The organism is Promicromonospora kroppenstedtii, assembly GCF_044389675.1.
GTDB lineage: Bacteria > Actinomycetota > Actinomycetes > Actinomycetales > Cellulomonadaceae > Promicromonospora > Promicromonospora kroppenstedtii.
Genome location: NZ_JBIRYI010000004.1, coordinates 127,135 through 242,477, shown reverse-complemented (window position 1 = coordinate 242,477; position 115,343 = coordinate 127,135). Strand labels below are relative to the sequence as shown.

Genomic DNA, 115,343 nt, shown 5'->3' with positions numbered 1-115,343 from the left:
GGCGGGGTTTCCTTCCGTGTCGACGAACCCGGGCTGGATGACGTTCACCGTGATGCCCCGATGCGCCAGATCACGTGCCGCGCCCCGGCTGTATCCCTCAAGGGCCGACTTCGTGCCCGCGTAGTACGCCATCCCCCGGAAACCCGCCCGAGTGCCCACACCCGAGCTGACGCACAGAGCGGACAGCAGGTCACCACAGGATGGGGTCGAGCTGGTCCTGCGCGGTCATGAACAGAGCGTGGGTCTCGCGAGAGGCGTTCCGGGTGCTGGCGTTCGCGATGGCGATGAGCCCGGACCTGGCCGCCGTGGGGAAGTACGCCGCGTGTTTCGTGTTCTCTGCTGCCCGTGATAGAAACGCCTGATCGGGCGTCTACGCAGGTCGCCCCCGATTTCGATGGATAATTTGGATGAATGTCGACGGGTGGAGGGGCATGCCTGACCTGGAACCGCAGCGGAGCGGGGGCCGGGTCGCGCTGGTGGACCTGACCGGTGCGGAGGACATGACTGCGGCACTGCGCAAGCTGCAGGACCAGTGGGGGCCGGTGGCCCCCGTGGACCTGGAGCCAGGCGTACCGGGCTGGCTCGTGCTGGGGCACGCCGAGGTCATGGAGGTGATGCGCACCGAGAGCGTCTTCGCCCGGAACCCACGGCACTGGAGAGAGCAGCTACCACCGCAGTCGACCCTGCACGCCATCCTGTCCCCGACCGGACGGCGGAACCTGTACTTCTCGGACGGCGCGGAGCACCGGCGGCTGCGGCTCCCGGTGGACGAGGCGTTCGCCGACATGGACGAGGTCCGGACGGCAGCGCTCGTGCGCGTCGTCTGCGCCCGGCTCATCGACTCGTTCGCTGCCAAGGGCAGTGCGGACCTGATGGGCGAGTATGCGGCGGCGGTGTCGTTCCTGGCGGTGTCGGGCATGTTCGGCTTCGACGAGCGGCAGGGGGTCGACCTGTTGCGCTGCGCGAGCGAGATCTTCGGGCACGGCGGCGATCCCGCGTCAGCCCTGGTCCGGATGGACCAGATCGTGATGGATCACGTCATCGCGACCCGGGCGGAGCCAGGCCCGAACCTGACCACCAGCTTCATCGAGCACCCGAATTTCGAGGACGACACCGAGATCGTGCACTCCATGGTGATCGCGATCTGCGCGGCCAACGAGATGCTCGTGACCTGGATCGCGGCCACGCTTCGCCGCATGCTCACCGACCCCCGGTACACCGGCCGCGTCACCGGCGTGCGCCGCGGCCTGGACGACGCGATGGACGAGACGCTGTGGAGCGAGCCGCCCGTGGCGAACCTGCCCGCCCGGTACGCCGTGACCGACTGCACCCTCGGTACCGCCCAGATCCGCGCCGGTGACGCGATAGTGATGGGCGTGGCCGCCGCGAACAACGACCCGCGGGTACGCACCAGCGACGACCTCTTCGAGGCGGGCAACCGGTCGCACCTGTCCTTCGGCGTCGGGCCGCACGCGTGCCCCGCCAAGCGCCCCGGGCGGCTCGTGGTCAAGATCGCGGTGGAGAGCCTGATGGAGCGGCTCGACCTGAGGCTCACCGACCCGGTGGTGAAGTGGGCGCCGTCGCCGTGGTCGCGCTACCCGTCCACGCTGCCGGTGACGTTCACTCCCGAGCGCCAGGCCGCCCGCACGCCTGCCCGCGTCTGACCTGCCCCTGGAGCGTCAGACAGCATCGACGTGCGCCTTGCCGTTGACGCAAGTCTTCGTGCGCCGTGCCCGCGCCGGGTTCGCCGTCGGGGACCTGCATCTTGCAGCATGAACTCGAGGTTCCAGCGTGCCTCGTCGAGGATGTTGGCGACTGCACCTCTCCGCCGGCCGGCCCGGCAATGACGGTGTCGTTCGTGACGAACCGACAGGGAGTCTTCGACACCGGGGTCGGCGTGGCAGGCGGTTGCCGAGGCTGCCAGGTTGCGCCAACGGCGCACAAGACTACCCACACTGTCACATGGCCGCCTCATAGCCACTTCTTTACGCAACTGTCACACGGCGACCCGCAAGGGCCGAATGTTCTGCCCGGTATGCACGTTATGTTTAACGTTGTCCATCGGCAGACGAGATGGTGTCATGGCTGAAGAAGGAGCCCCCAGTGCCTGACCACAGCGGTAGATCCCGGAAGACAACAGACGCCGTCGCAGCCAGTTCGGACCGCAATGCCCGCCGCCGCGTGACCAAGCTGATCCGGCATCTGAGCACGCCCGAAGGGCGCGCCGACCCCCACGCCGTCTACGACGAGCTGCGGGCCATGGGGCCGGCGGTACGCATGCCGTGGGGAGCCTGGATGGTCACCTCGCACGGCGCGAGCCACGAGGTGCTCAGCGGATCCGGCTGGCGCACCGTGGACGCCGCCTGGCGCACCGCGCGCCAGCCGACGTGGGTGCGGCACCCGGGCCTGAAGTTCCTGCACGACTCCGCGCTCGGCACGAACCCGCCCGGGCACGCCGGGCTGCGCCGCAGCCTCGGCTCGTTCGTCTCGCCGCAGTCGGTCGCTGACCTCACACCGCAGATCGTCCAGACCGTCCACGAGTACCTCGACCGGTTCGATGCGGTGCTGCGCGCCGACGGCGAGGCGGACTTCGGGGCCCTGGTCGGCGACCGGCTGCCCATGGCGGTGCTCTGCATCGTTCTCGGGCTGCCGCGCGAGGACATCCCGCTGCTGTGCGAGATGAGCCGCATGCTCTCGAACGTGCACGACCTCGCGCCGAGCAAGGCGCGGATGGCGCAGGCCGACCGCGCGGGCAAGCTGTGGAACGCGTACTGGGAACAGCTCGTAGCCCAGCCCAGACCCCGGCTCGCGGAGGACTCCCCGCTGGGAGAGTGGCTCGACACAGAGACCGACCCCGCGGTGCGCGCGGTGGCCGGCTCCCAGCTCAACGTCATGATCGAGGCGGGCCTCGAGACGACGACGTCCCTGCTGTCCGACGGCATGGTGCAGCTCCTGCGCCGGCCCGACCAGGCCACGTGGATGCTCGAGCACCCGGAAGCCGTGCACGGCGCCGTCGAGGAGCTGGTCCGTTTCGTATCGCCCGTACAGCTCATGACCCGGTACGCGGCGCAGGACACGGAGCTGCCGGGCGGCATCCCGGTGGCAGCCGGGCAGATCGTGCACGCCGTGGTCGCCGCGGCCAACCACGACCCCGACGCCTACGACTCGCCGCACGACCTGAACCTCTCGCGCCCGCCCCGCCGCAACCTCGCCTTCGGCGTGGGCATGCACTACTGCCTGGGCGCGCCGCTGGCCCGTCTGGAAGCGACGACACTGTTCCCCGAGGTGCTGCAGCGGTTCGATCTCGAGTTCGCCGGGCCAGTGGGCTACGACGAGACCCTCGCCTTCCGCGGAACACGTTCGGTGCCGGTACGGCGGCGACCCCGTCCAGCCGCGACCGCGGGTGCCGGTGCGGCGGTGGCCGCCGGTGAGAGCGCGTCCGCCGCTGGACCCGTCGTGGTCAACCGCGAGGACGCCGTGCTGGTGGTGACCCTCACGCGGCCCGACGGCGACAACCGGCTCGACCGAGCGACGCTGACCGCACTGGGCGACGTGCTCACGACGCTGCCCGACGACGTCGCCGCCGTCGTGCTGCGCGCCGAAGGGCGCCACTTCTGCATAGGCGGCGACCTGGACGAGCTCGGCCAGCTCGCCACCAACGACCCCGACGGCTACCGCAACCTCGTCGAGCTCAGCGACGAGGTGCTGCGCGCCTGGCGCACCTGCCCGGCGGTGACAGTCGCGGCGCTGCACGGCAACGTCGCCGGAACAGGGCTCGGGCTGGCGGTCGCGAGCGACCTGCGCGTGGCCGCCGAGGACGCACGGTTCCGCGCGCCCGAGACGGTCGTCAGCATCCCGGTGGGTCCGAGCGAGGTGCTGGACCGCCTGGTCGCCGAGATCGGTTCCGGCTGGACCCGCGCGATGCTGCTGCTCGGCGATGCCATCAACGCCCAGGAGGCGTTGGAGGGCGGGCTCGTGCAATCCGTCGTCCCGACCGAGAACGTGTGGAACGAGGCCAAGCGCCTGGCCCGGCGCATCGCCCGGCGCGACCGGGAGGCTATCCGCGTCACCAAGCAGACGATGGCCCGGCTTCCGCACGACGGTCCCGATCCGACGGAGGGCACCGACGTGTGGGAAGCACCACTGGCCCAGGCCCTGCGGCGCCGGATCACCCTAGGCAACGCGAGGTAGCGAGCCCTCATCGACGAAAGGCCGGCGGGGCCAGCGACAATGCTGGCCCCGGAACGCCTACTGGTATCACCACGGCCTTCAGGCCAGGCGACCATGGCGCAACTGCGTACGTGATCTCGCCCCTGGAAGCCTCCGACTGATGCTCCGATTCAGGTCAGGGCCTTAAAAGCGGACGAGCCGGTCTGTACGCCGGGTTCTGTTCCCGCGCGCGGTTACCCCCGCGCGGGCGACGGTCATCCATCTAGGCCCTGCGTTGCCGCAGGGCTCGAGCGGTCTACCCGACTGTGCTTCTCCGAGGAGAATCGGGCGAGCAGCCCTCGAACACAGTCTGTCTGACCTTGCTCCAGGTGGGGTTTACCTAGCCGCCGCCGTCACCGGTGGCGCTGGTGGTCTCTTACACCACCGTTTCACCCTTACCCCCAGTCCGAGGACCGAGGGCGGTCTGTTTTCTGTGGCACTGTCCCGCGGGTCACCCCGGGTGGCTGTTAACCACCACCTTGCCCTGTGGAGCCCGGACGTTCCTCGGCGGGCACCCGAGGGTGCCCGACGCGACCGCCCGACCGACTCGTCCGCAGGTAGAAGAGTACCGTCAACTCTCCGCACCGCCCGCCGGTTCAGACGTCCACGCGATAGCTCAGCGCCAGCTCGTCCCCCGATACCCCGCGAATCCCCCAGTTCTCGCGCGGGCTCTCCAGGATCACGACCTCCAGGTCGTCCGCGGACAGCCCGAGGCGCGGGGCGACGTCGTCGTACAGCGCAGCGATCAGTGCCCGCCTCGCCTCGGGGCTGCGTCCGGTGAAGCAGACGATCTCGACGATCAGGTAGGCGTCCGAACGCGGGGCGACCAGGTCGCCGTCGTCCAGCAGGAGAAAACGGTGGAACCGCTTCTCCGCGGGGAGCTGCCAGGTGCGCACGAGCGCCTCGTGCAGCGCATCGGAGATCTCCGCCCGCCGCCCGCTCCACACCGACCGGTTCCCGTACACCTTGATCTGCGCCATGCGCGTCAGCCTAAAGCGATGCTGCTGCCCACCGGAACAACGAGGTGAACGTAGGGTTCGTCGGCGTCTGAGCCGTCAGAACGCGACGATCTCTACGTTCGCCGGCTGCGCCGTTCCACAGTCACTAGCCGCGGAACGGCGTGACCGGCCTCATGCGCGCGCACCTGGGTCCGCGACCTAGGCTGGGCGGGTGCTCCTGCTCCTTCCGCCCTCCGAGGGCAAGACGCCCGCGCCCGACGGCGCCGCTCCCCTCGACCTGGCCGCTCTCGCCCACCCGGAGCTCACGGCCCGACGCCGCCAGGTGCTGACCGAGCTGGCGCAGGTCAGCGCGCGCCCGGGTGCAACGACGGCCCTCGGGGTCAGCGACGGGCTCGCCGAGGAGGTGGCGCGCAACACCGCGCTGCAGGAGGCGCCCGCGGCGCCCGCCGCCCAGGTCTACACCGGCGTCCTGTACGCGGCGGCCGGACTGGCCGGCCTGCCCGACGCCGCCGCGCGGCGCGCGCAGGAGAGCGTCCTGACCTTTTCAGGGCTGTGGGGCGTGGTCGCGCCCGGCGACCGCATCCCCGCCTACCGGCTCGGCATGGGTGTGGGCCTACCCGACGCCGGCCGGCTCGCCACGTTCTGGAAGCCCGCCCTGACCGAGGTGCTGGACGCGCGGGCCGCGGGCGACGTCGTCGTCGACTGCCGGTCCGCGACGTACGTCGCGGCGTGGAAGCCGCGCACCACTCCCGGGCCGGGCGGGGAGCCGCCCGCCGAGTGGGTGGAGGTGCGCGTGCTGCGCGAGACGAACGGCAAGCGGACCGTGGTGTCGCACAACGCCAAGCACACGCGCGGTGTGCTCGCCGGGCACCTGCTGCGGCGTGAGTCCGAGGCCCGGACCAGCGAGGACGTGCTCAAGGCCGCCCAGGAGCTGGTCGGTTCGGTGGTGCTGACCGAGATCGGCTCGGGCAAGGACCAGACGCTGATCGAGGCGAACCTGCTGGACGGCAAGCCCCGCGGGCCGCGGACGCTGGAGCTCGTGCTGGCGTAGGGCGTGGGCTGGTCGGTCTGTTCGAGGCGGCAGGGTCGAGGCGGCAGGGTCGAGGGGTCGCGATCGACCTTCTCCTTCGAGGCCTAAGTTTCTTCGCTTTCGGGCGGGTGAAAGCGAAGAAACTTAGGCCTCGAAAGAGGGAAGAGGGTCGAAACCCTGGCGCAGGAGCCAACCGACCGGTTGGATGTGCGGTCATGAGGATCACCAGCCTGACGAGCGCCCGAATCGCAGTGGCCGCGGCGTTCTTCGCGCAGGGCTTCGTCTTCATCAGCCTCACCACCCGGCTGCCGCGGTTCCTGGAGCAGTGGGGCATGGACGAGGTGGCGCTGTCGCTCCTGCTGCTCATGATGGTGCTGCTCGCGGGGGTCGGATCCCTGGTCGCCGAGCGTGCTGCGCACCGCCTCGGCAGTGCGCCGATGCTCCGCCTGGGGCTCGCCCTCATGGTCGTCGCCGTCCCCACGATCACGCTCGCTCCCGCGATGGCGTTCTTCGTGGGCGGGGTGGCGCTCTACGGCATCGCGCTCGGCCTGGTCGACGCCACCACGAACATGCAGGCCGTCGACCTCGAGCACCGGTACGGCCGGCCCATCCTGCCGTCATCCCACGGCTACTGGACCACGGGCGGCATCACCGCCGCGATCATCGCCCTGGCCACCGGGCATCTCTCGCCCGAGGTGGGCGCGGCCGTGGCCGTGGTCCCGCTCGCGATCGCGTTCGCGCGGTTCCTCCCGCGGGTCGCGTCCGGGGCGGGGACGCCCGGGCTGATCAGCCCAGTTCCGGGTCCGACCCCGGGTCCGACGACGGCGGGGGCCGGCTCTCCCGGCGTCGGCTACCCGGACGCCGTCTCCCCCGGCGTCGGCTCACCCGGCACCAGCACGGACGCGGCCCCGGTCCCGTGGCGGCCGATCTGGCTGGTCGGGGCCGGACTGGTCGTCTTCTACATGGTCGACACCACGGCGTCGGCCTGGGGCCCCGTCTACCTGGCGCGGTCCTTCGACGCGCCCGGCAACCTCGTCGCCCTGGCGACCTTCCCCTACCTCTTGACGTCGATCGTGGTGCGTCTCGCGGGCGGGCAGCTCGTGACCCGGTTCGGTGTGGTGCCGCTGCTCCGGATCGGCGCGGTCGTGGCCTGCGGCGCCCTCACCCTCGTCGCGCTCGCGCCGACCTGGCAGGTCGCGGTCGCCGGGTTCACAGTCCTCGGCGCGGCGGTCGCCCTCGTCGCGCCGCTCAGCTTCTCGGCGGCGGGGCGCATCGCGTCCGGCCCTGCGTCCAGTACCGCGTCCGGCCCTGCGTCCCGCCGGGCGGACGGCGGGGCGGACGGCGGCGTGTCCGCCGGGACGTCCGGCCGCGCGTCGGCCACGCCGTCAGCCAACGCGTGGGACACGGCGTCAGGCACGGGCGACGTCGTCGAACCCGACCGTGCCCGCACCGACGCCGTGATAGCGCGCTTCAACCAGTTCAACTACGTGGGCGCGCTGCTCGGCTCGGTACTGACCGGCTTCGTCGGCGCCGAGAACCTGCGGCTCGGCTTCGCCCTGCCGGCCATCCTGGTGCTAGCCCTGGTGCCGCTCGCCCCGGCGTTCGCGCGAGGGGCACTCAGCCGCCGGTAGCTCAGCGTTGGTAACTCAGCCGTCGGTAGGGACGCCGGCGGCGGTCACCTCGGTGCTGCCGTCCTCCCACAGGCGCAGCACCGACAGCGACGCCGGCGGGATCCGCAGCCGGGACCAGGTCGCGGCGGGCGCGCCCAGCGCCTGCCCGACGGCGGTCCGGATCTGCCCGGCGTGCCCCACCACCACGACGGTGCGATCCACGCCACCTGCCAGCAGCTCGGCCAGCCCATCCCACACGCGGGCGCCGAGCTGCGCGTACGACTCGCCGCCCGGCGGCTCGAACGTGCCGGTCGAACGCCACTGCGCCAGCGCGCCGGGCCACCCCTGCTCGATCTCCGGCACGGTGCGCCCCTCCCACTGCCCGAACCGGAACTCGGCGAACCGGTCGTCCGTGCTGACGTGCAGCCCGAGGCGCCGTCCGACGGCGGCCGCCGTCTCCTGGGCGCGCACGGCCGGGGACGCGACGAGCGCCGTCGGGCGGGGCAGGTCCGGCCAGAGGCCGCCGCCGCGCATCCCGCCCGACGACGCCGCCCCCGCCCTGGGCGCACGCCCGACGCGGAACACGGCGTCCGCGGCCTGAGCCGCCTGGATCCGGCCGCGGGCGCTCAACGGCGGGCCCGGGACGTCAGACCCCGAGCCGACGCCGGCCTCCGTCAGCGCGGTGACGCCGTGCCGCACGAGGACCACGGTGAGCGGGTGTGCGTCGTCCAGGCGCGGGGACACTCCCGCAGGGTGGGTCATCCGGCGGCGGCACCCGTCGGGGAGGCGACGCGCACCAGGATGCGGCCGCACTCCTCGCAGCGCACCACGGCGTCGGGTGCGGCGCTGCGGATCTTGTCCAGGTCGACGGGCGGCAGGTCCATGCGGCAGCCGTCGCAGCGGTTGCCGTTCAGCACCGCGGCGCCCGTGCCGCCGAGCTGCGCGCGCAACTTCTCGTAGAGGGCGACCAGGCCCGCGTCGAGGCCCTCGACCGCGGTGACGCGGCTGGCCGCGAGCGCCGCTGCCTGCGCGTCGAGGTCGGCCCAACCCTTGTCGCGCTCCCCCTCGACCTTGGTCTTCTCCGTGACGAGCTCGTCGTTCGCGGCCTCGACCTTGGCCAGCGCGTCCTCGTGCGCGTCGAGGCGCTCCATGACGTCGAGCTCGACCTCCTCGAGCGCGGCCTGGCGCGTGGCGAGCGAGCGGAGCTCATCGGTCAGCGCGACGGCGTCCTTGGCGCTCACGCTGCCCGTGTCGAGCCGCTGCTGGTCGCGTGCGGCGCGGTTGCGCACCTGTTCGACGTCGCCCTCGGCCTTGGTGAGCTCACGCTTCAGGTCTGCCACCCGGGTGCGCGACTCGACGAGCGAGGCACGCAGGTCGGCGATGCGGCCCTCGAGCTCGGTCAGCTGCGCGAGCGCGGGCAGGCTCTTGCGCTGGTGCTCGAGCTGCTGAGCGCGGGTGTCGAGCGCCTGGACCTCCAGCAGCCTGCGCTGGTCTTCGGGTGGTGCAGTTGCCACGGGAGGCGTCCTCTCGGTCGTGATCTGGGGGTGGTCCAACGCTACCCCGCGACCGACGGGCCGGGCGCACGCGGACCGTGTGCCCGGGCTGTGCCCCGCACGTGGCAGAACCACGGACCACTCGGGTGACCCGAGCGTCTGACACAGGCGGGAACCTGCGGTCAGCGGGAGGGGACCTGGCCGGTCCAGGGGTCGGTGACGAGCTCGCTGACGCGGGCCTCGACGGCGAGGCCGTCGGCTGCGAGCGCAGCGGCGAGGTCCTCGACGGCGTAGCGCAGCCAGGGCCACTCACTGGCGTAGTGGGCGGTGTCCACGAGGAACGGGGTGCCGGCCGGGCCGGGAGCTCCGGCGGCACGGGCCTCGAACTCGGCACGTTCGCGCAGCTCGGACGCCGGGTGGTGACGCAGGTCGGAGGTGACGTACACGTCGACGTCGGCCGCGCGGACGGCGTCGAAGTACCCGTCGCCGGAGCCACCGAGGACGGCGGCCGTGGTCACGACGGCGTCGGGGTCGCCGGAGAAGCGGATGCCCTGCGCGGTGGCGGGCAGCGCGGCGGCGACGCGGCGGGCGAAGCCCGCGAGCGTGGTGGGTTCGGCGAGGCGGCCGACGCGGCCGATGCCCCGGGCTGTCTCGTCGGTTCCCGGAGCGCCGGCGTCGCCCGCAGGTGCGCCTGCGGCGGCGCTCTGCTCGAGGGGCCGCCGGTCGGTGATGCCGACCAGGTCGGCGAGGGCGTCGGCGACGCCGCGCGGGGCGGCGTCGGCGTTGGTGTGCGCCACGTGCAGGGCGCAGCCGCCGGTCAGCAGCCGGTGCACCACGGAGCCCTTGAAGGTGGTGGCGGCCACGGAGCTCACGCCGCGCAGGAACAACGGGTGGTGGGTGACCAGCAGGTCGGCGCCCCAGTCCAGCGCCTCGTCGACGACGGCGGACACCGGGTCGACGGCGAACAGCACCTTGCGCACGGGCGCTGCGGGGTCGCCGGCGACGAGCCCGACGGCGTCCCACCCCTCGGCCGTCGACGGCGGGTAGAGGCCGTCGAGGGCGGCGACCACCTGGGCGAGCGTGGGGCCGGTGGGGGTGGTGGGGTCAGGCACGTCGCTGCTGCTCACGCGATGCAGCGTAGTACGGGGGTAGTAGGGGGGAAGTGCGGGGGGGGGGAGCACGGGGCCGAAGACGGCTTAGGCTCGGACCGTGACCGAGTCAGCATCCTCCCCAGCACCCCGCATGAACGTCGAGTCCTTCAACCTGGACCACCGTGCCGTGTCCGCGCCGTACGTGCGCCTGGCGGACCGCAAGCAGCTCCCGGGCGGCGACGTCATCGTCAAGTACGACGTGCGCTTCACCCAGCCCAATGTCGCGCACCTCGAGATGCCGACGGTGCACTCCCTGGAGCACCTGTTCGCGGAGCACTCCCGCAACCACTCGGACGCCGTCCTGGACTTCTCCCCCATGGGCTGCCAGACCGGCTTCTACCTGATGCTGCAGGGCGAGCCCGCCTACGACGACGTGCTCGCGCTGATCGACGCGACCCTGCGCGACATCATCGCGGCGACCGAGGTCCCCGCCGCCAACGAGGTGCAGTGCGGCTGGGGCGCGAACCACACCCTGAGCGGTGCGCAGGAGGCCGCCTCGGCGTTCCTGTCCGCTCGCGGCGTGTGGGCGGAGGTCTATGCGAAGGACGCGCCCGGCGACGCCTCGGCCCGGGACGCCGCCGCTCGCGACGCGGCCGCGCTGGAGGCCGCCGCGCGGGACGCCGCGGCAGGCACGCACCGGCCGGGCTCGCCGCTGCCGTTGGGCCCGATCGAGGCCGAGGGGAAGTAGCGGGTGGCTGGTTCTGTCGCTGAACGGCCCGTCGCGGTCGTGCTCGTCGCCATGGACGACGAGGCCGCGCCGTTCCTCGCGCTGGCGTCCGAGATCGGCGAGCCGGAGCGGGTCGGCTTCGCCGAGGAGCGCCGGATCGTGCTCGCCGGGCAGCCGGTCGTGCTGGTGCGCACCGGTATCGGGTTCGTCAACGCGGCGTCCGCGGGCGTGGCCGCGATCCTGCGGTTCGGCGCGGGCGTACCCCTGATCAGCGCGGGCAGCGCCGGCGGGCTCGCCAAGGACGTCGCCGTGGGCGACGTGGTCCTGGGCGCCCGCCTCCTGAACGCGGACGCCGACGCGCGCGCCTTCGGCTACGTGCTCGGCCAGGTACCCGGCATGCCGGAGGCCTATGACGCCGCGCCCGCGATCGCCGATGCCGTCCGCCGCGCCGCGGCCGGCATCGCCGACCTCGAGGTGCGCGAGGGCGCGATCGGGTCTGCCGAGAAGTTCGTGACGGCGGACCTGGCGGTCACGCTCCGCGCCGACTTCCCGGACATGCTCGCCGTCGACATGGAGTCCGCGGCGCTGGCGCAGCTCTGCCACAACTTCGGCGCGCAGTTCGTGTCCGTGCGGGGTGTCTCGGACCTGTGCGCCCCCGACGGCACGGAGTTCCTCACCCACGTGGACGACGCCGCACAGCGTTCGGCGCGGCTGGTCACGGCCGCGATCGGGCTGCTCGGGGGCTGAGGGCGGGGGCTTGCCGGGTCGGAGTGGCGGCGGTCTCGCAGGCGCTCGCCCGTAGCTGCGCCACGGCGTGGCCGATGAGCGCGGCCCGGCGCCGGTCCTGGCGGGCGTGGACCACGATGCGGCGCGCCACGGCGGGACCGGTCACGGGCCGGACGACAAGGCCGTCGTGCAGGTCCGTGACGGCCAGGCGCGGCAGGACCGTCACCCCGATGCCGGCCGCCACCAGGCGGAGCGTGGCCCGGTGGTCGTCCAGGCGGGCGGCGTACCGCGGGACGAAACCGGCGGCGCTGCACGCGGTGAGTACGATCTGCCCGATCGGGCTGTCGTAGATGTCGTAGTCGATCCAGGGCTCGTCGGCGAGGTCGTGGAGGCTGACCTCCGGGCCGGCGGCCAGCGGGTGCGTGGCCGGGAGCACGGCCACGAAGCCCTCGACGGTCAGCTCGTGCCGCTGGTACCCCTCGAGGTGCACCTCTGTCCCGCCCGCGGGCTCGGTCCGGACGTCGAGGTCCGGCAGGCGGCGTCCGCGGCCGTCCACCGGCTCGTTCAGGCTGATCTCGACGGTGAGGTTGGGCTGGAGCTCGCGCACCGCCCGGACGACGGCCGGCATCCACTGCTCGGCCGCCGAGGCGAAGCACGCGACGGCGAGGTGCTGCCCGTGACCGGCGCGGAGGTCCGCGACCACGCGTTCGAGGCGGCCGAAGTCGGCCAGGAGCGGCTGCGCCTGGTCGGCGAGGTGCCGCGCGTCGTCGGTGGCGACGATGCCGCGCCCCTGCTTCTCGAACAGGACCAGCCCCGTCTCGCGCGCCAGCGCGGTCATGTGCTGGCTGATCGTCGCGGGCGAGTAGCTGAGGTTCCGCGCCGCCTGGTTGATCGACCCGGCTGCCAGGACCGCGCGCAGGATCTCGAGGCGCCGGGGGTTGAGCATGCGGCGACTGTAGGGCTGCCCGGCGGCCGGGCGCAGCCGCGACCGTACGTTGATCACGAATGGTGACCCGGTTTTGTTTGCTTGTCCTGATGCTTCCGGGCGGCAGAGGATGGCATCCGGATCCGGCTTGGGACTTGGGGCTTGGGGCTTGGGGCTTGGGGCTCAGGCCTGACAAGAAGTACGGCGAGAGGGATGGCGATGGACACGACGTTCTTGGACGAGGCGGACCGCCTCCTGATCCGCTACGGACCCAGCTTCAGCCCGCGGCTGATCGAGCGCGCCGCGGGCTCATACGTGTACGACAGCGAGGGCACACCGATCCTCGACTTCACGTCGGGGCAGATGAGCTCGATCCTCGGGCACGCGCACCCGGACATCGTGGCGACCGTGTCGTCATCGGTCGCGGGGCTGGACCACCTGTTCAGCGGCATGCTGAGCGCGCCGGTCCTCGGGCTGGCCGACCGGCTGACCGCGACACTGCCAGCGGGGCTGGACAAGGCGCTGCTGCTGAGCACGGGCGCGGAGTCGAACGAGGCCGCGATCAAGCTGGCCAAGCTGTACACCGGCCGGTACGAGGTCGTCTCGTTCGACCGCTCGTGGCACGGCATGACCCAGGGAGCGGCGTCCGCCACCTTCTCCGCGGGCCGGCGCGGCTACGGCCCACCGACCCCCGGCAACCTCGCCCTGCCGACGCCGAACGCCTACCGCTCCCCGTTCCGGACGGCCGACGGGTCCTACGACTGGGCGGCCGAGCTCGCCTACGGGTTCGCCCTGGTCGACCAGCAGTCCGCCGGCAGCCTCGCCGCGTGCGTCGTCGAGCCGATCCTGTCGTCCGGCGGGATCATCGACCTGCCGCCCGGGTACCTCCGGCGCCTCAAGGAGATGTGCGAGGAGCGCGGCATGCTGCTCGTCCTGGACGAGGCGCAGACGGGGCTGGGCCGCACGGGCACCATGTACGCGTTCGAGCGCGACGGCGTGGCCCCCGACATCCTGACGCTGTCGAAGACGCTCGGCGCCGGGCTGCCGGTGGCCGCCGTCGTGACCAGCGCCGAGATCGAGCAGGTCTGCCATGAGCGGGGGTTTCTCTTCTACACGACGCACGTGTCCGACCCGCTGGCGGCGGCCGTCGGGCTCACCGTGCTCGACGTGATCGAGCGGGAGGGCCTGGTCGAACGGGCGGCACGGCTGGGCGAGCAGCTCACCGGGCGGCTGCTGGAGCTGCGCGACCGGTACGAGGTGGTCGGCGACGTGCGCGGGCGCGGCCTGCTGCAGGGCGTCGAGCTCGTGGAGGACAAGGCGAGCAAGACTCCCGCGGACGCCCTCGGCAACGCGGTGACGACGGCCTGCCTGGAGCGGGGGCTGCACATGAACATCGTGCAGCTGCCGGGGATGGGCGGGATCTTCAGGATCGCGCCGCCGCTGACGATCGGCGAGGACGACCTGCACGGGGGCGTGGACATCCTGGAGGCGTCGCTGAAGGCGGTGCTGGACGGGTAGAGACTGGACCGGGTAGGGGCTGGACGGGTACGGACTGGCGGGCCCGGCCGGACGGGGCTTGGCCGGACGGGGCTTTGTGGTCAGCCCTTCGCGTCCGCGTAGCTCTCCGTCACGGCCACGCTGAGCGGGAAGTCGACCGGGAAGTCGCCGAACAGCAGGCGGCCCGCCTCTTCGGCGGCGGCCCGCACCTCCTGCGCGACGACGTGGGCGAGCGCCGCCGGTGCGTGTACCACGACCTCGTCGTGCAGGAAGAACACGAGGTGCGGGCGGCGGTCGAACGGCGCGGGGGCGAGCCCGGGCCGGGCGCCGTCCGACGTGTCCTCCCCCAGCGCCCAGAGCCGACGGCGGATGGAGGCGATCCAGCACAGCGCCCACTCCGCGGCGGTGCCCTGGACCACGAAGTTCCGGGTGAACCGTCCCCAGGACCGGGTCTGGCTGCGGGCGCGCGACTGGGCGTCGGCGCCGGCGTCCTCGTCGAACGCGGAGCCCTGGACCGCGGCCCAGGACTCGCCCGGCCGGGGCGAGCTGCGACCGAGCCGGGTGGTGACCACCTCGCCGCGCTCCCCCGCCCGGGCCGCACGCTCGACGAGGTCGATGGCCTGCGGGAACGCGCGCGCGAGCCGGGGCAGCACCTGTGCGCTGACGCCGGTGGTGCCGCCGTACATGGCGCCGAGCATGCCGACCTTCGCATGCTCGCGGGAGTCGACGGCGCCGGTCGCGACGATCCCGGCGTACATGTCGGTGCTGGCCCCGTCCTTGGACCGGCCGGCGGCGGCCATCCGCTCGTCGCGCGAGAGGGCCGCCAGCACGCGGGGTTCGAGCTGAGCGGCGTCGGCGACGACGAAGGTCCAGCCCGGGTCGGAGACCACCGCGCGCCGTACGTTGTGCGGCAGCTGCAACGCACCGCCGCCCGTGCTCGCCCAGCGGCCCGTGACCACGCCGCCCACGACGTACTCCATGCGGAAGCGGCCGTCGGGCGCCCAGGTGTCGAGCCAGTTCCAGCCGTTGGCGGTGTAGAGGCGGTAGAGGCTCTTGTATTCCAGGAGGGGCGCGATCACGGGGTGGTCGAGCCTCTCCAGCTCCCACTTGCGCAGGCTGCGCGCGCCGACGCCCGCGTATTCCATGGCCCGCAGCAGGTCCGGGTGGGAGTCGGGGTTGAGTGTCGGCGGGGCGTCCAGGGCGGTCCGGATCTGGTCGACCAGCGCCTCGAGCTTGGCCGGGCGCGCGCCCGGGCGCGGACGCGGACCGAGCGCATCGGTGAGGATCTCGTCGTGGATGTCGCCACGCCACGGCAGGCCGGCGTGGTGCATCTCGGCGGCGGCCAGCGCGCCCGCGGACTCGGCCGCGAGCAGGAGCCGGAGCCGGCCGGGATCGGTGCTGTCCTTGATCGCACGGAGCTGGGCGGTGAGCTCGGTGAGGGGGTCGAGCGGGTTGGCGGGGGCCGTGCCGGGGCCGGGCACGGCGAGGCCGGGCACGGCGGGGCCTGCCGTGCCGGGGCCCGCCGTGCCGGGGCCTGCCCGGTCGATGCCGGCTGAGTCGATGCTGGCTGAGTCGGGGCCGGCTGAGTCGGGGCCGGCTGAGTCGATGCTGGCTGAGTCGGGGCCGGCTGAGTCGATGCTGGCTGTGCCGGGGCCCGTGCCAGGTCTGGCTGGGCTCGTACCACCCGAGCTGGTCCGTGCCGCGCTCTGACCGCGCGCGCTCGGGCCGTCCGCGTCAAGGGCGCGCGGCGTGCCGTCACGCTCATCCCCCGGACGGGGTGCGTCGTCGCGCCCGCGCACCGGAGCGCTCAGCTCGCCGAGGTCGAAGAGCGGTTCGGAGCCGGGATGACGGTCGGGCCGGACCAGCGCGGCCGCCGTCGGCCCACCCGGGGGCGGTACCGCGGCGAGGCGGTCCCAGGCCGTGGGCCCGGCCTCGGCGAGCGCCGTGCGCGCCGACAGCGCTGAGGTGCGCAGCACGGCGTGCGCCAGCCGCAGGTCGTGCGCGCGGTCGACCCGGACTCCCTCGGCGAGCAGGGCCGGGTACCAGCGGTTGGTGTCGTCCCAGGTCCAGCGGACGTGGGACGACTCAGCGGCTGTCACCTCGCGGGTCAGTCCGGAGGCCTCGACGATGTGCGGCTCGCCCTCGGGCGCGCCGGAGTCGGACACCGACCGTAGGCCGATTTCCGCGCCATCCTGGGAGACCACCGTGTGCATGGGGACCAGTCTGCCGTGAGCCACTGACACTCGGAGGTCGGCGGCTCCTCGCCATGGACGTCAGGTCCGACGGCTCGCCGTCGCGCTCCGACGAGTTATCCACAGATCTCAAATCTCACGAGAAGTGAGCACCTCTGTTCGATAGCCTCGTCAGGTCGCCGGCACCAGGCCGAGCGTCGGATCGAGGGGGTGACCGGATGGTGCTGGCACAGCCGAGCACGACGAGCGCCGGGGCGCGCTCGCTCGAGGAGATCGTCACGGACCTCCAGGTACTGACACGGGAACTGGTCGGCGTCGCAGGTCCGGCGGCGCTGGACGACACTCCGCCGGGCGGGACCGCTGGGATCGCCGGACGCCTGACTGCGGCATCACCGCTGCTGCGCGTCGTGTGCTCGCAGCTGGAAGTGCTCCGGATGACCTGGCTGCCCCGGATCGAGACCGACGGCAGATGGGCGCTCGACGGTTCACGGACGTTCCGGGTCTGGCTCGCTCGCCGTGAGAAGGTCACCATGCGCACGGCGAGCCGGGACGTGCTGACCGGTGAGCGGCTTCTCGACCACCTTCCGGCCACGCTCGCTGCCGCGCTGAGCGGACGGCTCGGCATGGACCAGGTCCGGGCGATGGTCGATGTCGGCCCGACGTCGGAGGACCGGCGCAAGGCGCTGGTGAGCCCGGTCGACACGGCGCCCGGCGGGACAGGCGAGGACGAGCCCCCGAACGACGGCGACGAGGCCGCTGCGGACGGCGCCGACGGTCCCGGGGCTGACGACGGCGAGCCGGCCGGGCCCACAGGCGGGGACCCCGCTGGCGACGGCGCGGGGGCCGTGGTTCACGGGCCGACCGGGGAGGAGGTGCTGCTGGACCTGGCCGACCAGCACGGCCCGCTCGTGTTCCGCCGGTTCGTGGACCGGTTCGCACGCGTCGCTGACCCGGAGTCCGACGAGCGCGGGTACAAGCGGGCTTCGGAGCGCGAGCACCTCGAGGTGGCCAAGACCTTCGGCGGCTACCATGTCGCCGGATTCCTCACCGACGAGCACGGTGAGGCACTGCGCACCGCGATGGACTCGGTGATGGGCGCTCCGACGCCAGGCGACGACCGCACCCCCACGCAGCGACGCGCTCAGGCTCTCGCCGACCTCGCCCGCACCGTGCTCGACAACGGCCACACCGGGACAGGCGGCGCCGTACGACCGCACGTCACCGTGACCGTGTCGTGGACGGAGCTCGCTCGCCTGACCGGTCGGTCCGGTGCGCCTGGCAGCAGCGGCAGCGGGGCCAGCGCGAGTGATGGCGGAAGCGTGGGCGATCACGACCATGAGGCGGATCGCCTACCTCCCAAGGAACTGCCGGGGACCGGCGGCCAGACGGGCCTGACCGACGTCACCGCGGCGCCCGCGAGATTCGGCATCTCCGCATCGCTCGTGCCGACCAGCACCCTGCGGCGTCTGCTCTGTGACGCCGCGGTGACCCGGGTGGTCTTCGGACCCGACAGCCAGGTGCTCGACGTCGGTCGGGCGCAGCGCACCGTCACCGGGCAGATGCGCCGGGCCGTGATCGCCCGCGACAGACATTGCGTCTACGTCGACTGCACGCAGCCGCCCGTTCGCTGCGAGGTCCACCACGCCGAACGCCACTGGGCCGACGGCGGAGACACGAGCGTGCGCAACGCAGCCCTGCTGTGCTGGCACCACCACGACCTGGTCGACCGGACCGGCATCACGATGCGGTGGACCGGAAACCCGGACGGCGCCCGCCACTCCGGATGGACGCTCGTCGACCGGCACGGCCGCGAGCTCACCCCGGTGGGCAGCCCACCTGGCACGCACTGGCGAAGAACATGACCCACGCCGTGCGGGCCGGAACACCGCGAGACCGCAGCACCGTGGGCGGGACGACTGCTGGCGTCCGCGCCGGCGCGGGCTCTCCGGCCGGTCGCTCGGCCGGCGGGCAGGAGCTCTGCCGGCCGAGCGCCGCAGCCGACGGATCGAAGCTCGATCGATCGGGGTTCGGCCGATCGGGGTTCGGCCGATCGGGGTTCGGCCGATCGGCGTTCGGTCGATCGGCGTTCGGTCGACGGGCCACAGCTCGACCGACCCAACGCCGTCGTCAACTGGCCGGAGCTCGGTCGACCGTAACCCGATCGACCGAGCCCCGACCCGCGAGTTACCACCCGGGCGGTCACGACCTGGCGCTCAGCCCGCGACGTCCGCCACGGCGCGGGCCCGGCCCACGACGAAGGCCGCGTGCAGCACCGTGGGCGGCGTCAGGTCGCCGGCCAGCAACCCCTGGGCCGTGCGCTCCAGCGTTGCGAGCCCGAGGTCTCGCGCCAGGAGGCGCGCCTGCTCGACGTCCGATCGCTGCCGGGTCGTGAGCGCCGGGCGGCCCGTCGCGGCGGCGGCCAGCAGGACGTCGCCCAGCAGCAGTGTCACGCGGCGGACCGGGGCCGGCGGAGCAGGCGCCGGACGCACCGACCTGGCCGAGGAAGCCTGCGCTTTGAGCTTCCGCAACCGTCGGCGCCAGAAGTCCCAGTAGCTCGTCTCGAGGGACCACGCCGGGGTGATCGTGGGGCTGACCAGCCTGATCGCCCCTTTCTTGTCGCGCACGAACAGGCCGACCGGCTCGTCCCGTTCCTCGCGTCGCTCGATCGTCACCGCGACCAGCTTGGACCGGACCGACAGCAGCGTCTGGACCGCCTGCTCGCCCGCAACCGGCAGCCGCAGCAGCCGGGTGTCCCCCTCCGACGTGATGACGGAGAGCGTCAGCTCCTGGCGCACCTCGTCGATGCCGACCTCACCGACGTCGCGCACCAGCACCAGCCGGACGTTGGCCGGACGGCGCCCGAACCCGACGACGTCGCGCGGCTGTACCCCGGCGCCGGTGCGCTCGGCGATGACGCGGAGCTCGTCGAGGTCGAACCCGTCGCCCTCCAAACGCTGGAGCACCGGGGCACCACCGGCGCCGAGGCCGCCGTCCGGCTTGGTGCGCACCCTGGTGAGGGCGAACCCGCCCTCGCACAGCGTGCTCAGCGACCTGTTCCACAGCAGCGGGCTGGTCCAGCTGCGCTGGAACCGCGGGTCGGTGCCCGACGGGCGTCCCGTCACGACCTGCCGCACCTGGCCGGCGTCGGCCACGGAGTGCGCGCCCGCTTCGGTCTCGGCGTCCCAGCCCAGGTAGGCCAGGCCACGCGAGCCGCTCTGCGAGGTCCACCACCGGGCCCCGAGCGGGACCCAACGCGCGATGTCCACCTCGTCGTCGGCGTCCCCGGCCTTGCCGTCCTTGCCGGCCTTGCCCGACCCGGCCTTGCTGTCCTTGCCCGGCCCTGTCTTGCCGACCGGGCCCGCGCCAGCACCGCCGGCACCGGTTCCGGCAGCGACCGGGTCCGTCGCACGCTCCAGCACCTCGCACATCGCCCAGATCTCGGCGAGGACGTCGAGCAGGTCCGACTCGGTGACGGCGTCGTCGCGGCCAGCCAGACCCGCGACGAGGCCGCCGCCGACCCGGATGAGCCCGTCGAACCGCACGTTACCGATCCGCTCGGGCGCGACCTGGTCGAACCCGGCGACGCGCACGCGGCCGGCCAGCGCGGTCAGTGACTCGGCATCGTCGGTGCCGAGGTGGGACAGGCCGCCCGACATCAGCCGTCCGACGACGTCGCGTACCTCCGCGAGCGCCTCCCGGCGCCGCTTGAGCACTGCCGGGGTCGGGCCGCGCTTCGCCGACGTGCCCGAGCCCGCAGCCGTTGCTCCGGCAGCAACCGATCCGGACCTGGCCGCAGCATCCGGAGCCCCGGGAGCCCCGGGAGCCCCGACACCGGGCTCGCCTGAGCCGCCCGACTCCGCGCTAGCTCCCGCCGACCTGGGCACCGACAGCGCCACGACCGACGTCGAACCGGCCTGCCCAGCGCCAGACTGTCCCGCACCAGACGGTCCAGCACCAGACAGTCCAGCACCAGCCGGCGGCGCCTCGGGTGCTACCTCGATCGCCCAGAGGCACGCGGTCAGCACGTGCTGGCACACGCCCGCCGTCGGGCAGTCGCACGAGACCGCCGCGGGACCGCGGCCGTCCACACGCACGGTCACCCCGGACACGTCGAGCACCGCGCCCTTGGCGTCGTGCGACACCTCGGTCACGGTGTCCTTGCGGGCGCGACGCAGCAGGCCCGGGTTGCCGAGCGCCTTGAGCGCGTCGTCGTCCAGGCCGGCATAGGGCGCCGCCCAGGCATAGGTCTTCCTCTCGCTCACGAGAGCACCTCCCCCAGCCACTCGGCGAATCGTTCGGGTGTCAGGGCGGCGACCTCCATGCCGCACTCGGCCAGGTGCCGCGCCGTGCCCTGGTCGTAGACGGGTTCGGCCGCCTCGTCCAGCGCGGCGAGCCCGAGCATGGTGACGCCCGACGACGCCATGCGCCGCACGGTCGTGAGCAGACTCGACACCGATCCGCCCTCGTAGAAGTCGCTGACCAGCGCCACCACCGTCCGGGACGGGTTGCGGACCTGCTGCTCGGCGTGCCGCATGGCGCGCGCGATGTCGGTGCCGCCGCCGAGCTGGGCGGTCATCAGCACCTCGACGGGGTCGGCGGCCAGGTGCGACATGTCCACCACCGAGGTGTCGAACAGGTAGAGCTGCACGTTGATGCCGGGCAGCCCCGACAGGATCCCGGCGCACACCGCGGAGTACAGCAGCGAGGGCGCCATCGATCCCGACTGGTCGACCAGCAGGATGACGTCCCAGGTCAGGGTGCGCTTGGCCCGCGCGGAGAACCGGACGTCCTGCACCATCATGCGGCCGTCCGCGTCGACCCGGCCAAGGTTGGCGCGCAGGGTGCGCTTCCAGTCGAAGTTCCGCGCGACACGGTGCATCGAGCGGCGCGACCTGTCGATGCGGCCGTTGACCGCGGTGGTGAACCGAGGCCGCAGCCGCTTCACGACGTCGTCGACGACGCGGCGGATGATGCGGCGCAGGCCGTTGGCGGCCTGGTCGTTCAGGGCACCGCGCACCTGCAGCATCGCGACCGCGAGCTCGCGCGACGGCTCCAGTGTCTCGAGCGCGGTCTCGTCCTGGAGCAGCTCGGTGAGGCCGTACCGGCTCACGGCGTCGACCTGCATGCGCTCGAAGGTCTCGCGCGGGAACAGGCTGCCGGCCTCGTTGAGCCAGCCAAGCGCGGTGACGTCGACGCCGTGCGGCTGGGAACCGCCCAGCCCTGCGCCGCCACCGCCCCGACCGCCCTCTCCGCCCGGTCCACCTCGGCCGACGCGGTGCCCGCGGGCCGTGTACTCGCGGTCGTACAGGTACCGCAGCGACCGCTCCAGACCCTGGTCCTGCTGGCCCATCTGCAGCTCGTCGGCGGCGTACCGGCCCAGGACCAGACGCCAGCGGCGGGCGGCCTCGCCGTCCGATACCGACGTCCCCGCTGCCAACCCGGCCGACGACGCCGATGACGCGTCCACCGCCGGATTGGGCGGCGTCCGATCGATCGCGCTCATGCTTCTCCTCCTGCCGGGGTCGCGCCCACAGCACTCTCCATGTCAGTTGCTGCAACCCAGTGGGCCAGGCCGTCCCGCTCCAGCACCGCCGCCAGCTCGCGGTCCAGGGCCAGGCCTGTGGCGAGGTCCTCCTCGGACAGCGCGACCCGCACGTCCACCTGGTCGACCCGCGCTCCGGTCCGCTCCGCGACCCGCTTGGCCAGTCGGTGCGTCTCGGTGGGCCGCAGCCACGTGAAGGCCCGCCGCAGGTCGGGCAGCACCGCGAGGAACGCATCGCCCTCCAGGGCGCGCAAAGCCTCGTCGACGGCGTCGAACATCTCCGGGGTGTGCAGGATGAGGTCCGGCGCCGCCCGCATGACGCCGCCCAGGAACCGCACCGCGGCGCCCGGGTCGGCGCCCGCGGCCAGGGCACCGCGCACCCGCGTGACCAGGACGTCGTCGGCCACCTCGCCGTCGGTGAACCCCAGGGCGAGCAGGGCGCCGGCCACCGCGGGGGCCGTGCTCTCGTCGTCACGCAGGCGCCCCAGCTCTCGGGCGACGGCGAGGCGGTTCACCGCGCCGACGGTCGCCCAGTCCGCGCCCGCGGCCACATTGCCCGCGGCCACATTGCCCGCCACGGCAGTGTCAGCCGGCGCGCCGTCAGCCAACGTGCCGTCAGCCAACCCGCCGTCTGCCAACGCTCCGTCGGCGGCCGCCGCGTCGCGCAGCAGGGAACGCAGGCCGATCAGGGTGCCGATAGCGGCGTCCTCGTCCTCGGCACGCACCTTGCCAAGGTCGCTGACCAGGTAGGCGGCCGTGGCGAGCGCCTGGCTCACGAGGTCGAGCAGCTCTCCCGCGTACTCCTCGGCGCCGAGCTCGACCCGCGCCTCCCAGAGGCCGAGCAGCCGGCGCGCGCCAGAGACGACGGAGTCCACGTCGCGGTCGGTGTCCAGGGTGACGCGCAGCAAGGCGACGATCCGCGGCAGGTGCGAGCCCATGCCGATCACCAGCGCCTGCGCCACGAGCCGTGCAATGGCGTCGACAGAGGCGGACCCCGTGCCGGGCACAGCCCTCGTACCGGGCACAGCCCCCGTGCCCGGCACAGCCCCCGTACCAGAACTTACTCCGGGCACGGCACCGGACCCCGCACGGGCACCCGACAGCCGAGCCTCCGCCTCGGTCAGCCGAGCGACGGCGACGGCCTCCAGCGTGGCACCGAGGTGCACCATCTCCACGAGGCGCGCCTCGACGAGCGGCGTCCAGCAGTACTGCCACTCCTCCGTGATCAGCCCGAGACCTCGGCCGGCCACGTGGTCAGGCCCCGAGACAAGCTGCCCGAAGCCGGCCCCGACGAAGTCGAGCAGGGCCAGCACCTGACGCTTGGCCCGGTGCGACGCCGTCCGACGCGCGTCCAGGCGGGCCGTGCGCGGCAACGAGTCGTCGACGACGAGCCGCACCGCGCGCACCCGCTCGCGCACGTCGCGCACCAGGGGCGGGGACGCGCTGCCGGGCGGTACGTCGCCGAGCGCCCGCCCGCCGAACACCTCCGCGATCGCCAGCCCCAGCGGACGCTCGGGCTCACCCGGTCCGCCGACGCCGCCGTCGTCCTGCACATAGCACGACCGCATCGCGTCGAGCAGGTCGGTACGACCCGCGAAGGCCCGCTCGCGGAGGACCGCGAGCCGCGTGGCCGCCTCGGCGGCGGCGCTGACCTGCGGCAGGCTCACCGCGTGGCCTCGTTCGACGGCGCCCCGGGCGACGTCGACCAGGATCTCGGCGGCCAGGGCGCGGGCGCCGACCGGGCCGGGCGCCTTGCCGACAGCACCATCCACAGCACCGTCTAAGGCGCCAGCGCCAGCGCCAGCGACAGCCCCGTCGAGCGCGCCGCCGACGAGAGTGCCGTGGAACGCGAGCTCCCGGAGGTGCGCAGCGTGCAGGCGCTCGTAATACCCCGGCGAGGGCATGCCCGCGCCGTATCCCCGAAGGCCGTCGAGCCGCTCGTTGTCGTACCGCACCAGCCACGCCTCGCCCTCCGCGACCGGGCCGAAGCCGCCCTCCGGCTGGCGGTCGCGCACCGGCGCACCCTCCGCCGCGCCGGACAACGCCTCCACCAGCGCGAGCGTGTGGAAGGCGCCGGTCACCACGAGCACCGGCCCGTCGACCTCGGCCGCTGTCTCGGCGACACGGGCTGCCATGCGTGCCTCGCGGTCCAGGGAACCGTCGGCGGCGAGCACGCTCTCCTCGTAGTCGAGGCGCGCGAGCGCCGCCCACGCGAAGACGTCGTCGAAGACGGCCCGCCAGTCGGCCAGCTCGGCACTCGGCCGCGACTCGAACAGGTGGTCCCAGACCTCGTCGTGGTCCCGGCACCCGAGCCGACGTGCGAGTGCGGCGACCGCCTCGGAGTGCGCCAGGTACCGCTCGGACATCAACGTGCGCGCGAAAGGATCGGGTTCGGCATCCGCCCCACCGGCACCCAGCGCGGCACCGTTCGGATCAGCACCGCCCAGACCAGCACCACCCGGACCAGCACCGGGCCCATCAGACCCGGACCCGCCCGACCCCGACACCGCGCGCTCCGCGGCCGACCGCTCGCCGAAGGACCGGTCGATGAACCGGAGCTCGGCGCCGACGTCGCGCCCCGCCTGCAGGGCCACCCACTCCGGGGAGAAGGAAGCGAGCGGGTAGAAACCGGAGCCGCCGCCGGCCTCGGAGTTCTCCGCCGACGAACCGGTTCCGGAGTCGCCGAGGCTCAGCACCGCGATCGGCGGTCGCGTCGCCTCGTGCAGCAGGTCCGGGATGAGCCGCGTGAACTCTTCCGGCCCCTCGATGAGGACGGCCGCCGGCCGCAGCTCCTCGATCGCCGCGCGCACCGCCACGGCGCACGCCGGGCTGTGGTGCCGCACCGGCGCGAGGTAGACGCCGCGGTCGGCACGTAGCCCTCCGACGGCGTCCGCGGCCGCACGCAGGCGCTCCGGAGCCAGCTCCCAGACGGCGCCGGCCCGCCGGCCGTCACCGACGGCGCCCCCGCCCGTCACCGCCACAGCGGCTCTGCCGCGGTGAAGAAGGCCTTCCAGCGCGCGTCGGTCCGTGCGCGCTCGCGCACCACGTTGTCGACGTAGTGCCGCAGCCGGCGCGCGTCCTCCTCCTCGCCCTTGAGGGCCACGCCTGCAACCTGCCGCGCGACCTCGGCCGCGGTCACGGTGCCGTCGCCCAGGTACCGGGCCTCCAGCGAGGCCGCGACGGCGACGTTGACGGCCTCCGCCGTCGACATGACCGTCTCCGGCCGCTTGACCGGCGCGCCCTCGCGGGTGCTGCCCGTGCGCAGGTCCTGGAACACGGTGACCAGCACCTCGAGCACATCGCGCGGCACCTCGGGCCGGTCCCCCTCGGGGCCGAGCTCGGCCGCGAGCTGGCGCTGCACCAGCTCGATCTCGAAGGCGCGGTCCCGCACCGGGGCCACGGTCTCGAAGCTGAAGCGGCGCTTGAGGGCCGCCGACATCTCGTGCACGCCGCGGTCCTTCAGGTTCGCCGTCGCGATCACGGTGAACCCCGGCCGGGCCGCGACCCGTGCGTCGGGACCGAGCTCGGGGACCATGAGCTGCTTCTCCGACAGGATCGACACGAGGGTGTCCTGAATCTCCGGGGCACAGCGCGTGATCTCTTCGAACCGCACCACGCGGCCCTCACGCATGCCCGTGCAGATCGGCGACGGCACGAGGGACCGCTCGCTCGGCCCCTCGGAGACCAGCAGTGCGTAGTTCCAGGAGTACCGCACGTGGTCCTCGGTGGTGCCCGCGGTGCCCTGCACCGTCAGGGTCGAGCTGCCCGACACCGCCGCCGAGAGCAGCTCCGACAGCATCGACTTGGCCGTGCCCGGCTCGCCCACGAGCATCAGGCCCTGGCGCCCCATCAGGGAGACGACGGCACGGTCCACCAGCGGGTCGTCGCCGTAGAACTTGCGGCTCACACCGAGCTCGTCGGAGCCGACGACGAACGCCCGCACTGCCCGCGGGCTGAGCCGCCAGCCCGGCGGGAGCTCGTGCCCGCGCTCGACGTCCCAGGCGGCCAGGGTCGCCAGCTCGGCGGCGTAGCGGACCTCGGCGGGCGGGCGGATCTCGTCGATTCCGGCAGTCGTTCCTGCCGTGGCGCTGGTGTCTGGCTGGGTGGTTTGCGTGGTCATGACGTCCTTCTGTGCTCGCAGCGAGTGGTGACGCAACGGCCCAGGTCAGAGCCGCTGCGGTCGGCGTGCGGGTAGCGGAAGCCGCTGACACGCCTGTCGGGTCCGGTGCCGGCTCCACCTGGGGAGCCGGCACCGGACCACCGAGCCTCAGTACTGGCTCTTCTTCTCCCAGTCCGCGTCGAACGCCCCGCCCTCGGCGACGTGCACGTAGTCCCGGTAGGACACCGCGAGCAGCACCTTGGGCACGTCCTTGATCGCGAGCCGCCCCCGGTCGTCCCAGGTGCCGGTGCGGCGGAACACGAGGTGCTCCACGGCGGCGGTGATGTTCTCCTCGGGCAGGAACGCGCCGGTGAACTCGATCTCGACCGTGAGGTCGAGCGTCGGGTACTCCTTGCGGTAGGCGGAGAACCAGCCGGCGTCCTCGGCCTGCGACCGGGAGTAGCCGAGCTTCGTGGCGCGCCCGCGGATCGTGAACGAGTCGCTGAGCCAGCCCCGGCGGGTACTGATCACGGTGGCGGTGTCGGGCAGATCCGGCAGCGCGCCGGCGGCGTCCTCCGCGTCGGCGCCCAGGCCCTGGTCGAACAGCGGCGTGATCTCGTAGTCCCCGAGGTGAGCGCGCCAGGCCGGTGCGCCGGTCTCGTCGTCGTCCCCGAGGGTGGCCGCGTGCACCAGCGACACGAGCGCGTCGTCCGGCAGGGTGACGTCCTCGTCGTCGACGCCGATCAGCGCGCCGCCGTCGCCCGGCCGGAACGTCACGGGGCCGGCGCCCGACCCGGCGCCCGGCACCTCCGCGGCCCACACCAGGCGCGCGGCGAGGCGCGACATGAGCGGGTGGCCCAGCACGAACTCGCGCCAGTCGGCGAACGTCCAGGTACGCCCGGTGACCATCGCCTCGGCGAACCGCTGCGTCTGGAGGGCCACGACGGCCTTCAGCTCGGCGCGCGACTCCTTGAGCTGGCGCTTCGCCTCGGCGTACACCTCGTCGTCGTCCGACGCGCGCTTGGCCGGCAGCGCCTTGACGACCTTGCCCGCGGGGTTGCGCAGCTCGAGCGTGAACGACTCGGTGATGCGCCCGGTGACCACCCGCGCGTCGTCGCCGTCCGGGCCGCCCAGGTCGAGGCGCAGGATGCCGTCGTCGTCGAACCCGGCGGTCTGCACCGTGCGGTCGGCGAGCTGGTCGCCGTCCCAGCCGTTGCGGTCCGCGATGTCCTGGGCCAGCGCGCCGGCCGTCTCCTGGACGGTGCGCTGCTTGAACCGCCGCGAGACCGCGAGCAGCTGCTGCACCGCGGCGCGGTCGCCGTTGGCGGCCAGGGCCCGCACGAGGTACTCGGCCTGCGCACGCCGGCCCTTGTGCGCGGTGAAGTAGTGCTGGGCCGTGGTCGCGAGCCCGGATCCGGGCATCCCGACGGTCAGCGCGAGCAGGCCCTTCTCCTGCGTGGCCGACCCGAGGTAGGTGGCCTGGTCCTCGCGGTAGAGGCGCTTCCAGAAGTCCTCGACGGTCTGCCCGGCCTGGTCGGCGTAGTACTCGGGGTAGCGCTTGATCGAGGACTGCAGGTTGTCCCACCGGGACTGTGCGTACTGGTCGGCGTACTCGCGGGAGTGCTCGACCGACGGGTTGCGCGTGTCCTGCGCGACCCAGGCCCGGAGCACGAACGAACCGAGTGCGGCCTGCGAGGCCGGGTCCAGAAGCCCGACGTAGCGGGCGATCAGGCCCTCGCCGCTGGGCGACTTCAGCTTGGTCGCGAGCACGACCCACCAGCGCACGACGTCCCGGGGGACGACGTCGCCCGCCCCGGCGTCAGCCCCGGCCCCAGCACCAGCACCAGCACCAGCAGCCCACCGGACCTCCGGCAGCTGCTCGAAGGGGAACCAGTCCAGGCTCGCCGGCATCTTGGCCTTGAGCCCCTTGGTGGCCTCGGCCTGCAGCACCTCGGGCGCGAGGTCGGCCGAGATGTCGTCGCCGAGCGTCTCCAGCGCCGAGAGCAGCGCCGCCCGCGCGGCCTCGCGCCGCTCCTTCTTCAGGGCGGCCCGCAGGGCCGGCACCGCCGCGGCGTCCCCGATGCGGCCGAGCCAGGCCGCGGCTGACGCCCGCACCTCGCTCTTGGTGTCCGCGAGCGCCTGCTCGGCCAGGGGCCGGGCGCCGGTGTGGGCCTCGAGCACGTGCTGTGCGGTGATGCGGTGGGTCTTGCCCGCGCCGAGCGCGAGCGCGGTGAGGTTGGGCAGCACCAGCGGGGGCACCACAGGGAACTGGCGCAGCACGTCGAGCGCCTTGCCGACACGGTCGCTGCCGCCCTCGCCCGACTGCAGCGTGCGCTCCAGGAGCTGCGGCCGCTCGGCGAACCACGGCCAGGACACGGTCGTCGGGATCTCCTCCTGCCCCCACCAGCGGTGGAGCACGAGCTCGGTGATGAGTTCCTCGGGCTCCGGGATCTGCACGCGCTCCAGGGCCTCCTGCAGCTGGCGCAGGTCGGTGAGCTCGTCGAGGTGACCGCGGAGGGTCCACAGCAGGTTGTTGTTGTTGCCGTTGCCCCGGTGCGTGAGCGCCTGGAGCCGGATGTGGAGCATGAGGCCCTGCCCGGCGAACGGGTCGCGGCGGCGTTCGGTGAGCCACTGGACCAGCGCCGAGGCCTGGTACTTGCCCTTGACCGGCGTCTGGCCGGACAGGTGACCGGGCAGCGCGTCGAGGTCCTTGTCGGTGATCTTCTGCAGGCGGTCGAGGTTGCTCTGGGCGGACCGCAGGGCCCAGTCCTTGGCATTGCCCGAGGACCGCTTCTTCATCTCGGCGAGGTTCTCGCGCGCCTCGACGGTCGCCTTCTCGATGTCGGCGCGGAGCTGGGCCAGCCAGGCGGCGTCGAGCGCGACGTCGGGCAGCGGCTGCCACTCCGGGAGCTCGATGACGACGTCCTCGGCCGGCGTCTCCAGCGCGCGCGAGCGCTCGACGGTCTGCTCCAGGAGCTTGACGCGGGCACTCTGCCCGCCGGCGATCTTGCCGTTCGCGTCGCGCAGCGGCAGGAGGGCCGCCTCGCACGCCGCGATGCCGCCGTCCAGCGCGGCGAGGCGGGTCACGGCCTCGGCGAGGCGGCCGGACGGCGCCGTGGCCAGGTGCGGCGCGAGCAGCTCGACCTGCTGGCCGTCGGGCAGGCTCGCGAGGTACTTGAGCGCGGCGGCACGCACGCCCTTGGCGGGGTCGACGGCGAGCGCCGCGACGATCCGCGCGAAGTCGTCGCTCGCGGCCTCCTGCGTGGAGACGCGCTTGCCGATGCGGTCGAGGACCTCTTCCTTGCCGGCGGCGCCCACCGTGTGGACGACGTCGCCCAGCAGGCCGACGTGCCGGGCGACGTACTCGTCGAAGCCGAGGGACTTCAGGATTCCCTCGCGGGCGTCGGAGTACCAGGAGCGCCCCTTCGCGGAGCGGTGCGCGATGCCCATCAGGACGACGCGCGGGGCGTCCTCGGCCGGCACGCCGCCCTCGATCGCGGCCTCCTCGAACGTGGACGGCGTCCAGCGCGTGCGGGTGGCCTGGTCACCGGAACCGGACCGGTTGCGCTTCGGCGTGCCGATGTGGCCGACATCGTGCAGCAGGAGGGAGAGCCACTCGGGCACGCCCGGGATCTCGACGGTCTCGGTGATCTGTGCCAGCACCCGGCCGAACCGGACGACCTGCGGCATGGCGCCGACCGCGTAGACGCGGCGGCGGCCGTTGATGCCCTTGTCCTTGGTCCAGTTCTTGTGGTGGGCGGCGACCTTCTTCTCCTCGTCGGGCGAGACCCAGCTCGACCAGTAGTTCGAGCGGCCCGGCTCGTCGAGCAGCTTGTCGATCTCCCCCGTGCCGGCGGACGCCAGGCTCGTCACGATCTCCGGTGTCGTGCCCTGCAGCACGTAACCCACCGCGTCCTCGTACGAACCGGTGCCGAGCAGCGACAACGGTGCGAGCGCATCCGCCACGCCTCGCGCCGTCTCGTCGCCGCCCCGCACCCGGTCCATCAGCTCCTGCAGCATCTCGCCCCATCACGTCGTCGTCGGCCATCGGGGCAGAGCTCGCCCCTGGATCGTGCTGCCTTCAGCAGCACGCGCCACAAGGTACTGGTGGCCTCTGACACACCCGCGCGCCCGGCCGGCCGACGGACGAACCGCCCGGGTGAAACGCCCTGGCAGGGCCGCCCGGCCGATCAGCAGGGCCGCCCGGCCGATCAGCAGAGCCGCCCGGCCGGGCGCCCGGGAGGGCCCGCCGGCCGCTAGGGCACGAGCCGGTGCAGGTCCCGCGGGAACGGCGTCACCTCGCGGACGTTGGCCGCCCCGACCAGCCGCGCCACCCAGCGCTCCAGGCCGATCGCGAACCCTCCGTGGGGCGGCATCCCGTGCCGGAACGCCTCCAGGTAGGTCGCGTACGACGCCGGGTCCTCGCCGCGGGCCTCGATCGCCGCCACGTAGTCGGCATGCCGGTGCAGGCGCTGCCCGCCCGTGACCAGCTCCAGCCCGCGGAACAGCAGGTCGAAGCTGTTGCTCCACCGGCTCTCCCCCACCGTCCGGTGGGCTGGCTCGGGGTGCGTGTAGAACGGCCGCTTGGCCATCGGATAGCCCTCGACCGCGAGGAAGTCCGACCCGTGCTCGGCCAACGCCCACTCGCCCAGCGCCCGCTCGTGCTCGGGCGCGAGGTCTGGCTCGTCGGCGGGCGCGCCGACCAGCTCCAGGGCGTCGGCGAAGTGCAGCACCGGGAACTCGTCCGGGACCTGTGGCACCGCGACGTCCAGCCGTTCGGCCGCCCCGGACGCGCGGACGGCGTCCGTCATCCCGGCGAGCACGTCGCGCAGCACCGCCAGCACGTCGCGGTGGTCGCGCACGAACCCGAGCTCGACGTCGAGCGAGCGGTACTCGGCGAGGTGCCGCACGGTGTCGTGCGGCTCGGCCCGGAACACTGGACCCACCTCGTACACCCGCTCGAACACGCCCACCATCTGCTGCTTGTAGAACTGCGGCGACTGCGCCAGGTAGGCGGGACGGCCGAAGTAGTCGACGGGAAACACGTTCGCCCCCGACTCCGTGGCCGTGCCGACCAGCTTGGGCGTGCAGATCTCCGTGAAGCCCGCCGCGTCCAGCGTCGCGCGGAACCCACGCAGGCTCGCGGCCGCGACCTCCCAGCGCGCCTTCTGCGCTGGGTGCCGCCAGGCGACGGCAGCGTGGTCCAGCAGGGTGGGCAGCGCGGCCGTCAGAGCCGGCCGCCACAGCTCGACCGGCGGGGTCTCCGCCGGGTCGGTGAGCGGCGTGATCAGCGGGTTCGCGCCGTCGAGCCCGGTGACCTCGACCCCGCCGGGCGCCTGCGCGTTGGCGGTGACCGTACCGGTCACCTCGACGGTGGTCTCCTCCGGCGGCACGACCGGCACAGTCGGCACGACCGACGCCTCCGGCAGCGCGGCTGGTACGGCCGGCAGCACGTCCGACGCCGCGGGCCCGACGCCGGTACGCACCACGACCTGGGCGAGCCCGGTGCGGTCGCGCAGCACCAGGAACGTCACGGTGGCGAGCTCGCGGCGCCGGTGCACCCAGCCCTGCAGCCGCACGCGCGAACCGGGCGGGACGCCCGGCAGGTCACGGGCAAGCACACGGGCCGGTTCGAGAGCGTCGGTCTCGGGGCCCCGGGCCTCGGACGCAGACGCGCTCGAGGACGACACAGGGGACGGCAAAGGTGGTCTCATCATTCCTCCAGAAGGCGCAGGCCCTGGAGGAGCGGGCGGGGGCTAGGTCGCGGTGCCACCACTCCTTTGCCGGGATGCCCCGGCCTCTCGTCGGTACGCCGCACGCGCGGGTGGGCAGTTGCCCGGCCGACCGGGCGGAGGTTTGTCAGGCCTCCCGCTCACCACCGCACACGCTATGCCCGACGGCGGCCTCCGCGCCACCACGATTCGGAACCGGGTCCGGCCACGCCCCTGCCGGCGTCGACCGAGCACGCGGCAAGCGGCTGCTATCACCTCCGAGCGGTCGGCAGAACGTCAGGTGATCGGTAGCTCGGGTTGCCGATCACCTGACGTTCTGCCGACCACCCAACGGCGATCACCCAACGCCGATCACGCAACGCCGATCACGCGACGCCGATCACCCGTCCCGGGCCACGGGCCCTGGGGCGCCGGCCCCGGCGAGCCACTCGCGGACAGCCTGGCCGACGGCGGCGTCGTCCTCCAGGGGCACGAGGTGACCGAGCCCGGGAAACGCCACCACCTCCGGGTCGCCGGGCAGCGCCTCGCGGAGCCGGGCGGCCTGCTCGAACGGGATCCACGGGTCGGCGTCGGCCCAGCCGACGCGGACCGGGCAGCGCACCTCGCCGAGCCGGCGCACGATCGGCGCGGTGTGCTCGGGCGAGAGCCGCGCGATCTGGCGGTAGAACGCCGCCTGCCCCACCGGGTCGAGCCACGGCTCGGCGAGCAGGTCGACGTCGTCGTCCGGCAGCCCGTGGTTCGCGGCCCCGGCGATGTACTCGCGCACCAGGGCGCCGTGCAGCGGGCCGGGCACGGCCGCGAAGACGGCCTCGTTCTCGGCCACGAGCCGGAAGAAGGGCGACCCCCAGGGGTCCAGCGTGACGATGTCGAGCAGGAACAGGCTCGCGACGTCGACGGCCTCCAGGAGGTGGGCACCGAGGGCCACCGCTCCCCCGATGTCGTGCGCCACGACGTGCGGCCGGTCCAGCGACCAGTGCCTCAGCAGCGCGGCCAGCCGCCGGCGCTGGGCCACGAGGTCGACGGCGACGTCGGGCCCCTTGGGCGAGGCGCCGTAGCCGGGCATGTCCCACAGGAAGACGCGATACTCCCGGCTCAGCGCGCGGGCCACGGGCGCCCACACCCGCGCGGACCACGGCGTGCCGTGGCAGAGCACGACGTCGCCCGCCGGTTCACGGCCGGCCGGCTCCAGCACCCAGGTGGCGACCCGCTCGCCCCGCACGCGGAGATCGCCGTCCCCGGGACCTGGGCCGACCTCCAGCTCGACGACGACGGGCTCCGGCAGCTCGGATGCGGCGACCGAGTGGGCGGCCGGCGTACCGGCTGGGGTCAGAGGCTGTGCGGCGGACATCGCCCGACCGTACCGAAGACGCCGTCGGGCACCCCCCTTCAAACCCACCCCTAGGGGGGTTAGGCTGACCTAACTCTGTTGCTATGATCCCGTGGTGATGACACATTGTCAGCACGTCAGAACTGCGTCGGAGGAGACCACGTGAGCCTGCCCGCCGAGGAATTCGCCCCAGTCCCCCTGTCGGCCGTGCTCCGTCAGGGCACCCGTGACGCCCATGCCGGCGCGAACTCAGAGCGGTTCATCGAGGAGCTCCTGTCCGGCGGACTCACGCGCGCCGCGCACGCCGACCTGACCGCCCAGCTCCTCCCGGTGTACGAGGCGCTGGAGGAGGCGAGCGCCGCCCTGGGCGACGACCACCGCGGCGCCGGCCTCGTCTTCGCCGAGCTCGCCCGCGTCCCGGCGCTCGAACGGGACCTGGCCTTCCTGTACGGCCCGGGATGGCGCGAGGAGATCCGCATCCTGCCGGCCACCCGCGCGTACGCGGACCACGTCCGCGAGGTCGGGGGCAGCCTGCCGCACTACACCGCGCACTCCTACACGCGGTACCTGGGCGACCTGTCCGGCGGGCAGATCGTGAAGCGCATGATGAAGGAGCACTACGGGCTGGACGAGGAGGGCGTGGCCTTCTACACCTTCCCCGACATCCCGAAGGTGAAGGTGTTCAAGGACGCCTACCGGCACCAGCTCGACCTGCTCGACCTGGACGACGACGAGGTGGCCGCGACCCTGGCGGAGACGCACCTGGCGTTCACGCTGAACCGCGCGGTCTTCACGGAGCTGGCCGCCGTCCACTGCTGACACGTCGGGGTGCTGACGACCTCACGTCCGACATGTCACAACGTCTGACTTGTCACAGCTCAGAGGGGTCACAACCCGGCGGCCTGCGGTGTCAACTCGAGTATGGACACCATCGAACGGCGCATCTCCACCACCGCACTGGTCATCGGCACCGGGGGCTCCGGCCTCCGGGCCGCCATCGAGCTCGCCGAACAGGGGGTGGACGTCCTGGCGCTGGGCAAGCGGCCCCGCATGGACGCCCACACCTCGCTCGCCGCGGGCGGCATCAACGCGGCTCTCGGCACGATGGACGCGGAGGACAGCTGGCAGCAGCACGCCGCCGACACCATCAAGGAGAGCTACTTCCTGGCCAACCCGCACACGGCCGAGATCGTCGCGCGCGGCGCCGCCCAGGGCATCGCCGACCTGGAGCGGTACGGCATGGCGTTCGCCCGGGAGGAGGACGGCCGCATCTCGCAGCGGTTCTTCGGCGCGCACACCTACCGCCGTACCGCCTTCGCCGGCGACTACACGGGCCTGGAGATCCAGCGATCCCTGGTCAACCGGGCGACGCAGCTCGACATCCCGATCCTGGACTCGGTCTACGTCACCCGGATCCTGACGCACGACGGCGCCGTCTTCGGCGCCTACGGCTTCGACCTCACCGACGGCACGCCCTACCTGATCCACGCCGACGCCGTGATCCTCGCCGCGGGCGGGCACAACCGCATCTGGCGGCGCACGTCCTCGCGCCGCGACGAGAACACCGGCGACTCGTTCCGCCTCGCCGTCGAGGCGGGTGCGCGGCTGCGCGACCCGGAGCTGGTGCAGTTCCACCCGTCGGGCATCCTGGAGCCCGAGAACGCGGCGGGCACCCTGGTCTCCGAGGCGGCGCGCGGTGAGGGCGGCATCCTGCGCAACGCGCTGGGCGAGCGGTTCATGGCGAAGTACGACCCCGAGCGGATGGAGCTGTCCACCCGTGACCGCGTGGCCCTGGCCGCGTACACGGAGATCAAGGAGGGGCGCGGCACCGACAAGGGCGGCGTCTGGCTCGACGTCTCGCACCTGCCGCGGGAGACGATCATGACGCGCCTGCCGCGCGTCTACCAGACGATGCTCGAGCTGCAGATGCTCGACATCACCACCGACCCGATCGAGATCGCGCCCACCGCGCACTACTCGATGGGCGGCGTCTGGGTGCGGCCCGAGGACCACAGCACCGAGGTGAACGGCCTGTACGCGATCGGCGAGGCGTCCAGCGGCCTGCACGGCGCCAACCGCCTCGGCGGCAACTCGCTCATCGAGCTGCTGGTCTTCGGCCGCCTCGTCGGCCGCGCCGCCGCGGCGTACTCCGCCGGCCTGGAGGCGCAGCTCCGCTCGCACGACGCCGAGGCCCGCGCTCGCGCCGAGGTCGCCGACCTGCTGGCCGCCGACGGCACCGAGAACGTGCGGGCCCTGCAGCGCGCGGTGCGCAACACGATGACCGAGCACGCCGGCGTCGTCCGGGACGAGGAAGGGCTGCTCGCGGGCCTGACGGAGCTGGCCGAGATCGAGGAGCGCGCCACGCACGTCGGCGTGCACCCGGACATCGCGGGCTACCAGGACCTCGCCCACGCGTTCGACCTCAAGGCCTCCCTCATCGCGGCGCGGGCCACGCTGGAGGCCGCGCTCGAGCGGCGCGAGACCCGCGGCTGCCACAACCGCAGCGACTACCCGGACCTGGACCCGAACCTGCAGGTGAACCTGGTCTGGTCGCCGACGACGGGCATCGTCCGCGAGGAGATCCCCGCCGTCCCGGAGGAGATCGCCGCCCTGATCGCGGCCCAGGAGGTCTCGACGGCGGGCAAGCTCGTCGAGTGACCGACCCACGGCCCGGCTGAGCACAGGATCTCGGCCCTTTTCGCGACTCGGAAAGGGCCGAGATCTCGCGCTCAGCGGAGGTGGCGAGGGTCGTGGGTGTCGCCCGTCGCGCGCTCCGTCCAGCCCGGCCACACGCGCCGCGCGTCACGCGGGTGCAGCTTGCCGCCCAGGTGCATGGCCCGCCACACCCCGCGGTAGCCAGGCAGGATGCCGGACGCGATGACCACGTGGCCGACGACGACCGGGGTCACCACGTATGTCGACCACCGGTGGATCTGGGCGAACCACACGAACACCGGCCCGCCGCTGACCAGCACCAGCCCGATCCCGGACCCGATCAGCGCCAGCAGCGTGACGACGAGCACGAGGTTGGCGACCCGCTGCCCCGGGTCGAACCGCCCCTCGTGCCGGCCGAACCGGCCCGTGAGGATCGCGGTAGGCCAGCGCCGGAACCACGCGCCGTCGCCGTGCTGGAACCGGACGGTCTCGCGCCAGAACACCCGCCACCCGCGGGCGCCGACGACGACCGTCAGCGCAGTGACCCCCGCGAGCACCCAGCCGGCCACGGTGTGCACCTCGGTGTCCGGGACCCCCGTGACCCGGGCGATGAGGCTCGGGCTGCCCTCGTTGCCGAGCAGCAGCCACCAGCCGGTGATCAGCAGGACGATGACGGACACGTACACGCCGGCGTGGAACCAGCGCGCGGCTCGGGGGTTGCGTTCGACGGTGTTGGCGGCGACGTCGTGCTGCTCGATGTCCTGCTCCTCGGTGTCGCGCTGTCCGGTGTCGTGGCGCTCAGTAGGACCCACCGCTGTCTCCCGTGCTATCACCCGTGCTGCCGCCGGACCCCACGGTCACGTTGACCTGGGTCTCCACCCCGGCCGCGGAGTGGTCGGCGTGGCGCAGCGACGCGTCGATCTCGTGCTCGCCCGCGGGCAGGTCGGTGATCTCGACGCTGTTGCCCTCGACGACCTGGTACTCCTGGTCGTTGCCGTCGAAGAACACGTGGACATGGTCCTTGCCGGTGTCGGGCGCGCCGAGTTCCTCGCTCGACTTGAGCTCGATCGTGAACGGCGTCTCGACCGTGGCGCCGTCCGCGGGGGACGTGATCTCAAGGGTCATACCGCCCCCGGATCCGCCCGATTCGGTCGAACCACCGCCGCCTCCGTAACCGCCCCCGGTGCCGCCGGTGCTGCCGCAACCTGCCATGAGCAGGACCGCCAGCCCCGCGCCGGCGGCGAGCCTCGCTCCTCGTAGTCTGGACATGGTTGTCTCCCTTGTTCCGGGGCTCTCCCCGGGCTCGGTCCGGACGTCGTCGGCGGCGCCCGTCACCAGTCCCTACGTGGCGGGGTGCCCGGCGGATCTCTCGGCCCGCGGACTCGTCACGAACTTCGGCCGGCACGAGATCGGCCCGACACGAGATCAGTCCGGCACGAGATCGGCCCGGCACGAGATCAGTCCGGCAGAGATCCGCACGCGAGTCCGGGACGTAGGAAAGGACATGACGGCATCGGACGAGGCGCTGCTCGCCGGGATGGCCGCGGACGATCAGGACGCGGCGGCCGTCTTCGTGCGCCGGCACCAGGCTCGGGTGTACGGGCTGGCGCTCTTCGTCGTCGGTATTCCCGCGGTCGCCGAGGAGGTGGCGCAGGAGACCTTCGTCCGGGCGTGGCGGCACGCCGACGGGTTCGACCCCCGGCGGGGACGCGCGACGACGTGGCTGCTCGCGATCGCCCGGCACGCCGCGATCGACGTGCTCCGGGTGCGCCGCGACGTACCCGTGGACCCCGTGATCATGGCGGAACGGATCACGGCGCAGGCGGTCGGTGACCCCGACCGCCTGGCGGACCAGGTGGCGACCGGCACCACGGTGGACGCCGCGTTGTCCCACGTGCCCCGCGAGCAGGCCACAGCGGTGGTGCTCGCGTCGGTGTTCGGGCTCAGCGGGGCCGAGATCGCGGAGCGCACCGGGGTGCCCCTCGGGACCGCGAAGACCCGCATCCGGCTCGGGCTGCGGCACCTGCGGGACGAGCTGGCGACCAGCCGGGAGGTGGATCGACCATGAACTCGCGCGGCGGGAACCACGACGGGAACGGTGGCGGGAGCGACAACGGGAACGACGACGGGAACAGCGGCAGGAACGGCGGCAGAAGCGGAGATGGGAACGGGGACATGAACGGCACCGACCGCTGCGCCGACCTGCGCGACGCGCTCACCGAGGTGGCGCTGGGAGTCGCGGACGGCACCACGCGCGGCGAGGTGATGGCGCACCTGGCCACGTGCGACCGCTGCCGGGACGAGCTGTCGTCGCTGTCCGCGGCCGCGGACGAGCTGCTCCTGCTGGTCCCGGAGCGTGAGCCAGCCGCTGGGTTCGAGGGCCGCGTGCTGGACCGGCTCACGCGGGTTCCCGCCGGATCCGCCGGCGACCACCACCCCACGACGGTCCGTCGGCACCGGATGCGGCGCGCGGCGCTCGCCGGCGTCGCCGCGGCGGGACTGCTCGTGGCGGGCGGCGCGGGTGTCTGGATCGTCACGGCGCCGGACCGCGAGCTCGCCGCGAGCTACCGCACCACCCTCGACACGGCGGGCGGCCACTACCTCGCCGCCGCCGACCTCGTCGCGGACGGCACAAAGGACGGCGCCGCAGCCTCGGTCGGCACCGTCTTCCTCTACGACGGCAACCCCTCCTGGGCCTACGTGGTGGTTCGTGACGCCGGCGCCGCGACCAGCTACGACGTCACGGCGGTCGTCGCGGCTGTCGCGAACAGCGGGATCGGCGGGACCGACAGCACCGACATGAGCACCGCCGCCCCCTACGGCCGAGGCGTCCGTGCGACGGAGCCAGGCCACACGACCTTCGACCGCAGGAACTCCGACGCCGGGACCCCGCCCGGCGCCGGCACCCCTGGCAGCGCGGAGACCCGGGAGATCGCGCTGGGATCGTGCGTCGTGGCGACGGGCAGCTGCTCGGCGGGCGGCGTGCTCGACGTGCCCGTCCGCGACGTCCGGTCCGTGCGGCTCACCACCCCGGACGGCACGACCTGGGCCACGGCGACCCTCCCCTGACCCACAGCACCAGCACCCGCCCCCAGCCCGACCCGGCCGGCCTCAGCCCCGGCCGGCTCACTCCGCCCCGCGCACCACCAGCCGCGGCTCCACCAGCACAAATGCCGCGTCGTGGCCGGCCTCCCGCTGCAGGACGACGTTCCCCGTCGGCCCCATCAGCAGGTCCAGCACCCCGGCCGCGACCTGCTCGGGCAGCTGCTCCACGCTGCTGATCCCGAGAGCCTCGGCGGCCGGCGTGTTGTCGAAGCCGACCACCGGCAGCCCCGGCCGGCCCAGGGCCGTCGCGGCGAGGTGGGCGCCGATCGCCAGGGAGTCGCTCACACAGACGACGGCGTCCACGGGGTCGGCCGCGAGCGCCGCGCCGACCAGCTCGCGGGCCAGGCCGACGCTGTCCTCGGTGTACCAGCGGGGTCCGTCGTACCCGGCGTCGGACATGGCCTCGCTCCAGCCGCGGGCGCGGTCGTCGCCCGTCCCGGAGCCCTCGGGCCACCCGAGGAACGCGATGCGTGGTCCGGCCTGGTCGAGGAGGTGCCGGGTTGCGGCGCGGGTGCCGGCTGCGCCGTCGACGTCGGCCCAGGGGTGCGCGGGCGCGCCGTCGTCGGCATCTTCGCCGTCGGACCGCCAGGGGCGGCCGAAGGAGACGAAGGGCACGTCGCGCTCCTGCAGCCAGGTGGTGCGGGTGTCCTCGTGGGAGGTGCCGGTCAGGACGACGGCGTCGATCTCGCCGCCGTCGACGAGGTCGCCGATGCGGTCGATCTCCTCGGTGGGCGTGCGGGCGGCGTAGAGGAGCACGCGCATGCCGCGCTCGCTGGCCCGCTCGGTCAGGGCGTGCACGAACCGGTCGAGCACGACGCCGGAGATGCCGCCGGCGTACGGGTCGAGGCGCACGCCGATGGTGGAGCTGCGCCGGGTGCGCAGGCGGCGCGCGGCGGCGTGGGGGCGGTAGCCGAGCTCGACGATGGCGCGCTGGACGCGCTCGCGGGTGGGGCCGCGCACGATGTCCGGGGAGTTCAGGACGTTGGAGACGGTCTGCCGCGAGACGCCGGCCGCGCGGGCGACGTCCTCGACGGTAGGCGCCTTCGCCATCGTTCCCCTCCCCTGTCAACCCAGTCGATACGAACCGGTCGGGACAACCCCGCCCCACCGAACCCTGTCCGATCACGCCTGTCGTGAATGTTCGGAAACGTCATCCTAGGTGGCACATCCCGTCACCCGTCCATCTTGACATCGCGCTCAGCCCCTCCTTAGTGTCCTGCCCAGCGTAATTTGATCGTTCAAACGTCGTCACCATCACGTGCCTCATCAAGGGAGAAGAGACATGACAAGGCCCATCTCACGACACCTCGCCGGCGCGGGCGCCGTCCTGGTGGCCGGTGCGCTCGTGCTCACCGGCTGCGGCGGCTCCGGCTTCGCGGACGAGCCCGCGGCGCAGGACGACGCCGCCGCCGACTCGCTCACCAGCTCCGACGACCCGCTGTCGATCCTCATCGGCAGTTCCGGTGACGCCGAGACCGACGCGGTCACGGAGGCGGTCGCCGCCTGGTCCGAGGAGTCCGGAGTGGACGCCGAGGTACAGGTCGCGAGCGACCTGCCGCAGCAGCTCTCGCAGGGCTTCGCGGCTGGCTCCCCGCCGGACCTGTTCTACCTGGCGCCCGAGGCGATCGCCGGCTACGCGGACAACGGCTCGCTCCAGGCCTACGGCGACCTGCTGGCGAACAAGGACGACTTCTACCCGTCGCTCGTGGAGAACTTCACCGTCGACGACACGTTCTACTGCGCCCCCAAGGACTTCTCGACGCTCGGCCTGGTCATCAACACCCAGCTCTGGGAGGACGCCGGCCTGACCGACGCCGACGTCCCCACCACGTGGGACGAGCTGACGGACGTGGCCAAGACCCTGACCACGGACGACCGGGTGGGCCTGTCGTTCGGCGCCGAGTACCAGCGCGTGGGCACCTTCATGGCGCAGGCGGGCGGCGGCCTCGTGGTCGACGGCGAGCCCGTCGCCAACAGCGAGGGCAGCGTCGAGGGCCTGACCTACGTGCAGAGCCACCTCGAGGACGGCACGTTCGCCTACGCCGCCGACCTCGGCGCAGGCTGGGGCGGCGAGGCCCTCGGCAAGGGTCTGGCCGCGATGGTCATCGAGGGCAACTGGGTCACCGGTGCGCTGACGAACGACTTCCCGGACGTCGAGTACACGGTGGCCGAGCTGCCCGCCGGCCCCGCCGGCCCGGGCACGCTGCAGTTCACGAACTGCTGGGGCATGGCCGCCGACAGCCCCAACCAGGAGGCCGCGCTGAGCCTGGTGGAGCACCTGACGAGCGCCGAGCAGCAGCTCGCGTTCTCGGAGGCGTTCGGCCCCATGCCCTCCTCTCAGTCGGCCGCGGCCGACTGGACGAGCGCCAACCCCGACCTGACCGCGTTCCTGGACGGCGCCGCGTACGCGCAGTTCCCGCCGAACTGGGCCGGCACCACCGACGTCATCACGGACCTGAACTCCCAGCTGGAGTCGCTGAAGACCGGTGACGTCGCCACGATCCTCGGCACCGCGCAGTCGAACCTCGAAGCGATCGCCGAGTAGCACGCCCATGTCTCTTCTCGCGACGCCGCGCGACGCCGGTTACCGTTCCGGGCCCGATCGGGCCCGGAACGGTGCCGGACGCGGCATCCGGCGCGGCGAGGCCGCCGCCGGGTGGCTGTTCATGCTGCCCGTGCTGGTGATCCTCGGCGTGTTCCTGCTGGTGCCGGTGCTGATGGCCCTGTGGGTCAGCTTCTCCGACTGGTCCGGGCGCGGCAGCCCGCTGTCGTCCGGCGTCGGCTTCGTGGGGCTGGACAACTACGCGGCCGTCACCACCGGTGGCGGCCTCGCCGAGCGTGACTTCGGCATCGCGCTGCGCAACAACACCTGGTACGTGCTGCTGGTGGTGCCGCTGCAGACGGCGCTGGCGCTGCTCCTGGCGGTGCTCGTCAACCGCGCGGTCCTGCGGGGCCGCGGCGTGTTCCGCACGGCGTTCTACTTCCCGTCGGTCACGAGCTCGGTCGCGATCACCGTGCTGTGGCTGTTCCTGTTCTCGACGTCGGGCGTGGTCAACACGGTCCTGGCGCGGGTGGGGATCGCCGGGCCCAACTGGTTCAACGACCCGAGCGGCGTGCTGCACAACCTGCTGGGCGCGCTCGGCCTGCGCACCGGGCCCGAGGCCCTGACGCAGCACGGCTTCCTCGGCGTGACGTGGTGGGACTGGCTGGCCGGGCCCTCGGTCGCGATGTCGGCGTTCGTGCTCATGGCGATCTTCACCACCAGCGGCACGTTCATGCTGCTGTTCCTGGCGGGCCTGCAGAACATCGCCCCCGAGGTCGAGGAGGCCGCCATGGTCGACGGCGCGGGCGCCTGGCAGCGCTTCTGGCGTATCACTCTCCCCCAGCTCAAGCCGACCCTCTTCACGGTGCTGACCCTGGGCCTGATCGGCTGCTGGCAGGTGTTCGACCAGATCTACACCGGCACGCAGGGCGGCCCCGGCAAGACGACGCTGACCCCCGCCTACCTCAGCTACCAGTCGGCGTTCCTGTCGCAGGACTGGGGGCAGGGCGCGGCGATCGCGTTCATCCTCTTCGTCATCATCGTGCTGCTGACGATCCTGCAGCGCTGGATCCTGCGCGAGCGCCCCGACGTGCCGCGCCGGTCCCGGCGCGGCGGCCCGAACCCCCACCGGAACCCGGACCGGAACACGGAGGCCGAGCGATGAGCCTGACCTTGGGCCGCGACGCGGGCCACACCACGGGCGGCAGCGGGGGCCGCGGCACGGACCGGGTCCTGCGCCGCCGGCCGCGCAAGGCGTTCGCCTGGCAGATCGGGCTGTACGTGCTGCTGATCGGCCTCGCGCTGGTCTACGTCTACCCGTTCCTGGTCCAGCTCGCGACGTCGGTCAAGACCGAGGCGGACGCCGCGGCCGACCCGGTCTCGCTCGTGCCCGACCCGCTGACCTGGTCCGCGTACGCGCGCCTGTTCCTGCGGTCGGACTTCCCCGTGTGGTTCGCCAACTCCGCGATCGTGACCGTACTGGTCACCGCGGGGCGCGTGTTCTTCGACTCCCTGGCGGGCTACGCCCTGGCCCGGCTGCACTTCCGCGGGCGCGGCGTGATCTTCGCGGCGCTCGTCGCCGTGATGGCGGTGCCCACCGTGGTGCTGCTCATCCCGAAGTTCCTCGTGATCAACCAGCTCGGCATCTACGACTCGTATGCAGGCATGGTGCTGCCGCTGCTCGTGGACGCGGCCGGCGTGTTCATCATGAAGAACTTCTTCGAGTCCGTCCCGGCCTCGGTCGAGGAACAGGCCCGCATCGACGGCGCCGGCACGTTCCGGATCTTCTGGTCCGTGGTGCTCCCCATGGCGCGGCCCGCACTCGTGACCATCGTGATCCTGTCGTTCCAGGGGTCGTGGAACGAGCTGAGCCACTTCATCGTCGCCGCCCAGTCCCCCGACCTGACGACCCTCACCAAGGGCGTCGCCTCCCTGGCCAGCGGCCAGCTCAGCCAGGGCAGCCAGTACCCCATCAAGCTCGCCGCCGCGGCGATCATGACCATCCCCGTGGCGGTCGTGTTCTTCGTGTTCCAGCGACGCATCATGAACACCAGCGAAGGAGCCGTCAAGGAATGACGCCGAGCATGACGCCGAGCATGACGCCGCCCACCACCCCACCGCTGCAGCCGCTGCTCGGCGACGCCGTCATCGCCCTGCGCGCCCCGACCCAGGTCTGGTCGGGCCGCGACGGCGACCTCGGTGCCGCAGCGATCGACGGCGTCTACCACGGCGACGTGCGGCACGTGCGCGGCCTGACGCTGGAGTGCGCCGAGTCGGCGATCGAGTACATCTCGCTCGCCCCGGAGAGCGCCTCGCACGTCGTGTTCGGCGGGCTCCTGCGCGAGGCGGACGACGCCACGCCCGACCCCAAGGTGCGCCTCGTGCGCGACCGCCGCGTGGCCGACGGCTCGCTCACCGAGACCTGGACCGTCGCCTCGCACCTGGCCGAGCCGACGCGCGTGACCCTCCGGCTGCGGCTGCAGCCCGACTTCGCGAGCATGCACGAGGTCAAGGCCGGCCTCGCCGCCCCGGGCGGCGCACCGGAGATCACGCTCGGCGACGGCTCTGGGCCGGGTAGCAGCACCGTGACGGCACGCTCCGGCAGCCACGCGTTCACGCTGGCTACCACCGGCGCGACCGTCACGACCAGCGCGGACGGCGAGATCGTCGCGACCTGGCCGCTGGACGTCCCGGCCCGCGGCCGCGCGGAGGCCGCCTGGTCGCTCGCCCTGCACGACGACGCCATGGTCGTCCGGGGCGCAGCCGGCACCTGGCCGGGGACGGCGGAGGCACTGCGCGGGGCCGAGGTCGACGCGTCGGTCTCTGCCGGCTCGGCTCGTGCCGGCGCGGCCCGGATCGCCGTCTCCGAGGGCGCCGACCCCCGCCTCGGCCGCTGGCTCGACACCGCGCTGGACGACCTCGACGCCCTGCGCCTGACCCTGCCCGGCCACCCCGACGACGAGTTCTTCGCCGCCGGTGCGCCCTGGTTCTTCACGCTGTTCGGCCGCGACGCCCTCTGGGCCGCCCGGCTCGCACTCCCGCTCGACGTCCGGATCGCGGCGTCCACGCTGCGTGTCCTGGCCCGGCTGCAGGGCACCGACCACGACGTCGACACCGCGCAGGAGCCCGGCAAGATCCTGCACGAGCTGCGCGCGACGCCGCTCGAGATCCCCGGCGAGGGCGTCGTCCTACCCCCGCTGTACTACGGCAGCGTCGACTCCACCCCGCTGTGGATCTGCCTGCTCGCCGACGCCTGGCGCGCCGGCATGCCCGACGACGAGGTCACCGCCCTGCTCCCCGCGCTGCGCGGCGCCCTGACCTGGCTGGTCGAGCACGGCGACAGCGACGGCGACGGGTTCCTCGACTACATCGACCGGTCCGGACGCGGCCTGGCCAACCAGGGCTGGAAGGACTCCGGCGACTCCATCCAGTGGCGCCACGGGGCGCTCGCCGACGGCCCGATCGCACTCTGCGAGGTCCAGGGCTACGCCTACGAGGCGGCGCTCGCGGGCGCGGACCTGCTGGAGGCGTTCGGGCCGGAGGCCTCGCCGTCGGACAACGGGACGTCCGTGGAGACCGCCGCCGTCCTGGACCCGGCCGGGCTGCGCACCTGGGCCGCCGGCCTGCGGGCCAGGTTCGCGGCGTCATACTGGGTGCAGACGCCGGAGGGCCGGTACCCGGCCGTGGCGCTGGACAGGGACAAGCGTCCCGTCGACACGCTGACCAGCAACATCGGGCATCTGCTGGGCACCGGGATCCTGGAGCCGGACGAGGAGCAGCACGTCGCCGACCTGCTGCTGGACCCCGCGATGTCGACCGGTTTCGGCATCCGCACCATGTCGACGGGCGCGGCGGGCTACTGGCCGCTGTCGTACCACGGGGGCAGCGTGTGGACGCACGACACCGCCATCGCGGTGCACGGCATGCACCGCGCCGGCCTGGCCGACCACGCGCGCCGCGCCGTGGACGGGCTGCTCGCAGCGGCCGAGGGCTTCGACTACCGCGTGCCCGAGCTGCACGGGGGCGACCCCGCGACGCGCGCCGGGGTGCCGACGCCGTACCCGGCGGCCTGCCGCCCGCAGGCCTGGTCGGCGGCGGCGGCGATCACCTGCCTGGCGGTGACGAGCGCCCCGCGCGCGGACTCCGTCGTCGGCTGAGACTCCGTCGGCCGAGGCGCCGTCGGCCGAGGCGCCGTCGGCCGAGGCGCCGTCGGACGAGGGCTCTCCGAAGGTCCGCCGCAAGCAGGCGGTTCGGCTGGGTTCCGGACCCGGAACCAGACCCGGCCGCCTGCTCGCGGCGGACCTTTCCCGGTGTCCCGGGGGCCAAAGGTAATCTTCCGACATGAGCCGGGTGACCCTGCAGGACGTCGCGGAGCACGCGGGGGTCTCGATGAAGACCGTGTCCAACGTCGTCCGCGGGTACCAGCACGTCAGCCCGGGGATGCGCGAGCGGGTGCAGGCCGCGATCGACGAGCTCGGCTACCGGCCCAACCGCACCGGCCGCAGCCTCGCCACGGGACGGTCGAGCATGCTCGGGCTCGCGTTCCCGGACCTGCGCCGCCCGTACTTCGCCGAGCTCGCGCACGTCTTCGCGCGGGTCGCCGAGTCGCGCGGCTACCGGCTCCTGCTCGCCGAGACAGGTGCGACGGCAGACGGCGAGCGCTCCGTGCTGCGCGACCGCGAGGCCGGCATCATGGACGCGATGGTGATGCAGCCGCAGGTCCTGCCCGCCCGCGAGCTGGACGGCGAGCGGCACGGCATGCCCATCGTCTTCCTGGGCGAGGACCCGCAGCCCGAGGGCGCGGACCAGGTCGCGATCGACAACGTGGCCGCCGCCCGGGACGCCGTCGGGCACCTGGTGCGCGCCGGACGTCGCCGCATCGGGTTCCTCGGGCACGAGACCGACCGGATGTCGTGGACGTCCAGGCTCCGGATCGAGGGCTACCGCCGGGCGCTCGCCGACGCCGGCCTGCCCGCCGACCCGGAGCTGCTCGTGATGCGACGGCAGGACGGCGACGCCCGCGACGCCGAGGAGGCCCTCGACGCCGCGCTGACCGCGGGGCTCCAGCTGGACGGGCTGCTGTGCCGCGACGACCTCGCGGCGATCGGCGCGCTGCGCGCCCTGCGACGGCACGGCCTGGACGTGCCGGGCGACGTCGCCGTGATCGGCTGGGACGCGATCGAGCTCGGCGCGAGCACCGCGCCGAGCCTGACGTCGGTCGCCCCGGACACCCGGGCGCTCGCCGAACGAGCGCTCGACCTGCTGCTGGAGCGCCTGGAGGGCTACGCGGGCCCGGGCCGGCACGTCACGGTGGGCCACACGATCGAGTTCCGCGAGAGCGCGCCGGCGGTTGGAGTGGGGGCTGGCGACGCGGTGGGCGGCGCCGCGTCGCGCTGAGCTCGGCACCTGGCACTTGGCGGTCGGCACTTGGCATCGAGATCGGTCCAGGGCTGAGCCGATCTCGATGCCAACTGCCGAGCACTCGGGAGACGTGCCGAACTTGGTGTGCGGCACGAGCGCCAGGCCGCCGGGTCGACCGCACAAGGTCAGGCCGTCGGGCCAGGCGCGCGAGGTCAGACGCACGAAGTCAGCCGCTCAAGGTCAGGCCGCCGAGGTCAGGCCTCCGGGGTTACCGCCGCCAGTTGCTCGACCAGGGCCGCGCGAAGCTGGGCCGGCAGGTCGACGGCGGAGAGCTCCGCGATCTTCTCGGCCGCGCCGCGCGGGCTGCTGACGATGTCCCAGGCCGCGAGCTTCTCCGGGTTCGCCGACTGCGCGGACTCCAGGATCACGCGGGCCGCCTCGGTCCGGTCCGTGCCGATGCGCAGCGGGCCGCCCTCGACCCGCACGACGACCTCGGCCGTGGGCGCGGAGGAGGCGGTAACGCTCCACCGCCCGTCGACGCCATCCACCGAGACGATCGTTCCGTTCACCGTCACCGAGCCCTCGGGCCGGGCCGCGAGGAACGTGAGGGTCCACTCCCGCTGCGCGGGCAGCGCCGACGCGTCGCCGCGCACGGGCTCGATCCGGAACTCGCCGCGCTCGCGGTCCCACGTCAGCGCGGTCCGCGCGGCCGGGCCGCCACCGACGCCGCCCGCCCCCGCGAAGCTGTCAGTCCCCGCGAAGCCGTCAGTCCCCGCGAAGCTGTCAGTCCCCGCGAAGCCGTCGGTCCCAGCACCGCTCCCGCCAGCATCCACAGCACCAGCACCAGCACCAGCACCAGCCCCAGCCCAGGCCCCGCCCTCGACGTCCTCCGCCAGCACGAACTCCCCCGACGCCCCCGGCGCCACCAGCACCTCCAGCGTCTCCGGATTGCGCGTCGCGTCCAGCTCCACACCGCCGTCGAGCGGCAGAATCCCGCCTGCCCGCAGCAGCGCCGGCACCGACCCCAGCGTCCGGTGCATCTCGACCGTGCGTCCGCCCTGGTAGACGGCGTCGGTGAAGATGTCGGTCCAGAGCCCCTCGGGCAGCCACACCTTGACGCGACCCCGCAGCGACGCGTCGTCGCGGGGCGTCGTGACGGGCGCGACCAGCAGCTCGCTGCCGAACGCGTACTGGTTGGGCACCTCGTACGCCTCCTGCCGCCGCGGCTCCAGGTGGTACATCGGCCGCACGAGCGGCACCCCGGCGGCGGCGCGGTGGTTCATCGTGTGCAGGTACGGCACCATCCGGTGCCGGAACCGCAGCGCGTCGTCCATCGCGGCGCGGTGCTCGGGCGGGAAGACCCACGGCTCCTTGCGGATGAACGGGTTGTTCGCCGAGTGCAGCCGCATGATCGGCGAGAAGACGCCGAATTGCACCCACCGGGTGGCGAGCTCGTCGTCGCGCACGCCGCGGGTGTGGCCGCCGATGTCGTGGCTCCACCAGCCGTAGCCGATGTTGGCGGCGGTGGCGGTGAACTCGGGCTGGAAGTCGAGCGACTCCCACGAGACCACGGCGTCGCCGGAGAACCCGACGGCGTACCGGTGGCTGCCGGGGCCCGCGTACCGGGAGAACGTCATGCCCGGCTTGCCGTCGCGAGCGGCGTCGAGGTGGTGGAAGTGGTTGAGCACCCACAGCGGGTCCACGCCCGCCATCCCGGAGGTACGGCCCTGCTGCCAGTCGATCCACCAGAAGTCGACGCCCTGCCGCTCCAGCGGGTGGTGCAGCTCCCGGAAGTACGCCTGGAGGAACGCCGGATCGGCCGGGTCGAACGGGATGGGCTGCTCGGTGTCCGGGTCCACGCCCAGGGCGCGGGCCATGGCGGGGTACGCGTCCTCGAAGGCGCGGACGCCGTCGGCCGGGTGCAGGTTCAGCGTGGTGCGCAGCCCGCGCTCGTGCAGCGCGCCGAGGAACGCGGCGGGGTCCGGGAAGAGCGTGGGCTCCCAGGAGTAGCCGGTCCAGCTGCTGCCGAACCACTTCGGCACCGAGTCGACCCGGTGCCAGTCCATGTCGATCACCGCGACGGAGAACGGGATGCGTTCCTCGTCGAACCGGTCCATGAGCGCCAGGTACGACTCGTCGCTGTAGGGGTGGTAGCGGCTCCACCAGTTGCCGAGCGCCCAGCGGGGCAGCCGCATCGGGTGCCCGGAGACCCGGTAGAGGTCGCCGACGGCGTCGGTGTAGTCGCGGCCGAACGCGAACACGTACAGGTCGCTGCGGCCGGGCACGCGCGAGCCCACCCAGCCGTCGTCCTCGAACAGGAACGACGTCGAGTCGTCGACCACGCCGATGCCGTCGCGGGACACGACCCCGGGTTCGAGGTCGACCCGGCCGTCGACATCGTCCAGGGTGCGCGCCGTGCCGCCCAGGTCGCGGGTGGGCTCGCCGTACCGCCAGCGCCCGGAGTCGCTGCCGAGGATCTCGACCACGAGCCCGCTCGCCGAGAACTCCCCGCCGTCGTACCGCAGGCGGGCGCGCGCCGTGGTGACCACGACGCCGTCGCCCACCCGCTCGACGGCGAACTCGGCCGGCGGCAGGTCGCGCCGGATCGCGAACGTCGAGGCGCGGTCCTCGAACTCGCCGTCCGCCGAGCGCTCGACCCGGAAGACGCCGTCGCTCAGCACGGTGATGCGCCAGCCCGCGCCGTGCACCTGCTGCTCGGACCGCGCCCGGGGCGCGGCCTCCGGCAGCGGCCGGACGACGGACAGGCTGTCGACGATCTCTTGCATGGAACTCCTCGGTGCTTGCGGTGCTCGCTCGGACGGTACGGCTCAGTGCTTGACGGCGCCCTGCGTCACGCCGCTGATCACCCAGCGCTGCGCGAACAGGTAGACGACGATCGTCGGCGCCATCGCCATGAGGTACGACGCGAAGGCGACGTTGTAGTTGGTGCCGAACTGGCTCTGGAAGATGTTCTGCACCACGGGCAGGGTCTGCAACGTGGGGTCGGACATGATGAGCGACGGCATCATGAAGTCGTTCCAGGACGCCAGGAAGGCAAAGATGCCGACCGTGGCGTTCATGGGCCCGAGCAGCGGCAGGATGATGCGCCAGAAGATCTGCCACGTGCTCGCGCCGTCGATCCGCGCGCTCTCCTCCAGCTCGATCGGGATGGAGCGCAGGTACGCGGTGTAGAGCAGCACGCTGAACGAGAGCTGGAACATCGCGTGCAGGATCCCCACGCCCAGCGGGTTGTCCAGGCCGGTCAACGCCGTGAGCTGGATCTGCGGCAGCGCGACGACGGGGAACGGCAGGAACAGCGCCGCGAGCAGGTAGATCATCGACCAGCGGAAGAACCGGCGGTCCCAGTTCCGGGCGATGGCGTAGGCCGCGAGCGAGCTGAGGAGCAGCGTGAGCAGCACGGCGATCGCCGCCACTGCCAGCGAGATGCCGAACGAGACCGGGAACCGCGTGAGCGACCAGGCCTCGGCGAAGCTCGCCGGGTTGAACGGCGCCGGCAGCGAGAACGCGTTCCCATCAGCGGACTGCCCGCTGGTCTTGAACGCCATGGACAGCGTCACGTATAGCGGCACGAAGACGGTGAGCGTCGCGAGGCCGAGCGCGATCGTGAGCGGCCAGTTGGTGCGGTGCACCCGGCCCGTCTTGGTGGGGCGTGCGGATCGGGCGGACGGGCGCGAGCCGGCCGCGCGGGGGCCGTCAGCGCGAGAGGTTTCGACGGTGGTCACAGCTGGACCGCCCTTCCACGGGTGGCGACGATCTGGGCGACGGAGATGAGCGCGGTGACGACGAGGAACACGGTGGCGTTGGCCATCTGGTAGGCGTAGTCGCCGCCGGTGAAGCCGCCGAAGATCGTCATAGCGACGCTGCTGGTGGCCGTGCCGGGGCCGCCGCCGGTCAGGCCGACGATGACGTCGTACACACCGAGGTACCCCTTCACGCCGAGGATCGTGTTGATCAGGATGAAGCCCGCGATGAGCGGCACGGTGATCGAGCGGAACTGCCGCCAGGGCGTGGCGCCGTCCAGGGCGCTCGCCTCGTACAGGTCGCTCGGGATGGACGTCAGCCCGGCCGTGTAGACCAGGAGCGCGCCCGGGATGGTCTGCCACGCGGACACGATCACGATGGACAGCCAGGCCAGGTCGGGGTTGCCGAGGATGCTCTCCTCCAGCGGCCCGAACCCGACCGCCGTCGCGATGGCGGGCAGCGAGTTGGAGAACAGGAAGTTGAACACGTACGCCACGACGATCCCGGAGACCACCATCGGAATGACGAACACCGTGCGCAGCGTGGTCGCGAACCGGATGCGCCGGGTCAGGGCCACGGCCAGGGCGAGCGCGATCGTCTGGGCGACGACCACGGTGACCAGCGCGAACCCGAGCGTGAACCCGTACGACTCGAGGATGCGCGGGTCGCTGAACAACGCGGCGTAGTTGCGCAACCCCAGGAACGACCAGTCACCGAACCCAACGTAGTCGGTGAGGCTGTAGAAGATGCCGATCAGCGCCGGGATGATCACGAACGCCGTGAAGATCAGCAGCGTCGGGACCAGGAACACGTAGTACAGCGGCTCCACCCGCCGGCCCTTCGCGCGCCGGGCCGAGCGCCCGCCCGTGCGGCCGGCCGACGCCGGGCGCCCCGCCGCCGTCGTGCTCTGGTACATCGTTGTGTCAGTCATACCGTGGCCTCCCGTCCGGCGAGCCGGCGCCAGTCGGCGTCGAGCTGGCGGAGCATGCCCTGGAAGTTGCCGCTGCGGATCGCGGACTGCAGGTAGTTGCCGAGCGGGATCGACGTCGGCACGAACGTCCCGGCCCCCTGGTAGAAGGCGGCGCGGTCCACGTAGTCCTGGAGCCCGGCCAGCCGCTCGTCCTCCTGCGGCGGCGCGTCCTTGAGCGTCGAGTACGCGAGGTTGTCGGCGTTGTAGGCGTTGAGGACGTCGGGCCGCATCAGGAACTCGACCAGCTCGCGCGCCTCGTCCTGGTGAGTCGACGCCGTCGGGATCCACAGGCCCAGGTCGATGTTGACCCGCGCCTGCCGGTCCTCGGGGTTCTCGGAGACGGGCAGCGCGAAGGTCCCGATCTCGAGGTCCGGGTCGACCAGGGCGATCTGGGAGAGCGCCCAGGGGCCCTGGAGGTACATCGCGGCCTCGCCCTTGCCGAACGCGAGGTTGCCGTCGGCGTAGGCCCGCACCGCGTGGTCCTTGTTGAAGTACGACGAGATGGTCTTGGCGCGCTCCATCGGCACGGCGAAGTCCTTCTCGAAGGAGACCTCCGAGTCCGGCCCGACGTCGGTCCCGAGCTCCTTGAGGCGGCGGAAGAACTCGCCCGGCGCCACGAGGCTGCCCACCGAGTAGTCGAACAGACCCTGCCAGAGCGTCCAGGTGTCGCGGTCGGTCGCGTAGATCGGCGTGATACCGGCGGCGACGAGCTCGTCGCAGACGTCGACGAACTGCGACCAGGTCTCCGGGACGGGCAGCTCGTGCTCCGCGAAGATCTTCTTGTTGTAGATGACGCCGGCCGCGGCGAGCGAGTACGGCAGCACGCTGGTGCGGCCGGGGTAGGTCGCGTACTGGTCGGTCAGCTCGCCGATGTCCGTGCGGACCGTCTGCGCCGACGGCAGGTCGGACAGGTCCCCGAGCACGCCGCGCTTGATGTAGCGGGCCAGCTCCAGGTTGTCGTTGAAGCAGCCGACGTCGGCGGGCTCGTTGCGCACGAACTGCGGGGCGATGGCGACCGTGGAGTCGTGCACCACGGTGATGCCCGGCCGTTCCTTCTCGAACCGGCGGAGCAGCTCGTCGAAGTAGGCGATGACCTCCTGCTTCTGCTCGTAGAAGCGCAGGGCGACACCCCCACCGCCGACCGACGACGACGTGGCCGACGACGGCGCGCAGCCGGCCACGCCCAGCGCGACCAGCGCGGCGGAGCCGGCCAGGAAGGACCTCCGGCTGACCGGGGCGGAACGACCAGAACCTGGACTCACGCTGCATCTCCCATGCTCGAACTCCGTTGCTCGCGGCGACCGTCGGAATTTACAGCGCTGTAAACAATCCCGTCAAACGTCCGGCGATCCGCGGGCGCCCCGCCGGACGCCGCGTGGCAGGATCACGCACGGAGGTCCAGATGAACACCGCACAGCCGCCGGAGCGCACCAGCGAGCGCCTCATCGCGTTCCTCGACGCCGCGATCGCGATCTCGATGACGCTGCTGATCCTGCCGCTCATGGAGAGCGTCTCGGAGGCGGTCGCCGACCAGCGGACCGTGGTCGAGTACGTCCGGGAGCACTCCTGGCAGCTGGTCGCGTTCGCGCTGAGCTTCGTGATCATCGCGATGTTCTGGCGCCTGCACCACGGCATCCTGCACGCGGACACCTCAGCGGGCCGACGGCGGACGAACCTGCAGCTCGCGTGGCTGTTCACCATCACGGTGATGCCCGTGGTCACGGCGCTGACGGGCGGCCTGGACACCGGCCGGGAGGTCGTGGCGTCCTACATCGGCACGCTCGCGGTGAGCGCCTGGCTGCTGTTCACGATCGCCGTCGTCGAGCGCCGCACCCGGACCGCCGCCGGGCTGCCCGTGGCGGCCTCGATCGCGGCGATGCCGCTGTCCCTGGCGCTGCTGTTCACGCTCGCGCTGCTGCTCGGGCTCCTGGTGCCGTCGTACCTCTGGCTGTTCGTCATGGTGCTGGTGACGCCACTGCGCGCGATCCTGCTGCGGGCCGGCGTCGTCGGCCGTTAGAACGCCCCGTAGAACGCCCCGTAGAACACCTCGGAGAAGGCGGTCAGGAATCGAGAAGCGCTGCCCGCACCCCGCTCCCTAACGTTGTGGGCATGGCAAACATCGACTCCGTCACCCTCGAGGTGGCCGACCCCAGCACCGCCCGTTCCTTCTACGACGCCGCCTTCGGCCTGGGCGAGGACCGCCTCCGCCTGACCGCCGGCGAGACGCCGTCCTCCGGCTTCCGCGGGTTCCACATCTCGCTGGTCGCTGACCAGCCGGGTGACGTCCACGCCCTGTTCGACGCCGCCGTCGGCGCCGGGGCCACGGTGCTCAAGCCCCTGGCCAAGTCCATGTGGGGCCACGGCGGCGTGCTCCAGGCGCCCGACGGCACCATCTGGAAGGTCGCCACCTCCGCCAAGAAGGACACGCGGCCCCCCGAGCGGCGGTTCGACAAGATCGTCCTCCTGGTCGGCGCGGACGACGTGTCCGCGAGCAAGAAGTTCTACGTGGGCCACGGCCTGACGGTCGGCAAGAGCTTCGGCTCGTACGTCGACTTCAAGATGGGCTCCAGCCCCATCGGCTTCGGCCTCTACAAGCGCGCCGCCCTGGCCAAGGACGCCGGGGTGCCGCCGGAGGGCACGGGCTCGCACCGGCTCACGGTCGGCGGCGACGTCGGCGAGTTCACGGACCCGGACGGGTTCGCGTGGGAGTCGGTGCGGGTGAACTCGTAGTGGTGGGCCGGTCGCGGTGGGGCGCTCCCGGTCACGTGTCCGCGAGCGCCCCGGTCACGGCCGCCCGCAGCGCGGGCACGACGTCCGCCTCGAACCAGGGGTTCTTGGCCTGCCAGCGGAAGTTCAGCGGCGACGGATGTACCAGTGGCACGGTCTGCGGCAGATACTCCTGGTACGCCCGCACGGTCTCCGTCAGGCTCTTCTTGGCCCGGCCGCCCAGGTAGTACTTCTGGGCGTAGCTGCCCACCAGGACCGTGAGACTGCGGCTCGGCAGCTCGGCGAGGATCCGCGGATGCCACCGCCCTGCGAAATCTTTGCGCGGCGGCAGGTCGCCCGACGCTCCCTTGCCCGGGTAGTAGAAGTCCATCGGCAGGATCGCGAACAGGTCGGGATCGTAGAACTGCTCGTCGGTCACGCCGAGCCAGGTGCGCAGCTTGACGCCGCTGGCGTCGTTCCACGGCTTGCGGCTCTCCTGGGCCTTGCGGCCGGGCGCCTGCCCCACCAGGACGATCCGGGCTCCCTCCGACACCGAGTAGAGCGGCTCCCAGCCGAGCTCGGCGGCCCAGGCGTTGGCGGGGTCGGCGATGATCTCCGCACGGATCAGGTCGAGGTTGCCGGTCACCGGCCCAGTCTGTCCCCCGTGCGAGCTACCCGCGAGTGTCCACCCCGCGGTGACGACTGCTGACCTGGGAATTCATAGCGTTCGGGGTGGCACGCGGCGCCCGGCCGCGGCCTCTTCCCAAGGAGTCATCGTGCGTCTGATGTGGCAGCTCATCGCGGTTGTGGCGATCTCGTTCCTCGGCGGCCAGGGCCTCATGGCGGTCCAGGACAACCCCTGGCTGACGTTCGCCGTCGGCCTCGCCACGGCCGTGGTCGGCGTCGTCGTCTATACGTGGGTCGTGCGGGTGACCGAGCGCCGGCCCGTCATCGAGGTGGAGCTCAAGGGTGCGGCGCCCGCGCTGACCTGGGGCACGCTGCTCGGGCTCGGGCTGTTCGGCCTGGTCATCGTGAACCTCGCCTTCCTCGGCAGCTACACCGTGCACGGCCTGGGCTCCCCCACGGGCGCGCTGGGCCTGCTCGGCTTCATGGCCGCGGCGGCCGTGACCGAGGAGCTCATGTGGCGCGGCGTCCTGTTCCGGATCGTCGAGGGCTGGACCGGCACCTGGGTCGCACTGACGATCACGGGCCTCCTGTTCGGCCTGGCGCACCTGCTCAACCCGAACGCCACCCTGTGGGGCGCCGTCGCCATCGCGCTGGAGGCCGGCGGCATGCTCACGGCCGCGTACGTCGCCACCCGCAAGCTCTGGGTGCCGATCGGCCTGCACCTCGGCTGGAACGTCGCCGGCAGCGCCATCTTCAGCACCGAGGTTTCCGGTAACGACACCCCGCAGGGCCTGCTCGACGCCACGACGTCCGGCCACGTGCTGGTCACCGGCGGCGCCTTCGGCCCCGAGGGCAGCCTCTACTCCGTGGTGTTCTGCGTGATCACCGCCGCGATCTTCCTCGTGGTCGCCCACCGTCGCGGCCGCATCGTGCCGCTGAACCGCGCCGCCCGGGCCGCCCACGCCGCCGATGCGGCCGACAAGGCCGCTAGGCTCCCCGCGTGACCGACCTGCATGGGGCCCTGGACCGGTGGCGCCGGCTCGACGTCACCGTCCGGGACCTGCCGCTCGCCCTCGGGTTCGCCGGCCTCGCGTTCCTCCCGTTCCTGCGCGAGTACGGCACCCAGGTCGGCGAGCTGCCTGCCCGTCCCCTGGACGGGTGGGCGGTTCTCGTCATCGCCCTGCAGTGCCTTCCCCTCGCGGTCCGACGGCGGTTTCCGGCGGTCTGCATGCTCCTGGTCGCGGCCGGCTTCGCCGCCGCCCAGGTCACCGGTTACCACTCGTTCGCGGGCAACGCCCTGGGCGTCGCCCTCGTGAGCACGGGCGCCCACCTCGGCCGACGACGCCGCGTGGTCCCCGCCGTCCTGACCGTGGCCTACGTGGCGCTCGCTGTCGTGCTCGACCGGCTGACCGGGGCCGAGCGCGTGGACGAGCTCGTCACGTTCTACCTGGCGATGGCGCTGGCATGGGGCGTCGGCGTCTGGCTGCGCTCCACCCGGGCAGCCGAGGCGGAACGCCGGCGCCGGGTCGCGCAGGACACGCTGGTGGCGGAACGCACCCGGATCGCCCGCGAGCTGCACGACGTCGTGACCCACCACGTCACGGCGATGGTGGTGCAGGCCGAGGCGGCGAAGTACCTGACCGCGGCGCCCGAGCGTCTGGGGCAGACCCTGGGCGCCGTCACCGACACGGGCCGGCACGCCATCGCCGACCTGCGGCACCTGCTCGACCTGCTCGATCCGGGGCACGACGGCGCCGCGCGGACGCCGTCGGCGGGCGAGGTGCGCGACCTGGTGGAGCAGACGCGGCGGGCCGGGCAGCCGGTGGAGCTGGTGGAGGACGGCCAGCCGGCCGGCCCGGCGGACAGCGCCGGGCTGACCGTGTACCGCGTGGTGCAGGAGGCCCTCACCAACGCGCTCAAGCACGCGCACGGCGCCCCGACGGCGGTCGACGTGCGGCACACGGAACGGGAGATCGTCGTGGAGATCAGTACGGCGGGTACGGGTACAGGTGTGGGTGCGGGATCACGCCCGGACTCGGGCGGGGTCCGGGGTTCCGCGGCCGTCCCCGGTGGGAGCGGGCGCGGGTTGGCGGGCCTCCGCGAGCGGGTGGTCACCCTGGGCGGCGAGTTCGACACGGAGCGCCTGGACGACGGCGGCTTCGTCGTGCGGGCGCGAGTCCCCCGCCCGTACTCGACCGTGGCGGACCGGACGTGAGCGGCGGGGTGCCGATCCGGGTGCTGGTGTGCGACGACCAGGCGCTGATCCGCACGGGCTTCGCGACGATCATCGACGCCCAGCCCGACCTGGAGGTGGTGGGCGAGTGCGCGGACGGGCGTGCCGCCGTCGACCTGGCGCGGCGGCTGGAGCCGGACCTCGTGGTGATGGACGTCCGCATGCCGGTGCTCGACGGGATCGAGGCGACCCGCCTGCTGGCGGGCGCCGGGGTCGAGCGGCCGGTCAAGGTGCTGGTGGTGACCACGTTCAACCTGGACGAGTACGTGTACGAGGCGCTGCGCGCCGGGGCCAGCGGGTTCCTGCTCAAGGACGCGCCCGCCGGCCAGCTGCTGCAGGGCATCCGCACGGTCGCGAGCGGCGCGGCGCTGCTGGCGCCCGAAGTGACGCGGCAGCTCGTCGGCCGGTACGCGGCGCGCATCCGGCCCGCCGAGGCCCCGGTCGCCGACACGACCCTGACGCCGCGCGAGCTGGAGGTGCTGCGGCTCATCGCGGACGGGCGGTCCAACGGCGAGATCGCCGCGACCCTCGTGATCAGCCAGGAGACCGTCAAGACCTACGTGTCGCGCATCCTGGCCAAGCTCGGCCTGCGCGACCGGGTGCAGGCAGTGGTGCACGCCTACCGCACGGGGCTGGTCACCTGACGCTTGGCCGGCCGCGCACGACCGGCCACGCGGCGCCGTCGAGCACCGGGTGATCTCCGCGCCTCGGCCCGCCAGGTCCATGCGTGCGGACGTACGTTGAAGGTCCGGAGGGCGGACCGGGTCCGACCGACCTACCCGGACGCCCTTCACCACGAGGAGGTGGTGAACATGAGGCGTGTCATCCTGACGTGCGTCGTGACAGCAGGACTGACCCTCGGCGGCGCCATGTCTGCCATGGCGGGCGAGACCAACGGCAACGGCGACCCGGTCCCGGGTGCGCACCAGGCCAGCTCGGCCTGCGCGTTCTCCGGCAGGGACCTGCCCGACGCCCAGGAGAACCAGCCGCCGGAGTTCAACGACGACTTCGTGACGGGCGGCAGGGTTCAGAGCTACGGCAAGTTCGTGAGCCACGGCCTCAAGGACGCCGTGCCCAGCCCCGGCGTCGCCTGCCGCGGCAACGTCGACTTCGAGGGCTGACGCCGACGCGCGGTCCGGCGTCCTGTCGCCGTCCGCCATCCCCTTCGAGGCCTAAGTTTCTTGGCTTTCCGACGCCGGAAAGCCAAGAAACTTAGGCCTCGAAGGTAAGCCCAACCGTCAGACGGGGCCGGCAGACAGGGGCGTCAGACAGGGGCGTCAGGCTGAGCCAGCCGTCAGCCGCAGGCTGACGCCGGGTAGCCCGCGGTCAGAGCGGCCTCGCCGCGCGCCGAGACCCTGACGGTCCCCGCGTCGAGCGCGGCCTCCCGCGTGCTGACGACGGCCTGCCCCGTGCGGCCCGGCGCGACGTCGCGCACCACGCGGGTACCGAACGGCGTCCGGACCTCGAAGTCCGCACTGCGGTCACCGAGGTTCCGCACCGTGGTCACGACCTGGGCCTTGTCGCGCGCCACACATCGCGCCTCCACCTCGGGCGCGACGGCGGAAACCCTCGCGCCGACCCCGAGCGCGGGGATCTTGAGGTACGAGCCGGGCGTCGCGAACGTCAGCCGCACGGCCGACGCCCAGACCGGCTCGAACTCGACCGACGTCGGCGCGCCGGTCGCGGCGGGCGCCACGTCCTGGGCCGTGGTCGGGTGCCACGTGCCCTGGGCGTCGCGGTACTCGACGTCCACGGTCGCGATGGTGCCCTCGGTCGTCGTGAAGCCGACCCGGTCGACGGCGCGAGCCTCGGCCGGCTCGACCGTGAACGTCACCTCGTCGCGGCCGGCACTGCCGGACCACGTCGACCACGAGGTCGCGGCGTTGCCGTCGCACGCGTTGGCCGCCGGCATGGTCTCCCACTCGGTCTGGTGGAAGCTCGCCGAGACCGTGGTGCCCTCGGCCCGGCACAGGTCGACGACGTCGTCCGCGCCCCAGACCTGGACCTCGGAGATCGACTGCCACGTGTTCGTCGCCGTCGTCAGCCGCACGCGCAGGGCGTTCGTGCGGGGAAGGTCCGACACATCGAGCGTCGCGACCGGCGCGGCGGAGGCGGCGTCCTGCGCGAGGTCGACGCGCACGTCCGTCGTCGTCCAGGCGCCCGACGCGTCCAGGTACTCCGCGGCGACCGTGGACGGCCAGGTGGCTCCCGAACCGTCCTTGTAGGTGTGCACCACGACCTGGTCGAGGTCCTGCGCGAGCGGCCACGTGAACGACAGCCAGCTGTTGCGCGGGTAGCCCGACGACGTCCAGTCGTCCCAGCCCTTGCCCTTGACGTTGCCGTCCACGACCGTCGGGGCGAGGCTCGCCCGGCTGGACGCGGCGACCGACGCGCCGGGCGCGAGGTTGGCGACGCCGTCCTCGTGCACCTCGATCGTGCGCGTGAAGGTGCGGCCCGCCGTGAAGCCGTCGCCGGCGGCGAGCGTGCCCGTGATGGTCTGCGTGCCGCGTGTCTCGAACGACGTCGCGCTCCAGGTCACCGGCACGTCACTGGTGGCGCCGCCGACCTCGACCGGGACCGCGTCGGGCAGGGTCGCGCCGAAGTCCTCGCCGGGCGCCACCTGGTCGGGCACGCCGTCGTCGGTCACCCGCCAGATCTCGGTACCGGTGCCCTTGTCGTCCCAGTAGCTCTCGTCCCAGCCGTCTGCCCAGCGGGCCGGGTCCTCGGTGGCGGGGTTGCGCATCTCGGCGCGGCCGTTCTCGCCGATCGTGACGGGCAGCCACACGTAGTTCGAGTTCGCGGCCCCGGCGTTCCAGCGGTCGCCCATGTAGACGAAGCGGCCGCCGCCCAGGTCGAGCACGTTGGTCGACTGCGAGCCGAACGTGGTGCGGCGCGTGTCGCCGACCGCCAGCAGGCCGTCGCCGCCCTCGGGGATGGCGTTGTAGGCGACGTTCTCATGCTGGTCGCCCGCCTCGACACCACGGATCCAGGAGCCCAGGATGTTGTCGGCCGTGTAGTAGGTCTGCGGGTTCGGGGCCCAGCCCGTCGCGCCCGACGCCACCGTGTAGTACGTGCCGCCGTGCTGGAACAGCGCGGGCGCCTCCAGCACGCCGCATTCCTTGACGATCTGGAAGTCCTCGCCGCGCACCGGGGCGGCGGCGGTGCCGTCCGCGAACAGGTACGGGAAGCGGCCGTCCTCCGAGTACTGCCCGGCGTCCGCCATGTCGACGTCGGTGGTGTGCGTGACGTTCGTGTAGTCCGCGTCGAGCTCCGCGATGTACAGCGTCCGGTTCTCCTCGGAGGAGTAGACGATGTACGCGGTGCCGTCGGCGTCCTGGAACACCGTCATGTCCCGCGCCTGCCCCGGCACGGCCGCGGAGATGCACGCCTGGTAGTTGGTCCGGTTCGGCATCCGGTACACGCCCGTCATCTTGAAGGGCCCGGTCGGGCTGTCCGAGACCGCGACGCCCGCCATCGAGCGCGCGTACATGCTGCCACCCGGGGTGGTCTGCCCGTCGGAGTGCCACCACAGCACCCACTGCTTGGTCGCCCCGTTGTAGAGCACCTTGGGCCGCTCGAAGATCGTGGTGTAGTCGGCGGCGTCGTTGGTGTTCAGGTGGTAGTCGAGCTCGGCGATGCGGTCCGCGCGGGGCTCGCCGGCGTCGTCGACCGTGTCGTAGAGGGCGTCGAAGTAGTCCGACTCCAGCTCCGCGGCATTCGACACGGAGCGCAGCACGACGCCCTCGTCCGTCCAGTTCCTCGTGTCGTACGACTTGTACGCGTGCACGCCCGGGCTGCCGTAGTAGCCGTTGCTGCGGTCCTCGCCGTACCAGTAGTAGACGGTCTGTCCCGCCTCCTCGCCCTCGACGACGGACCCGGCGTCGACGCCGAGTTCCTCAGCCGAGACGGACACGACCTGGCCGCCGTGGGCCTGGATGTGGTTGCCGCCGTCGTCGAGCCAGGACGGCGTGAAGTAGTCGGCCGCGCCGGAGCCGGGGTCGAGGATGGGCGGGTAGGCGGAGTAGGCGGCGGCTGCGGTGCCTGCCTCGACTGGTGCGGCCGGTGCTGCGTCGGCTGCCACGGCCTGGGCCGCCGGGACGGCGACCGCCGCGGCCAGCGCCACGGCGAGGGCGGCGCCCAGAGGGGCCGCACGGGTGGCCGCCGGACGAGCGGCTGCCGGACGAGCTGCGGTGCGAGCGGATGGTGCGGTGCGGTTGCTGCGCGGGGCGCGGCGGTGACCCATGTCCGTCTCCTTCATCCTCGAAGTCTGTGGACGCGGAAGTCTGTGGACACGCGAGGACGGGCGCCGCCGGCCTCGCGAAACGCGACTCTGCGTTCCGGCGGGCCCTGCGGGACCGCCGCGGAACAGGCTGGCACCCGTCAAATGTTGGCGTCAACACGATGTCCGAAAGTGATCGACTCCGCGGGTGGGTTCCGACGTCGGGAGTCGGGGGCCCGGGCCGACAAGGCCCGCCCGGGCGCCCCGCTCAGCCGTGCGCGAGCAGCTTGAGCCCGACCACCCCGACCGCGAGCGCCGCGAGCACGCCCAGTGCCAGGATGCGGGCGGGCCAGGGCAGCTTGGTGCGGCGGATGCCGAGCCAGGCGATGAGCACGAGGGTGGCGATGAGCACGCCGACGCCGACCCGCAGGGCGGTGGTGACCTCCCACCAGCCGAGGCCGGCGACCGCGAGGGCCAGCAGAGGGAAGACGAGGGTGACGAGGGCGCCGGCGCTGGTGCGGGTCATGGCGGCCAGGTGGTGGCGGTCGGGGAACCCGCCGTGGGCGGCGAGGTGGGAGATGAGCTCGGCGAGCCAGGCGGCGGCGACGGTGCCGACGGCGGTGATGGTGAGCGAGGCGGCGGCCGTCCCGGCGCCGAGCCCGTGGGCGTGCGCCAGGAGCGTGAGGGTGACGGCGAGGGTGGCGAAGGTGACGTAGACGCGCTCGCGAAGCCGCTCGGCGAGGTCCTCGCGCTCCTCGGGGGTCATGGTGGCGTGGGTACCGGGCTGGTCCGGGTGCGCGGGGCGGCGCGGGGTGCTCATGCGGCCATTGTGTCGTGTCGCCGTCTCGTGTCGCCGTCTCGCGTCGCCGCAGGTCGTTGCCTGCGTGGGCGTGACGGTCGACCGGCCTGGCGTCAACTAGCCTCTCGTCATCACCGGTCGGACGAAGGAGCCCGAGCATGTCGAACGAGGAGACCCAGGTGGTCGCGATCACCGGGGCGGCGGGCCGGATCGGCCGCGCGATCACGCCGCTGCTGCGGCGTCCGGGGCGGGAGCTGCGGCTGCTGGACCGGGAGGTGCCCGCCGACCGGGACGAGCGGGACCGGTGGTTCGCGGGCGACATCACCGAGCCGGGCGCCCTGGACGAGGCGTTCCGGGGCGCGGACCTGGTGGTGCATCTCGCGGCCCATCCGTGGGAGCGGCCGTGGCCCGAGATCGTCGCCGTGAACATCGACGGCACGCAGAGGACGCTGGAGGCGGCGCACGTCGCGGGCGTGCCGCGCGTGCTGTTCGCGAGCTCGATCCACGCGGTGGGGTACGCGACGCCCGCCGAGGCCGCGGCGGTCGACGAGCTCCACCCGCGGCCCGACACGTTCTACGGCATGAGCAAGGCCGCCGGCGAGGCGCTGGGCAGCGTCTACGCGGACCGGTTCGGCATGACCGTGGTGAGCGCGCGGATCTGCGCCTTCAGCCCGGACGTCGCCGGAGGCCATTCGGTCGCCCTGTGGCTCTCCCCCGCCGATGCCGCCCGGCTGGTCGAGGCCGTGGCCGCGCTCGACCGGCCCGGGCACCACGTGGTCTGGGGCGTCTCCGACAACGGGCCGGGCTGGTTCCCGCTCGGGCCGGGGCATGCGATCGGCTTCCACCCGCAGGACGACGCGGTGCGCCGGGCGACCGAGCGCGACGGCGTCGCGCCGCCGGAGCCGGAGCGCGACAGGATCCTCGCGGGGATCTTCGCTGACGAGGACCACCCGCTGGGCGGGGAGTGGTGACGGGGGTCGGCTCAGGTATCGGCCGGTGAGGTGTGGAGCGCGCCGATGGTGCGCCCGACCGCGCCGGTCCAGTCGCGCAGCGCGGTCGGGGCGATCCGGGCCTCAGGACCGGGCAGGAGCGCGCCGCGGTCCACGATCCCGCCGAAGTAGGTCGCGTCGGGATCGCGGACGACGGCGCCGGCCTCGCCCAGGTGCGCCAGCGCGGCGCGGACGAAGACGTCGAGCTCGAACCGTTCGGGTCCCGCGAGGTCGAGGTCCGGCATCGGCGAGGGTCCGTCGACGAGGCGGGCGAGCTCCGCGGCGACGTCCGCCCCGGCGACCGGCTGGACGAGGACCGGGGCGAGGCGCGCGGGGCCGCCGTCCGGCCCGGCCGAGGCCCGGGCGATGGTGGGCGCGAACTCGAAGAACTGGGTGGCGTGCAGGATGGTGCAGGGCACCTCACCCGCGCGGACGGCGTCCTCCAGGCGCACCTTGGCCGCGTAGAAGGGGACGTCGGGTGCCCTGTCGGACCCGACGATGGACAGCATGACGTGGTGCTGCACGCCGGCCTCGCGTTCGTAGCGCGTGAGGTGCTCGCCGGCGCGCGCGAAGAACTCGTCGATGCCGGCGGGGTCCAGCGAGCCGGTCTTGGCGGTGTCGACGACGACCTGGGCGCCGTCGAACGCCTCGCGCAGACCCTGGCCCGTGACCAGGTCGACGCCGCTCGCGCGCGACGCGACCCGGACGTCGTCGCCCCGCGCGCGCAGGAGCCGCACCACCTGGGTGCCGATGGTGCCGGTGCCGCCCAGCACGGTGATCGTCGTCATCGTCGGTCCTTCCGCGTAGAACACCATCTTGTGCCGCGGAGGCCGTACTGGCTCGGCGTCGGAGGCTCGCCCTAGAGTCGTGCCGTGTCCGAGGAACGCACCGCCTGGCGCCCCACGGGGCTGGTCTGGTCCGACGACGGCGCCGGGCTGGAGTGGCTCACCCCCGCGGGCGGCACGCGCACCAGCCCGCTGCCGGTCGGGGCGAACCTGGCGCTGACCGTCGGGACGGACCGCCGGTGCCTCGGGCTGTGGTGGGAGGGACGGCGGGTGCCGTGCGTGTCGGCGACGCCTTCCGGCGGGGCGCTGCTCGACGCCGGGGCGAAGTCGGGCCAGTGCGAGTCCTGCGCGGCGATCGCCCGCACCCGGTCGGTCGCCACGGACACCCGGCTCGACGACCCGCGGGAGTTCCGCGTGTACCTCGCGCACCACGGCAGCGTGGTCAAGGCTGGCATCACCGCGGCCCAGCGCAGGCAGGCGCGGCTGCTGGAGCAGGGCGCGCTGTCGTCGCTGTTCCTCTCGACGGGCACGCTGGTCTCCGCCCGTCGGTGCGAGTCGCTGCTCACCACGGCGCTCGGGCTGCCGCAGCAGGTGCACACCGCGCGCAAGCGAGCTGCCCGCGCGGCGCCGGGGACGGCGTCGTCCCGCGCCGCGGAGCTCTCCGCCGTCGTCGGGCGGGCCGCCGCGCTGGACTGGCCGCCGGGCCAGGCCTGGGATCCGACCGAACCTGCCGACCACACCGTTGGCTACGGGCTGGCGGACGGCGGCGTGGTGCCGACTCGGCAGCTGGACCCGCTGCGGCCCGGGGTGACGGTCGCGGGCGAGGTGATCTGCCGGGTCGGCCGGGACCTGTACCTGGCGTCGGCGGGGCCCACGACGCCAGGCGACTCCACGACAGGAGGTGGCGTGCTGCTGGTCGACACCGGCCTGCTGGCGGGCTGGGACCTGGGGCGGGCGGCGGCGGGTGTAGCCGGGACCGCGAGCACCTCCCCCGTAGCCGCGCCGGCCGGGACGGGGTCGGGCGCGGAGCAGGACGCGCTGTTCTGACCGGGGCTCAGATTCGGACCAAGGCTTGGATTCGGACCAGGGCCTAGATGAGGTCGTCCCGGGCCTGTTCGAGCTGGGTGTGCCACCACGATCCCGGCTTCAGGGCGGGCTTCTCGACCGTCACGAGCCGACGGCGCAGCCGCCGCACCCGGTCGCGATGGGACCGCTCGGGGACTGGCGCCGGCCGGGGCTTGATCATGCCCGCTCGGAACTGCGCGAGCTTCTCGGCGGCCTCCGCGGCGCTGAGCACGGTGGGCGGCGTCGGGCGCGGACCGGAGCCGATGTACTCCGCGAAGGCGGCGACGAACTCGTCGAGCTGCTCGCGGGAACCGTTGAGGGGGTGCAGCTCTCCCCGGGCCGTGAGCACGGCGACGGAGCTGTCATCGGTGAGCTCGACGATCTCGGCCTCCGCGGGGTCGTGGAGGTAACCGATCACCCGGGCGTCGCGTGCCGCCGGCTCGGCCGGGATCTGGACCGACCGTGTGGCGTCCGGGTGCAGGACGAGGCCCAGCGGGGCGTCGTCGACCGCACTCATGCTGGAACCTCGTCCGGATGACTGCGCACGTCAGAGCCGCAGCAGGTCTCGTGCCAGGCCCTCGCGCAGGCCGGCCGGCGGGTCCACGTACCCCTCCGCACGCAGCTCGCCGGGGAACCCGCCGGCCGCGAACGCGTTGTTGAGGTCGTCGACGAACCAGAGCGTCGGACCGACCAGCCCGTCGACGCCGACGCCCGGCAGCTGGATCCCGTACGGGCCGTCACCGCTGATGTTGGCCTTGTGCAGGGCGTCGGGGGCGTAGTCGATCTGGAACGGCTCGGTTTCGTAGTCGACGTCGTCCGCGTCGTCCTGCCAGTTCTGCCATTCCTCGGTGTAGTAGTCGCGCGCGCCGCCCCCGTCCGCGATGAACTCGAACTGGACCACGAGCGGGTCAGCGAGCACGCTCTCGGGCCAGCGCGGGTGCTCGCCCACGAGCCACACGTCCCCGACCTCGCGGATCCACGCCGACACCGTCATCGGGACCGGCCCGAACGTCGCCTCCATCCAGTCGGCCAGGGCGGACGCGCCGTCGGACGGTGGGAAGTGCGCCGCGCGCGGCGTGGCCTCGTCGTCGTTCTGCGCCGCGACGAAGCCGTCGGCCTGGAGCCGGTCCACGATCGTCTCGACGTTCCGGCGCGCCCGCAGAGCCATCTCGCGCGCCACGGCCTGCGCGTCCTCGCGGTGCGGCTCGTCGAACGCTGTCATCCCCAGGGCGCGCAGGTCGCGCCACACGTCGTCGTGCTCCCCGGCCTGGTACCGGGCGAAGTAACTGGTCACGACGGGAATCCTGGCAGAGTCCGGGCGGCTCCGGGTGTGCCCGGTCGGGGCGCGGCGCCGTCACTCAGCCCTGGCTGGAAGGACAGCAGGTCGAAGCGCATCCGCTCGGTCTCGGGCTGCGGTCCTTGGAACCGGTCCCGCGCGTCCAGCGCCTTGAGCACCAGCCCGCGGCCGACGTCGTCGATCTGACCCGTAAGGCGCAGCAGCGCGAAGCCCGCGCCGATGGTGAAGTCGGCCATGTCCATGTCGTCGTCGTCGTCGAGACCCTCAGCGACGGCAGCCTCGTCCACGAACCACTCGGGATCGATCTGCACCAGGGTCGTGCTGCTGTCGAGCTCATCGAGCCTCTGGGCCGTCCTGACGAGCGTGTCCCACCCCTCGTCGTTGCCGAACGGCGCGAAGTCGTCGCCCTGGTCGTCGTAGATAGGGTCGCGAAAATGAGCCGCGAAGGCAGGGTGCTTGGGTCCGAAGTGAGCGTCGTCGTCTGGTCCCGCCGTGTCCGTAGAGGCGAGGTGGTCAGTCATTCGGAGCCTCCGCCAACGGCACCGGCCAGCGCCGCCGTCCCCAACGCCTGCCGCAGGTCCTCGATCGACGTCTCGACCTTGCCGAGCCACTCGCTCAGCGACTGTTCGCTCGCTTCCTGCCACAGCTCGTAGACCTCCGAGCCGGCGCCGAGCACCCGGTCCGTCTGCTCCAGCAGCCACGTAGCGCGCTCGTCGTCGAGCAGGTCGCGGGCCGCCTCCACGGCCTCGGTGTGCGGCAGGTCGCGCAGCCCGCGCGCGGCCAGCGCCACCTCGACGAGCGCGAGGACGGCCGCGCCGGCGTCGCTCTCGATGTAGTCGCCCCGCAGCTCGTCGGCGAGGTCGGTGAACGAGAGCTCGCGGTCCGCGAGCGCCCCCAGCGTGTCCAGGGCCGCGTCGTTGCCCAGGATGTCAGTGCTCCATGTACCCATGGCGAGGAACGTACGCGGAGCCACTGACACTCCCCCGGCTGCCAGGAACAGGCCTACCGCAGCAGCTCCTGCAGCCAGGCGATGCTGGCTTCCGCCTGCACGCGCTGGAACTGGCGCAGGTGCGGGATCCCAGGCGGCGGCTCCTGCAGCGAGCCGTGCGCGAAGTAGGCGGCGAGCACCGCGACCCGGGTCGCGACGGCCTCGGGCTCGGTGCCGCGCGGGAGCGGCGTCCGGTCCAGCACTTCCGACGGCGTGGGCCCGCCGAGCGCGTGCATGGCCGGCAGCATCCCGACGAGGTCGAGGAACGCCGCGCCTCGCACGGCATGCGGCCAGTCGACGACGACGCCCCGCGGCCGGTCGTCGGGCCCGAGGATCAGCACGTTGTCCGCGCGGAAGTCGGCGTGGACCAGCCGGTCGCCCCCGAAGGCCTCGGCCTGCCGTTTCGGAGCGGCGACCTGCGCGATCAGGTCGAGGTGCTCGGCGAGCCAGGGGTCGTAGGTCGCCAGTCCCTGCGGGCGCTCGTCGGCCAGGACCTGCGCCTCGGACCGCGGCTCCTGGGCGTAGTCGGGGAACGCGTCGCCGTCGGGCGCCTGATGCTCGCCGACCTGAAGGGCGAGGCGCGCGAGCAGGTCGACGTCGTCGAGGTCCCACGGGTCGGTGCGCACCGCGCGCCCGTGCACGGGTTCGAAGGCCAGCACGGCCCAGCTGGGCACGTCCGCGCCGGCGACGCCGCCGTCGTCCGGCACGTCGAGGGACCACAGGAAGCGGGGCGACGGGAGGGTCGCGGGCAGCCGCGCGGCCTTGACCGCCTCGTTCCGGTGCAGCCGACGAGCCTCGGTCTGGTCAGGGGAAGCGGTCTTGACGAAGACCGGGCCGTTCTCGGTGGTGAGCACGCTGGCCAGGCCGGGCGAGTAGCCGCCGTCGTGCGAGACCCAGGAGGTGACCTTCGCGCCCAGGCGGTCCTCGATCGCCGTGCGGATCGGATCGGGCAGGTCGGGCCAGGTGGGACGTACGCGGGTCATGCCAGTGCAGCCTGCCGGAGCGGTCAGCGCCGCACCAACGGAATTTCGGGACGACGCCGGAACCGACGGCGCGGAGGGTGGTTCAGAGCCGGTGCAGCAGGTCGATGAACTCGTCGGCCATGGCGAGCTTGCGGGCCAGGTCCGCGCGCCGCTCCTGCGCGGAGGTCACGTAGGCAGCCAGGCGGGCCCGAGCCTCCGGGGTGTCGTCCTGGGCCAGGGAGTCGGTGAGGTCGAGCAGGTCGGCCATCTCCTCCAGGCTGAAGCCCAGCGGCTTCATGCGCCGGATCAGCAGCAGGCGCTGGACGTCGGCCTCGGTGTAGAGGCGGAAGCCGCCCTCGGTGCGGCCCGACGGTGTGAGCAGGCCGACCTCGTCGTAGTGGCGCAGGGTGCGCAGCGAGAGCGCCGTCCGCTCGGCGACCGCCCCGATGTGGAACGTGACCTCGTTGATCACCGGTCGCTGCACCATGGGGCCAGCCTCCCACAACACGACCGTCCGAACTCTACCCTCACGTCAGGGTAGAGTTGCCTCCCGTGCCTCAGACCCCTGCCGCCCCTGGCCCCGCGACCTCCCCCGCATCCGGCGCCCCCGAGGCCGCCGCGTCCGGTTCGTTCCGGGCCGCCTTCCGCTCCGTGACGACGCTGCGCACCGAGGTGCTGGCGGGCCTGGTGGTGGCGCTGGCCCTGATCCCGGAGGCGATCGCGTTCTCGATCATCGCGGGCGTCGACCCGCGGATCGGCCTGTTCGCGTCGTTCACGATGGCCGTCACCATCTCGTTCCTCGGTGGACGCCCGGCCATGATCTCCGCGGCGACGGGCGCCGTGGCCCTGGTCATCGCGCCAGTGGTGCGCGAGCACGGGCTCGACTACCTGGTGGCGACCGTCATCCTCGCCGGGGTGATCCAGGTGGTCCTGGGCCTGCTCGGCGTCGCGAAGATCATGCGGTTCATCCCGCGTTCGGTGATGGTCGGCTTCGTCAACGCGCTCGCCATCCTGATCTTCCTGTCGCAGGTGACGCACCTGGTGGGCGTGCCGTGGGTGGTGTACCCGCTGGTCGCGGTCGGTATCGCGATCATCGTGCTGCTCCCGAGGTGGACCAAGGCCGTGCCCGCACCGCTGGTCGCGATCGTGCTGCTGACGGCGACCGTCGTCGTCGCCGGGATCAAGGTGCCGACCGTGGGCGACGAGGGCGCGCTGCCCGAGTCGCTGCCCTCCCTCTTCTTCCCGGACGTGCCCCTGAACCTGGAGACGCTGCGGATCATCGCGCCGTACGCGCTGGCGATGGCGCTGGTGGGCATCCTGGAGTCGCTGCTGACCGCCAAGCTGGTGGACGACGTGACCGACACCCACTCGAACAAGACCCGCGAGGCGTGGGGCCAGGGCGTCGCCAACGTCGTGACCGGGTTCTTCGGTGGCATGGGCGGCTGCGCGATGATCGGCCAGACCATGATCAACGTGCGCGGTTCGGGTGCCCGCACCCGGCTGTCGACCTTCCTGGCCGGTGTGTTCCTGCTGATCCTGGTGGTCGGGCTGGGCGACGTCGTGGCCATGATGCCGATGGCGGCTCTGGTCGCGGTGATGATCATGGTCTCGGTCGGGACGTTCGACTGGCGTTCGATCCGGCCCTCCACGTTGCGTCGCATGCCGAAGTCGGAGACGACAGTCATGCTCGCGACGGTCATCGTGACGGTGGCGACGCACAACCTGGCGTACGGCGTGATCGTGGGCGTGCTGACGGCGATGGTGCTGTTCGCGCACCGGGTCGCGCACTTCACGTCGGTGACGCGGCTGGATGTGTCGGACGACGACGGCGAGCGGGTCTACGCGGTCGAGGGCGAGCTGTTCTTCGCGTCGTCGAACGATCTGGTCTACCAGTTCGACTACGCGAGCGACCCGAAGAACGTGGTGATCGACCTGAGCCGGGCGCACATCTGGGACGCGTCCACGGTCGCGTCGCTGGACGCGGTGCGGGCCAAGTACGAGGCACGGGGCAAGACGGTGACGATCGTCGGGATGAACGAGGACTCGGCGGCGCGGCACGGGCGGCTGGCCGGGGTGGTCGGGGGCGGGCACTGAGCCGCGGGTTCAGCCCTGGTCGGCGGGCGGCCCGGCGATTGGATGGCCGTTCTCCAGCTCGGCCACGCCACCCTCGGTGATCGCACGCAGTGCGGCGGCGATCCGCCGAGCGACCAGTGGGCGCATCCGCTCGCGCGCCTCGTCGACGGTGCACCACGCCCAGGACCGCAGCTCGTCCTCGGCGAGACGGATGGCCGCTGTCTGCTGCCCGGTCAGCCGGCCGCCGTCGTACACGAGGACCAGGGCCTCCGTGCGCCCGGCGGCGGCTGGGACGTGGTCGACGGCGACGAGGCGGCCCGGGCCAAGGTCCAGCCCGAGCTCCTCGCGGACCTCCCGCGAGGCGGCAGTGCGGGGCGACTCACCGAGCTCGACGGCGCCGCCCGGGGCCTCCCAGACCTGCTTGTACGTGGGCTCGCACAGGAGCACGCGGCCTGTGTGATCGGTGAACACGACGGTCGCCGCCATGCGCTTCCTTGGGACGGTGTGGGTGTGCTGCGCCGAGCCGATGTCCTGGGGCTGTTCGTCGGTGGCCATGTTGGCGAACGTAGACCATGCCTGGCCGGAGTACTGGCCGGTGAGCCGACGTCAGAAGACCGCCGCGGAGAACCAGTCGAACCCGACCTCACCGTTGCGCTGGATCAGCACGCTCGCGAACCCCTGATCCGTCGTCTTGACACCAACAGGCACCTTGAGCGCGAACGAGCTCTGCCCTACGGTGAGCGCGGCCGGGCTGTTCAGACCCGTGATCCGCACGGTGCCCGCTGAGAACACCTGGAGGGTCACCTCGACGGTGTGGGTCGCGTTCGGCGGAAACTTGAACAGGTAGACGATGTGGTACGGGTTGTGCGAGGCGAAGCTCGGGAGCCGGTGGTACGGGGGTTCCGCCTCCGTGCTGATGAGGCAGTCCTGCACGTACATGCCGAGCACCCGCCCGCCCGGCAGGCTCCGTCGGGACTGCCGGGGGTTGAGGCGCCCGATCGGCGTCGCGTCGAGCGCGGCGTCGCCGTTCTCCTCCACGCCAAAGGTCGCGGCGAGGTTCGTCCCGTCCCGTTCGGCCTCGTAGAGGACGTCCCGAACCGGCAGGTCGTTCCCCAGGTCCACCAGCCCGGCCGCGTGGAGCCGTTCGAGGACAGCGCCGTCCGGGCCGGTCGCCGTGATGTCTCTCAACTGCGTGAGGGGGTTTGTTCCCGAGTGGGTCTCATCAGACATGATCGCTCCTCGTCGAGCGTCTTCCGCATTGATCCCACCGTTGTCACGGTCTGATGATCTCCATGCTAGGTCAGGCGCCAACACGCCACTTGGTGAGCCCCGCGCCGGGCCGATTGTTCACCCGACGCGCGGTCGTTCAGCTGCCGGCGTGTTGCAGCCGGTGCGGGCCCGCCTGTTTCGGCGCGGCCCTACCTGCCCTTCCCGCTGTGTGAGTACGTCACAGCTCCTCGTTACCTAGGACGACGGCTGGAGAAGAGACCTCAGACGATCGCCGATCGGCCCTTCGCGCCAGTTCTTGTCGTAGAAGCTGACCTGGATCCGCTGCAGGGCGGGGTGTCCGGCGGCGGCTTTGGGGACCCGGGTGGGCTTGTCCGCGGCGTCGACGAAGGTGACGACGGGGCTGGCAAGCACGAGTTCGTCCGCAAGAAGGCCCTGACGACGCTTCCGGTCGATCCCGACCACCTCGGACCAGGGCGCCCCGATCCTGTACGCGTCGCGCTGGACTACCAGGCTGGTATCCGAGACCGTGAGCGTCCGACGGCGTGCCTGCCGGTACATCCGGATCATGAGCACCACGGAAACCACGACGTAGACGACGGCCAGCACAACAAGGACTGGCCGCTGCGTCGTGATCAGAACCAGTGAGATGGCGGCCGTGAGGATCGGGATCGGCAGGACGAGCAAGGCGGCAAGGTCTCGGCGGATCCGGTAGACGGTCACGGCTCGTGAGCCTAGTGGACGCCTTCCGCTCCTGGTGCCACAGGTTCCTGGCCGCTCGATCGTCCGCGGCGCCTTATTACCCCTTCCGACCGCCGGACAGGCCGGCGTCCTCGACCGCTCGTTCGAGGGCGTCGATGGACCGGTCGAGGATGTCGCGCAACAGGCGCGCCTTGTGCAGGGAGTTGCGCGCCTCGGCCGGGGTATCGGCGTCGAGGTCGAGCGTGACGACGCGGCCGCAGTCAGCGATCGTCAGGCGTGCGCTGACCCGCTTGGCGTCGTCGTCCGGGGTGTATCCGGGCTCGACGGTGAAGTCCGCGAGCGCGTACGCGCCCGCGTGGTGGCCGCGGCGGTTCAGGAAGGTGCGGCGGTAGAAGCGTCGGAACGCCATGAGTACCTCGTCTCAGGACAACTCCCGCCTGAGTGGGCGGGGTCGGAACCCGCGGGTGCTTCTCGCCATGTCGGCACTGTAGGTCGGTGCGGTTGGGGTTCGCACTGGAATTCGACGCCACTGAACGCCTTGTACCTAGGCTGGCGGACATGAGGCGCCTCCTCGACGACCCCGCTGCCCTTCGCACAGCTCTGTCGGAAGCCGGCGCGATCCAGCCGGGGTACTCGGGCAGTCTGGAGACCACGCAGATCGGCGCCGAGTTCGGCCTGAGCGGCACGACGGCGAGCGTCCGCCTCGGCGACGACGCCTCCCCCGGGCTGGTCGTCAAGCTCGACACCGCGGAGACGATCCGCCGCGAGCAACTCTTCTACACCCGGTACGCCGCGGCGCTCGCGGGCCAGGCCCCCCGCTACCTGGGTTCTCTGCTCGACGATGACGCCGGTCTCCTCGCGCTCGAACTGGTCGCGCCGGCGGAGCAGCTCGACGTGCTCACCGGCTGCGACGACGCGACCGCCGAACGCCTGGTGTCCCTGCTCGCGACGCTGCACGCCGCGACGTGGGTCGATCCGTCCGACGTCGACCCGCGGTTGCCACGCTGGCGGCGTCGCCCGTACGCGCCGGACGAGTGGGCCGCGCGCCTCGACACCGCCCGACGCCGGTTCCCGGAGATCATCGACGGTGAGGCGACCGAGCGCCTCGCCGGGCTGCCGGGCCGGGTCGCCGGTGTACTCGACCGGCTCGCCGCCGTCCCGCACGCCTGGACCCACGCCGACGCCCACCTCGACAACGTGCTGCGCCGACCGGACGGCGGCGTGGTGCTGCTGGACTGGGCGACGTCGTGTGTGGGCCCGCCGCTGGCGGACCTGGCGCACCTGCTGGCGGGAGGTCTCGTCGACGACCCGTCCGCGAGCACGCGCGTGGCGGCCCTGCTCGAGGTCTATGCCGAGACGCTGGGCGCGCACGGGATCGAGACCGACCCCGGCGTCGTCGCCTCGCTCACGCGCGACGCCGCACTGCCCTGGGTCCAGGGCATGGTCGGCTGGGCGGCGGCGCCGGTCCGTCCGACCGGGCGAACGGACGCGGTGCTCCGTTTCCAGCTCGGCGTCGCTGTGGCCTGGACCTGAGCCGAGCCGCCGCCATTCTGGGACGACCGGTCCGATGGCGACACACGACGGGTAATGCTTCTCTCCACTCATGACACTCGTCGTGATCGGGGCGATCCTCTTCCTGGCCGGCACGGCGGTTGCTTTCATCGTGAGCCGGCCACGGGACGGTGTCCCGGCCCCGGGCTGGTTCCCCGATCCCGCCTCCCGCCTCGCTCGCCAGCGCTTCTGGGACGGCCGGGCCTGGACCGGCCAGATCGCCGACGGCGGCCCGCTCGCCGAGCGCGGCCGCCGGTTCCGCGGACGCTTCTGGGGCTCGTGGGTCTGGCACCTGCTGGCGGCCGTCGTCGTCCTGCTGGCTGGGTCGGTCCTGTACCAGTCGTCGGGGAACATCCACGTGATGGGTTTGGCGAGCCTGCTCGGCATGGCCGGCGTCTGCTGGGCCTTCTACGGTTTCGTAAGTCGTCGGCTCGCCCTGCACGACGTCGTCGGCCCCCTCACCATCGTGTCGGTCGTGGTCGGCACCAGCGGCGCCGTGATCCTGATCGCGGCGAACATCAACTCCTGGATCATCAACGGCGCGGGGATCGCGACGGCGACGGCGTGGGTCGGCGTCGTCGAGGAGGGGACCAAGCTGCTTGTCCCGCTGCTGCTGTTCGTCCTGGGCCGCTACCGCGACCCGCGGGCCGGCATCGCGCTGGGCCTGGCCTCGGGCTTCGGCTTCGCGATCACGGAGACCACGCAGTACGCCTATGCCACGGCGACGGCGTCGGGCCCGAACTTCTGCGGCACCGGCACCCTGGATTCGACGCCGGCTGCAGTGGTACGGGAGCAGCTCTTCCGGGTGTTCACGGTGTCGCCCCTGCACTGGCTGTGGACCGGCATCGCTGCTGCGATCGCGTGGCGTCTGTGGCACCTGTACGGACGCCGCGGCATGTGGGGCGCGCTGGGCGGAATCGCGCTGGTGATGGTGGTGCACTCGCTCAACGACAGCTCGGCGACGGCGTTCTGCGACGATCCTGCCGCCAGCACGGTCGCGGTGGTGCTGCGGTGGGTGCTGGTGGTGGTGATGTATGTGGTGTTCCGGGCGTGGGCGCGGAAGTCGGTACCGCCGCAGATGGTGGGAGTGGTTGGGCGAGGGTGGGTGCCTCGGCGATTGCCTGCGGGTCGCGGTCGGTAGCGTCGTGCTCCAGCTCAGCGGATGAGGTAGCGCGAGACGTGAGCCTGGATGTGAGCTCGGACAGATGCCTGGTCGCCGATGGGCACCGCACGCTTGGGCAGCCAGTAGACGAGCGAGGCCAGTCCGTTCGGCACGTAGACGTAGTACGCCTCGTTCGTCTCCAGGGCACGCGCGGCAACGCTCCACGTGAAGGACTGGCTGCCGCTGGGGCCCTCGTGGCGGAAACCCTTGCTGTCCAGAACTGCGTGAATGGGTTCGCGGTTCAGCGGCTTGCGCCAGGCGGCTCGGCCGCCGAAAGGCGCGTAGCCGAAGCCGATCAGGGCGGCCAGGGCCGCAGCCACGGTGAGGGACAGGAGCGTTGCCGTATCGAGGACGGGTTGGCCGTCGTCGTGAACGAGGAAGAGGCCCATCAGGAGGGCAACTGCGAACACGGCGAGCATCACCCAGGTCAGCGTCTTGAGCATCCGCAGCTGGGGCATGCTGCGGAGGAGATCGGCATAGTCCGACTGGGTGGGCGTGAAGTCGTACGCCGCCGCGAAGCTGGTGCTGGCCGTGGTCGGTCGGTAGGCGTCTGGTGTCACGCGGCGCAGCGTAACCATGGAGGCTGGCCGGTTGGCTGGCCGACGGGGTGAATGTGCGGATGAGGTGCCCTGGCAGCGCCTCGCGGCGCGGTGCACAAGACCGGGGTCATAACACTGTTCGCGACCCGTGTGCCAGCATTGCGGCATGTCAGAGAGCGTGTTCTTCGCCGATCTCCAGATGGCCGACCTCGTGCTGGACAGGGTTTACCAGGGTGGGTCGAAGGGCAACATGGGAGACGATCCCATCGGAAAGCTCCTGCCGGTGGGCAACCAGGGTGGTTTCCGATACAAGGGCAGTGTCGAGAAGCAGGATGTACGCCTTGTCGTCCTGTACACCTCGGGCGAAGAGACCGACTGGCCCGACCAGCTCGACCCGACCACCGGCGACTTCACGTACTACGGCGACAACCGCAAGCCCGGCCGCGGTCTCCACGAGACGCAGAGGAAGGGAAACCTCCTGCTGCGAGACATCTTTGACTGGTCTCGCGGCGACGCCACCGGCAGAGCGGCGGTGCCGCCGCTCCTCTTGTTCCAGAAGTCGTCGGGCAGGGATGTCGTCTTCCGTGGCCTTCTCGCCCCAGGCTCACCTCGCCTGGAGAGCGACGAGGAACTCGTCGCGGTCTGGCGCACGACGCGGGAGCTGAGATTCCAGAACTACCGCGCCCACTTCACCATGCTGAACACGCCAGCCGTCACACGCTCGTGGATCGACCAGATCCTCGCGGGCGAACCGCTCGGAGATGCCTGCCCACCGGAGTGGCGGGCGTGGGTGAAGAGCCGGTCCTACCGTGCCCTTGAAGCGCCGAGGACGATCGCGATCCGCACCAAGGAAGAGCAGCTCCCGCTGGCTGCCGACCGGTGGATCCTCGAAATCATCTACGAGCACTTCAGCCACGACCCGATCCAGTTCGAGCATTTCGCAGCGAGTATCTGGGCAAGGTTCGACAGCAATGTCGAAGCAGTCGAGGTCACACGTCCGAGCCGGGACGGCGGCCGTGACGCGCTCGGGACGTATCGGCTGGGACCTCTCACGGACCCGGTCAGGCTCCAGTTCGCCCTTGAGGCCAAGTGCTACGGGCTGGACACCGGTATCGGCGTGAAGATGATCAGCCGCCTCATCTCACGGCTCAAGCACCGGGAGTTCGGGGTTTTCGTGACAACGTCGTTCGTCAGTCAGCAGGCGTATACCGAGATCCGTGAGGATCAGCATCCGGTCGTTTTCATCACCGGGCGGGACATCGTGGAGTCCGTGAAGCGCCGCAGCCTCAACCGGCACGCAGCTCTGGAGACGTTCCTCAGGACGGAGTATCCCGTTGAGCGCAGTGTCGTCGAGGCAGCCTTCCAAGACGGATTGGCCGCGAGGGAGCCAGCGGCGAAAGGGTGATCTAAATGCACACGCGGTGACACGACCGACTGAGAGGGTCACCCGGGCCGACGCGGATTGTCACTGACTCTGCGAGCAAAGGATGCCGAGGACCGCGTAGCAGTGTCCCGCGCCGACCTCATGGGCTTACACCACCACGCAGCCGCTCCTAGCCCGGGGTGCGCGACAGTCGGATTCGTTATGGATGGCCCTAGGCCTATAGTCCACGCCTGGCAACGACGGTCGCAGGATCAACTAGATGTTGATCATGTGGTTCGGGGGCGATGGATCGTTGGAATTCTGCGGTTTCTAGGTTAGCGGAGGCGGGGCGTGCCTGCTGCGTGCCACTCCGAACTGAGTGGCGGCAGTGGGCTAGGGATCAAGTAATACGTCGAAGGCATCTGCGAGCCGGCGCATGTCTTCTCCTGCACCGTGCCGTGTCGTAGTGGAAAACGTCCATCGTGCGTCGTCATACGGACGGTGTGTCAACTCCCAGCGCAGGTGCACCTGCCCGTCGTGCAGCGCGGTCAGCTGGAGCTCGGATTCGAGCGAGTGCCATGTGCGGTCGCCGGCCCAGCCCCGGAAGTCCTCGTACAGCCCGCGCAGGAAGTGGGGGATTTCGCTCGTACCCAGGAGAAGAACCTGTTGCTCCACCCGAACATGAGCCCCAACCGCACGCATCAGCACGCCTACGACGTGTGGGTCGTCCGGACCGTATGGAAACGCCTTCTCGAACTCCAAGCGCAGGCCTGCCTCCGTGATGATGCGCAGGGATGACGGATCGTCGCTGTCTACGAGCACCAGACGCACGCTACCGGCGCCTGGAACAGGCGCCCACCTCATTGTGACCGTCAGGCATGGGCTGGAGGCGTCCAGCAGCGAGCCTGAGCGAGCAGAGGGCAGTCCGCGTCCACAGCCCCCCAGGACAGCAATGCATCTACTTCGAGCACAAGTAGGTGCATTACTGCTAAGGTCACTTCCCGAGAGGTGGTGAGGTCATTGTGATCATCGTCAACGTCGGCCGTTCGTGGCCGAAGGCGCAGTCCGAGCAGCAGCGCACCAGCGCCATCGAGAGTGGCTGGCCGATCCGTGGCACCAATCTCCCGTCGGTTGACATGCCGGACGCGGTGTCAAGATTGTTCAGGGGAAAAGCCCGCAACGTGGCCATGCTCGAAGACCTGACGCGCTTGGTTGGCAACCTGGACTTCCTCGTCGCGGTTTCGTCAAACGTCGTGGTTGATGTCCGCATCATTGATCATTGGGATGTCTTCGATGACCGTCTCGCGTTCAAGACAAGCCTGCCGACCTGGCGCGCCTCTGTCGTCGGTGAGCGACTCCCGGCCGATCTCGCGTGGCAGCGTGGCGAATCATGGCCGCTCAAGGCGGTCGAGTCGCACTGGCTGGACGAAGTCGTTAAGACCGAGACGGTCCAGGTCGGCGACTACACCGTGCATCTGCTCCCGAACGGCACCCTGCACGTGGCCCTTCCGCAGGCATCCGGACTCGTGACCGTCGGGTCGCATGATCAACCCGTTCCCGTGCATCGACCGCGTGCCACTCGCGACCCTGATGCTGAGTACGCCGACGAGCTCGAGACTGAGAAGGCTGCGATCGGCGCGTGGGAGCAACAGCAGCAGGGCCGAGCCACGAAGCGGCAGCAGCCATGAACCGGCACCCGGGCTCGGAGTCTGACGCTCACGCCACACTAAAGCAGGCTCTTCGCGAAGCCGCAGTGTTGGCGGGCTGGTCGGCCGAGATCGAGGCGCGCCTGACAGATGGGTCCCGAGCTGATGTCCTGTGCGAGCTCGGCGGCCGAAGGATCGCGCTCGAAGCGCAGATCTCCCATCAGGCGCCGAGGGAGTACCAGTCCCGGGTTTCCAGGTATGCGGCGATGGGCATCGAGAGCTTCTGGTTTACGCCCGGCAAACCCCCAGCTCTCCAAACCGGCCTCCCGGTGCTTCCCGTCGAAAGCCAGGATCGCACGTGGTCTGTCGTCGAAATACCAGACAAGAATTCACGCCTATCCCAAATGGTCACCCACCCGTTGCACGAAGTGGTGGCCGATCTGCTGTCAGGACGGCTCCAGATCTACTCGGCCGCGGCTCCCGTGTTCCAACTTGTCGATGTCATGGTCTACGGGTGCTGGCGACAGGAGTGCGATGCCACCTCCGTCGTATGGGAGCTGTACGACCAGTTGCACGTCTGCCTTCGCTGCGGCCTGCACAATGAAGGAAGCACAAGCCGGGAGCTCTTCCCGCGCAAGCGCCCCGAGAGCGACCCTGACGTTATCGCCGAGGTGGCCGGATGGGCTCGCGCAGTCGGCCGAGCACCACTGGCACCGATCGAGATGACCTACTCGCACACCGCCGGCGGCTCCTACCACGCGTTTCAGTGCCACGCGTGCCGCGCCATCATCGGCGACTTCCACCTAGGCCGGGCGTTCTTCGAGATCCGCGTAAACGAGGATCCTGAAGTGCCTCCCGACCGACGCGCGATGCCCAGCACCGAGGAAAGACAGTTCCCTTGGCACTGGTGCCTAGCCGAAGAGCGGAGACACAGTCTCACCGCCCGGGCTGCATGACCCTGCGGTACCCACGTCGCAGCCGCGAAGGCGAACCCACAACCGCCAGCCCTTCGACGACTTGGCCCGAAGACAGGGACTCGGGCTACCGACCTTCTCCTTCTGGGATGCCGCGTCTCGTCAGACAAGCTGTGGCGCCAACAAAAGTGGCCCGGAACCCAAGGGATTCCGGGCCACGTTTGGCGCCGTGGTCAAGCGTCGTTGCTTGACCCGCGAAGGATAGCCAGTCGGAGGCCAACGCTCCTACACCGGCCTCGAGGATCGCTTCTACCATGAAGTAGAAGATGGTAATCGAGGTTGCGATGCCTACGTTGAATGGTTTGGTCACGACGGTCTCCTCTGGGGATCTCTTCTGCTCGCGAATGCGAGCGATTGTTCGAAGAACCCCGAGGAAGATAACGATCGTAATCGCCCACGGCAACGAATTGTAGAATCGAACTACGTCAACTGGCGCGCTTTTGGGTCATTCAGTTTTGCGGTAACACAATAGCACACTCAGGAGCATTAGTCGAATGCGCCTATTGGTCCAATATCCCGCCTCGGGGAAGTTCGTACCGGTATCGGATGGCGGTCAAGTGGGATCGTCGGGCTGTCCAGTCCTTCCAGCACCTCGCGTCTCCTCCCACCGCACGGACCGAGCCGTCCGCCCCTCGCTGCCACTGGATGCCGTCGACGACGAACAGATCGGTTGGGATCGCCCCACGCGAGTTTTCGACTTCACCCACAGTCAGCTCGACCGTATCGATCGCACCCAACGACCCCTTCACTTCAACACGTCGCCGATCAGGACCCTTCTGGACAGCTAGGTCGTATGGCTGCGACGATCCCGTGTATTCGACCGCATAGCCACGAGCCTGGTAATCCGCAACTGCAAGATTCACGGCGCGCCATTCGATGGCGCTCCGCACCGCCGCATCCGCGATGTAGCCGCTGCCACGCATCTTCGGCGCTTTGCCTCTGCCTGTGGGAAGACTCGGACCGCTGCCGTCCCCCACCTCGCCGACTGATAGAACGTCCAACACCTCACGTGGCATCTTCACGAAGTACGTCTGCTGGGCACGGAGCTCTCGCTTATCACTAAAACCGAAGGGGAAGTACAGACTCCCGCCTGGGTTCTGGACCTCAAGCTCGGTGAGCACCTTCCGGAGCTCCGCGTCCTTGGCTCGGACATCGCTGATTAGGACCGGCTCCGACAGTGGCGTGTAGTTCACCAGCGGCATGCGCCATGCCGGCCGCAGGTCCAGTTTGCCCCTAGAGCGGCCCACTGTGCTGTGGGCCTGCCACGAGATGTCTGCGTCCTCGTACGCTCCAACTGCTCGTGACCAGCCCACGATGGCCGGTTCCCCCGCTAACGCCTTGTGCCAATGCAAGATGACATCGCCAGGCTGAACGTACGTGATCAGCTCGTATCCCCAGTAGGGCTTCCCGCTGCCATCCGTAGTGGGCGCGAAGAGATCAGCTCCGAGGTCGGCTCGGTCTGTGATCTCCATCCAGAACCGCTGGTCGGGATCGGCAGCCCACCACTCGTTAATCGGCATGGCCACATCCTGCCGCGTCGCCCCACGACTGTCTGCGGACTCGCAGCAACACACGCTCAAGGCGATGTCAGAGGAAGTGCCGCTTCATGGCGCGCACCGCTGGGTTTCCGCTGGTCTGGCGCCTTGTAACACAGAAGCCCAGGCCAGAAGTACCTTCTGACCTGGGCTTTCTGAGCCGCCTGTGTGGGAATCGAACTCACGACCTTCTCAGTACGCGTGCTCGGCTCCTCGTCTCGCGTGGGCGACATGGCCCCGTCGGGTCCATCGAAACCTCGATGTTTGCGATAGTGTTTGTGTGAACGAGGATTTCACGCTAATACGGGATCCGATTGGTGGCTGTTGCGAACACCAGTCAGGCGACCCAGGGGCCAAACTTGGCCTGTAAAGGGTCCACCCGGCCAAATGGCGGCTCAAACGCCTTCCGCACCATCGAGTGCCGCCCCTTGACGGTGCCGCAGATCGCTTCAGCCATTTTGACGTTAACTTCAGCTCGCAATGGGAGCGCATAGCCCTTGCGGTTGGCATACTCACCGCAGTGCTCGCACGCGCACTCGACGATCGTTGTCGGGATATCGGTACGGGATGTTGTGGCCACCAGGCCGGTCCTCTCGTCGCCCTCCAGTACACTCCCACCCTACCCAAGGCGCGCATACGCGGGCGCTCAGCCTGCGTCCTCTTGCTAGAGGCAGTTGCCGTGACGCATCCGTTCAGATGGCAAGGTCAAGGGGGAGGTCACTGATGTCCTTCAGCCGCTTGCCGTCGACCATCGAGTCGAGGAGCGCAACGTGCTCGTCGTCGCCGGACGCGCGCACTGCGGCTTCCAACTCGTACAGCGCGAAGTGATAGACGGTATCGATGTCCCCAGTTCCGAGCGCCAAGGATGAGATCCGCGAGAGGGTTGGCTCGCCGGTAACAACTGCGATGTGTGGCACCTGGCCCTTGCGGTTTCGAATCAAGTTCAGTGCCTCGGTGCGAGCGTTCTGCGCCCGGTCAGACCGAAGCGTCCATTTGCACGAGATCACCGCATGCAAGATCGGGTCCGGCTGAACTGACGATCGGAGGCTCGCGTGTGTCGCGATCCTGCCGTCGACCAGCGGTGAACCGGCATTGAGCTCGACGTCGCTGACCGGCCGTCGGGCGACGATGACGTCGGGCGCGACAACGTAAGCGTTCCCGAGCGATGCCCTGAGCATTGGACTCGCTTTCACGGCACGGTCTAGATCAGCCAAGTGCCGGTACTGCTCGAACTGGGATACTCCACTGGAGTTCCGCCCCGTAATCTTCCGGATATCCCAGTCGCCCGGGCGCAGGGCCGACAGCGCTGGGAACGAACTGCTGAGATACACCGCGACCGCGTCTTCGAACGTATTGCCTGAAGTCTGACCAGCCGCGCGCTCGTGGACGGTCTCGACCCTGAGCTGCTGCGCGATCGCCTGCGCCCACGCGACTGACCGAGCATTCTGCTTGTCCGCGTTGCTAGGCACGCCGTTCTTGTCGATCGTCAGCGTGCCTGACGCAAGGAGGCTCGCGTGGAACTCCCGCCGCTCCTGTGCGAGGCGTGCCTGACTCTCTGCGATCGCCTCAGCTGTGTCGGCAGAGGACGATTCGTCGTCGAACATCGGTTGGATCATCAGGTACCTCCAGGGGATGGCCGCGGTCGCTGTCTGAAGATACATGCGCTGTTGCAGGTCAGCTCACAGGCAGCACGACAGGGTGCGGCCCGTGAAGGCCATCTTCGGAGCACGTGGGGTGATGTTGGCGTTGCCACGCGGCCGACAGCGCCTTCCGCATGGATCCGCCGGCCATACTCCGCATGTGGATACATATCCGGCAGATGCGTATGCGCCGAGCGGGGTGCTGTGGTGGGACCTGACAATCTGGCCGGGAACCGAGAAAAAGCGGTTCGGCCAGGTGCCCCGTGTCGCGGCCTGGCTCTGGTTCAACAAGGAAGTCGGCGAGCGGTTCACGATGAACGAGCTCCGAGAAGCATTGGGCCCAGAGATCGTCGGGCAGTCTGAACACCTGAACCGCCGCCTCCGAAAGCTCAGGGAAGCCGGTTGGACGATCCTCTCGCAGAAGGACGCAGGTCGGGTGCTCGAACGAGACGAGTACCGGATCGACAAGTTCGGGTCGCGCTACTGGATCGATGCTGAGCGGAACCAGCAGAAAAAGTTCGGGCCGTCGGCTCGGGTACGGCGCCTAGTGATTGAGCGCGACGGCAGCCGGTGCGTGCTATGTGGTGTCGCCGGGGGCGAGACCTATCCCGGGGAGCCGGGCCGGAGGGCAAGGCTCACGATCGGACACCGGGTTCCCCAGGAGCGGCTGCGGATCCGTGATGCGGCTGACGACCTCGACAACTGGCGAACGGAATGCGCGCTCTGTAACGAGACCGTACGAGACCAGATGCCGGACCCCCACCGTTATGACGAAGTGCTTGCTCAGGTGCGAGGGCTGCGCGCTCAGGACAAGCGAATCCTGCGACTTTGGCTCACTCGTGGTGAGCGTGGGCGAAACGATCTCGACCGTGTCTACGACCTGGCGCGACTACTTGGAGCGGCTGAGCGGGAGGAGCTGCGTGACTATCTTGAGCAGAGTGCTCACTGACCTGCAAGTACCCGCCTTGCCGCTGCGGAGGGGTCTGCGCGGACGTCGTGCTCCCAGATACGTACGGCCGTCCACCCAAGGCTTTCGGCCTGCCGAACGGCGATGGCGTCGCGTTCCCTCGTGCGCTCCATCTTCGCAGTCCACAGATCCGCATTGGGCCCTTCGAAGGCTTTGCGTCGTCCGTGTTCCGCGCAGGAGTGCCAGTAACACCCATCGACCCAGACCGCGATCCGGCGCCTGGGAAGGACGAAGTCCGGCGCGCACTCTGGACCCAGGCGCCGGTGCAGTCGGAACCGCGCTCCCATTGCGTGAAGAGCACGGCGCAGGTCAACTTCAGGCGTGGTGTTGCGGCTCTTCCGCCCGGAGAGGCTGGGGCTCGCCTTCGTGCTGATCCACTGCTCGGCCACGCAACTAAGGTTATTGGATGGCTTCAGCTGATCCTGTTCCGGGCTCTTGCGAACGCAAGATGCCGACCGTGGTCGTCCTGTCCAACGAAGCCCTTGAACGCGCCAAGCATGTAGGTGCGGGCCTCGCCCTCGCCATCAGTCTTGATGTCGAAGTCACGTGACAGCAGGCCAACGCGCTGCTCGAAATCGCTCGGATGGATGGCCCCACCCGCGGCCCTGATGAGTTCCTTGGCAGTACGGGGCCCGTCAGCCTCTTTGAGGGCGACATAGATCGGCTCGTGCTGCATCACCTCGGCCTCGGTCTCGGCAAGGTCCTTCAGCCTTCCCTTGCCTGTCAAGGCGTCACGGATTGAGGCACCCACGGCTCGCGCAACTGGGGGTGGGAACGCGTTACCGATCTGCCGGTACTGGCTGGTCTTCTTGCCCTCGAAGTTCCAGGCATAGTCGCCGTCGTCGAGCCAGCCCTGCAGGATCTTCACCATGTCGATCGTGAGCTTCGGCGTGTGATCACGCGTGTGTACCTTGGGGTGAGGGGCGTCATTGGCAATGCCCATCGCGTCGACCCCCAGCTCGGCCCACGCGCGCTTGGCACGTGTTGGCCCGAGATCAGCGCCTCCGTGCTTCTTGGACCCCCCGACGATAGTTGGAGCGATGCCCTTGTTCGCCGTTTCGCGCCAGGCTTCGGCCCCGGCCCAGTCGTGAACACGCATCAGGTCGTAAAGAGAGTCTCCGACACCACCAACGTACGGAGTCTTCTCGGGCCAGTTGAAGTGGCGGGCGTCGCTCTCGTCGCGGAGTGCAACGAGGATGAAGCGGGGCCGCAGCTGGGGCACGCCATAGTCCCTGGCTTCCAGCAGCTTCCAGTCCGACCAGTAGCCGTGCTCTTTGAGACGATCCTTCACCCACTGCCTGTACGCAGCGAACCTCGGCATGGAGAGACCCCGGACATTTTCGAGCATCAGTGCGCGCGGCCGCATCCTGCCCACTAGCTCGACGGCCCAGGCAAACAGGTCTCGCTCGTCGCTGGTGCCAAGCTGCTTACCAGCGATTGAGAACGGGGGACACGGCACGCCGCCGGCCAGAAGGTCGATCCCTACATGGTCGTCTGGGTTCCAGACGTGGCGTTCCTCGTCGAACTTCTCGCCACGCTCTGGTACTGCCGCAACGTCGCCGACGGCGACTGTCATGTCCCAGCCGAGCCGCTTGCCGTTCGTGCGCAGGGTTTGCGCTGCAGTCTCGTCGATCTCGACCGCCAACGAGTGCTCAAACCCGGCCAGGTGGAGCCCCAGGCTCTGCCCGCCCGCACCGGCACAGATCTCTACGACACGAAGTTCAGACACACTCTGCTCCTTGGGGACTCTCTCGATGCCAGGTAACGCTTCGCCCCATTCAACACCTCGCCACCGACAGTCACTCTGTCTAACAACGTGTCGTGGTGTGCACCTAGCCACACCGGATCCTTGCGCTGTCGGCCAGCTCGACTGTGGCCAACGACGCGCTCCCCAGCTGTTCCAGACTGCACAAGCGAGCGCGGCTCACGGGCCAGTGACATGCACCAACATCCGCCCACTCGGGCTGAGTGCCACGCTGCAGCTATCCGCTCGGTTGCGCAGCACTCATGGTGGGCGTGCTCCTAGTTGGCCAGGGTCATGGCGCTGAAGTTTCGCCAACGCCACTCGCTCCGACTCTCGTCCGCTGCGAGGACAGGGCTGACCCGCGCTACGCGCACAGTATCCCCCGAGCCAACCGAGGCGAGCGCACCTGGGATGCCGCTAACCCACGCCCGGCCGTTCGCGGTCGTCAAGAGCAGCGCGACGACACCGGTTGCGGCATGCTCAGTCCTCTCGACCGTGCCTGTCACGGCATCCGCGTCGGGCCACTTCGCTGCAGCGCTCCAGTGAGGCTCACAGACAAGCCGACGGTCACAAAAGCGGCACACCTCCGGGCTCGGATTGGCACGGGAGGGGTCGAGGGTTCGGGCGCTCGCCAGTGCTACCAGCGTCGCCTCCAACGACTCATCTGTAATGACCACTTCCCTGCGGCCCCGGTTCAGACTGAACACCTCGGCGCGGGTCGGCAGCTGGCCGTGGACCGTCCGAATGAGATGGGCGTACACGGTCAGCTGAAACTCCACCCACGCAGGCAGCTCTTCTTCTCGCAGTGTCTGTGTCTTGAGGTCGACGACGACGATCTCATCGCCGGTCAGCAGGAGATCGGGCCGGCCACGCAGCCTTAGGTCCTCGTCCTTGAGCTCGATCTCCGAGTGGACCTGATCGGGCGCGCGTCCACCGATCAGGTCCACGAGTGACATGCCCCTTGCCACAAGGCGGGCCCGGGAGACCCGCCAACCGGCCGGTGGCTGACCAGCAAGTTCGGCCGCGCAAGCGTCCGTTGCTTCTGCGAGGGCAGTCTTAGGATCAGCTGCCCGGAACCCCTCGCTACGGATCCAACGCTCCAGTGCGCGGTGAGCCAGTATGCCCGTGTTGACCTCGGGCTTGCCTTTGCCGCCAGAGACCGTGCCGGCTACGGGAAGCACCGAGGCCGGACATTCAATCAGGCGCCAGGCGCGACTGGGCGACAGCCAGCCAATTCCAGCGCTCGGCCGGCTCACACGCTGCCGCCAATCTCGTCGCAGAGCTGGAAGACTCTGCCCGGGTCACGGTCGAGGGTGACGTCATCAACGAAGACCACGCCCCGTATGCCTTCTTCTTCCACCTCAGCCCGGGCGAGAGCTTCCGCCAGCCGCTCGGCCATGAAGTTGGCTTCCGATGCTTCCAGGGCGTGGCGGACGACCACAACGTGGTCGCCGAGACGCGGGTGCCGGAACCGTGCAGCACCCGGGACACTCGTCAGCACCGTGGCGTCGTAGCCGTGCGCCCAGGCAGCGAGCGCAGCCTGCAGCCGCTGCTTGTCGACGACGAGGTTGCCATGCCTGAGGACGTGGAGCAGGTCGCGAGCCAGTCGCCAGTCGAGCAGCGCGTGGTACGACATGTTCGCGTAGTCGCGCAGGCACTTGTAGCAGGACGCCGAACACGTGCTGGAGTGGTCGTCCTTGGCCAGATGGCAGAGGTGCTGGTCGACGGCATCAAGGAAGGTCGGCAGGACGTCGTCCCGTCCGAGGTGAGTCGAGAAGCCCGCCCCGTTTTCCAGCGTGTCAGCGATGAAGGCGTACGGTGCGGGATCGGCGTTGTCGGCGAGGCCTGCGAAGATGCCTGCGACGAGCTCGAGCGGCTCGACGTCGAGTTCTGAGGCTGCGACCTTACGCAGGAGGAACGCTAGCGAATACCAGGCCGCACGGCGGCCGTCGGTCAGTTCGGTGACTCCGTAGGGCTGGAGACCTGCCGAGAAGTTTAGGCGTACTCCAGCGTCCGGGAGGGTGCCTGTCTGTGGACCGAGGAAGAGGAAGTCGGTCGGCTGGACCGCGCCGAGTGCCACATCGAATGGTTCCCCAATGACGTCGTTCCGCCGGACGAGTCCTTTCTCGACTGCTTCGACTGCGACGTAGCCGCCCCAGTCCGGATTGCCGGGCGCGGCAGCCTTGAATTGAAATAGGTTGCCGCCGTTGTCGTTGATCACGAACCTGCGCCCCGCGCCGCTGTATGCCGAGGCCGATCCAAGGCTGGTCCTGTGAAGCTTGCTCAGGTCAGCCAGCGCCCGCGCAGCCATCGCGCGGGGCGACCAGGCGAAGTTGCCGTCGAAGTCGCGCTTGCCACCAGCTCGGAAACCAAGGGGCTCACGAAGCGGCATGCGCGCGAATCCCTCGGGGCCATTGCCGCACTGCGGGCAGGTCGCGATCTCGCCGAGCTCCTCGTCGGAAAGGAAGGAGCACGACCGGCAGAGATAGATTGTTCGATCAATGCCCAGGGCATTCGTAGGAGGGTGCTGCGGTCGGCGGCCAATTGGCTCGAATGCAGCTACGCCAACGGCGGTGTGCACTCGGCCGTCGCGCACCACCTCGCTCATGGGAGCAAACTGGCTGACTGCCATGGCGAGGTCGCGGTCGATGACGTCATTGGGCGGCCAGGGGTACGACTGGAATGGGCGCTTGAGATACAAGTAGCGGACGCTGGTCGGGAAGCCGAACATCGGCAGAACGCCATGCTCTGCTAGGCGCTGGCTGAGTTCGTCATGACCAACGGTGCCGGGGCCGGCAGCTCGGTCAATCACGCTCGGCAGCTCCGCCACGCAGTCATCTGCCAGGGTGACCGAGTCCGCCGCGACCGGAGTACGGTCGGCCAGCGCAGCGGCGGTGGTACGCACGAGGTCTCGGTTGTCCAGCAGCCACTGCTCCAGATGCGTTCGGGCGTCAGCCCATTCCGATACCAGTCCGAAAGCACCGTGGACGTTACGTGTCGGCGTGAATTCTGCGCCCGCGGCGATAGTTGCCTTTTCGATGTGTGGTACGGCTAGGCGAAGTACCTCGGCCCTGAGCGACCTATCGATGATTTCGCGACGGTCGACTGCGAGGTACGGCTTTGGGGTCGGGTCGTTGGTGATCCGGCCGGGCTGGTCGAAGTAGTACTCGTCATGGCTGCGGCCCCGGCAGACGGTCAGGGCGATGGCGGTGGGGTTGCCGCGACGGCCAGCGCGTCCGACCCGCTGCTGGTAGTTGAACCGCGTCGGGGGCATGTTGCCGAGCACAACGGCCGATAGGGCACCGATGTCGACGCCGGCTTCCATTGTGGTGGTGACACTGAGCAGATCGATGCCGTCAGCGGAGGGTACTTCGGCGTGCTGGCCCGTGTTGAGGAAGATGCCCTGAAACCGCGCCTGCCGCGCCTGTGCATCGATACGGTCGGTTTGGCCGGTTAGCTCCTCACTTTTGAATCGGAAACGTCCGGCATTTCGAACGGCCTTCCAACCGTAGTAGTCGCTCTCGGGCTGAATGGGGACGCCGTCCGTCGGCAAGACATTCCCGCAGTGGGTGCAGTAGCCAGACGCTCTTGTCATATGCAGCCGACTGCAGGTGCCGCACTTCCAGCCCTGCTCACCTGCACGGCGGAGTACGACATGATCAGGGTCGATCAGATAGTCCCGGACGGTAGTGCCACAGCGGGCCAGGAAGATATCGCGAAGCTCGGCCTCACTCGGTCCACCATCGCTTTCAATGGCGCGCCAGAAGTTGCGTAGTTGCCGAGGTGGCTCCGAACGTGGCGATCGCAGCCCGTCGAACCGGCGCAAGTCGGCCAGGACACGCAGGCTGGCACGGGTGAAGGCGAGTTCGGATGTGGCGGACACGTCCGCCGGAGCACTGTCGTCGGCCAGCGCCATCCAGCCAAGGCCGAGGGACTCGAAGTCCCGGCCTGCTCCGGAGAAGAGTCCTTGGAGAACTTCCTCCAGCAGCGAGTGGTTGATATCTGTACGAAGGGCTTCCTGCTCCGCCGAGAGGTTGGCTCGCTGCACAGGATTGGTGGCGCCCCAGTCGTAAAGGCTCGTCCACCGGCGCTCGTTGGAGGTCAGTTGCAGGCTGGCATGGGGCCCACCTGGGTTCAGCCCCATACTCAGGAGGTGTCCAGCGATCGCACCCGCGGTTGCAGCAACGCTGGGGCCTCCGTCCAACTGGGCGATAAGGGACGGCTCGGTGTCCGAGCTCGTGCCCGGGCGCTCCTCCCAGATATCGCGCAGCTGGCCGAAAACGGCCGCGTCACGCTTCTCCAGCCGGTCTACAGCAGCCCAAGACTCGGCAGACCGTTCCCGGTCGATGAAGTGCGCCTTCGCCAGAGCGACGTCGGCGGAGGCATCCCCGAGCGATGCCATCTGGCCGTGGAGGAGTAGTCGCAGGAGGTCCTGGTAGTGGCGTAGGCCGAGTCCGGAAGACAACTTGGCCGCATCCTGGCGGCTGTCTGTAAACATGATGAGCTTGCGGTCATCCACGGCGAGGTCGGTGGCCAGCTCGGTCGTGAGCACTTGGTTGATCTTCTCGAAACCGGTGCGCATGCCCCGGATCGGCGAGCGCTGAGTTAACGGGTCGGTGTGCGGTAGTCGCAGCCCGCCCCGCCCGTATTGGATCTCCCAGTCATCACCGCAGGAGGGGCATTGCGTTGGGAACGGGCTGATCGTTGCCGGATCGCGGTGTGTCCGTGCTGCTGGCGGAACGAAGGCGTGGAACGTCCAACCAGACTGGTCGCCCTGAGTGCCGACGTTGCGAATGCCGCCGGTGGCGGGCTCCAAGGCACTGCGCCGGAACTGGTAGCGGACGCGTTTGCCGTCGCGGGTCCACCTGCTGGTGTCGAGCGCGTCGAGCGCCGCGGACGGGTTCGGCCAGTACACAAGATAGTTGTTGGCGGTGCGCTCTAACTTCACCTGATCGGGCAGCTTGGCAAGCTCGGGCACGTCGGCCAGCAGCAGGGTGTCCACGCGGTTCGACTGCGCCTGGCCCTCCGGGGTGAAGCCGCCGAGCAGGACATCACCACAGTTTTGGCAGTAGAGGAGCTCCAAGACACGGGACCCGCATATGCAGCGGGTGGCAGGCTCGGCGTAAAGACGGCCTACTGGACGGGGCTCACCACTCTCGGGAGCGGCCGAGCAGTTGGGATCACTACAGGCCCAAACCCCGGGGACGTTGCGAAAGAAGTAGTGAGCGCGCAGCTTGGGATCACTGTCCAACGGGCTCGCGGAGAGCGCCGACAGCACCTTCGAGAGCGCGGTCTCAGCAGTTCCGAGCCCCACATCGGGAAAGACACGAGCACCAAGATCGCTCAACGAGCGTGCCACTGCCTTCTCAGTGTCGCCTTCGTCCTTCTCGAGAAACGCACGGCGCAGTGTGTCCGTCAGTCGCTCCTGTCGAGCGATGTCGGCTGCGCCGTCGTGCTCAGCGGCGGTGAGAGCTGCGACATGCGTAGCCGTTCCGACTGGCGCCGTGGCGGGCACGGCAAGGCTGCCAGGAACGAACTCGAAGCTTGAGGCATCCACGCCGAAGAACTCTTCAAGGTACTGCTGGTCTCGCTCGGCGTCGATCGAGGCCGAGGCAGCAAGGACACGGAGCTGGTCGGGGCGATCGGTGAGACCGAGCCGCTGCTTGAGATTGCGCAGGAGGTAGGCGACCTCAGTTCCGGCAGTGCCTCGGTACATGTGTAGCTCGTCTACGACGAGGGTGAAGCGGTGCTCAGGGCTTGCGTCCAGCCATGCTCGGGTCGAGTCGAAAAAGTGGCTATCCCGGTCGCGGAACAGCATTACGTTCAGCATCGAGTAGTTGGTCACCAGGACGTCCGGCGGGGCATCCGCCATATCCCAACGGGAGCGCATTTCAGCACCATCGAGCCGGGGCGCAAAGTAGCGGACGTCATCGTTGCTCATCTCGGCGGCGATCTGAAGAGCACGTGCACCCCGCTGTTCGGTCGCGAGAAGCACCTCGCGCAGACGCTTGAGCGCTGTCTCGGTGGTCCGGTGACCCGTTACCGGTGTTGCGCCGGTGTAGCGGCCGAAGTAGAAGCGGTGGCCTCGGCGGTGGGTGTCGAGCCAGGTACGGACAGCATCGCTGTCCAGCGCCCGGCGCATGCGTATCAGCTGGTCGTCGACCAAGGCGTTCATCGGATAGAGGATCAGGGCTCGGACAGCTTGCGTACGCCCCGTCTCCCCGTCACGCTGTGACGAGAACTCCGAACCGGAAGAACGCCACCAGGGGCGAAACGGGGCTGGTTCCCCCTCCCAGCCAGCGGACTCAGCGAGCAATGAACCGAGAACGGGAAGCAGGAACGACTCGGTCTTTCCCGAGCCTGTACCTGCTGTGACGATCATGTTGCGGCCCGGGGTCAGGCCAGCGGTCAGCGCATGCTCCTGGTGAAGGTAGAGCGAACGGCCCGACGGGATCAGCCCACAGCCAGCGAATTCGGCGAGCTCGGACGTTGCACCTGCCGCGGCAGCTGACTCGGCAATGGTGCGCCTGGTCGTGACGTACTCCGGCCGCAGCTCGATAAGAGGCATCCGAAAGGCACCGTTGTCACGGTCGAAGAGGTCATTTCGCTCCCGTTGCAGCCGCTCGTCGGCTAGGCCAAACGGCGTGTTGTAGTACCGGAAGTACGCCTCCCGAAGACGGTCGAAGGTACCCATGACGTCCAGACCACGAGGTACTTCTTCTTTGAGGTGAACCATCGGGACTCCAGGTGTGGTCAGGCGATAACGGTCACCTGTTGGCGGACGGATCTTGCCACCAGCAGGGCGATGTCTCGCGGAACGTTGCGGTAGATGGTGGTGTGCATAGCGTCGCCAAACTGAGCGGGTAGCCCACTGCAGAGAACAAGTGCACGGGCTTGTAATGGTGGCAATGGCACTCCGGGGTCAACGAAGACTGTGCCGATCTCCTCACCATCAGCAACGCGTTCTGAGCGGAACCGGAACACGTTGATGTGTCGGTCAGCCCGGTCGAGCAGAATTCCGGTGGCATGGTCTGTGTGGTACCAGCCGCCATTCGAGCGATAGCGGTAGCTCAGGCGACCATGAACCGTTGTCCGGCAGAGCCCGTCGCCGGAAGGCAAGCCGGAGCAGAAGGTCACTTCATCATCCCGTGAAAGATGCTCAACCACGTCCTCCCAGGCTGGTGGTGCCGCAGGCGCCCCGAGTGCGATCGGTCCGAGCCCTAGTGCGATGCCACGCGAAGCGAAACCACCCCACTGAACTCCCACATCTGCCAACACTGTACGGAGCTCCGACATACTGTCCGCTTGCACAAAGACGGACGACGGCGCTGGGAGCGGCCAGCCGTGTCCGCTCTCGTGTCGCAGCAGGTGGACTGCAAGGCTCTCCTCGAGCCGTTCGATCGTGCGAGTGCGCCTGCTACCCGCCAGCACCGCTGTACCCCCACTTGCCGGCAGCAATGCTGCCGTGGCAGGGGCCATCGCCCACGCTCCACTCTGCCAGTCAATTTCGGCATGGCCGAGGGTTGAGATGCCGCGTAGCCAGCTGCTGGTCTCGTTGGACTCCGGACTACGGTCCACGGCCCGGACGGCCCATGCGACCCGCTGTCTGGCGTCACGGATCTGACCGGAGCCCACCTCACTCATCCAGGTCAGTAGTAGGTCAGCGTTCACGGGCACGCTCCCACGCACTGATGTAGAGCGGCCAGAGCCGGTCGCTGGTTCGCACCGAGGCAGCAGCCTCTCTCCAGACGTCACGGTCGTGGTTGCCTAGGGTTTGAAAAGCTGGCTCGCCGGACTCCAGGCGAGTCACGTGCCAACCCTTCGACCATTTCTGGAGCAGCCACGCCCCTCGGTCGCGACGGATCTCGAAGTACATGAATGGAACACCTGGGGCGAAACTCGGCGGCGCCGGCTCCTCCAGTTGCGTGGCCTGTCCCGTGCGGTGCACCAGCCAGTTCTCAACGGCACCTCGGCGGGCGAGTATGACGTCAGTACCGCTGTCCTCCCCCGCAAGAGCACCGCAGACGTCGCCCTGCTTTGCCGAAGATAACTCGCCGTCCCTCCAGGACAGCCCGCCGGTTCCTGGAGGCTCGTATTCGCCCCCGGAGCCGGAAAGGACCGAAAATACTAAAGTCTCCCCGTCCGCTTCGATCGTGTGCGTGCCTTCGTGGTACGGGCCGAACCGGCTGAATGGAACGGGAAACATGGTCGCTCGGAATACCTGGTGCTTGTCCCCATCCAACACAACCGCGACGTCGCGGGGCTCGGTCCCGACTGGCAACTCAAGATCAGGCTCACCGCCCGCCAAGTAGGTGTTACGGCTTAGGTTGCGGTGCAGCGGCAGCCCGCTGGCGAGTCGGGGGCGTACAGCCGTCCCGAGGTAGATCCTTGCCGCGAGGGATTCGGGCAAGAGTTGGACAGCCTGCTCCAGGGAATTCGCGTTCGAGAATGTCACCCCGTAGTAGATGGCGTAATTGTGGAGCATCTCGGTGGCGATCCCGTCATCCATCCGCCTCCAGCCCGGGTCCGCTGCCACGGCTAAAGCACCCTCTACTACCGAGACGACCTCGGGCGCCACGACGAATACATGCTCCTCGTACGCCTGTATCGCATCGACGGAAGTCCAGCCGCCAGCATCCGCATTGTCCGTCATGACTAGAAGACGCCTCGGCTGGAACTCGGCCATACAAAGACTCCCGCGGGCCTTCAAACCACGGGTTAACGCCTCGGAACCAACTGGAGGCATGCCCTCCGTCTCGAACATGGAGCTATAGGGATCGGGCGTCACAAGGACGGTGAATTCCACGCCATCTGTAGAGCCCTCTAGGAGGTCGCTTGACGCACCAGGCGCCGTCGGGATCACCCACCAGGCCTTTCCTCTGTCGAGATCGAGCGCCAGCCGAAACTCGAGCCTCCTAAGGCCATCCGCCGTAATGACCTTTCCGTCCCATGCTGTCGCTAGGTCGTGAACGAGTGGGCGCAGGTAGTCCTGGACCCCCGGATCTTCGAGCACCTCGACGAATCGGTCGCTGAAACCTCGTGCGCGGTTGTGCGTCCAGACCTTCAAGAGTTCAAGCAGAGCCGTCGGTGACGGGGTACCGGTTCCCCTCATGTCGAGGCGATCGAAGAACCGCGTGAGCGCTGCCCGGTCACTTCGCCGAACGAGTGCCTGCGAGAGCGGGAAACCAATGCGGCTCCGCGGTGGGTTCACTGGAATCGTAGAGTTTCCGAATCGACCCTGCTGTTCGCCGAGCCACCGGTCAAGGCGCTGCCACATGCCGGCTACATTGGCGAAAGACCCACGCCCGCGTAGCGCGTACCGCACCGATTCGAGCAAATCATCGGGGCCGTCGGGAAGCAGTGCCCTGGAGAACCGGATGTAGTAGTTATGGCTTGCGCCTGATGCGTCACTCCGCATCTCAGAGGCGGCGAGCACGCTTAAGGCCAGTACCGGCAAGGTCGGAGGGGGCTTGTCCTGTGGCCCATTAAGCCACGCCGTCTCTTGGCGCAGCACGTGAGAGAACATCGAAGGTCCCTGGTTGACCCTGACGAGCTGCTTCACGGCGCTCGACAGGGAACGGACGGGGTCGGTACCAGGGTCCGAGAGGAGGCTGAGCTCGTCACGGTCGACAAACATCACGATGGGCAGCCCCTCCCGCCCGTCAAAGAACTCGTGCGCAAGCCGTTCCTGCCATCGGGCATACTCCGGCGGCAAAGCTAGATCGGCGCCTGCTGACACGTCACCCACGCTAGTGGTGCTACGCGGCTTTTTTCGGGTCGCAAGGGGTGAGATCTGGGTGATGTGCCTGGTCGACGGCTCGCGTTTGAGGAGTCGGCTTGCCCCAGCGATCAGCGCGACGTCGGCTACGGAGTTCCGAAGGAGCGGGCACCGACCCTACGCGACCACTTTGACACCCTTGCAGTCGTTGCACTGCCAGAAGTGTCTCAAAATTCCCCAGAACACTCACACCCCTGAACTTTCGGCGCGATGTAGTCCACCTCAAGCAGCAGCCTGCAGCGCCTGGTTGCCCGGCCGGAACTGCAACACGGGCAGGCGGTCCTGTCACCAGTTTCTGCAACAGTTCCCCGCGTGACAGGTGGATGTGTAGCCACCTTACGGAGCACATGTCAGTCTTCAGTTGGACTCTTCGGCGTTCGCTGCGCCCCCTCGCTGGCAAGGTTCATAACCTGGACAGCACGCTCCGTTCGCGCAGCTTCGCCCGCAGCTGTCTGAGCCGCGTCCGACAGCGCCCTCCACGTTGACGTCGCCGCCTCAATCTGATCGCTCGTGGCGTGCCTTATGACCCGATCCTCAGCAATAGCCGCGATCCGCTTCGTGCGGCGTATCCGGACAGCAGCACGCTTACTGCCGTCGTCGACTAGCACTGCCCGCTCTCTCGCCTCTACAGCGACAAACCAATCCGCGATCTGCCGTGTAGCACGTTCCGACTCCCTAGTCTCCTTAGAGTCATGCTGCGCGTCGGCACGCAGAAGCAGATGCCAAGTACCAGCAGCAAGCAGCGGCGCCACAACGGCCGACACGACGGACACCACGCCAGCACCTACGTTGAGTGCAGCCATCGCGGCATACCCACCGGCAAGTACAGACAGCGCCCACATGAGCCCAATCAATCGACTGCCTGGACGGCCTCGGAGCACTGCGTCCCGCGCCCACAGGGCCACAGTCATGGGCGCGAGCGTGTAGGCCGCAGCTGCTAGCGGTAGACCACTGTTCGCCTCGTCAAGCGCTCGGCCTTGAACGCTGGTCATGAAGACGAACACCCCAGCGGCAATCCACACGACTAGGGCGACCAGCGCTGATAAGCGCCAAATCCTCGGCACAGGAGCGATGTCAGACATGGTGCGCAAGGTTAGTTCCGCCGCTCGGGCTTGCGTATCACCAACAGCGATAGCACGGTCTACCGCCAGTGAAGGTGCCGAAGACTGCCGACCGTCGCAGGCTTCGGGCTGTGGGCCGAGCTCGCAACGCGACCAGATTCGACGGGCTCAGTTCAGAGAGCGCCTAGCTGCGGTGCCCAGGGACGTTGGTCACTCGCTCGGCACCCGAGACGGTCCGCGGTCCTGGTCGAGAAGTGCGAGGAGCAGAGCGAGAGCACTGCATGGCGTCTCGCACAGGGCATGCTCGACCTGAACGGCTCCGCCGGGTAGGCGCCCGGAACGACGCGTGGAACCCTTCGGGGTCGGCTACACGCGCGCCGGTTCCGGGTCACGTGCGTTAGCTGACGGTGACGGACTGGGGCAATGCTTGGTCGCGAAGTAGGCGACCTGACATCGGTGTCACTATTCGGCTCAGTTACGTCCCTGAGTCGAGGAGAGATCGTGCCCGAAGACCCGCACCCAGACGCCTCCGCGCACGCAGTCGGTGCCCCGTCGAGCACCCCCGTGCTGGTCTGTGAGACCTGCCGAGAAGCGGGTGCTCCGGTCAGGATCGAGGGGCGCGGTGAGGTGGTGCTCTGCGAGGCGTGTTTGGGCTCGCAGCTGCGCCGCCGGCTGCCGTGGCGGCGCTACACCGGACTAGCGGTCCTAAGTCTGGCCATGATCCCGTTCCTGACCCTGGTCGTCGGCTCGACCACAGGACCCGAGGACAGGCCGCGCACGAGCACGGCCCCGGCGGCCGCTTCGCTGAGAGAGACTTTCGAGCGTGGGTGGGACCTGCTGACCACCGTGACCGACGTGTGGGCTTCGCTGGGCGTGATCACCGCGATCGCGATTGCGCTACCGATCTCGCTGGGGACGATCGCGTCCCACGGTGAGCGGATCGCGCGTCGCGCGGAGACGGCGGCGGTGCCGAGCCTGGACGACTACGCCCGCCTCACCCTCCTGGACGGCGCACTGACGATCAGCACGGGGATCGCCATGCTGACCGCGGTTCTCACGTTCATGCTGGGCATCGACACGGTGCTTGATTCTCGAACCGGGTGGGTGCAGCCGGCGTTCTTCTACCTGATGCTCGCGGCGGTTCTCATCATCGAGATCGGGAAGCTCGGCGCGTTCCCGAAGTTCGCTGACCGCAGCAGGTTGCTGGTCAAGACCACGCTGGCCCGTAGCGTCGCCGGACGACGCGACCGTGCCGGGCGTGTCGGCCAGCGTAAAGCCGCGCGCACGCTAGGCATCGTCCTGGCTATCCACTGCGCGGGCTACCTCGCGCTTGCCTGGCCGGCCGGGCCCATGGTCCTGGGCAAGAGTCTGAACGTCGCGGTTGCCGGCCTACTCTGCATCGCGCTGCTGACGACCGTCGCCGGCCTGCATCTGGGTATCGGCGACCGGCCCACCGCCGTGATGAGCGTGCTCATGGGATCCTTCATCGGGATGTTCTGGGTCGGGATCCTCCTGTCAGCGGCCAGTGAACTGCGGACCTACCCGGTCAACCCGTGGGGTGTGATGGTCGGTGCGTGGCTGTTCGCCCCGCTCTACCTGCTCATCACGCTGGGACTGATCGGCACCGGACCGTTGAGCCGACTGGCTTACTACAGCCTGGGCATCGACGACGTCCTGAGCGGCTGGGACCGCGCCCTGCTGGCACGGGCTCGCAGGCGGCTCGCCCTGGAACCGACCGTCAGTGGGAGCGACAACCAGGCCGCGATGGCGCCCGACGACGCGACGCAACAGCCCGACGGCCGACGGCTGCCCGCCAGTCCACCCAGCCCGGCCGATGCCCGCACCACCGCGCACACAGACCACCCTGTCGCCGCGACAACAGCCACTACCGCAGACGACGGTCTTGCCCCGGTGCCTCCCTGCGCCGAACAGGCCCCCGACCCAGCCGTGGAACCGCAGTACCCGGGTGGCGAGGGCTCGTCCTCGCCACCTGATCCGACCCAGGCCCCCGCGCTCGACGGGCCGGAAGGGCGGGCCAAGCCACCGCAGCGAATCGACATCGACGACTCCTGAGTGCCGCCCCGCCACCGGCCCGAGGGGTTCTTCCGTGACCGTTCGCCCCGACCGGTGGTGCGGTCGTGTCCGCCGCTTTTCTCGTTGCCGCTACCAGGTGGGCCCGTTTGAACTGTCGCGTGCACGCTCAGCATGGTCACGGCGGGCGCGCTCATCAGCCTCGCGGCGCACCCGCTCGCCGGCACGCGCTCGCACCTCAGCCAGGACGGCCGGGACACGCTCCATCGGCCGCCCAGAACGGGCCCGCTGCCGGCCACTGAGCACCAGGTCAGTAGCCCCGTCGGTGGTGATGCCGCTCGTGATGCTCTCCAGGGCTCGAGCGGCTCCCCTGTAGGCCACACTGCGTTCCCCCTCAGACAGGCGTGGTCCGAGCGGGTCGACCGAGTCGGTAACTTGGTACCGGTCGCGGTAGGCCAGTATCTGCCGCATCGCCGCCTGCCAGATCTCGCGCGCTGGGCCGTTCGCAGACGGCGGGGTGATGGTCTCCATCCACAGCTGCGGGTTCGTCATTGCGTCCTCGACCAGGGCGTCCAGTCGGGCAGCGATCAGGTCAGCGTGCCGGGTCAGCCACGCCTGCACCAGCGGATCAGTTACTGGGCGCTCCCGCAGGCCCTGTGCTCCGCCGACCGCAGCGGTGCGATCGACGCTAGTAGTTGGGTCGGTCTGGGCCTGGTTGGTGATGCGGTCGGCGAGGTGGTCGGTCATGACCTTGCGCACCGAGGCGACGTCCAGCTGCTGGTGGTTCTGGGCGCCGAGCGTGTGGCCAATGGTCTGGGCGACGTGCTCGATCAGGGTCCACCACTGGTCCAGCTCGACCCGGTCATAGAGGTGGTCGACCAGGGCCCGCAGCTGCGGGATCTGCCGTTCGAAGTGGTCCAGGTCCCGGATGGTCTGCAGGTTGGGTGCCATCGCGAACCACGTCAACGGAATGCTCTCCACCAGGGCCGCTGCGAGGGCTTCGGGGTCGTCGGTTGCCGTCTGGGCGGGATCGGTGGCCAGGTCGAGCGCCCGGGCGTTAGCGGCCTCCTCAGGGGTGAGTAGCGACCAAACACGGGCCGCGGCGGTCCGGCCGGCGGTGTCGGGGTCCAGGGCGACGACCAGGTCGGTCAGATCCCTGCCGGTCGCGTCCCGCAGCGCCCGCAGGTGCTGGGCCGTCACGCCGGTGCCGCCCGCGGCGACCGGCACGATCTGGATCCCGGTCTGTTCCGCGAGGCGGGCGGCGGCCAGGTGGAGGGCGGCGTGGTCGGTCGGGCCCTCGACCAGGACCGGTCGGGCACCCGCTGCCAGGCGTGTGATGGCGTCGGGGTCCAGCCCGTAGACGAGTTCGCTCTTGCGGTAGGCAGCGGTCTCGGGGCTGTTGAGGTACTTCGGTGCACGCCCGTCGCCGGTGTCTGCCTCGGTGGGGTTGATGCGGCCGGTGACGCCCACGACCTGCCCGGTCTGGTTCCGGTAAGGGAACATGATCCGGTTGCGGAACTTGTCGATGACCCGGCCACCCCGGGTACGCGTGGCGACCCCGGCGGTCACGAGCTGGTCGGGTGTATATCCGAGGGCTCGGAGGTGGTCCGTCAGGCCGGACCAGGACCCGGGTGCGACACCCCACTCCGCATCGGTCAGGCCCCGGCTGGTCATGTACTGGGTCGCCCAGGGCTGGGTGACCTTCTGCCGTGTCCACCAGGTCCAGGCGTGCGCGGTGATCTCGACGGCCTGGTCCCGCTCCCCCATATCGACTGGCTCCTGGGTGCCCTCAGTCGGTGCACGATCCGTACCGGCAGGTGCGTCCGCTCCATCCGGGACACCCAGGGCGGGCTCTGGTGCTTGCCCTGCGCCGGCCCCGTGATGCAGCGATGCCTCGTCCAGCTCACCGGGCGTGCCCGAGCCGATGGTCGACGCGGTCAATCCGTCAGGCTCCCAGAGCAGCTTGTCGGTGGTGTCGGGCGCGGTCGTCATCCAGACCGGCAGTCCGCGCTCGTCGTGGTCGTGGGGTCGGGGAAGGCCGATGCGGTGGTGCAGGACCTTCGCGACCGAGCGGGCATCCCTGAACCCGGTCCCGGCCGCGCGGCGGACCACGGTGGCGGGGTCGGTGCCGGCGGCCTCGTGCATGGACAGCCGCTTAGCCAGCACCGGCCACACCTCGTCAGCGAGGACGAGGTCCGCCACCCGTCCGGGCAGCACCGACCGCACCGCCTGGGCCAGCCGCCCGACACGGTCCGGCTCGAGGAAGGCGAGGTAGGCGTCCTCGTACTCAGGGACCAGCTTGGCCAGAGAGTGCGCGTAGTCCCACTCCTCCTCGATCACCCTCGATGCGGACTGCTCTTCCCCGTCGCGGTCCAGGACACCCTTCAGGGCGTTCAGGACCGCGCGCTCGGTGTTCGGTTGGCGGTGGGGGTCGAGGTCCAGGACGTCGTCGGTCTCGACGTAGACCCGGTTCGAGATGGCACCGCGGGTGATGGCGGTGTAGAGCGGGTTGCGGGTCATCCCGACGCCGACCATCGCGTGGCTGGTGTCCACCGTCGTGCCCTGGACCCGGTGAATCGTCGCGGCGTACCCGAGCTCGACATGCTCGCTCACGTAGTCCGCAGGGAGTACCACGGTCGCGCCGGTGTCCTGGTGGCGCGCCTGCAGCGCGCCGTCGGCACCGCGGGCGGTCACGTGCCACAGGTCACCGTTCTTGACCCAGCCGCGCGCCCAGTCGATGTGCCCGTCCTCGTCCTCGGCGTGCAGGTGCCGGTTGTTCAGCCGGGTCACGATGATGTCCCCGACCCCGGCCCGGTTCTCGTCATGCAGAACCACGCCGTCGTCCTCGACCTCACCCCGAGTCACCCGGTGCGCGCGGGCCCTGGCGGAGAGCTCGGTGACCAGCGTGTTGGTCGCGGCGATCATGATCGCCTTGGACCCTGCGTCGGAGTCGGTGATCCAGTTCGCGAACATCTCCTCCGCCATCTGAGCTGCCGACCCGCCCTGGGTGCGACGCCCGGTGATGTAGAAGTCCAGGCCCCGGTGGTCGCCGTCGCGGACCTGCAGGGAAGCGTCGGCCTCGCCTGGGGTGTGGAAGCGGTGGATGTGCGTCAGCTCGACCGCCCCGGCCTGCTGGGTGATCAACCGCAGCGCCCCACCGGCAGCGACAGCGCTGAGCTGGGCCGGGTCACCCAGCAACCGCACACTGCCGCCAGCGGCCTGGGTGATGGTGAGGATCTCGGCCAGGGAGAGGGTGCCGGCCAGGCTGGCCTCGTCGACCAGCACGACCGTGCCGGGCTCCACCGCCAGGCGTTCGCGCAGGCGCTCCCCGCCCTTGCCGCGGCTGGCCAGGAGGAACATGTCCAGGGTCTCGGCCGTGATCCCGTCACCCAGGTCCGCCCCGAGGACTTCCGCGGCGGCGGCCGACGGCGCCAAGGCGATGAGCTTGCCGCCGGAGTCCTGGACGGCGTCCGCGAAGGCGCGCATGGCGGTGGTCTTGCCCGTCCCGGCCGGGCCGATTCCTGCCGCGAGCACCGTGCTGGCCGCGAAGTGCGCCACGAGGTCCCGCTGCCCGGCGTTCAAGATCCGACCCCGGTCGACCCGCACCCGCTCGATCGCGGCCTCTACCGCGCCTGGGTCGATGACCAGGCCGCCGGGGGTGCCGGCGGCGGCCAGGAGGCGGTCTTCGGCTTCCAGGACCGCGAGCGAGGTGTACCGGGTGGAGCCGTGGACGAAGTACACCGACTCGCCGTCCTTTCGGCGCATCACGTCCGGTGGCTCGTTCACGTCCGGTGGCGTGACCTGCAAGCTGCCGGCCACGGCATATCCGGAGATCGTCCCAGCCAGGGCGAGCAAGTCCGTGCCGGTGGGGGCGTGCTCGCGGGCCAGGCGGGTGGCCTCGGCCTGCAGGTGGTACGTCGTCCAGGTCGATCGCTTGCCCGCCACGTTCGTCAGGCACGCATCGACCAGGTCACCCTGGGCCAGCACCTGCCCGGCCAGGCTGGTGAGCATGCCCTGGCGTCGAGCAGGGCTCGTCCACCCGAGCGGCCGGAAGACCTGGGCGTGGGGCCACAGGGTCGCGAGCCGGCCGACGACGTCCGTGACGTCCTGGGCCGCCCAGCGGGCGATCCCGCGCCCCGCCAGGTCCTGCGCGACAGCGGCCCACAGGTCGCCCGGCTCGTCCACCACGACCCGACCCTCCCCCGCGCTGGGGTGCAGGGCCGTCGTGAGCATGCCGGTCACCGCCGCCCGGCCGCCCAGGACGCTCGCGGCGACGGCCGCCCACTGCGGCAGCCGGTCACGCAGCCCGACCGGTACCCCTTTGCCCGGACGGGTATCCAGGTTGGCCTGCTGCGTCAGGCCGAACGCCGCCTCAGTGGCCGGCTCGTGCCCATGGCTGGCCCGGTACGCGGCCCGCAGGCTCTCGTACGACTCCACGATCGCGGCCCGCCGCTTGGAGAACGCGTCCCTCAACGTCTTCGGGATGCCCACGATCTCCCGCACGCCCTGCTTGCCCCGACCCCGGGCCTCGGTGTGGAACACAACCCCGAGCCGCTCGACCAGCAGCTGCTCGATCCGCGTGTTGTACCGCTCGGAGGCCGCGACCTTCAGCCCCAGCAGCACCCGCCCGTCCAGGGCCCGCCACCCGCCGTCCACGCCGAGGACCTTCGTCGAGACCGCGACATGGGTATGCAGGTTCGGGTCTCCCGTGCGGGAGTCGAGATGGTCGAACGCGACCGCCGTTAGACCGTGAGTATCGATCTGCCGCACACCACCGGCGCCCGCCCGCGTAAGCGCCGCTTCGGACTCGATCCACGTGAGGGTGTCTTGCCAGGCATCGGTGTGCGCCTTTGTGATCGCCTCTCGCGTGGCCGGGTCACCGGGCCCCCACAGCACGCTGATGCTCTTGGACGGGGTGAACACCAGGTCATACCCCGCCACCGCACGCCGCGGCTGCCCACCCCGCTCGGCCAACCACCGCGCGACCTCGTCGTCGGTCAGCGGGCCACCACCCCCGGTGTCGCCCTTCCGTGTCGCCAGGGCCCGGCCCACCTCCCAGCGAAGCCCATCCCGCTCCACACCCGGCTCGGGCGGGCGGTCGTTCTCGCGAGCGAACCGCGCGTACGCCGCCTCCAATGCAGCCCGGTACCCGTCGTCTTCCGCGCTCTCGAAGACTGGGAACGCCCGACCCAGCGCGCCTGCGCGGGCCGCGTCCTGCTTCGACGCCCCATTCGCCAGGGCCTCGAGCTCCAGGCGGCCGGCATCCGGGTGGCGGCCCTGACCGAACAACGACATCATCTGCCTCTCCAGCACCCGGCCCGAGACCCCGAGCTGCTCCGTGCCGGCGCCCACCCACCGGCCAGGCGGGTTGCCGTGCTGCATGTAGTAGTCCGTCAACGACACCCCGCGACCGCGCGGCACATCCCCCGACGCAACCTGTTGCGTCAGGTACGTGTACCCGCTCCCCGCGCTCAGCACATGGACCGTCATCATGTCCCCCACCCCCTTCCCGGCAGGACTGGAACGGCTCAGCTCGGGGCTGATTCGGGACCGCTCACAGCGTTGTGCACTAGGTGTGTGGCCTTCGTCGTGGCGGTCCGCGGGACCCGCAGTCCCGGTGCCTGCCTGCCCGCGTCACGCAGCCGCGTGCGTCGTGTCGCCGTGCGTCGTGTCGCCGTGTGTCCGTCGCGCGTGCTCGTCGTCGCGCGCCTGTGCGTTGCCGTCGCCGCTCGTCGCCTGTGTCGGTGCTACTCCCCGCTGCCGGGAGACTTGGCTGTGGTCCCCTCGCCCTGCCATACCGAGAGCCCGCCCTCCCGTGAGGGCGGGGGCTCTAGTGCTCTGTCTGCCGTTGTTGTCGGGTCAGGTCTGACGTGGAGCTGCGGGTGGCACAGGCGACAATCGGGGCAGCCTCGAGCTGCACCTCCGTGGTGTGCGTCGAGCAGAGCGCACCCCGAAGCCAGTTCGACATTCGTTCGACACTGGGTGGTTCCGTTCGCCCGTTGTGTCCGGCGAGGATGGGAACGCCGTCGTTCATTCGGCGGTCGCGTTGACCCACAGCATGAGACGTTCGGATACCGCATGATGACTACGCACGACCCGTTCTACGGAGAACGCAGTGGGGTTCACCCGCGCGTCGCAGGGGGAGCCCATGTCGAGAACGATCCAGCGCTGGACCGGGCGCGAGTCGCGAGCGCTACGCCATGCGCTGCGATTGAGTGTGCGTACGTTCGCGCAGCATCTGGGCGTCAGCGACCGGGCCGTGTCCAAGTGGGAAGCCGATGACGGAGTTCGTGCACCTGGCCCAGAGTCCCAGGCGATCCTCGACACTGCGTACGACCGGGCAGACCCCGGTGTGCATGATCGGTTCTGGGAGTCGCTCGGGGTGCCGATCGGCGTCATCTCTCCCAGCACGAGCGGCTTCGCGATGGTTCCGGACCTGGAGCCCGCGTTGATCGCCCGCGCGGATGTTCTCAAGACGCTTGTCGCCATGATCGGTGAGGCTGAAGACGCAACCGGCGCGCAGATCATCTGCGTGGCGGGGCCCGGCGGGTTCGGCAAGACGACCCTAGCGACACAGGCAGGACATGCGACGCCGGTGCGCGACACGTTCCCGGAGATCCTCTGGGTCGAGACCGGCGAGGACTGCACACCAGCGCGGATCACCCACCTGATCTCCGATCTGTGCTTCCACCTCGACGGCACCCGGCCCGAGCTCTCGGATCCCGAGCAGGCTGGGTTCCACCTCGCGAGAGTCATCGGGAAACGTCGGCTGCTGCTCGTGGTGGACAACGTCTGGTCCGGGGCGGACTTGGCACCGTTCGTGATGGGCGCGCCGAACTGCGTCCGCCTGGTCACGACCCGCAACGTGCGCGTCGCGCCGAGCACCGCTCGGGTGCTGCGCTTGGGGCCCATGCGCGCGGACCAGGTCGCCGAGCTCCTGCAGCGCACCATCCCGTCCGCTTCGACGTCTGCACTCCTGCCGCTTGCAGAGCTATGCGGCGGGTGGCCGCTGCTGGCAAATCTCGTCGGCGCGAGCGTGAGCAGTGACGTCGTCGCCGGTGCGCCCCCTGGGCACGCAGTAGCCGTCGCGCGCCAAGCGCTTCAAACGCACGGTCCTCAGGCCTTCGACATCTGGGACACCGACCAACGCAAGGTTGCGATCAGCCAGGTGATCTCCGCGACCTTGCGCGCCCTCGACGAGAACGTGCGCATTCCTGGCGCAAGCGATCTGAGCGAACGGTATATGTCGCTGGCAGTCTTCCCGCCGGCGACACCGATCTCGCTGGAGGTCCTGACTCGGTGGTGGGGTCATTCGTACGGCTGGTCGTCCGTCGCGGTCCGGCAATTCTGCAAGGTGCTCGCCGACAGGTCGCTCCTCAGCGCATACCGCGCCGACCAAGACATCGTTGTTCTGCACGACGTCTTCCGTGCTTACCTGCTCAATTTGGTCGCCCAGTCGCTTCCTGGCCTGCACCGGTCGTTCCTGGAGGCGAGCGCGCCGTCGTCGGGTTGGCTCGGCATGCCCCACGATCGGACGTACGAATGGACGAACCTTGCGTTCCATCTCTACGAGTCCGGCGACCATAAGGCACTAGCTGACTTGCTCGCCGATCCGCGGTATGTGATCGCTAAGGCGAGCATCTGTGGCGCGCACTCCTTGCGCGCTGACCGCGACCTCGCCCTATCCGCCGGTGACGAAAACGCCGGTGAAACCGCAAGCAAGGCGCTGAGGAAGGCTCGCTACCTCACGTCGCAGGGGTATCTTCTCCACGGCCAGCAGACCGAACAAGACATGGCCAGCACCCTGCTCGTCGCCCTGGCCCGGACAGGACAGGAAGCAGACCAGAAGCTCCTCGGGATCACTCGAGCCGCTGGCACTTCGCTCCCCTGGGCGGCCGGTGTTGAGGACCCTGACGTCCCTGGTCACGTCGGCACCGTAGTTGCCGTCGCCGCTCGCAACGATCTGCTCGTCTCCGGCGGCGAAGACGGCGCTGTGCAGGTGTGGAACCTGGCCTCACGAGCGCTGGTCAGGTCGTTGCGCGGCCATACCGGATGGGTGCACGCCGTCGCGATCTCCCCGGATGGCAGCGTGATCGCCTCGGCCGGTGAAGACAGCGCGATCCGGTTGTGGTCGACGGCGGACGGATCACAGGTCGGGATCCTGCCGGGTCACGACAAGCGGATCCGCACGCTGACGTTCCTCCGGGACAGCGGTGAGCTCGTGTCAGGTGCCGAAGATGGACTGGTGCGTGTCTGGGACCTGGCCTCACTGACACTGGCGAGGCAGGCGACGACGCGCGGCAGCGGCATCTGGTCGCTGGCCGTGTCCAACGACGACGCACTCGTGGCGGCCAGCGGCGAGGACGAGTACGTCCGTCTGCTCGACCTGCGCACGGGAGAGCTGCTCGACGAGAAGGCATTGCATCGCAGCTGGGTCAGGTCGGTGGCCTTCCTCCCGGGGCAGCCGGTGCTCGTCTCGGCGTCCGCCGACGGCACGGCCCGCACCTGGGACGTGCGCGACAGGCAGTTGGACCCGGTAGATGTCCTGGATGCCGATGGCGAACGCCTGCGTGCCCTCGCGATCTGGGACGGGCACGTCGTGACTGCTGGTGAGGACGCCACCGTCACCGTTCACGGTGACTCGCCGCTGCGGGTGAGGATGCCGGCCGGGGTCAACTGGATCAGGACCGTCGCATCCACCCCTCACGGCATCGTGGCTGGCTGCGAGGACGGGGGGCTCCGTGTATGGCAGCCCGGGAGCACGCCCGCGCTGGAGACCCTCGCTGAAGGCCGCAACACGGTCTGGTCGGCAGCATTCACCGGAGACAGCACGGTGGCACTTGGGCGCGCCGACGGCACGGTGCGCTTGCTCGACGCCCCGACAGGCCGGGAGACAACACGCCTTGCGGCTGGTCAGGGTCGGGTCTGGGCGCTGGCCTCAGCTGGTCCCTACCTCGCGGCGGCATGCGGCGACGGGCTCCTGCGTGTCTGGAACGCCGGGCAGCAAATCCTTGAGCTGAACGACGACGTCGTCCTTACCTGGGCAGTTGCCATCACCGATGACGGCTCGCTGATGACGGCCAGCGATACGAGCGGACATGTGCGTGTCTGGTCGTTGCCGGACGGGGAGTTGCGCTGGGATCACGATGCCAAGGCGGGGCGTGTCCGCTCGCTCGCAGTGTCCGCCGAGGCGGACCTTGTCGCGGCGGCGGGCGGCGACGGCGTGGTCCGCACCTGGGCGCTCAGCACGGGAGAAGAACGTACTGATCTGCCGGTGCCAGGTTGGGCCCGGACCGTCACGTTCGATCGGTCGGGGTCGCGACTGGCTGTCGGTGCGGGCAACGGCGACGTCTACATCCATCAGCTGGGCGCGGCCGAGGCCGAGACCGTGCTGCGCGGGCATCGAGGCCGGGTACTGATGCTCGGATTCGCCGAGGACGGTTCGTGGCTCGCATCGACCGCGGCTGACGGGACTGTAAGGCGCTGGTCGCTCGACGGCGAAACCGCTGGGCGACCCGGCTCCGTGCAGGTACGTGTGGACGCCAGCGGTCAGTGCGCCGCATTTGATGCCCGCACGGCGAGCGTCGTCGTCGGCAGCGCGGGCGGCACTGCCCTGCTGAGATTGAGTGAAAATGAGCGAGGAGCCAGAGCGTGACCATCGACCACCACCAGCAGCCCCACCCGGCCGGTGCGGCCATCGTGTCGAACGTGCCCGGCTCGTTCCCCTGGGGCGTGCTGACACGACGACACCCCGACCTGATCGCGACCGTCCGCCGACTTGTGCCCTACCCGCCGGTGATCCAGGAGTCGCTCGACCAGTTGCTGGTGACGATCGACGGCACCGTTCCGCCCCTTCCGGCGGACGCTCACGATGAGGCGGCATGGCGGGAGTGGGCGGCCCCGTACCTGGGTCGTGCGTGGATCGACGTTCCGTTCCTCTGGGCCGAGTCCTACTTCTACCGCCTCCTGCTGGAGGCCACGGGCTATTTCGGTTCGGGACCGTGGGCCGGGATAGACCCATTTGCCCCGCAGAAGAGCGCCGAGCTCGACACGCCCGACCTGGCCCGAGACCTGCAAGCCCTCGACCGTCTCGTCACAGCGCCCGAACAAGCCAGCCTGTCCGCGGCTCTGACCGCCTCGCTATGGGGCAACCGGGCTGACCTCGGCTTTCGGATGTCCGACCCGTCCACCCAAGACAAGGACCAGGTCGACGACCTCGTCGCGGACGACTCGGCGGAGCTGTGGCGCCTCCTGAGTGCGGGCTCAACGAGCCAGGTGCACGTCGTCGCGGACAACGCAGGCCGGGAGCTGCTCGCCGACCTCGTCCTGATCGACCGCCTCCTGGCCACCAGGCGAGCGGCGACAGTGACGCTGCACCTCAAGCCTCACCCCTACTACGTCTCCGATGCCACAACTACCGACCTGCTTCAGGTACTACGCCACATGAAGGCGACAGGCGACACCGCCGGCGACATCGGCGCTCGGCTCAATGCCGCGATCAGTGACGGGCGACTCAAGGTCCGCACCCACGCATTCTGGTGCAGCCCGCTGACCTTCCACGAGCTGCCGACCGGCCTCGCCACCGAACTAGCCCAGGCATCGGTGGTGATCATCAAGGGCGACCTGAACTACCGACGCCTCGTCGGCGACGCCCACTGGGATCCCACCACCTCTTTCCAGAGCCTGACGTCCTACTTCCCCGCCCCACTAGCGGCACTACGGACCCTCAAGTCCGACGTCGCCGTCGGTGTAGACCCGGATCGCCTCGCACACCTGGAGACCACCGCTCCCGGATGGCGCACCGACGGCACACATGCCGTAATCCACGTTCGCCCTGAACCGAGTTGAGAGGCCAATGACCACACAGCAACCGCGCGATGGTCAGCCTGGTCAGGAAGTCGGCTGCGACCTCGTTCCCCGGGCCGCCAGGCATCCCTCAGCGTCAGGCAATGCCGTAGTTTCGACGTGGGACACTCTGAGCATGGCAGTGGCTGCGATCGGTGTGATCGAGTACCGCGAGGTCTTCGCAGGACGATGGGTCGTCGATACGAGCCTCAAGCCAGTCGGAAACATGAGCGATGCGGAAATGACACGAACCGTCACTGTCGCACAATGCATCAGATCCAGCGCCTCGGCGCCCACCGAGGCATTGCTCGCGGCAAGCGTCAGACAGCCGCACGACGTCCGGCGAGGATCGAATCGTCCAGTGGCAGGGCCAGAAAATTGATGCCGGAACCCGGCAATGGTGAGCGCCGGCCGTGGCCACCCGGCGCCGTGTTCGAGTTTCTGGTACGCCAGACCTTGCCCCATCTGCTCGGCGGCGATGCCATCGATTTGACGGACACAATAGGCGACGACGGAGTCGACATCTCAATTCGTGATACGGATGGGCGCGTTTCACTCATCGAAGTGAAATATCCGACACCGTCGACAGGGGCGAGGCTCGATCACGTCAAACGGCACCTCTCGGCGGCCGCAAAGAACTACGCGCGTCAAAATCTCGACGCGCCACGCCCGCGCCTCATCCTTGTTGTTCCCGGGACACTGTCCAATGACCACACCGAGTATCTCCGAGAATCCGGTATTGAAGTGGTCGACGGTCCGGCCCTTCGAACCGTCGAAGCCCCGGTCCCAAACATGGCGTGGCCAGATTGGATAGAGCAGTCACATCGGCCGGAGACGGCCTCCTTCGAGAGCGGAGTCGCCGCCGGCCTCGCAGAGATTGCACCCGGGCGCACGCACTGGTCCCGCTATCAACGATTTGTCACCGACACCTTGAGCCGGGCACTGTGCCCCCCACTCGATACCCCGCTCACAGAGTTCTCAAACACTTCGGGAATCAACCGAAGAGACATAATCTTTCGGAACTACGCCGAATCCGGATTTTGGTCATTTCTGCGCAATCATTATGAAGCTCACTACATTGTCGTTGACGCCAAGAATTATCAAGATGGCATCGAGAAGAACGACGTGCTACAGGTCGCGAACTACCTGTCACCACACGGCGCCGGCCTCTTCGGGATGATTGTCACTCGGGAAGGTCAGAAGCAAAGTTCCGAGCTAACCAGGATGGAGCAGTGGGTCGGTCATCGCAAGATGATCTTGGTCCTTACTGACTCCGATCTCATACAGATGGCGAATCTCGCCGAAGGCCCCGAGAGTGCCTCTGACTTGATCCGACAGAAGATCGAGGATTTCCGGCTCGGGTTCTAGCAGGAGATACCTAGCCACTCTATTGTATTTCATTCATACACCACGAATGCCAGCAGACCTCGGATCGTGTCCGAAGTTGCCGCGTATCACCCGAATCCCGACCTCTACCGTGCGAAGCCCGTCCTCTCCTGTGGAGGGCGGGCTTCGTCGTGCTGCGGGTTCGACTCGTTCGACAGTTCGCGGTCGTGTTCGACGACCGTTCGACGGCGATGCACCGGCCGATCGTTTTTCGTCCGGGCTGCTGACACGACGCTGGTCATCACGACGACACAACGTCGGCGGCCCGGGTGTCCGGGCGGCAGCAACCACTGGAGAGGGCCGATCCGGATGGACAGCGCAACCACATCAGAGAAAGTCGAGCAAGACCTCGTCGTCCTGCCACGATCCGCGACAATCATCGAGGTATTCCGCAGGGAGAACGAGCAGAGCGACGGCCTGCTGCGTTTGGCCGCGCACCTGGCACGCCAACACGAGCGCCAGTGGGAAGCCGAGACCATCAGCCGGGACACGACAGCCGCAGATGCGGCAGTCGCCGCCTCCAAGCGCACGATCGACTCGCTGAACGCCGCCCGCGTCACACTCGTCGAGCAGATCGACGAGCACGTCGCTTCCTGCTCTACAGGTACCGACGATGCCCCACTACATACCGAGACGGTGGGATCGGTGATCGACCGGCTGGCCATCGCCTGGGTGCGCGCGAACAAGCTGATCGACACCGGTGCGAAGGACCGTGCCCGCCAGGCACTGCACCAGCTCCGCGAGCTCGCCGATGCGTACGACGACCTGGTCCGGGATGTCGCCAGTGGGGCACGTCGCATTCCTGCCTGGCGTCACCTCAAGCAGTACGGGGCGGCATCATGAGCGCGGCGGCCGTGGCACACCCGCTGAGCCTTTCTCTCAACGGAGTCGACAACGTCGGCAAGACCGCACAGCTCTCCTGGCTCGCGCGAGCGATCGACGGGGCCCACCACGTCGGCTCCGCCGACAAGTGGCACCGCCGGTGGGCAGACCTCGCGGGCGAGGGCTTCGCCCAGTGGTGGTTCGAGGACTCCAGCACCGCCGAGCACACCGCCTTGATGTTCAGCAGCCACGTCGCACGCCGCGAAGCCAGCGGCCCGCTGGCACTGGAGGACCGCGGCCTGCCGATGATCCTGGCGGCGTGTGCCGCGACCTCCGCGGTCAAGGACGGGCTCACACCTCAGGACGCGCTCGACGAGGTCACGCACATCACGCGCGAGCTTCCGCAGCCGGCGCACCGGCACGAAATACACCTGCTGCTCCGGCGGCACAGTGATCCGACGCAGGAGGCGGCCATGTCGCTCCAGCGCGAGGCCCAGAGCGTCGGCGACCGATACCGGGCCTACCAGGAGGCACTCGCCCAGGTGCTCGCGATACAGGTCGAGCAGGGCGCCTACGACATGGTCGTCGACCAGCGTGACGCGCCGATCCTCGACGTCCAGCGCGCGATCCGCGCTCGGATCGCCGACATCGGTGTCGCGGTCGAGTCGCTGCCCGATCCCCAGCTGGACCGCATCTGGGTGCTGGGCGGGATGTCCGAGTCCGGCAAGAGCACCGTCGGTGAGCTGCTCCGCGACGAGCACGGTGTAGCGCGGCTCAAGATCGGCTACCTGCTGGAGGTCGCCGCGCTCCGAGCCGGCGAGAACGACCCGTACGCCTGGTCCGAGGCAGAGCAGGCAGGCCGCCTCACCGAGGAGATCTTGCGGTTCGCCACCGCGACGAAGGCGAGAGCCATCAGCCTGGAGAGCGCCCACCGCTTCGGGCAGACCGCCAGCCTGCGCAAGACCTGGGGTCCGCGCTGCCAGGTCGTATACGTAGACGCCGCCCCGGAGACCCGTGCCGACCGCGCCACCGAGAGCCGTGCCGAGCTCCGGGAACGCGATGCGATCAAGACAAACCGAGGTGCTGGCCGCATCCTCGACGTCGCCGACCATGTCCTGGACAACTCGGGTCCGCTCAGCAACCTCAAGCTCGCCGTCGATTCCATGGTCCGCGAAATGCACACGGCCCGCGTGACGCCTCCATCATGGCGGCCGCGCAGCGACGAAGAGTGGCTGCAGAAGGCAGCCCACCTGCTCACCGACGACGCCGTCGCGCTGGTGATGGCGACCGGCAGCACCGGAACTCGGCACTGGGTCGACGGGTGGAGCGACGTCGACCTGCTAGTCGTGCGCAACGAGTTGTCTGCCGAGTGGCTTCATCAGGCCACGACGCTCCTGACCCGACCCGGGATCAAGGTGGCCCTCAGCGCCTTCACCGTCACGGACCTGGCCACGCACCGTGTGCCGCCAAGGGTCATCCATTCACTACGAGGCGCACGGACCGGCGCCGGAGTCCTGTACCGGCGCACGGACTACGCGATCCCGCTGCCGACCTATCGGGACGACGACGCAGCGAGCCGGGGTGAGCTCGGCCTCGTCCTGATGAACACACGCCGCGTCCTGGCCGCCGACGGTCTCGACACGCGCGCCCTTCACAAGCACCTCGTGATCCTGGGCAGGGTCCTGCTCCGTGCGGACGGGATCGACGCTCTGACTCCCACACAGGTGTTCGACGCTCTCACCGAGACCCACACCCGCCTGCGGTGCACGCCTCCGTCTCTCGACGAGGTCGTCGCCGACCCGAACGGCACGGAGGTCCAGGCGCGACTCGTACACGCCGCCGAGAACCTTCTGCGCTACGTCGACTCGATCGGAAGGACCACCCCATGACCGTCACTGACTCCACCACCTCGTTCACCGCCCAGCGCGTACGCCGACTCGGCGTGCCCGAGCACGCCCGGGACGTTCGTATCGTCCATGACCTCGACGGGATCCAGGACCAGGTCACGCCCGAAGCACTCACCACCACGGGCGGCGCCCTTTGGAGCCGGTGGGTGCACGACCCCGCGTTCGTCGTGCCCGACGTCCTGCTCGGTCTGGACGCCGGGGGCATCCTCCCGACCGTCGCAGTCGCCCTCGCCAGCGATGTCCCCTACCGGCTGGCATGGAAGCTCGACCTCGACCTGCCACACAAAGCCCGGTTCTCCGAACCCCACGCCCGCCGCACCGACGTCTACACCTACGGCGACCTGCGCGGAAAGCGGGTCCTGATCGTCGACGACGAGATCACCACCGGGCGCACTCTGGCCAACCTCGTCGCGGTACTCCGTGCAGGCGGAGCCGAGGTGACGGGTATCGCATGCCTCATCGAGGACGCGTCAGGAGATGCACGAGCCGTCATAGAACAGCTGGGGGTGCCGCTGTGCACACTGACGCGCATCTGAGTGTCCTCAATCTACCCGTCCCGGTGACAGCTTCCGGTGGCCGCACGGTGGTTCGCGGGCAGGACGCTCCGCTCGGTCGGGTTCTGCCCTACCAGCGCAGCAGGCATGCCTCGCTGCCCACCCGGGTCCGGGCCGAGGCGCCAGGCTGGAGCGTCGACCTCGGCGCTGGTGGGCTCGGCGACACGCTGCTCGGGCTGGGTGCCGTCACCGCGTTCACCGACGCGTTCCCCGCCAGCGAGCCGATCTATCGCGGTCCGCGGCCGGAGCTCTTCGCCCGCTGCCGGTTGCCCTTGCGTACTGTCCGGGGCGTCGGCGGGAGCACGGTGAGCGCCGAGGGCCCCGGACAGTACATGTTCGACGCAGTCCCGGAACGACCGCCGACGTGGCTCGACCTGCGGGACGACGATCTCGTAGAGGTCCATGCTGCCCTGCCGATGCGCTACTACCTGGAGGTCGAGCAGCACCTGGGCCGTGAACTACCCCGCGCGGGAGCGCCGCTGCCCACGTTCACCGGGACCGGCGCGCTCGATCCCTGGCATATCGTCTTCGTCGCAGCGACTAGCATGCCCAGCCGCAAGGACTACGGCCCGGACGGGTTCGACGAGATCGCCCAGTACCTCGGCGACGCCCGCCCCGGTCCGTGGCGGTTCACTCTCCTCACGGGTAACGATGCCTCATTGGGGCAGGCGCCCGGCCGGCTCGATGTCATCGCCGGCCTCGATGCCACGGACTGCCTCGACGTGTTCGCGACGGCAGCGTTGGTGATCGGCAACGACACTGGCCTGACCCACCTGGCGGCACTCACCGAACGCCCGGACGGAACCTCCCCGCAGGTGCTCGGCCTGTACGGACGCCACTCCTACGCGAAGTGGATGACCGGAAGAAGCAACCACCACGCGGTAGCCACACCGTTCTCCCAGATGCTTGCCCACGCCGACCGGTGCCCGGTCCGTGACCAGCTTGACGACGCGGTCTGGGGCAACGCATCGGACCTGCGCCAGATACCACCCGCGGCGATCGCCCGATTCGCGCTGCAGAAGCTGGACGGGAGGTGACCCACATGCTCCGGATCTTCAACCACCGCCGCTACACCCGTAACCACACCTGGCGCCTCGACGTCGCAGGATCACCCCTGTTCGTCAAGGTCAACCCCAACCGTGCCGAAGCGCGTCAAGAGCTCGCCGGCCACGCCGCGATCGACGCCTACTACCCGATCTCCCCACTCCGCTGGGCCGGAGCGATGGGTCCCTGGGCAGTCCACGTATTCGACCGGTCACTGCACCAGGACGAGGGCGGTGGCCTCCTCGTGGACGAGATCTCGCGCGCCGAGACCACGAGAGACTACGAGCGCCTCGACCTGTTCCTGGACGATGTCCTGACCTACTACCGCGACACCATCCTCAACAGTGCCAGGCACATCCCCGCGCGCCGCGTCGTCGGAAAGCTCTACGGAGACCGCCTGCGCCCCGGCGGACGCGTCGATCAGTACTACGGCCAGGACTCACCCTGGCCGCTGCTTCCGGGCGGCGTTGTCCCTGCCGCCCTTCGCGCCGAGGTGAACGGTCGTCCCTTTGTGATCGACCTGCCGTCCATCGTCGGACGCCTGCGCTCGGAATTCGCCACCGACAGG

At 70.3% G+C, this 115,343-nt stretch carries 89 protein-coding genes, 1 other RNA gene and 1 pseudogene (2 of these 91 only partly in view); 41 read left to right on the top strand and 50 right to left on the bottom strand.

Annotated elements, in window-relative coordinates; all coding sequences use genetic code 11:
- Positions 1-177: the 5' portion of an SDR family oxidoreductase gene (locus ACH47X_RS08580; RefSeq protein WP_397403488.1), read on the bottom strand. The gene continues 156 nt to the left of window position 1, outside the view; only the first 177 of its 333 coding nucleotides appear in the window; it begins with the start codon at positions 175-177; the stop codon falls past the left edge of the window.
- Positions 178-431: 254 nt separating this feature from the next.
- Here ACH47X_RS08580 and ACH47X_RS08575 point away from each other — a divergent pair, with 254 nt between their 5' ends.
- Positions 432-1,664 (top strand): cytochrome P450 family protein, encoded by a 1,233-nt coding sequence (locus ACH47X_RS08575; RefSeq protein WP_051432866.1) that lies wholly within the window; start codon positions 432-434, stop codon positions 1,662-1,664.
- Positions 1,665-2,181: 517 nt separating this feature from the next.
- On the top strand, positions 2,182-4,191 hold the full coding sequence (locus tag ACH47X_RS08570) for a cytochrome P450 (RefSeq protein ID WP_397403297.1): 2,010 nt from the start codon (positions 2,182-2,184) through the stop codon (positions 4,189-4,191).
- 169 nt (positions 4,192-4,360) lie between these two features.
- Here the strand turns inward: ACH47X_RS08570 and rnpB are convergent.
- Both rnpB and ACH47X_RS08560 read right to left on the bottom strand, forming a co-directional pair.
- Positions 4,361-4,759: RNase P RNA component class A (gene rnpB, locus ACH47X_RS08565), an RNA gene on the bottom strand.
- Between the two features lie 46 nt (positions 4,760-4,805).
- Positions 4,806-5,189: a tautomerase family protein gene (locus ACH47X_RS08560; RefSeq protein WP_397403295.1), complete on the bottom strand. Its 384-nt coding sequence runs from the start codon at positions 5,187-5,189 to the stop codon at positions 4,806-4,808.
- 190 nt (positions 5,190-5,379) lie between these two features.
- Here ACH47X_RS08560 and ACH47X_RS08555 point away from each other — a divergent pair, with 190 nt between their 5' ends.
- Together ACH47X_RS08555 and ACH47X_RS08550 are read left to right on the top strand one after the other, a co-directional pair.
- Positions 5,380-6,219 (top strand): YaaA family protein, encoded by an 840-nt coding sequence (locus ACH47X_RS08555; RefSeq protein ID WP_397403293.1) that lies wholly within the window; start codon positions 5,380-5,382, stop codon positions 6,217-6,219.
- Positions 6,220-6,227: 8 nt separating this feature from the next.
- Positions 6,228-7,829, top strand: coding sequence for an MFS transporter (locus ACH47X_RS08550; protein WP_397403486.1), 1,602 nt, complete (start codon positions 6,228-6,230; stop codon positions 7,827-7,829).
- Positions 7,830-7,844: 15 nt separating this feature from the next.
- On the opposite strand, the gene ACH47X_RS08545 is transcribed toward ACH47X_RS08550, so the two are convergent.
- The 3 genes from ACH47X_RS08545 to ACH47X_RS08535 form a co-directional block, all read right to left on the bottom strand.
- Entirely contained in the window at positions 7,845-8,552 is a 708-nt protein-coding gene (locus ACH47X_RS08545; protein ID WP_397403291.1) for a histidine phosphatase family protein, read from the bottom strand.
- 14 nt (positions 8,553-8,566) lie between these two features.
- The gene (locus ACH47X_RS08540; RefSeq protein WP_036962943.1) at positions 8,567-9,322 is read right to left on the bottom strand and encodes a zinc ribbon domain-containing protein; all 756 of its coding nucleotides are present in this window, start codon (positions 9,320-9,322) and stop codon (positions 8,567-8,569) included.
- 161 nt (positions 9,323-9,483) lie between these two features.
- Positions 9,484-10,428, bottom strand: a complete 945-nt coding sequence (locus ACH47X_RS08535) for a Nif3-like dinuclear metal center hexameric protein (protein WP_397403288.1) — start codon at positions 10,426-10,428, stop codon at positions 9,484-9,486.
- 115 nt (positions 10,429-10,543) lie between these two features.
- Between ACH47X_RS08535 and ACH47X_RS08530 the strand changes: the two are divergent.
- A pseudogene (locus ACH47X_RS08530) lies at positions 10,544-10,993 on the top strand (S-ribosylhomocysteine lyase); the annotation flags it as partial.
- Between the two features lie 150 nt (positions 10,994-11,143).
- On the top strand, positions 11,144-11,866 hold the full coding sequence (gene mtnN / locus ACH47X_RS08525; RefSeq protein ID WP_397403286.1) for a 5'-methylthioadenosine/S-adenosylhomocysteine nucleosidase: 723 nt from the start codon (positions 11,144-11,146) through the stop codon (positions 11,864-11,866).
- Here mtnN and ACH47X_RS08520 read toward each other — a convergent pair.
- Positions 11,835-12,791: a LysR family transcriptional regulator gene (locus ACH47X_RS08520; protein ID WP_397403284.1), complete on the bottom strand. Its 957-nt coding sequence runs from the start codon at positions 12,789-12,791 to the stop codon at positions 11,835-11,837. The two genes, mtnN and ACH47X_RS08520, sit on opposite strands and share 32 nt — an antisense overlap.
- Before the next feature lie 198 nt (positions 12,792-12,989).
- Between ACH47X_RS08520 and ACH47X_RS08515 the strand changes: the two genes are divergently transcribed.
- Positions 12,990-14,288 carry an aspartate aminotransferase family protein gene (locus ACH47X_RS08515; RefSeq protein WP_397403282.1) on the top strand — a complete coding sequence of 433 codons (1,299 nt, stop codon included), beginning with the start codon at positions 12,990-12,992 and terminating at the stop codon, positions 14,286-14,288.
- A gap of 80 nt (positions 14,289-14,368) precedes the next feature.
- On the opposite strand, the gene ACH47X_RS08510 is transcribed toward ACH47X_RS08515, so the two are convergent.
- Positions 14,369-16,480, bottom strand: coding sequence for a bifunctional 3'-5' exonuclease/DNA polymerase (locus tag ACH47X_RS08510; protein WP_397403280.1), 2,112 nt, complete (start codon positions 16,478-16,480; stop codon positions 14,369-14,371).
- Positions 16,481-16,677: 197 nt separating this feature from the next.
- On the opposite strand from ACH47X_RS08510, the gene ACH47X_RS08505 reads away from it, so the two are divergent.
- Entirely contained in the window at positions 16,678-18,321 is a 1,644-nt protein-coding gene (locus ACH47X_RS08505) for an HNH endonuclease signature motif containing protein (RefSeq protein ID WP_397403278.1), read from the top strand.
- Between the two features lie 351 nt (positions 18,322-18,672).
- Here the strand turns inward: ACH47X_RS08505 and ACH47X_RS08500 are convergent, their stop codons facing one another.
- From ACH47X_RS08500 to ACH47X_RS08470, 7 genes are all read right to left on the bottom strand, one after another.
- A complete protein-coding gene (locus tag ACH47X_RS08500) occupies positions 18,673-20,721 on the bottom strand; it encodes a hypothetical protein (RefSeq protein WP_397403276.1) in 2,049 nt (682 codons plus the stop codon).
- Positions 20,718-21,962 (bottom strand): VWA domain-containing protein, encoded by a 1,245-nt coding sequence (locus tag ACH47X_RS08495; RefSeq protein WP_397403274.1) that lies wholly within the window; start codon positions 21,960-21,962, stop codon positions 20,718-20,720. Before ACH47X_RS08495 ends, ACH47X_RS08500 begins: the two co-directional genes overlap by 4 nt.
- Positions 21,959-24,976, bottom strand: a complete 3,018-nt coding sequence (locus ACH47X_RS08490) for a DUF5682 family protein (protein ID WP_397403272.1) — start codon at positions 24,974-24,976, stop codon at positions 21,959-21,961. The genes ACH47X_RS08495 and ACH47X_RS08490 overlap by 4 nt, the downstream gene beginning before the upstream one ends.
- Entirely contained in the window at positions 24,973-26,121 is a 1,149-nt protein-coding gene (locus ACH47X_RS08485) for an AAA family ATPase (protein ID WP_397403270.1), read from the bottom strand. Before ACH47X_RS08485 ends, ACH47X_RS08490 begins: the two co-directional genes overlap by 4 nt.
- A 147-nt stretch (positions 26,122-26,268) precedes the next feature.
- Positions 26,269-30,120, bottom strand: coding sequence for a DUF4132 domain-containing protein (locus ACH47X_RS08480; RefSeq protein ID WP_397403268.1), 3,852 nt, complete (start codon positions 30,118-30,120; stop codon positions 26,269-26,271).
- Positions 30,121-30,356: 236 nt separating this feature from the next.
- Entirely contained in the window at positions 30,357-31,721 is a 1,365-nt protein-coding gene (gene aspS, locus ACH47X_RS08475) for an aspartate--tRNA(Asn) ligase (protein WP_397403266.1), read from the bottom strand.
- 490 nt (positions 31,722-32,211) lie between these two features.
- On the bottom strand, positions 32,212-33,180 hold the full coding sequence (locus tag ACH47X_RS08470) for an alpha/beta fold hydrolase (RefSeq protein WP_397403264.1): 969 nt from the start codon (positions 33,178-33,180) through the stop codon (positions 32,212-32,214).
- A 141-nt stretch (positions 33,181-33,321) separates the two neighbouring features.
- Between ACH47X_RS08470 and ACH47X_RS08465 the strand changes: the two genes are divergently transcribed.
- Both ACH47X_RS08465 and ACH47X_RS08460 read left to right on the top strand, forming a co-directional pair.
- A complete protein-coding gene (locus ACH47X_RS08465) occupies positions 33,322-33,978 on the top strand; it encodes a heme oxygenase (biliverdin-producing) (RefSeq protein ID WP_397403262.1) in 657 nt (218 codons plus the stop codon).
- A gap of 102 nt (positions 33,979-34,080) precedes the next feature.
- Positions 34,081-35,817, top strand: a complete 1,737-nt coding sequence (locus tag ACH47X_RS08460; protein ID WP_397403260.1) for an L-aspartate oxidase — start codon at positions 34,081-34,083, stop codon at positions 35,815-35,817.
- A 71-nt stretch (positions 35,818-35,888) separates the two neighbouring features.
- Here the strand turns inward: ACH47X_RS08460 and ACH47X_RS08455 are convergent, their stop codons facing one another.
- Both ACH47X_RS08455 and ACH47X_RS08450 read right to left on the bottom strand, forming a co-directional pair.
- A complete protein-coding gene (locus ACH47X_RS08455; protein WP_397403258.1) occupies positions 35,889-36,626 on the bottom strand; it encodes a cytochrome b/b6 domain-containing protein in 738 nt (245 codons plus the stop codon).
- Entirely contained in the window at positions 36,613-36,939 is a 327-nt protein-coding gene (locus ACH47X_RS08450; protein ID WP_397403256.1) for a hypothetical protein, read from the bottom strand. The genes ACH47X_RS08455 and ACH47X_RS08450 overlap by 14 nt, the downstream gene beginning before the upstream one ends.
- Positions 36,940-37,318: 379 nt before the next feature.
- On the opposite strand from ACH47X_RS08450, the gene ACH47X_RS08445 reads away from it, so the two are divergent.
- Entirely contained in the window at positions 37,319-37,882 is a 564-nt protein-coding gene (locus ACH47X_RS08445; protein ID WP_397403254.1) for an RNA polymerase sigma factor, read from the top strand.
- Positions 37,883-37,989: 107 nt separating this feature from the next.
- Positions 37,990-38,883 carry an anti-sigma factor family protein gene (locus ACH47X_RS08440; protein WP_397403252.1) on the top strand — a complete coding sequence of 298 codons (894 nt, stop codon included), beginning with the start codon at positions 37,990-37,992 and terminating at the stop codon, positions 38,881-38,883.
- A 57-nt stretch (positions 38,884-38,940) separates the two neighbouring features.
- Here ACH47X_RS08440 and ACH47X_RS08435 read toward each other — a convergent pair whose 3' ends face one another.
- Positions 38,941-39,969, bottom strand: a complete 1,029-nt coding sequence (locus tag ACH47X_RS08435) for a LacI family DNA-binding transcriptional regulator (protein ID WP_397403250.1) — start codon at positions 39,967-39,969, stop codon at positions 38,941-38,943.
- A gap of 232 nt (positions 39,970-40,201) precedes the next feature.
- Here ACH47X_RS08435 and ACH47X_RS08430 point away from each other — a divergent pair, with 232 nt between their 5' ends.
- From ACH47X_RS08430 to ACH47X_RS08410, 5 genes are all read left to right on the top strand, one after another.
- Positions 40,202-41,464 (top strand): sugar ABC transporter substrate-binding protein, encoded by a 1,263-nt coding sequence (locus ACH47X_RS08430; RefSeq protein ID WP_397403248.1) that lies wholly within the window; start codon positions 40,202-40,204, stop codon positions 41,462-41,464.
- A 121-nt stretch (positions 41,465-41,585) separates the two neighbouring features.
- A complete protein-coding gene (locus ACH47X_RS08425) occupies positions 41,586-42,626 on the top strand; it encodes a carbohydrate ABC transporter permease (RefSeq protein WP_397403484.1) in 1,041 nt (346 codons plus the stop codon).
- Complete coding sequence (locus ACH47X_RS08420; RefSeq protein ID WP_397403246.1) at positions 42,623-43,537, top strand: carbohydrate ABC transporter permease; 915 nt, start codon at positions 42,623-42,625, stop codon at positions 43,535-43,537. The genes ACH47X_RS08425 and ACH47X_RS08420 overlap by 4 nt, the downstream gene beginning before the upstream one ends.
- 8 nt (positions 43,538-43,545) lie before the next feature.
- Positions 43,546-45,618, top strand: a complete 2,073-nt coding sequence (locus ACH47X_RS08415; protein ID WP_397403244.1) for a glycogen debranching N-terminal domain-containing protein — start codon at positions 43,546-43,548, stop codon at positions 45,616-45,618.
- 184 nt (positions 45,619-45,802) lie between these two features.
- Entirely contained in the window at positions 45,803-46,858 is a 1,056-nt protein-coding gene (locus ACH47X_RS08410) for a LacI family DNA-binding transcriptional regulator (RefSeq protein ID WP_397403242.1), read from the top strand.
- Between the two features lie 218 nt (positions 46,859-47,076).
- Here the strand turns inward: ACH47X_RS08410 and ACH47X_RS08405 are convergent, their stop codons facing one another.
- The 4 genes from ACH47X_RS08405 to ACH47X_RS08390 form a co-directional block, all read right to left on the bottom strand.
- Positions 47,077-49,608, bottom strand: coding sequence for a glycoside hydrolase family 31 protein (locus ACH47X_RS08405; RefSeq protein ID WP_397403240.1), 2,532 nt, complete (start codon positions 49,606-49,608; stop codon positions 47,077-47,079).
- Between the two features lie 42 nt (positions 49,609-49,650).
- Complete coding sequence (locus ACH47X_RS08400) at positions 49,651-50,472, bottom strand: carbohydrate ABC transporter permease (RefSeq protein ID WP_397403238.1); 822 nt, start codon at positions 50,470-50,472, stop codon at positions 49,651-49,653.
- Between the two features lie 89 nt (positions 50,473-50,561).
- The gene (locus tag ACH47X_RS08395) at positions 50,562-51,515 is read right to left on the bottom strand and encodes a carbohydrate ABC transporter permease (RefSeq protein WP_397403236.1); all 954 of its coding nucleotides are present in this window, start codon (positions 51,513-51,515) and stop codon (positions 50,562-50,564) included.
- Positions 51,512-52,816 carry an ABC transporter substrate-binding protein gene (locus ACH47X_RS08390; RefSeq protein WP_397403234.1) on the bottom strand — a complete coding sequence of 435 codons (1,305 nt, stop codon included), beginning with the start codon at positions 52,814-52,816 and terminating at the stop codon, positions 51,512-51,514. The genes ACH47X_RS08395 and ACH47X_RS08390 overlap by 4 nt, the downstream gene beginning before the upstream one ends.
- A gap of 140 nt (positions 52,817-52,956) precedes the next feature.
- On the opposite strand from ACH47X_RS08390, the gene ACH47X_RS08385 reads away from it, so the two are divergent.
- Positions 52,957-53,571 carry a TMEM175 family protein gene (locus tag ACH47X_RS08385; protein ID WP_397403232.1) on the top strand — a complete coding sequence of 205 codons (615 nt, stop codon included), beginning with the start codon at positions 52,957-52,959 and terminating at the stop codon, positions 53,569-53,571.
- Positions 53,572-53,663: 92 nt separating this feature from the next.
- Positions 53,664-54,284: a VOC family protein gene (locus ACH47X_RS08380; RefSeq protein ID WP_397403230.1), complete on the top strand. Its 621-nt coding sequence runs from the start codon at positions 53,664-53,666 to the stop codon at positions 54,282-54,284.
- Positions 54,285-54,315: 31 nt separating this feature from the next.
- Here ACH47X_RS08380 and ACH47X_RS08375 read toward each other — a convergent pair whose 3' ends face one another.
- Positions 54,316-54,906, bottom strand: a complete 591-nt coding sequence (locus ACH47X_RS08375; RefSeq protein ID WP_397403228.1) for a uracil-DNA glycosylase family protein — start codon at positions 54,904-54,906, stop codon at positions 54,316-54,318.
- 139 nt (positions 54,907-55,045) lie between these two features.
- Between ACH47X_RS08375 and ACH47X_RS08370 the strand changes: the two genes are divergently transcribed.
- The 4 genes from ACH47X_RS08370 to ACH47X_RS08355 all read left to right on the top strand — a co-directional run bounded on the left by ACH47X_RS08370 (position 55,046) and on the right by ACH47X_RS08355 (position 58,241).
- Entirely contained in the window at positions 55,046-55,891 is an 846-nt protein-coding gene (locus ACH47X_RS08370; protein WP_397403482.1) for a lysostaphin resistance A-like protein, read from the top strand.
- Positions 55,888-57,102 (top strand): sensor histidine kinase, encoded by a 1,215-nt coding sequence (locus tag ACH47X_RS08365; RefSeq protein ID WP_397403226.1) that lies wholly within the window; start codon positions 55,888-55,890, stop codon positions 57,100-57,102. The genes ACH47X_RS08370 and ACH47X_RS08365 overlap by 4 nt, the downstream gene beginning before the upstream one ends.
- The gene (locus ACH47X_RS08360; RefSeq protein WP_397403224.1) at positions 57,099-57,764 is read left to right on the top strand and encodes a response regulator; all 666 of its coding nucleotides are present in this window, start codon (positions 57,099-57,101) and stop codon (positions 57,762-57,764) included. Before ACH47X_RS08365 ends, ACH47X_RS08360 begins: the two co-directional genes overlap by 4 nt.
- A 168-nt stretch (positions 57,765-57,932) precedes the next feature.
- Entirely contained in the window at positions 57,933-58,241 is a 309-nt protein-coding gene (locus tag ACH47X_RS08355; RefSeq protein WP_036968252.1) for a hypothetical protein, read from the top strand.
- Between the two features lie 173 nt (positions 58,242-58,414).
- Here ACH47X_RS08355 and ACH47X_RS08350 read toward each other — a convergent pair whose 3' ends face one another.
- Together ACH47X_RS08350 and ACH47X_RS08345 are read right to left on the bottom strand one after the other, a co-directional pair.
- Entirely contained in the window at positions 58,415-61,378 is a 2,964-nt protein-coding gene (locus tag ACH47X_RS08350; protein ID WP_397403221.1) for a discoidin domain-containing protein, read from the bottom strand.
- Positions 61,379-61,607: 229 nt separating this feature from the next.
- Positions 61,608-62,159, bottom strand: coding sequence for a hypothetical protein (locus tag ACH47X_RS08345; protein WP_397403219.1), 552 nt, complete (start codon positions 62,157-62,159; stop codon positions 61,608-61,610).
- Between the two features lie 137 nt (positions 62,160-62,296).
- Here ACH47X_RS08345 and ACH47X_RS08340 point away from each other — a divergent pair, with 137 nt between their 5' ends.
- The gene (locus ACH47X_RS08340; protein ID WP_397403217.1) at positions 62,297-63,109 is read left to right on the top strand and encodes an NAD-dependent epimerase/dehydratase family protein; all 813 of its coding nucleotides are present in this window, start codon (positions 62,297-62,299) and stop codon (positions 63,107-63,109) included.
- Positions 63,110-63,120: 11 nt separating this feature from the next.
- On the opposite strand, the gene ACH47X_RS08335 is transcribed toward ACH47X_RS08340, so the two are convergent.
- A complete protein-coding gene (locus tag ACH47X_RS08335) occupies positions 63,121-63,915 on the bottom strand; it encodes an SDR family oxidoreductase (protein WP_397403215.1) in 795 nt (264 codons plus the stop codon).
- A gap of 84 nt (positions 63,916-63,999) precedes the next feature.
- On the opposite strand from ACH47X_RS08335, the gene ACH47X_RS08330 reads away from it, so the two are divergent.
- Entirely contained in the window at positions 64,000-64,959 is a 960-nt protein-coding gene (locus ACH47X_RS08330; RefSeq protein WP_397403213.1) for a DUF2797 domain-containing protein, read from the top strand.
- Between the two features lie 43 nt (positions 64,960-65,002).
- Here ACH47X_RS08330 and ACH47X_RS08325 read toward each other — a convergent pair whose 3' ends face one another.
- The 6 genes from ACH47X_RS08325 to ACH47X_RS08300 form a co-directional block, all read right to left on the bottom strand.
- Complete coding sequence (locus ACH47X_RS08325; protein ID WP_397403211.1) at positions 65,003-65,494, bottom strand: hypothetical protein; 492 nt, start codon at positions 65,492-65,494, stop codon at positions 65,003-65,005.
- 30 nt (positions 65,495-65,524) lie between these two features.
- Positions 65,525-66,271: a hypothetical protein gene (locus ACH47X_RS08320; RefSeq protein ID WP_397403209.1), complete on the bottom strand. Its 747-nt coding sequence runs from the start codon at positions 66,269-66,271 to the stop codon at positions 65,525-65,527.
- Positions 66,268-66,795, bottom strand: coding sequence for a hypothetical protein (locus ACH47X_RS08315; RefSeq protein ID WP_397403207.1), 528 nt, complete (start codon positions 66,793-66,795; stop codon positions 66,268-66,270). The genes ACH47X_RS08320 and ACH47X_RS08315 overlap by 4 nt, the downstream gene beginning before the upstream one ends.
- Entirely contained in the window at positions 66,792-67,223 is a 432-nt protein-coding gene (locus ACH47X_RS08310; RefSeq protein WP_397403205.1) for a DUF4259 domain-containing protein, read from the bottom strand. Before ACH47X_RS08310 ends, ACH47X_RS08315 begins: the two co-directional genes overlap by 4 nt.
- A gap of 53 nt (positions 67,224-67,276) precedes the next feature.
- Positions 67,277-68,245 carry an aminoglycoside phosphotransferase family protein gene (locus ACH47X_RS08305; protein ID WP_397403203.1) on the bottom strand — a complete coding sequence of 323 codons (969 nt, stop codon included), beginning with the start codon at positions 68,243-68,245 and terminating at the stop codon, positions 67,277-67,279.
- A gap of 82 nt (positions 68,246-68,327) precedes the next feature.
- The gene (locus ACH47X_RS08300; protein ID WP_397403201.1) at positions 68,328-68,711 is read right to left on the bottom strand and encodes a MerR family transcriptional regulator; all 384 of its coding nucleotides are present in this window, start codon (positions 68,709-68,711) and stop codon (positions 68,328-68,330) included.
- Positions 68,712-68,776: 65 nt separating this feature from the next.
- Here ACH47X_RS08300 and ACH47X_RS08295 point away from each other — a divergent pair, with 65 nt between their 5' ends.
- Positions 68,777-70,318 carry a SulP family inorganic anion transporter gene (locus tag ACH47X_RS08295; RefSeq protein ID WP_397403199.1) on the top strand — a complete coding sequence of 514 codons (1,542 nt, stop codon included), beginning with the start codon at positions 68,777-68,779 and terminating at the stop codon, positions 70,316-70,318.
- Between the two features lie 9 nt (positions 70,319-70,327).
- Here the strand turns inward: ACH47X_RS08295 and ACH47X_RS08290 are convergent, their stop codons facing one another.
- The 4 genes from ACH47X_RS08290 to ACH47X_RS08275 form a co-directional block, all read right to left on the bottom strand.
- Complete coding sequence (locus ACH47X_RS08290; RefSeq protein WP_397403197.1) at positions 70,328-70,852, bottom strand: NUDIX domain-containing protein; 525 nt, start codon at positions 70,850-70,852, stop codon at positions 70,328-70,330.
- A gap of 51 nt (positions 70,853-70,903) precedes the next feature.
- Complete coding sequence (locus tag ACH47X_RS08285; protein WP_397403195.1) at positions 70,904-71,527, bottom strand: hypothetical protein; 624 nt, start codon at positions 71,525-71,527, stop codon at positions 70,904-70,906.
- Between the two features lie 234 nt (positions 71,528-71,761).
- Positions 71,762-72,247 (bottom strand): hypothetical protein, encoded by a 486-nt coding sequence (locus ACH47X_RS08280; protein ID WP_397403193.1) that lies wholly within the window; start codon positions 72,245-72,247, stop codon positions 71,762-71,764.
- Positions 72,248-72,323: 76 nt separating this feature from the next.
- Positions 72,324-72,635 carry a hypothetical protein gene (locus ACH47X_RS08275; RefSeq protein ID WP_397403191.1) on the bottom strand — a complete coding sequence of 104 codons (312 nt, stop codon included), beginning with the start codon at positions 72,633-72,635 and terminating at the stop codon, positions 72,324-72,326.
- Between the two features lie 149 nt (positions 72,636-72,784).
- Between ACH47X_RS08275 and ACH47X_RS08270 the strand changes: the two genes are divergently transcribed.
- Positions 72,785-73,759: a phosphotransferase family protein gene (locus ACH47X_RS08270; RefSeq protein WP_397403189.1), complete on the top strand. Its 975-nt coding sequence runs from the start codon at positions 72,785-72,787 to the stop codon at positions 73,757-73,759.
- Between the two features lie 70 nt (positions 73,760-73,829).
- Positions 73,830-74,918: a PrsW family glutamic-type intramembrane protease gene (locus tag ACH47X_RS08265; RefSeq protein ID WP_397403187.1), complete on the top strand. Its 1,089-nt coding sequence runs from the start codon at positions 73,830-73,832 to the stop codon at positions 74,916-74,918.
- Positions 74,919-74,932: 14 nt separating this feature from the next.
- Here ACH47X_RS08265 and ACH47X_RS08260 read toward each other — a convergent pair whose 3' ends face one another.
- Positions 74,933-75,499, bottom strand: coding sequence for a YcxB family protein (locus ACH47X_RS08260; protein ID WP_397403185.1), 567 nt, complete (start codon positions 75,497-75,499; stop codon positions 74,933-74,935).
- Positions 75,500-75,644: 145 nt separating this feature from the next.
- Here ACH47X_RS08260 and ACH47X_RS08255 point away from each other — a divergent pair, with 145 nt between their 5' ends.
- Complete coding sequence (locus ACH47X_RS08255) at positions 75,645-76,883, top strand: restriction endonuclease (RefSeq protein WP_397403183.1); 1,239 nt, start codon at positions 75,645-75,647, stop codon at positions 76,881-76,883.
- Between the two features lie 351 nt (positions 76,884-77,234).
- Here ACH47X_RS08255 and ACH47X_RS08250 read toward each other — a convergent pair whose 3' ends face one another.
- On the bottom strand, positions 77,235-77,663 hold the full coding sequence (locus ACH47X_RS08250; protein ID WP_397403181.1) for a DUF6228 family protein: 429 nt from the start codon (positions 77,661-77,663) through the stop codon (positions 77,235-77,237).
- Between the two features lie 200 nt (positions 77,664-77,863).
- On the opposite strand from ACH47X_RS08250, the gene ACH47X_RS08245 reads away from it, so the two are divergent.
- Both ACH47X_RS08245 and ACH47X_RS08240 read left to right on the top strand, forming a co-directional pair.
- Positions 77,864-78,529 (top strand): hypothetical protein, encoded by a 666-nt coding sequence (locus ACH47X_RS08245; protein ID WP_397403179.1) that lies wholly within the window; start codon positions 77,864-77,866, stop codon positions 78,527-78,529.
- Positions 78,481-79,443, top strand: a complete 963-nt coding sequence (locus ACH47X_RS08240; RefSeq protein WP_397403177.1) for a competence protein CoiA family protein — start codon at positions 78,481-78,483, stop codon at positions 79,441-79,443. Before ACH47X_RS08245 ends, ACH47X_RS08240 begins: the two co-directional genes overlap by 49 nt.
- 85 nt (positions 79,444-79,528) lie before the next feature.
- Here ACH47X_RS08240 and ACH47X_RS08235 read toward each other — a convergent pair whose 3' ends face one another.
- From ACH47X_RS08235 to ACH47X_RS08220, 4 genes are all read right to left on the bottom strand, one after another.
- Positions 79,529-79,771: a hypothetical protein gene (locus tag ACH47X_RS08235; RefSeq protein WP_397403175.1), complete on the bottom strand. Its 243-nt coding sequence runs from the start codon at positions 79,769-79,771 to the stop codon at positions 79,529-79,531.
- Between the two features lie 190 nt (positions 79,772-79,961).
- Positions 79,962-80,981, bottom strand: a complete 1,020-nt coding sequence (locus tag ACH47X_RS08230) for a protein NO VEIN domain-containing protein (RefSeq protein ID WP_397403173.1) — start codon at positions 80,979-80,981, stop codon at positions 79,962-79,964.
- Between the two features lie 352 nt (positions 80,982-81,333).
- Entirely contained in the window at positions 81,334-81,576 is a 243-nt protein-coding gene (locus tag ACH47X_RS08225; protein ID WP_397403171.1) for a hypothetical protein, read from the bottom strand.
- A 112-nt stretch (positions 81,577-81,688) separates the two neighbouring features.
- Positions 81,689-82,600, bottom strand: coding sequence for an NgoMIV family type II restriction endonuclease (locus ACH47X_RS08220; RefSeq protein WP_397403169.1), 912 nt, complete (start codon positions 82,598-82,600; stop codon positions 81,689-81,691).
- A 103-nt stretch (positions 82,601-82,703) separates the two neighbouring features.
- On the opposite strand from ACH47X_RS08220, the gene ACH47X_RS08215 reads away from it, so the two are divergent.
- Entirely contained in the window at positions 82,704-83,585 is an 882-nt protein-coding gene (locus tag ACH47X_RS08215; protein ID WP_397403167.1) for an HNH endonuclease, read from the top strand.
- Here ACH47X_RS08215 and ACH47X_RS08210 read toward each other — a convergent pair.
- From ACH47X_RS08210 to ACH47X_RS08180, 7 genes are all read right to left on the bottom strand, one after another.
- Positions 83,579-83,992 carry a very short patch repair endonuclease gene (locus ACH47X_RS08210; RefSeq protein WP_397403165.1) on the bottom strand — a complete coding sequence of 138 codons (414 nt, stop codon included), beginning with the start codon at positions 83,990-83,992 and terminating at the stop codon, positions 83,579-83,581. The genes ACH47X_RS08215 and ACH47X_RS08210 overlap by 7 nt on opposite strands.
- 23 nt (positions 83,993-84,015) lie before the next feature.
- Positions 84,016-85,332 carry a DNA cytosine methyltransferase gene (locus tag ACH47X_RS08205; protein WP_397403162.1) on the bottom strand — a complete coding sequence of 439 codons (1,317 nt, stop codon included), beginning with the start codon at positions 85,330-85,332 and terminating at the stop codon, positions 84,016-84,018.
- 293 nt (positions 85,333-85,625) lie between these two features.
- Positions 85,626-86,603: a RecB family exonuclease gene (locus ACH47X_RS08200; protein ID WP_397403158.1), complete on the bottom strand. Its 978-nt coding sequence runs from the start codon at positions 86,601-86,603 to the stop codon at positions 85,626-85,628.
- The gene (locus tag ACH47X_RS08195) at positions 86,600-92,041 is read right to left on the bottom strand and encodes a DEAD/DEAH box helicase (RefSeq protein ID WP_397403156.1); all 5,442 of its coding nucleotides are present in this window, start codon (positions 92,039-92,041) and stop codon (positions 86,600-86,602) included. The genes ACH47X_RS08200 and ACH47X_RS08195 overlap by 4 nt, the downstream gene beginning before the upstream one ends.
- Positions 92,042-92,100: 59 nt before the next feature.
- Complete coding sequence (locus ACH47X_RS08190) at positions 92,101-92,514, bottom strand: hypothetical protein (RefSeq protein WP_397403154.1); 414 nt, start codon at positions 92,512-92,514, stop codon at positions 92,101-92,103.
- 493 nt (positions 92,515-93,007) lie between these two features.
- Positions 93,008-95,086 carry a hypothetical protein gene (locus ACH47X_RS08185; protein WP_397403152.1) on the bottom strand — a complete coding sequence of 693 codons (2,079 nt, stop codon included), beginning with the start codon at positions 95,084-95,086 and terminating at the stop codon, positions 93,008-93,010.
- A gap of 389 nt (positions 95,087-95,475) precedes the next feature.
- The gene (locus ACH47X_RS08180; protein WP_397403150.1) at positions 95,476-96,207 is read right to left on the bottom strand and encodes a hypothetical protein; all 732 of its coding nucleotides are present in this window, start codon (positions 96,205-96,207) and stop codon (positions 95,476-95,478) included.
- 696 nt (positions 96,208-96,903) lie between these two features.
- Here ACH47X_RS08180 and ACH47X_RS08175 point away from each other — a divergent pair.
- Entirely contained in the window at positions 96,904-98,259 is a 1,356-nt protein-coding gene (locus ACH47X_RS08175; RefSeq protein ID WP_397403148.1) for a hypothetical protein, read from the top strand.
- A 90-nt stretch (positions 98,260-98,349) separates the two neighbouring features.
- On the opposite strand, the gene mobF is transcribed toward ACH47X_RS08175, so the two are convergent.
- A complete protein-coding gene (gene mobF / locus ACH47X_RS08170; RefSeq protein WP_397403146.1) occupies positions 98,350-103,710 on the bottom strand; it encodes a MobF family relaxase in 5,361 nt (1,786 codons plus the stop codon).
- Between the two features lie 655 nt (positions 103,711-104,365).
- Between mobF and ACH47X_RS08165 the strand changes: the two genes are divergently transcribed.
- The 8 genes from ACH47X_RS08165 to ACH47X_RS08130 all read left to right on the top strand — a co-directional run.
- Positions 104,366-107,872, top strand: coding sequence for an NB-ARC domain-containing protein (locus ACH47X_RS08165; protein WP_397403144.1), 3,507 nt, complete (start codon positions 104,366-104,368; stop codon positions 107,870-107,872).
- Positions 107,869-109,065 (top strand): damage-control phosphatase ARMT1 family protein, encoded by a 1,197-nt coding sequence (locus ACH47X_RS08160; protein ID WP_397403142.1) that lies wholly within the window; start codon positions 107,869-107,871, stop codon positions 109,063-109,065. The genes ACH47X_RS08165 and ACH47X_RS08160 overlap by 4 nt, the downstream gene beginning before the upstream one ends.
- A gap of 264 nt (positions 109,066-109,329) precedes the next feature.
- Positions 109,330-110,430, top strand: a complete 1,101-nt coding sequence (locus ACH47X_RS08155) for a hypothetical protein (RefSeq protein WP_397403140.1) — start codon at positions 109,330-109,332, stop codon at positions 110,428-110,430.
- 327 nt (positions 110,431-110,757) lie between these two features.
- Entirely contained in the window at positions 110,758-111,291 is a 534-nt protein-coding gene (locus ACH47X_RS08150; protein WP_397403138.1) for a DUF4254 domain-containing protein, read from the top strand.
- Positions 111,288-113,159, top strand: a complete 1,872-nt coding sequence (locus ACH47X_RS08145) for a hypothetical protein (RefSeq protein WP_397403136.1) — start codon at positions 111,288-111,290, stop codon at positions 113,157-113,159. The genes ACH47X_RS08150 and ACH47X_RS08145 overlap by 4 nt, the downstream gene beginning before the upstream one ends.
- Positions 113,156-113,713, top strand: coding sequence for a phosphoribosyltransferase (locus ACH47X_RS08140; protein WP_397403134.1), 558 nt, complete (start codon positions 113,156-113,158; stop codon positions 113,711-113,713). The genes ACH47X_RS08145 and ACH47X_RS08140 overlap by 4 nt, the downstream gene beginning before the upstream one ends.
- Entirely contained in the window at positions 113,692-114,768 is a 1,077-nt protein-coding gene (locus ACH47X_RS08135) for a glycosyltransferase family 9 protein (RefSeq protein WP_397403132.1), read from the top strand. The genes ACH47X_RS08140 and ACH47X_RS08135 overlap by 22 nt, the downstream gene beginning before the upstream one ends.
- A 5-nt stretch (positions 114,769-114,773) precedes the next feature.
- Positions 114,774-115,343, top strand: the 5' portion of a protein-coding gene (locus ACH47X_RS08130; RefSeq protein WP_397403130.1) for a hypothetical protein. 558 nt of this gene lie beyond the right edge of the window; the window shows 570 of its 1,128 coding nt (coding positions 1-570); it begins with the start codon at positions 114,774-114,776; its stop codon lies beyond the right edge, outside the window.

Coding starts and splice junctions, on each gene's coding strand:
- ACH47X_RS08410 (WP_397403242.1), top strand. CDS start 45,803: ATGAGCCGGGTGACCCTGCAGGACGTCGCGGAGCACGCGGGGGTCTCG.
- ACH47X_RS08480 (WP_397403268.1), bottom strand. CDS start 30,120: ATGCTGCAGGAGCTGATGGACCGGGTGCGGGGCGGCGACGAGACGGCG.
- ACH47X_RS08515 (WP_397403282.1), top strand. CDS start 12,990: ATGGACACGACGTTCTTGGACGAGGCGGACCGCCTCCTGATCCGCTAC.
- ACH47X_RS08520 (WP_397403284.1), bottom strand. CDS start 12,791: ATGCTCAACCCCCGGCGCCTCGAGATCCTGCGCGCGGTCCTGGCAGCC.
- ACH47X_RS08460 (WP_397403260.1), top strand. CDS start 34,081: ATGGACACCATCGAACGGCGCATCTCCACCACCGCACTGGTCATCGGC.
- ACH47X_RS08270 (WP_397403189.1), top strand. CDS start 72,785: ATGAGGCGCCTCCTCGACGACCCCGCTGCCCTTCGCACAGCTCTGTCG.
- ACH47X_RS08450 (WP_397403256.1), bottom strand. CDS start 36,939: ATGACCCTTGAGATCACGTCCCCCGCGGACGGCGCCACGGTCGAGACG.
- ACH47X_RS08510 (WP_397403280.1), bottom strand. CDS start 16,480: ATGCACACGGTGGTCTCCCAGGATGGCGCGGAAATCGGCCTACGGTCG.
- ACH47X_RS08255 (WP_397403183.1), top strand. CDS start 75,645: ATGTCAGAGAGCGTGTTCTTCGCCGATCTCCAGATGGCCGACCTCGTG.
- ACH47X_RS08310 (WP_397403205.1), bottom strand. CDS start 67,223: ATGGGTACATGGAGCACTGACATCCTGGGCAACGACGCGGCCCTGGAC.
- ACH47X_RS08180 (WP_397403150.1), bottom strand. CDS start 96,207: ATGTCTGACATCGCTCCTGTGCCGAGGATTTGGCGCTTATCAGCGCTG.
- ACH47X_RS08355 (WP_036968252.1), top strand. CDS start 57,933: ATGAGGCGTGTCATCCTGACGTGCGTCGTGACAGCAGGACTGACCCTC.
- ACH47X_RS08485 (WP_397403270.1), bottom strand. CDS start 26,121: ATGACCACGCAAACCACCCAGCCAGACACCAGCGCCACGGCAGGAACG.
- ACH47X_RS08300 (WP_397403201.1), bottom strand. CDS start 68,711: ATGGTGCAGCGACCGGTGATCAACGAGGTCACGTTCCACATCGGGGCG.
- ACH47X_RS08140 (WP_397403134.1), top strand. CDS start 113,156: ATGACCGTCACTGACTCCACCACCTCGTTCACCGCCCAGCGCGTACGC.
- ACH47X_RS08315 (WP_397403207.1), bottom strand. CDS start 66,795: ATGACTGACCACCTCGCCTCTACGGACACGGCGGGACCAGACGACGAC.
- ACH47X_RS08220 (WP_397403169.1), bottom strand. CDS start 82,600: ATGTTCGACGACGAATCGTCCTCTGCCGACACAGCTGAGGCGATCGCA.
- ACH47X_RS08275 (WP_397403191.1), bottom strand. CDS start 72,635: ATGGCGTTCCGACGCTTCTACCGCCGCACCTTCCTGAACCGCCGCGGC.
- ACH47X_RS08445 (WP_397403254.1), top strand. CDS start 37,319: ATGACGGCATCGGACGAGGCGCTGCTCGCCGGGATGGCCGCGGACGAT.
- ACH47X_RS08165 (WP_397403144.1), top strand. CDS start 104,366: ATGTCGAGAACGATCCAGCGCTGGACCGGGCGCGAGTCGCGAGCGCTA.
- ACH47X_RS08440 (WP_397403252.1), top strand. CDS start 37,990: ATGAACGGCACCGACCGCTGCGCCGACCTGCGCGACGCGCTCACCGAG.
- ACH47X_RS08470 (WP_397403264.1), bottom strand. CDS start 33,180: ATGTCCGCCGCACAGCCTCTGACCCCAGCCGGTACGCCGGCCGCCCAC.
- ACH47X_RS08290 (WP_397403197.1), bottom strand. CDS start 70,852: ATGGCCACCGACGAACAGCCCCAGGACATCGGCTCGGCGCAGCACACC.
- mobF (WP_397403146.1), bottom strand. CDS start 103,710: ATGATGACGGTCCATGTGCTGAGCGCGGGGAGCGGGTACACGTACCTG.
- ACH47X_RS08370 (WP_397403482.1), top strand. CDS start 55,046: ATGTGGCAGCTCATCGCGGTTGTGGCGATCTCGTTCCTCGGCGGCCAG.
- ACH47X_RS08560 (WP_397403295.1), bottom strand. CDS start 5,189: ATGGCGCAGATCAAGGTGTACGGGAACCGGTCGGTGTGGAGCGGGCGG.
- ACH47X_RS08335 (WP_397403215.1), bottom strand. CDS start 63,915: ATGACGACGATCACCGTGCTGGGCGGCACCGGCACCATCGGCACCCAG.
- ACH47X_RS08195 (WP_397403156.1), bottom strand. CDS start 92,041: ATGGGTACCTTCGACCGTCTTCGGGAGGCGTACTTCCGGTACTACAAC.
- ACH47X_RS08385 (WP_397403232.1), top strand. CDS start 52,957: ATGAACACCGCACAGCCGCCGGAGCGCACCAGCGAGCGCCTCATCGCG.
- ACH47X_RS08285 (WP_397403195.1), bottom strand. CDS start 71,527: ATGTCTGATGAGACCCACTCGGGAACAAACCCCCTCACGCAGTTGAGA.
- ACH47X_RS08145 (WP_397403136.1), top strand. CDS start 111,288: ATGAGCGCGGCGGCCGTGGCACACCCGCTGAGCCTTTCTCTCAACGGA.
- ACH47X_RS08395 (WP_397403236.1), bottom strand. CDS start 51,515: ATGACTGACACAACGATGTACCAGAGCACGACGGCGGCGGGGCGCCCG.
- ACH47X_RS08405 (WP_397403240.1), bottom strand. CDS start 49,608: ATGCAAGAGATCGTCGACAGCCTGTCCGTCGTCCGGCCGCTGCCGGAG.
- ACH47X_RS08340 (WP_397403217.1), top strand. CDS start 62,297: ATGTCGAACGAGGAGACCCAGGTGGTCGCGATCACCGGGGCGGCGGGC.
- ACH47X_RS08150 (WP_397403138.1), top strand. CDS start 110,758: ATGGACAGCGCAACCACATCAGAGAAAGTCGAGCAAGACCTCGTCGTC.
- ACH47X_RS08495 (WP_397403274.1), bottom strand. CDS start 21,962: ATGAGCGCGATCGATCGGACGCCGCCCAATCCGGCGGTGGACGCGTCA.
- ACH47X_RS08345 (WP_397403219.1), bottom strand. CDS start 62,159: ATGAGCACCCCGCGCCGCCCCGCGCACCCGGACCAGCCCGGTACCCAC.
- ACH47X_RS08350 (WP_397403221.1), bottom strand. CDS start 61,378: ATGAAGGAGACGGACATGGGTCACCGCCGCGCCCCGCGCAGCAACCGC.
- ACH47X_RS08415 (WP_397403244.1), top strand. CDS start 43,546: ATGACGCCGAGCATGACGCCGCCCACCACCCCACCGCTGCAGCCGCTG.
- ACH47X_RS08230 (WP_397403173.1), bottom strand. CDS start 80,981: ATGCCGATTAACGAGTGGTGGGCTGCCGATCCCGACCAGCGGTTCTGG.
- ACH47X_RS08325 (WP_397403211.1), bottom strand. CDS start 65,494: ATGAGTGCGGTCGACGACGCCCCGCTGGGCCTCGTCCTGCACCCGGAC.
- ACH47X_RS08505 (WP_397403278.1), top strand. CDS start 16,678: ATGGTGCTGGCACAGCCGAGCACGACGAGCGCCGGGGCGCGCTCGCTC.
- ACH47X_RS08435 (WP_397403250.1), bottom strand. CDS start 39,969: ATGGCGAAGGCGCCTACCGTCGAGGACGTCGCCCGCGCGGCCGGCGTC.
- ACH47X_RS08425 (WP_397403484.1), top strand. CDS start 41,586: ATGCTGCCCGTGCTGGTGATCCTCGGCGTGTTCCTGCTGGTGCCGGTG.
- ACH47X_RS08265 (WP_397403187.1), top strand. CDS start 73,830: ATGACACTCGTCGTGATCGGGGCGATCCTCTTCCTGGCCGGCACGGCG.
- ACH47X_RS08575 (WP_051432866.1), top strand. CDS start 432: ATGCCTGACCTGGAACCGCAGCGGAGCGGGGGCCGGGTCGCGCTGGTG.
- ACH47X_RS08420 (WP_397403246.1), top strand. CDS start 42,623: ATGAGCCTGACCTTGGGCCGCGACGCGGGCCACACCACGGGCGGCAGC.
- ACH47X_RS08155 (WP_397403140.1), top strand. CDS start 109,330: ATGCATCAGATCCAGCGCCTCGGCGCCCACCGAGGCATTGCTCGCGGC.
- ACH47X_RS08175 (WP_397403148.1), top strand. CDS start 96,904: ATGATCCCGTTCCTGACCCTGGTCGTCGGCTCGACCACAGGACCCGAG.
- ACH47X_RS08305 (WP_397403203.1), bottom strand. CDS start 68,245: ATGACCCGCGTACGTCCCACCTGGCCCGACCTGCCCGATCCGATCCGC.
- ACH47X_RS08430 (WP_397403248.1), top strand. CDS start 40,202: ATGACAAGGCCCATCTCACGACACCTCGCCGGCGCGGGCGCCGTCCTG.
- ACH47X_RS08380 (WP_397403230.1), top strand. CDS start 53,664: ATGGCAAACATCGACTCCGTCACCCTCGAGGTGGCCGACCCCAGCACC.